The 88490-nt window shown below is 64.0% G+C and carries 94 protein-coding genes and 1 pseudogene; 54 read left to right on the top strand and 41 right to left on the bottom strand.

Features of this window, described 5'->3' with window-relative positions; genetic code table 11:
* The 36 genes from ABD104_RS24140 to ABD104_RS23970 all read right to left on the bottom strand — a co-directional run.
* The coding region (locus tag ABD104_RS24140) for a hypothetical protein (RefSeq protein ID WP_343928356.1) at positions 1-203 on the bottom strand (203 nt) is incomplete at its 3' end.
* A 17-nt stretch (positions 204-220) separates the two neighbouring features.
* Complete coding sequence (locus ABD104_RS24135) at positions 221-709, bottom strand: hypothetical protein (protein ID WP_019751259.1); 489 nt, start codon at positions 707-709, stop codon at positions 221-223.
* Positions 710-718: 9 nt separating this feature from the next.
* Positions 719-1363, bottom strand: coding sequence for a hypothetical protein (locus ABD104_RS24130; RefSeq protein WP_023912262.1), 645 nt, complete (start codon positions 1361-1363; stop codon positions 719-721).
* Between the two features lie 31 nt (positions 1364-1394).
* The gene (locus tag ABD104_RS24125) at positions 1395-3425 is read right to left on the bottom strand and encodes a hypothetical protein (RefSeq protein WP_337141473.1); all 2031 of its coding nucleotides are present in this window, start codon (positions 3423-3425) and stop codon (positions 1395-1397) included.
* Complete coding sequence (locus ABD104_RS30360; RefSeq protein WP_425543357.1) at positions 3426-4178, bottom strand: peptidoglycan-binding domain-containing protein; 753 nt, start codon at positions 4176-4178, stop codon at positions 3426-3428.
* A 578-nt stretch (positions 4179-4756) separates the two neighbouring features.
* Complete coding sequence (locus tag ABD104_RS24120) at positions 4757-6193, bottom strand: ATP-binding protein (protein WP_138411747.1); 1437 nt, start codon at positions 6191-6193, stop codon at positions 4757-4759.
* A gap of 3 nt (positions 6194-6196) precedes the next feature.
* Positions 6197-8689 (bottom strand): Hsp70 family protein, encoded by a 2493-nt coding sequence (locus tag ABD104_RS24115; RefSeq protein WP_138411748.1) that lies wholly within the window; start codon positions 8687-8689, stop codon positions 6197-6199.
* The gene (locus ABD104_RS24110; protein WP_138411749.1) at positions 8686-9057 is read right to left on the bottom strand and encodes a hypothetical protein; all 372 of its coding nucleotides are present in this window, start codon (positions 9055-9057) and stop codon (positions 8686-8688) included. The genes ABD104_RS24115 and ABD104_RS24110 overlap by 4 nt, the downstream gene beginning before the upstream one ends.
* Before the next feature lie 15 nt (positions 9058-9072).
* Positions 9073-9360, bottom strand: a complete 288-nt coding sequence (locus ABD104_RS24105; RefSeq protein ID WP_343928355.1) for a helix-turn-helix domain-containing protein — start codon at positions 9358-9360, stop codon at positions 9073-9075.
* A gap of 75 nt (positions 9361-9435) precedes the next feature.
* A complete protein-coding gene (locus ABD104_RS24100; RefSeq protein ID WP_174236860.1) occupies positions 9436-11706 on the bottom strand; it encodes a helicase-related protein in 2271 nt (756 codons plus the stop codon).
* Between the two features lie 99 nt (positions 11707-11805).
* Positions 11806-12111 (bottom strand): hypothetical protein, encoded by a 306-nt coding sequence (locus tag ABD104_RS24095; RefSeq protein WP_017462937.1) that lies wholly within the window; start codon positions 12109-12111, stop codon positions 11806-11808.
* A gap of 102 nt (positions 12112-12213) precedes the next feature.
* Entirely contained in the window at positions 12214-13323 is a 1110-nt protein-coding gene (locus tag ABD104_RS24090; RefSeq protein WP_343928354.1) for a DUF6094 domain-containing protein, read from the bottom strand.
* A gap of 65 nt (positions 13324-13388) precedes the next feature.
* Complete coding sequence (locus tag ABD104_RS24085; protein WP_011805437.1) at positions 13389-14039, bottom strand: hypothetical protein; 651 nt, start codon at positions 14037-14039, stop codon at positions 13389-13391.
* An 85-nt stretch (positions 14040-14124) separates the two neighbouring features.
* Complete coding sequence (locus tag ABD104_RS24080) at positions 14125-14490, bottom strand: hypothetical protein (RefSeq protein ID WP_011805438.1); 366 nt, start codon at positions 14488-14490, stop codon at positions 14125-14127.
* A gap of 89 nt (positions 14491-14579) precedes the next feature.
* On the bottom strand, positions 14580-15191 hold the full coding sequence (locus tag ABD104_RS24075; RefSeq protein WP_011805439.1) for a DUF3275 family protein: 612 nt from the start codon (positions 15189-15191) through the stop codon (positions 14580-14582).
* Positions 15192-15246: 55 nt separating this feature from the next.
* A complete protein-coding gene (locus ABD104_RS24070) occupies positions 15247-15798 on the bottom strand; it encodes an STY4534 family ICE replication protein (protein WP_019751268.1) in 552 nt (183 codons plus the stop codon).
* Positions 15799-16142: 344 nt separating this feature from the next.
* The gene (locus ABD104_RS24065; protein ID WP_019751269.1) at positions 16143-16508 is read right to left on the bottom strand and encodes a DUF3085 domain-containing protein; all 366 of its coding nucleotides are present in this window, start codon (positions 16506-16508) and stop codon (positions 16143-16145) included.
* A 65-nt stretch (positions 16509-16573) separates the two neighbouring features.
* Positions 16574-17371: a hypothetical protein gene (locus tag ABD104_RS24060; protein WP_011805442.1), complete on the bottom strand. Its 798-nt coding sequence runs from the start codon at positions 17369-17371 to the stop codon at positions 16574-16576.
* A gap of 290 nt (positions 17372-17661) precedes the next feature.
* Positions 17662-18378, bottom strand: coding sequence for a DUF5983 family protein (locus tag ABD104_RS24055; RefSeq protein ID WP_011805443.1), 717 nt, complete (start codon positions 18376-18378; stop codon positions 17662-17664).
* Positions 18379-18628: 250 nt separating this feature from the next.
* Positions 18629-19021 carry a hypothetical protein gene (locus ABD104_RS24050; protein WP_003141051.1) on the bottom strand — a complete coding sequence of 131 codons (393 nt, stop codon included), beginning with the start codon at positions 19019-19021 and terminating at the stop codon, positions 18629-18631.
* Between the two features lie 25 nt (positions 19022-19046).
* Complete coding sequence (locus tag ABD104_RS24045) at positions 19047-19283, bottom strand: hypothetical protein (RefSeq protein WP_031755004.1); 237 nt, start codon at positions 19281-19283, stop codon at positions 19047-19049.
* Positions 19284-20064: 781 nt separating this feature from the next.
* Positions 20065-22080, bottom strand: coding sequence for a DNA topoisomerase III (locus ABD104_RS24040; RefSeq protein WP_343928353.1), 2016 nt, complete (start codon positions 22078-22080; stop codon positions 20065-20067).
* Between the two features lie 294 nt (positions 22081-22374).
* Complete coding sequence (locus ABD104_RS24035; RefSeq protein ID WP_004362284.1) at positions 22375-22758, bottom strand: single-stranded DNA-binding protein; 384 nt, start codon at positions 22756-22758, stop codon at positions 22375-22377.
* Positions 22755-23303: a DUF3158 family protein gene (locus tag ABD104_RS24030; protein ID WP_023912246.1), complete on the bottom strand. Its 549-nt coding sequence runs from the start codon at positions 23301-23303 to the stop codon at positions 22755-22757. Before ABD104_RS24030 ends, ABD104_RS24035 begins: the two co-directional genes overlap by 4 nt.
* Entirely contained in the window at positions 23300-24079 is a 780-nt protein-coding gene (locus ABD104_RS24025) for a PFL_4669 family integrating conjugative element protein (RefSeq protein WP_023912244.1), read from the bottom strand. The genes ABD104_RS24030 and ABD104_RS24025 overlap by 4 nt, the downstream gene beginning before the upstream one ends.
* A gap of 123 nt (positions 24080-24202) precedes the next feature.
* Entirely contained in the window at positions 24203-24394 is a 192-nt protein-coding gene (locus ABD104_RS24020; RefSeq protein ID WP_011805449.1) for a hypothetical protein, read from the bottom strand.
* A gap of 28 nt (positions 24395-24422) precedes the next feature.
* On the bottom strand, positions 24423-24710 hold the full coding sequence (locus ABD104_RS24015) for a type II toxin-antitoxin system RelE/ParE family toxin (RefSeq protein ID WP_009618209.1): 288 nt from the start codon (positions 24708-24710) through the stop codon (positions 24423-24425).
* A complete protein-coding gene (gene relB, locus ABD104_RS24010) occupies positions 24697-24996 on the bottom strand; it encodes a type II toxin-antitoxin system RelB family antitoxin (RefSeq protein WP_009618210.1) in 300 nt (99 codons plus the stop codon). The genes ABD104_RS24015 and relB overlap by 14 nt, the downstream gene beginning before the upstream one ends.
* A gap of 127 nt (positions 24997-25123) precedes the next feature.
* Entirely contained in the window at positions 25124-26317 is a 1194-nt protein-coding gene (locus ABD104_RS24005; RefSeq protein ID WP_023912242.1) for an STY4528 family pathogenicity island replication protein, read from the bottom strand.
* Positions 26318-26319: 2 nt separating this feature from the next.
* Positions 26320-26880, bottom strand: coding sequence for a DUF2857 domain-containing protein (locus ABD104_RS24000; protein WP_023912240.1), 561 nt, complete (start codon positions 26878-26880; stop codon positions 26320-26322).
* A gap of 17 nt (positions 26881-26897) precedes the next feature.
* Positions 26898-28556 (bottom strand): ParB family protein, encoded by a 1659-nt coding sequence (locus tag ABD104_RS23995; RefSeq protein WP_013982112.1) that lies wholly within the window; start codon positions 28554-28556, stop codon positions 26898-26900.
* Positions 28549-28785, bottom strand: coding sequence for a type II toxin-antitoxin system HicA family toxin (locus ABD104_RS23990; RefSeq protein ID WP_013982111.1), 237 nt, complete (start codon positions 28783-28785; stop codon positions 28549-28551). Before ABD104_RS23990 ends, ABD104_RS23995 begins: the two co-directional genes overlap by 8 nt.
* Positions 28769-29635, bottom strand: coding sequence for a ParA family protein (locus tag ABD104_RS23985; protein WP_023123932.1), 867 nt, complete (start codon positions 29633-29635; stop codon positions 28769-28771). The genes ABD104_RS23990 and ABD104_RS23985 overlap by 17 nt, the downstream gene beginning before the upstream one ends.
* A gap of 40 nt (positions 29636-29675) precedes the next feature.
* Positions 29676-29894, bottom strand: a complete 219-nt coding sequence (locus tag ABD104_RS23980; protein WP_011829925.1) for an AlpA family transcriptional regulator — start codon at positions 29892-29894, stop codon at positions 29676-29678.
* A 118-nt stretch (positions 29895-30012) separates the two neighbouring features.
* A complete protein-coding gene (locus ABD104_RS23975; protein WP_013982109.1) occupies positions 30013-30774 on the bottom strand; it encodes a hypothetical protein in 762 nt (253 codons plus the stop codon).
* Between the two features lie 531 nt (positions 30775-31305).
* Positions 31306-32217 carry a LysR family transcriptional regulator gene (locus ABD104_RS23970; RefSeq protein WP_019751274.1) on the bottom strand — a complete coding sequence of 304 codons (912 nt, stop codon included), beginning with the start codon at positions 32215-32217 and terminating at the stop codon, positions 31306-31308.
* 232 nt (positions 32218-32449) lie between these two features.
* On the opposite strand from ABD104_RS23970, the gene ABD104_RS23965 reads away from it, so the two are divergent.
* The 53 genes and pseudogenes from ABD104_RS23965 (at position 32450) to ABD104_RS23705 (ending at position 83020) form a co-directional block, all read left to right on the top strand.
* On the top strand, positions 32450-32728 hold the full coding sequence (locus ABD104_RS23965; RefSeq protein ID WP_025297715.1) for an ExbD/TolR family protein: 279 nt from the start codon (positions 32450-32452) through the stop codon (positions 32726-32728).
* Positions 32729-33125: 397 nt separating this feature from the next.
* A complete protein-coding gene (locus ABD104_RS23960) occupies positions 33126-34034 on the top strand; it encodes a LysR family transcriptional regulator (protein WP_018077868.1) in 909 nt (302 codons plus the stop codon).
* A gap of 488 nt (positions 34035-34522) precedes the next feature.
* Entirely contained in the window at positions 34523-36451 is a 1929-nt protein-coding gene (locus tag ABD104_RS23955; protein WP_343928352.1) for a tyrosine-type recombinase/integrase, read from the top strand.
* 568 nt (positions 36452-37019) lie between these two features.
* Complete coding sequence (locus ABD104_RS23950; protein WP_343928351.1) at positions 37020-37775, top strand: hypothetical protein; 756 nt, start codon at positions 37020-37022, stop codon at positions 37773-37775.
* A gap of 118 nt (positions 37776-37893) precedes the next feature.
* Positions 37894-38106 carry an AlpA family transcriptional regulator gene (locus ABD104_RS23945; protein WP_014603611.1) on the top strand — a complete coding sequence of 71 codons (213 nt, stop codon included), beginning with the start codon at positions 37894-37896 and terminating at the stop codon, positions 38104-38106.
* 42 nt (positions 38107-38148) lie between these two features.
* Complete coding sequence (locus tag ABD104_RS23940) at positions 38149-39024, top strand: ParA family protein (protein WP_012205953.1); 876 nt, start codon at positions 38149-38151, stop codon at positions 39022-39024.
* Positions 39008-39256, top strand: a complete 249-nt coding sequence (locus tag ABD104_RS23935; RefSeq protein WP_012205954.1) for a hypothetical protein — start codon at positions 39008-39010, stop codon at positions 39254-39256. Before ABD104_RS23940 ends, ABD104_RS23935 begins: the two co-directional genes overlap by 17 nt.
* Positions 39249-40877, top strand: coding sequence for a ParB family protein (locus ABD104_RS23930; protein ID WP_343928350.1), 1629 nt, complete (start codon positions 39249-39251; stop codon positions 40875-40877). Before ABD104_RS23935 ends, ABD104_RS23930 begins: the two co-directional genes overlap by 8 nt.
* Positions 40878-40892: 15 nt before the next feature.
* A complete protein-coding gene (locus ABD104_RS23925) occupies positions 40893-41453 on the top strand; it encodes a DUF2857 domain-containing protein (protein ID WP_343928349.1) in 561 nt (186 codons plus the stop codon).
* 3 nt (positions 41454-41456) lie between these two features.
* Positions 41457-42701: an STY4528 family pathogenicity island replication protein gene (locus tag ABD104_RS23920; RefSeq protein ID WP_343928348.1), complete on the top strand. Its 1245-nt coding sequence runs from the start codon at positions 41457-41459 to the stop codon at positions 42699-42701.
* A gap of 317 nt (positions 42702-43018) precedes the next feature.
* Positions 43019-43804: a PFL_4669 family integrating conjugative element protein gene (locus ABD104_RS23915; protein ID WP_265815725.1), complete on the top strand. Its 786-nt coding sequence runs from the start codon at positions 43019-43021 to the stop codon at positions 43802-43804.
* Positions 43801-44328, top strand: a complete 528-nt coding sequence (locus tag ABD104_RS23910) for a DUF3158 family protein (RefSeq protein ID WP_343928347.1) — start codon at positions 43801-43803, stop codon at positions 44326-44328. The genes ABD104_RS23915 and ABD104_RS23910 overlap by 4 nt, the downstream gene beginning before the upstream one ends.
* 73 nt (positions 44329-44401) lie before the next feature.
* Positions 44402-44842: a single-stranded DNA-binding protein gene (locus ABD104_RS23905; protein ID WP_343928346.1), complete on the top strand. Its 441-nt coding sequence runs from the start codon at positions 44402-44404 to the stop codon at positions 44840-44842.
* Positions 44843-45111: 269 nt separating this feature from the next.
* Positions 45112-47124 carry a DNA topoisomerase III gene (locus ABD104_RS23900; RefSeq protein WP_343928345.1) on the top strand — a complete coding sequence of 671 codons (2013 nt, stop codon included), beginning with the start codon at positions 45112-45114 and terminating at the stop codon, positions 47122-47124.
* A gap of 538 nt (positions 47125-47662) precedes the next feature.
* Positions 47663-47893: pseudogene (locus ABD104_RS23895) on the top strand (hypothetical protein); the annotation flags it as partial.
* 329 nt (positions 47894-48222) lie between these two features.
* Positions 48223-48435 carry a hypothetical protein gene (locus ABD104_RS23890; protein ID WP_003158617.1) on the top strand — a complete coding sequence of 71 codons (213 nt, stop codon included), beginning with the start codon at positions 48223-48225 and terminating at the stop codon, positions 48433-48435.
* 21 nt (positions 48436-48456) lie between these two features.
* The gene (locus ABD104_RS23885; RefSeq protein ID WP_343928344.1) at positions 48457-48849 is read left to right on the top strand and encodes a hypothetical protein; all 393 of its coding nucleotides are present in this window, start codon (positions 48457-48459) and stop codon (positions 48847-48849) included.
* Positions 48850-49060: 211 nt separating this feature from the next.
* Positions 49061-49798, top strand: a complete 738-nt coding sequence (locus ABD104_RS23880) for a DUF5983 family protein (RefSeq protein ID WP_343928343.1) — start codon at positions 49061-49063, stop codon at positions 49796-49798.
* A 94-nt stretch (positions 49799-49892) separates the two neighbouring features.
* On the top strand, positions 49893-50171 hold the full coding sequence (locus ABD104_RS23875; protein ID WP_343928342.1) for a uridylate kinase: 279 nt from the start codon (positions 49893-49895) through the stop codon (positions 50169-50171).
* A 280-nt stretch (positions 50172-50451) separates the two neighbouring features.
* On the top strand, positions 50452-51264 hold the full coding sequence (locus ABD104_RS23870) for a GTPase (protein ID WP_343928341.1): 813 nt from the start codon (positions 50452-50454) through the stop codon (positions 51262-51264).
* Positions 51265-51641: 377 nt separating this feature from the next.
* Positions 51642-52556, top strand: a complete 915-nt coding sequence (locus ABD104_RS23865; protein WP_343928340.1) for a DUF3577 domain-containing protein — start codon at positions 51642-51644, stop codon at positions 52554-52556.
* A 54-nt stretch (positions 52557-52610) separates the two neighbouring features.
* Entirely contained in the window at positions 52611-53309 is a 699-nt protein-coding gene (locus ABD104_RS23860; RefSeq protein WP_343928339.1) for a DUF3275 family protein, read from the top strand.
* Between the two features lie 94 nt (positions 53310-53403).
* On the top strand, positions 53404-53811 hold the full coding sequence (locus ABD104_RS23855; RefSeq protein ID WP_343928338.1) for a hypothetical protein: 408 nt from the start codon (positions 53404-53406) through the stop codon (positions 53809-53811).
* 83 nt (positions 53812-53894) lie between these two features.
* The gene (locus ABD104_RS23850; protein WP_343928337.1) at positions 53895-54545 is read left to right on the top strand and encodes a hypothetical protein; all 651 of its coding nucleotides are present in this window, start codon (positions 53895-53897) and stop codon (positions 54543-54545) included.
* 40 nt (positions 54546-54585) lie between these two features.
* The gene (locus tag ABD104_RS23845; protein ID WP_313301107.1) at positions 54586-55731 is read left to right on the top strand and encodes a DUF6094 domain-containing protein; all 1146 of its coding nucleotides are present in this window, start codon (positions 54586-54588) and stop codon (positions 55729-55731) included.
* Positions 55732-55833: 102 nt separating this feature from the next.
* Positions 55834-56145, top strand: a complete 312-nt coding sequence (locus ABD104_RS23840; protein ID WP_012251142.1) for a hypothetical protein — start codon at positions 55834-55836, stop codon at positions 56143-56145.
* 69 nt (positions 56146-56214) lie between these two features.
* Positions 56215-56520, top strand: coding sequence for a hypothetical protein (locus ABD104_RS23835; protein ID WP_343928336.1), 306 nt, complete (start codon positions 56215-56217; stop codon positions 56518-56520).
* A gap of 135 nt (positions 56521-56655) precedes the next feature.
* Positions 56656-58935 (top strand): helicase-related protein, encoded by a 2280-nt coding sequence (locus ABD104_RS23830; RefSeq protein WP_033990589.1) that lies wholly within the window; start codon positions 56656-56658, stop codon positions 58933-58935.
* A 172-nt stretch (positions 58936-59107) separates the two neighbouring features.
* Entirely contained in the window at positions 59108-60910 is a 1803-nt protein-coding gene (locus ABD104_RS23825) for an ATP-dependent nuclease (protein ID WP_012205971.1), read from the top strand.
* Positions 60907-62628: a UvrD-helicase domain-containing protein gene (locus ABD104_RS23820; protein WP_108233287.1), complete on the top strand. Its 1722-nt coding sequence runs from the start codon at positions 60907-60909 to the stop codon at positions 62626-62628. Before ABD104_RS23825 ends, ABD104_RS23820 begins: the two co-directional genes overlap by 4 nt.
* A 142-nt stretch (positions 62629-62770) precedes the next feature.
* Complete coding sequence (pilL2, locus tag ABD104_RS23815) at positions 62771-63349, top strand: PFGI-1 class ICE element type IV pilus protein PilL2 (RefSeq protein WP_012205973.1); 579 nt, start codon at positions 62771-62773, stop codon at positions 63347-63349.
* Positions 63346-63987, top strand: a complete 642-nt coding sequence (locus ABD104_RS23810; RefSeq protein ID WP_343928335.1) for a hypothetical protein — start codon at positions 63346-63348, stop codon at positions 63985-63987. Before pilL2 ends, ABD104_RS23810 begins: the two co-directional genes overlap by 4 nt.
* A 14-nt stretch (positions 63988-64001) precedes the next feature.
* Positions 64002-64727: a TIGR03759 family integrating conjugative element protein gene (locus ABD104_RS23805; RefSeq protein WP_343928334.1), complete on the top strand. Its 726-nt coding sequence runs from the start codon at positions 64002-64004 to the stop codon at positions 64725-64727.
* The gene (locus ABD104_RS23800) at positions 64709-65314 is read left to right on the top strand and encodes a transglycosylase SLT domain-containing protein (protein WP_343928333.1); all 606 of its coding nucleotides are present in this window, start codon (positions 64709-64711) and stop codon (positions 65312-65314) included. The genes ABD104_RS23805 and ABD104_RS23800 overlap by 19 nt, the downstream gene beginning before the upstream one ends.
* Entirely contained in the window at positions 65311-65859 is a 549-nt protein-coding gene (locus tag ABD104_RS23795) for an integrating conjugative element protein (RefSeq protein ID WP_008266518.1), read from the top strand. Before ABD104_RS23800 ends, ABD104_RS23795 begins: the two co-directional genes overlap by 4 nt.
* 4 nt (positions 65860-65863) lie before the next feature.
* Complete coding sequence (gene traD / locus ABD104_RS23790) at positions 65864-68047, top strand: type IV conjugative transfer system coupling protein TraD (RefSeq protein ID WP_033940518.1); 2184 nt, start codon at positions 65864-65866, stop codon at positions 68045-68047.
* The gene (locus ABD104_RS23785) at positions 68044-68805 is read left to right on the top strand and encodes a TIGR03747 family integrating conjugative element membrane protein (RefSeq protein ID WP_343928332.1); all 762 of its coding nucleotides are present in this window, start codon (positions 68044-68046) and stop codon (positions 68803-68805) included. The genes traD and ABD104_RS23785 overlap by 4 nt, the downstream gene beginning before the upstream one ends.
* Positions 68806-68903: 98 nt before the next feature.
* Positions 68904-69287: an integrative conjugative element protein, RAQPRD family gene (locus ABD104_RS23780; protein ID WP_343928331.1), complete on the top strand. Its 384-nt coding sequence runs from the start codon at positions 68904-68906 to the stop codon at positions 69285-69287.
* On the top strand, positions 69284-69517 hold the full coding sequence (locus ABD104_RS23775) for a TIGR03758 family integrating conjugative element protein (RefSeq protein WP_012205981.1): 234 nt from the start codon (positions 69284-69286) through the stop codon (positions 69515-69517). Before ABD104_RS23780 ends, ABD104_RS23775 begins: the two co-directional genes overlap by 4 nt.
* A gap of 16 nt (positions 69518-69533) precedes the next feature.
* Positions 69534-69893 (top strand): TIGR03745 family integrating conjugative element membrane protein, encoded by a 360-nt coding sequence (locus ABD104_RS23770; protein WP_012205982.1) that lies wholly within the window; start codon positions 69534-69536, stop codon positions 69891-69893.
* 13 nt (positions 69894-69906) lie between these two features.
* The gene (locus tag ABD104_RS23765; RefSeq protein WP_023124764.1) at positions 69907-70317 is read left to right on the top strand and encodes a TIGR03750 family conjugal transfer protein; all 411 of its coding nucleotides are present in this window, start codon (positions 69907-69909) and stop codon (positions 70315-70317) included.
* Complete coding sequence (locus ABD104_RS23760) at positions 70314-71006, top strand: PFL_4703 family integrating conjugative element protein (protein ID WP_022579863.1); 693 nt, start codon at positions 70314-70316, stop codon at positions 71004-71006. The genes ABD104_RS23765 and ABD104_RS23760 overlap by 4 nt, the downstream gene beginning before the upstream one ends.
* A complete protein-coding gene (locus ABD104_RS23755; RefSeq protein WP_425543356.1) occupies positions 71003-71941 on the top strand; it encodes a TIGR03749 family integrating conjugative element protein in 939 nt (312 codons plus the stop codon). Before ABD104_RS23760 ends, ABD104_RS23755 begins: the two co-directional genes overlap by 4 nt.
* Positions 71931-73340 carry a TIGR03752 family integrating conjugative element protein gene (locus tag ABD104_RS23750; protein ID WP_183149632.1) on the top strand — a complete coding sequence of 470 codons (1410 nt, stop codon included), beginning with the start codon at positions 71931-71933 and terminating at the stop codon, positions 73338-73340. The genes ABD104_RS23755 and ABD104_RS23750 overlap by 11 nt, the downstream gene beginning before the upstream one ends.
* Entirely contained in the window at positions 73321-73770 is a 450-nt protein-coding gene (locus tag ABD104_RS23745) for a TIGR03751 family conjugal transfer lipoprotein (protein ID WP_012205987.1), read from the top strand. Before ABD104_RS23750 ends, ABD104_RS23745 begins: the two co-directional genes overlap by 20 nt.
* On the top strand, positions 73770-76679 hold the full coding sequence (locus ABD104_RS23740; RefSeq protein WP_343928330.1) for a conjugative transfer ATPase: 2910 nt from the start codon (positions 73770-73772) through the stop codon (positions 76677-76679). The genes ABD104_RS23745 and ABD104_RS23740 overlap by 1 nt, the downstream gene beginning before the upstream one ends.
* 15 nt (positions 76680-76694) lie before the next feature.
* Positions 76695-77459, top strand: coding sequence for a DsbA family protein (locus ABD104_RS23735; protein WP_343928329.1), 765 nt, complete (start codon positions 76695-76697; stop codon positions 77457-77459).
* 187 nt (positions 77460-77646) lie between these two features.
* Positions 77647-78141: a RadC family protein gene (radC, locus tag ABD104_RS23730; protein WP_343928328.1), complete on the top strand. Its 495-nt coding sequence runs from the start codon at positions 77647-77649 to the stop codon at positions 78139-78141.
* A gap of 164 nt (positions 78142-78305) precedes the next feature.
* Complete coding sequence (locus ABD104_RS23725) at positions 78306-78752, top strand: TIGR03757 family integrating conjugative element protein (protein WP_343928327.1); 447 nt, start codon at positions 78306-78308, stop codon at positions 78750-78752.
* A complete protein-coding gene (locus ABD104_RS23720) occupies positions 78749-79696 on the top strand; it encodes a TIGR03756 family integrating conjugative element protein (protein WP_343928326.1) in 948 nt (315 codons plus the stop codon). The genes ABD104_RS23725 and ABD104_RS23720 overlap by 4 nt, the downstream gene beginning before the upstream one ends.
* 10 nt (positions 79697-79706) lie before the next feature.
* Positions 79707-81113, top strand: a complete 1407-nt coding sequence (locus ABD104_RS23715; protein WP_343928325.1) for an integrating conjugative element protein — start codon at positions 79707-79709, stop codon at positions 81111-81113.
* On the top strand, positions 81110-81481 hold the full coding sequence (locus ABD104_RS23710; protein ID WP_343928324.1) for a hypothetical protein: 372 nt from the start codon (positions 81110-81112) through the stop codon (positions 81479-81481). The genes ABD104_RS23715 and ABD104_RS23710 overlap by 4 nt, the downstream gene beginning before the upstream one ends.
* 15 nt (positions 81482-81496) lie before the next feature.
* A complete protein-coding gene (locus ABD104_RS23705) occupies positions 81497-83020 on the top strand; it encodes a conjugal transfer protein TraG N-terminal domain-containing protein (RefSeq protein WP_343928323.1) in 1524 nt (507 codons plus the stop codon).
* Between the two features lie 13 nt (positions 83021-83033).
* Here ABD104_RS23705 and ABD104_RS23700 read toward each other — a convergent pair whose 3' ends face one another.
* Genes ABD104_RS23700 through ABD104_RS23690 form a run of 3 tightly spaced genes read right to left on the bottom strand, consistent with a single transcriptional unit; the run spans position 83034 to position 84199 of the window.
* Complete coding sequence (locus ABD104_RS23700) at positions 83034-83396, bottom strand: DUF3742 family protein (protein ID WP_343928322.1); 363 nt, start codon at positions 83394-83396, stop codon at positions 83034-83036.
* 27 nt (positions 83397-83423) lie between these two features.
* Positions 83424-83882 carry a type II toxin-antitoxin system YhaV family toxin gene (locus ABD104_RS23695; protein WP_023124769.1) on the bottom strand — a complete coding sequence of 153 codons (459 nt, stop codon included), beginning with the start codon at positions 83880-83882 and terminating at the stop codon, positions 83424-83426.
* Positions 83882-84199 carry a type II toxin-antitoxin system PrlF family antitoxin gene (locus ABD104_RS23690; RefSeq protein ID WP_014596084.1) on the bottom strand — a complete coding sequence of 106 codons (318 nt, stop codon included), beginning with the start codon at positions 84197-84199 and terminating at the stop codon, positions 83882-83884. Before ABD104_RS23690 ends, ABD104_RS23695 begins: the two co-directional genes overlap by 1 nt.
* Positions 84200-84506: 307 nt before the next feature.
* Here ABD104_RS23690 and mobH point away from each other — a divergent pair, with 307 nt between their 5' ends.
* Positions 84507-86354, top strand: a complete 1848-nt coding sequence (gene mobH, locus ABD104_RS23685; protein WP_343928321.1) for a MobH family relaxase — start codon at positions 84507-84509, stop codon at positions 86352-86354.
* Between the two features lie 10 nt (positions 86355-86364).
* Here the strand turns inward: mobH and ABD104_RS23680 are convergent, their stop codons facing one another.
* Complete coding sequence (locus ABD104_RS23680; protein WP_343928320.1) at positions 86365-87774, bottom strand: DUF2130 domain-containing protein; 1410 nt, start codon at positions 87772-87774, stop codon at positions 86365-86367.
* Positions 87775-87776: 2 nt separating this feature from the next.
* A complete protein-coding gene (locus ABD104_RS23675; protein ID WP_343928319.1) occupies positions 87777-88352 on the bottom strand; it encodes a TOPRIM nucleotidyl transferase/hydrolase domain-containing protein in 576 nt (191 codons plus the stop codon).
* Positions 88353-88490: the final 138 nt, after the last annotated feature.

Here is an 88490-nt window from a genome sequence, read left to right as displayed (position 1 = left end):
GTGTTCGGCAGGCGATGATCTTGGCGGCTCCCAGCGGCCTGGGGTCGGTCAGCAGCGGCTTCGTCTGCGAAAATGAATAAATCAGGTCCGACTACTTGTGGCGTGGACTCGCCGGCTGGGCTGCCTTCGTCGACATCCGAAACAAGTGTCGAAAGGCCTGAGAAGCCTTTGGCGTTTCCATTTTGTTTGTCGTCAGCAGCCACGGCTCTTCATCTCCTCTTCAAAGCCGCAGCTTCGTATAGACGCCTTCGACCATACAGTCGTCTCCGTCTTCGAAGCGAAGTTGTCCGAACCCAGAAGCCGAAATTGTCAGGTAGGCTTCTTCGCCGAGCGCAAGGGAGAGACAGGTCGATGTCTTGATGTACGAATCTGTTCCGAGGACCTCGTACCAATCATCATCTTCACGACTGACCGTCACCACGTACTTACCAGCCTTCTGCTTCGACAGACCAAAAACCGCCTTCACATCGCACTTGTCCTTGCTGTCGAAGAAGATTAGCTCTCCGCCGTAGCCGGACGCCTTGAAAATGGCCTCTTCAGAGTAGGCATACACGTAGCAGTAGCGCGTCTGGATGATGATGTCTTTGCCGTCGATCTTGTAAACGTTGCTGCCCTTGCGGGTCAGGCTCACCTCATAGTTTTCAGCCAGAACTGGCCCGGCCTGAAGGGTCATCAATGCGGCAAGCGTGGCCAGCAGGGTCTTCTTCATGACCATCGCCTATTGGGTCTGGAAGCTCGACAAGCGGCTTTTCACGAGGTCGAGCTTGGCCTTATGGGCCAGTGGCCTGTTGAAAACACGATTCTGGATTTGGTCGGACACCTTGCTGATGGCGATGTACGCCATGCTCAAGCCAGACTCCCGCTCTGAGGCCTTCTTCTCGACGAAATCGTATGGGAAGTTCTCGCAGAACTCGTGGAAGCCGGAGAACTGCGCGACATCCTTCGTGAATCGGAAGCCGTCTGGGGTCAGGCGCGAGCGCCGTGGATGGTAGAGGTCAACGAAAAAGATGAACCATCCGCTTCCGTCGAATGTCACGGCCTCAAACACGTCCACTTTATCGATGGCCCCGAGGCGATGAAAAAGGATGCGCTGCCCCGACTGCGTTTCGAGTCTGGACAGATATGCCAGTTGACCGATCGGCCCGTTAACCGGGATGGGGTTCGTCTCAGTAAAGCCAAATGGGCCAGAGCCGTTCGGGTCCTTGTCGTAGGCAGGCGCAGATTCCAGCATCGCCTTCATCATTGGATGAACGAGCTCCAACTGGAACTTTTCGTCATCCAGGATGCGATGGATGTGCGCAAGCGCCTCACGTAACGCCTTGTCTTCTTTGTTGCCCCCGAAGAGGTTTGATAAAAATCCCATATAAGCTGCCCCCAAAGTCGAATGGATTACGTCATTGCAGCAGTTCGCTCAGTCGGCGCAGTCCGGGCTTCTTGAAAGCCATGCGAATGAGCTGCTCCAGAATGTGCGTGTTTGCGACGTGAATGTAGGAAATGCCGACATTGGTTTTCTTGTCGTCCTTGGACCCGATGCAGAACGATCCATCAGCATTCCATATCTGCACCTGCCCCCACGTGCACCGCACCCTTTCATTGGCACCCAGAAATTTGTGCCTCACCAGGGTGATGCCATCGTCGTGAAGGAGTGCGTCGCCGAAGTACAGGTCCCGCCCATCCTTCAGCGCTTCCAGCATCTCACCCAGCAGGCGAACGCACACGGCTCGCCAGAGCTTGTCGATAAACTTGCTGTAGATGTCCTCTTTCTTTAGCTCGACAACCGCCTCCGAGCGCTTGTCTCCGAAGGCAATGGTGTAGGTCGTCCCCGTCGGCACGCCGTTGACGGAGTGGCGCACACCACCCCAGCGAACTCGAGTGATCGAATCCAAAGAAAAACTCTGCCCTTTCCATGAGATTCCATCGGGCGAAATACTCAGGGTGTCCTTGAACATCACACCAATTTCAGCGCGATAGGTGATCTCACGCGCCCATTCGTCTCTGCGTGCTACCGCCTGCTTCCGCTCATGGAAGATATCGGCAAGCGCATCCGCATCCTGCTCAACGCGCTCAGATACTTCAGGTAGCTCGGCAAACAACTCTTGAAGCAGGCCAGTCAGCCGTTGGGCCTGCGTCAACATGTCATGCGTGTTGAACAGGTCGATGGCGAGGCTACGTATCTCGTAGGCCAGGTCACGGCTTGCTTCATGATCGATGCCGCGCGCTTTGGCACTCAGCTGGATAGGCTGTGCGACCTTGTCCCAATTACGTGCCACGGCATCAAGCTTGTCCACATACGGCTTGACGGCAGCTTCACCCGAGTTCGCCGAGTCACGGGCGGCTTTGATCAGCTTGTGGACGTTCTCAGCTTCCTTCTGAAGAAAGCCCTGGGTTTCCACTTCGTAGCTATCGACGAGGTCATCGATCAGTTCGGGCGCGTGATCCTCGCCGCCCAACGTAACCTCCTCCACCGTGTCCGTCATGACCTGCACAAGCGTCGTCGGTGGCAGCCTGTCGAGGGCGTCCTTGATGGCGCTGCGATAGTACCGTTTACGTTCCGCCAGTTCGGCTTCGATTTGGTCGAGTGCCCGGACCTCCGGGAAGCCGGAGACGGCACGGTCTTCATTGATGTCGCGCAAGACATCTTCGGGATCGATCTCATCCACGAGGTAAGCAACCTCCTGAATGAAACTCGCCAGATCTTCCGCATCGTGTTCGCTATCCACCGCCTCGAAGGCGGCGGCAAGCAAATTCAAGTGTGCAAGCGTGGGCAAGCCAGACTCCTCCCTGACCGCCATAGGATCATGGAGCAGGTTTTCAACGAGCTGGGATGCCTTTCGCGGAGAAACGCCGGGAAGCCATGCGATCTCCGCGCTCAACCTGGTGCGTGGATTCGTTAGATCAGAGCGTGCCTTCTGGCAGACATCGTGGTCCAGCTCCAAAGACTTCTCTTCAGCCAATTCAACGATTCGCCTGCGGTCGTCGCGGGTGGTCACACCGAGAATCGCGAAGGGCGTCTGATGGAGTGCGGTTGTTTTCAGTGTGCGTTGAACTCGGGCTCGCGGAGATGGGGAATTCCTGGCCAGTTGCGCAGGAGGTGCAGCAACTGGGCGGGAAGATGCCGTTGTTGGCACGGGCTTCGCAGATGCGTCTGATGCCGGTTGAGCACCAAGCATCGCCATAAGCTGCGGGTCCTTCAAAGCTTCTTGCGCCTGAGCCAAAGCATCAGCTGGCACGGAAAGCTTCAAATGATTGCGAAGCTCGTGGCTGTAATGTGCCAGCTGCGTTTTCGACGAGAGGTGATCAGTAAGCACGAGTGACAAAGCCAGCTCGCTGTTTAATCGAGGAGTGGTTCCGCAAGCACCGCAGGCGAGCAATGCACCTGACTTCTCTGAACCACATTTAAAACAAATTGCCATTCCAGAACTCACTCATCGCTCGTAGACGGAAACGCACTTTTCGCCAACCTTTCGATACCCATCATTGCAGTACCAGTTGGAGCCAGACACCCAAGCGTTAGCAGGAACGTTGAGAGCTTCACATTGGTCTCCAACTTTCTTGAATCCATCATTGCAGTACCAATTGGAGCCGGACACCCAAGCATTACGAGGCACATTCAATTTCTCGCAACTGTTGCCGACCTTTTTGTAACCATCGTTGCAATACCAGTTCGAGCCTGACACCCAGGAATTGGCTGGAGGGCCTGATCTCTGCACGCTTGGCGTTGGAGGAACGAACAGTGGTGCAGTCGCGGATGGCGAAGATCGTGATGGGGGGTCCTGGACGACCGGGGCGTTGACACCCGAACCGCGAGCGGAACCTGAAGGAACCTGCCGAAGCTGAAACAGCAACGTCTGGTCTGCTACGCCAGTTGTAGCCAGGCCTCTGTCTTGCTGAAAAGCGATGATGGCGGCGCGAGTGCCCCTTCCCATCAGCCCATCGGCGGGGCCGGCGCTGTAGCCAAGCTCATTGAGCTTCTGCTGAACGGCACGTACCGTCTCATCCGCAACAGGACGCGCCGTTGCTGGTGCCGACAGGGAGCCAGTGGATGGATCGCGAGCGAATCGGCTCCTTCCTTCTGCCTGAAGTTGACCCCGATACGGCTCAACGTCTCGGCGTGCGCTCTCCAAAGCACCGCTTCTATAGCGGAAACGGCCACAGCGACTGTTGTAGTCAGCCACCATGGCATTGAAACGATCGACATCGGAGTCGCTGTAGTTGTTGAGAGCGGCCTTCGCGCCCTCCATGCGGATGTCTTCGGCCAGGCAATACCGAATCTGAGCCGTTGAAAACACCAAGTCCTGACCAACTGGCGGCTTTGATTCTTGTGGCCCGGAGGGGGCTTGCGGTGGAGCAGGCGGCGAATAGCTCGGCGCTGCACTCTGCGCGGGCGGTGAGTAGGCGGGAGCGGGAGCCGGAGACGGAGACGGAGACGGAGACGGAGACGGAGTGTTCTTGTTGGACTGGCCAATGAGCAAAAGCAGGCCAACGACGGCAGCTATGCCCAGTATCCATTTGCCCCCAGACGAGCCAGAAGACGGTTGCGGAGGCTCTTGATACGCCTGACGCTGAGTCGGCTGCTGCGGTCGAGGAGCTTCCGAGTCTGGGCGTTCGGTGGATTTCGTCGAGCCGGCCGATTCTGTCTTGGGTGCAGGAGGGGGCGGTGTCGTGTCCACGTCGGACACGAGCGATGAAAGGCCGGCGAAACCCTTGCCTTCATTTTTCTTGTTGTTTTCTTCCTCCGCTGCCACCACTGTCTCCCTTAGATAAATCCTATGCGCCGCTTTTCGCCGCCTTCACGTTCCCGTGCAGGTGTCGTGCGCAAAGCCGCCAGCAGACTGGCCTGGTCCAGCCTTTCCTTGCCAGAGCGTGCTGCGAGCCTTGCACCTTCCCGCACAACGAAAGCAACGTCGGACAACGGTCGTCCAGCGAGTTCTTGCGCCAGCGGTTTGGAGTCCACGTCTGACTCCTTCGGCAAAGCTGACAGCAGCTTGTCCAGCAGCGACAGCACCTCGAGCTCGCTTGCAAAGTCCACCTTGATGACATGATCGAAGCGTCCCCGGCGCTGGATGGCGGGGTCGATCATGTCAATCCGGTTCGTCATCGCGATGATCAATACCTCGTTCTTCACGGCCTCCGGGATGCGCCGCAGGAACTCAGCCACCTCTTCGACGCGGTGATGGCCCGATCCCATTTCGCGGTCAGCAAGAAACGCCTCCATCTCGTCGATCACGAGAACTGATGGCGCGTTTTCCATCGCCTTGTCGAACACCTGTGCGACCTTCTTGCTGGTCTCGTGGATGTAAGGGCTGGCCACGCTGGATGCGTCAATCTGGAAGCTCGGCCAGCCGAGGAAATCAACCAGTCGCTCGACCGCGAAGGTCTTGCCGGTGCCTGGAGGGCCGTACAGGATCACGGCTGATGGGAATTCGATGCCAAGCGCCTTGTAGCGGTCGCGGTGCAGAATGATGTCAACGATGTGCTCGTTGAAGAAGGTCGCCAGTTCGGGACGCCCCGCGAGTTCGAAGACCTTGTTGGGCTCCGGCTCGGCGCGCTTGACTTCCGCCACCTTCTCGGCAGGAGCAGCTTCCGTTTTCTCGGCAGGCGCCGCTGGCTTGCGCTCCAACGGAATGATTTCCGCGACTTCGAAGCCCGCTGCTTGCACGACATCCTTCAGGTGGCTCGCGCCCAGCCAGCTCATGGTCTGGCGGAGACGGCGGAAGGACGTGGCCGGAATGCTGGTGCCGCCTGTCAGCCAGTAGCCGAGCACGACGTCATCGCCAGTTCGGGAGCTGATGCTGTAGGTTGGCAGCAGCCGCGTGATCTTCTCAACGTAGAGCGCATCCTGGAGCGCCGAATCCGCATCGATATCGCGTGTTGCCTTCAATGCAAGAGCGAAGGCGAGCGCCTCGACCTTGGTATCGGGTGATTTCGCCTCGCTGACCGGGCACAGCGTCTGGCTCGGACCGCAGGAGATGGACCGAAGCTGCTGATCGCCGAACTGGAAGGCGTTGAAGGTCCCGTCATCGATCAGCCCGGCATCTAGCCAATGCTCCACCAGTGCGTCGCGTACGACGAGCGCCCGCCCACCACCTTGGGTCTCAAGGATCTGCCAGTCTGCCCCTTCAAACAGGGTGACGCGCGCCTTCGCACCGTCGGGCAACTTGAAACCGATGGGAAGCCACGCGTCGAGTGCCATGGGTCAACTCCGCACGATGTTCGCGCCAGCAAGCATGTCGTCTTCACCCGCAGAACCGATGCGGATGGAGTCGAGATGGGCTACTACGGCACGAAGCTTGTCGATGTCATTGGCCTTCAACGCCTCCGCTCCCGCAGCCACCAGCTGGGCATGCTCGCGGGCATCTGGGAAGAGGTAGGTATCCTCGGCCAGCCACTTGAAGCGCTCGATGACGAACCAGTCCTGACGCCACAGGATCATGAAGTTGCGACTGCGCAGATCATCCAGGTGCGACTCGAAGTCGCCACTGTTGTTGTCAATCGCGCGCTGCGCCGTCTTGACCAAGTTGTCGAAAGACGAGGCTTCGGTGGGTCTGGCGTGCTGGCGCACCACCTTGTCGAAGAAATCGACTGCCTTGTCCAGTTCCAGCTGGCGAATGTCCTTCAGATGCTCCTTGCGGGTCAGCGCCAGCAGCCGTTTGGCCTCCTGAACGTGATCCATCGCCTGCTTGGCCGTCTCGGGGTCGGCCTCGTCAGTTTTGATAGTGCCCGCCTGCTCCAGCTTCTCCCGAGCCTGCTCCAGACGTGGGTCATCGACCTTGGATGCCATCTCGTCAAGCCGCTGCAAGGTGTGGTCCGACTGCTCCTGGATGTTCTTCGCCTGGTTGGTGTAGTCGACCTTGCCTTCCTGGCTGGAGTAGAAGTTACGCCCGCTCTGGAACGAACCGCTGATTGAAGGGACTGAAACCTCCAGAACGATGTTGCCGGAGTCGAGCACTTCGTACTCGCAGATCAGCTCCGCGCCAGCGGCGATGACACCGTCGTCGAAATCCGTTCCCTTGATCTCAAACATGCCGATGAATCGGTTGTCGTTGATGGGGTCGGAGATGTCGCCCTCCCACAACTTGAACTTGATCGACCCAGCACTTCCAGCCTTGAGAGACTCGCCCGCCTTGAAAGTCTTCTTGCCTTTCTTGGGTAGCTGATCGCCCTCCCGAACGAGATAATCCAAGCTCAAGCGACCACCCACCTTGTCGCGCGCTTCCACGCCGACGGAATGCGATGCCGGGATCGCATCGATGCTGGAGGCGGTGCGTGCGATGACAATCTTGTCTTCACGCAGCGATACGGGCCCGCCGTTGGAATCGAACACAAACACCTTGAAGGTGTTGTCGCCAGGCTTGGTCAGGTTGAGTTCGATACCTGCGCCATCCTTCAGGGCGATGCGTCCGGAAGACCACCCGGTGTCCAGACTGTCAATCTGAAACTCGACTCCAGCCGGAGCAGAACTTCCCAGTTTGGCGACGATCTTTGCCTTCGAGTCCGGCGTGCGCGCGATGTAGTTGAACGACAGATCAAGCGCGCCACCGGCGCTGATGGCTCCTCGGGCGCTCTTGCGTCCACGGCTTTGCGACGCCCAATCGATGGACTCGGCGAAGACCGCTGCGCCTTCCGCAACGGCGGTCATCGGGTTCACATCGGTGGACGGCGCGATACCGAGCTCGAAGGCCACCTTGTCACGCAAAGGCTTGTAGTGGGTTGGGCCACCCACAAAGACAACACGCTCGACGTCGTGTGGGCTCAATCCAGCCTTTTCGAGGGTTTCGCGGGCGGACACTATGGTCTCTTCCACCTTCGGCCCGATCAGACCGTCGTATCGTTTGCGATCAATGGTGATATCGATGTAAATCTCCTCACCCGCCTGATCGCGGACACCGAGTTCGGTCTCGGGCAGACTGACGACGGCCTCTTCCTTCTGCGACAACTCGATCTTTGCCTTCTCTGTCGCCCATGTGGCCATACGCAGCAGGGACTTGAACTGTGGATTGGTCGTCAAGTCTTCCGGAAGATCAAAGTTTTCCAGCAGCCACGGCTTCACGATGTTGTCGAACAGAATCCGGTCGAAGTCGCGACCGCCACACATGGCGATGCCACCGTGCGCGAGAAGTGTCACGCGACCGGAAATACTCTCTGCAATTGCGATGTCGAGCGTTCCACCGCCGAGGTCATAAACGACAAACACGCCGTCATTCTTTCGCTGCCGCATGACGCTCATCACGGCGGCCACCGGTTCTTGCATCAAGGCCACTCGCCCGAGCCCAGCCGCATCAGCGGCAGCCATCGTCGAGTCCTTCTGCATCTGGTTGAACGCGGCTGGAACCGTAATGACGGTACCGGTGTCGCCATCGCCCCGGATCTCTTCCGGCAGGTAGCCGTACAGCGCACGCAGCACCTCGGCAGAGCATTCCTCTGGTGTCATGGTGAGGTTCACCGCCGGCAGCTTGACCGGCGTGCTCGTACCCATGAGCCGCTTGAACAGCACCGCCGCGTTGTCGGGGTTGCGGGCAGCATTGTTGTAGGCGCGCGAGCCGACGTACTTGTTGCCACGCCGGTCAATGAAGATGGCCGACGGCGTGACGTCGTGCTGTTCTGGACTCTTGTAGAGCCGGATCGACTCGCCGTCGAAAGAGCAGATGGCACTGTTGGTCGTGCCCAGGTCGATACCGACGTACTTCATGCTTCCACCTTCCTGAGCATTACCGTGCCTTGTTTGCGCAGGCCGTTCGGCCCCATGATGATTGGCTCCACCATCTGATCGACGAGCAACACGTCGTCAGGGCCGAAGTCCCCGAGGTTCAAAGCAGATGCCGCCATACCCGCGTCGTAGTGCTGCCCCTCGACGTTGACCAGCTTGAGGCCACTCGAGTCGAGGCTCTCCTCGACCTTCTTCTGGAAGTAGCGGAGCTGATTGACATAACGGCCCGACTCACCCGCATCGAGTTTGCTGACGACCTTTCCGAACAGACGCGAGAAACGCCAACTCTCGACAGCGATGTCGATCAGGGATTGCTCCATCTGCTCACTGCTTTCGGCCTGCTGGGTCATCAAATCCTCCTGTGGTTACGTCTTATCGGCTTTTCCGCCCTGCGTTTGCTGCTGAATCCATTCAGTGATCTCCGCCTTGGAGAACCGCCATGTCCCACCAACCTTGAACGCGGGGATCTTCTTGGCTGCGGCCAGCCTGTAGATCGTCCGGTCCGTGACCTTCAGGAACTCTGCGACCTGCTTGAGGGTGAGGATCTCGCCCTCGCTGGTACTTGTAGGCATGGTGATGGCCAGTCTAGGTAAAACTATGACAGAATAGTGCAGAATTTTCAGGGCAGCAATGACATACGTCACGGCGGTCACCCCGCTGTGTGCTGCCCGAGGGCTTTGCTGTAAAAAGGAAGCGGCCCCCGAAGGGGCCGCCAAGTTCAGCAACGCTCAATGCACCAACTGCCGGGCCAGTGCCACCTCCACCGAGTCGCCGTCCTGGTTCAGGACATCGAGTCCGGATTCGGGCACGTCGCCCGATGTGCTCTGCGACACCATGATCTTCTTGGCCATCAACCCCAGGCAGGTCATCTGCGAGGAATTGGCGTAGCCGAGGTAGACCACGCGCACCGGCTGCTTCTGGCCGATGCGCCATGAGCGCCGGGCGGCCTGCTGCAGCGAATACACGTTGTAGCCGGACTGGAGGAACACGATGGTCGGGAACTCCAGCAGGTCCAGGCCGGTTTTCACCAGCTCGGGATTGGTTATGAGCACGTCGATGCCACGGTCCAACTGCTCGGCGATCCAGTCTTCGCGGCGGGAGGCATCCACGCTCGCGCGCAGTACCGCCACCTTGAAGCCTTCCTGCTCCAGCAGCACCTTCAAACGCGACGTGGTGTCGCGGGTGCCGGTGTAGACCGAATAGACCAGGGTCTTGCGACCTTCTGCTTTCTCCTGCTTGCAGATCTCGATCAGCTCGCGTTCCTTGGGCATCACCTCCAGCTCGTTGAACTGAGCCGGGACGAAGGCCAAGGTGTTGCGCGTGCGCGGATGCACCACCGTTTCCGACCGGAAGCAGCAGTCCGGCCAAGCCAGCAGCACGTTGAGGACCACACCGAGCAGCGTCGTGTCGCGCTTCGCCAGGGCCTGCTTCAGCTCCTGGGTCAGGCGACCCGCCAGATCGCGATAGGCCGCAGCTTGCGCCGTGTCCATCGCGACTTCGCGGAACTCCTCGTCGTAGGGCGGCAGCACATTTCCGCCGATGTCCTTCAGCTTGAGGAAGACCGTGAACGGCAGGACGCAACGCAGCACGCCCTTGGGACCGAAACCCGGCGCCTTGACCGTGCGCACCGATACCTTGGTGCCCTTGGCTGTCTTGTGCGCCGTGCCGGTGCTCTCGGAATAGATGTCCTTGAGCACCCCGTGATCGCGCATGAACGCCATCGCGGCCGACGTCATGCTGCCGTTCTTCGTCGGCCGGTAGCCATCTTCGATCATCCGCCCCGGCAGGGCTCGGAACAGCAGGTGGAACAGGTCGTCGCCGTAGCCGCCCATCAGTGTGCCGGTGAGCAGCAGCGTCTTGCGCGCCTTGGCCGCCAACACCCCCATGGCCTGGCCCTGAGCGGAGCCGCCGTTCTTGTACTCGTGCGCCTCGTCGGCGATGAGCAGGTCGAACGTGCCTTGGGGAAGCTGCCTCTTGATGAACTCGGACGGCTGGTAGCCGCCCTCGCCGAAGCCGAACTCCATGTTGGCCATCGCACGTTCCATGCGATGGGCTTGCCGGTCCGAGAAGACCAGCTCGCCGTTGCCATCCATCAGGTTGATGAACTCGTGGATATTGTCCCCGAGCATCGACGCGAGGAAGGCGTCGCCGAACTTCTGCATCAGCTTCTGCGCGGTGACTTCCCCGATGGTTGGAATACGCTTCAGCGCCTTGAGCACGGTCGAGGACTGGTCGCTGGCGGACAGACCTCTGGGACGGATCAACGACCACAGCGGTGCACGGCAGTGGCTGCATTTGCGGCGGGACTCCTCGGCTTCCAGCTCGACCGGGTTGATCGGCTCGCCGTCGAGGTCGGTGATGACGTGCCCGCAAGCCGGGCAGGCCCCCACGTCGCCGTGAGGCGTGCGCCGGCGAACGAAGACAGGTTTCCAGTGGAACCCCATCCGCATCCGCACGCGGCCGAGGACGAAGAACTCCTGGCCCTGCGCCGGCACGCCCAACTGCTCGCGCAGTTTCAGCAGCTTGACCAGCGTGTCCGGGCCATTGAGCACCCAGACCTTGGCACCGGCCACCGTCTCCTGGATTTCGCGCCGCCACTTGTAGACCAGGTGGGGTGGCGAGAGCACCAGGGTGCGGCGGTAGCCTTCGGCGTTGAGCACGGCGGCGGTGGCAATACCCACCGTCGTCTTGCCGCAGCCCATCTCGCCGTTGACGATCGCGGCGCGTTCGCCGCGATCGACCAACAGCTCGGTGACGGCGTGGACCACATCGGCTTGCGCCGGGAACAGCTTGCGCTTGAGCGCGGCGAGGATCAGTTGCCGATGCACCCGCACCTGGCCGGTGTAGACCGGCGGATTGGCGCGGTTGAGCGAATCGAGCAGCTCGTCGCCGAACTCCGATACGAAGTCCTGCAGGCTGAGCGTGAGAGGTGAAGCGGCCGCTTCGAGCAGGTCGCCCTGCACAGCGGTTTCGGGAACAGTTTCGAGATCGAGGGACATGGTGATGCTCCAAAGCAATGGGGCATGCACCTCCCCCACGGGGCGGTGACATGCCCCTGGGTGGGAAGAAAGAAGCGGCGCGAGACCGCTGGATGCGGATCAGTATTCGCTGGGCAGCAGCAGTGTGGTGACGCTGCGATCCCATTCGGTGATGATCCAGAGCTTCTGGTCGGACGTGACCTGGTAGGACGAGAACAGACGATCCTCGCCGGACTTCAGCGCGGCGTCGTTCTGCCGCCGATCGCTGTCGCTCAGGTCGCCCCATTCGCCATGAAGATGGCGGCGCAGGTACGGCGTGGGGTTGAGCCGACCCTGTCGGACCAGCTCGTCGACGCCGGCGGTCATGACCACCTGCCCGGGCGAAAAGCGTGCTTGTGACGCGAGGTTGAGGACTGCGAGTGCCATGGTGGTTTCTCCTTCTGGAAGAAGGGGCCACGGCACCCCCATCGGGGCAACGTGACCCCGGTGGGTGGATGAAAGCGACGGCGAACCGTCAGGGAACAGCGATCAGCGGATGGTCAGCACTTCGCCCCACGTGGGCGAGCCCAGCGTCAAGTCCCATGCACGAATGACCGGCACGAACTTGTCGGTGAGGATGCGTGTCTCGGCCACGGAGCCGTCGTCGCGTTCGGTGTATTCCGTCTGGAGGGTCTTCTCCTTGTGGGTATCACCTTTGACGACGAGCACGCGCGCGCTCTTGGACTTCACTACGCCGGAGATCGCGCCTGCGGCCAAAGCCAGGGCGAGATGCCAGTGCGACAAGGCCCGCGCGGGTGGACGCAGCGATTGCTGCGCGGCGCCCAGGTGCATATCGAGCGCCGGCCAGAGTCCTTGTAGCCGGCCGACTTCATCGGCGAACTGCTCGGGCTCCATCGTCACGCGATAGAAGTGCTCCGGCTCGGCCGGGCTGGCAGGGACGGTGTACGGCAGGAACGGCCATTCGAGCGGCAGTTCCTCGGCTTCGGCGTCACCCTGTCCGATCTGCAGCAGCAGACCGCGCACGGCGTTGGCCGACTCCGACGCCTGGTCGCGCTGGCGAACCCGGCGACCGAAGATCACCACCTGCTTGAACTGCGTCTCCACTGCACGGTAGATGCGCAGGTCGGCGAAGTGGCGCGTCAGCCATCCGACCAGTTCGGCGTCGAGCACGTAGGACGGCACGATGAAGATCAGCACGCCGCCGTACTGCAGCAGCGGCAGCGCCCGCTGATAGAACAGCTTCTCCAGCCGCGCACGGCCCTGGCCCTGATAGCCGATGTTGCCGTTCACGTCCTTGCTCAGGTCGCCATACGGCGGGTTCAGCCACAGCAGCCCGAAGGACTGGCGCGAGATCAGCGTGTCCATCAGGTCACCTTGGATGCAGCGATCGACCAGTTGCCGTGCGTGGCGGGCGCGCTCGGCGTCGTACTCGACGGCGAAGGCCTGGACCTGCTCGCGCCCGAGGGCGTGAGCGGCTTCGGCGATCGCCACGCCTTCGCCGGCGCAGGGATCGAGGATGGACATGGCGCCGGGAGACGGCGCCAGTGCGGACAAGGCCCGCTCCAGCGTCGGTTCGTCGGTGGGGAAGTAGCCGTTACGGATGAAATTGCGCGCCAGGCGCGGAAACATGAGTGTCATGGATTTCTCCTGGTGATGGATGAGGGAAGGCGGGCACGCGCGGCGCGCATGCCCGTGGGGATGGCTCACGCCACACGCCGAAGCGGTGCGTTCGCGGCCAGTTCGTACTGCGTGGCGCCGAGGGTGCCGTTGCGGATCAGCTCGCCCAACGCCTTCGTCAGCGCCGGGACATCGAGGGCCAGCCGATGGCCTTCCAGCGGCCCGAGGGCCAAGGGAAGACCGGTCAGCATCCGCCGTGTCTGCAACACCTCCAGCACGGTGTCGCGCCAGTGGTCGAGCAGTGGCAGCGGGCAGGTGTCCTGCACCAGCGTCCACAGCCGGTCGAGCCGGTGAGCGGAATCCCTGGGCAGAAGCGCCAGCGCGCTGGCGTTGGCCTTGTCTGGCTTCACGCAGCGACGATCGAACAGCCACACATTCGTCAGCGAACCGAACAGCGTTCGCCGATAGGCACGGGTGATGCGCTTTTCCAGGTCCTCGACGTTGCCGACGAAGACCGGGATGGATGCGCCCTGCTCGGTGATGACGTGGAACTGATCCAGTCCCTGTTCATCCCGGCCGAGGGTCAGGCGGGCGAGGAACTCCTGAACGGCGGTGTCGCGCGCCCAGATCGAGAGAAAGACGAGATTGCCCTGCTCGTCACCGACGCAACCGTCGGCCATGAGGTCGGGGCATTCGTCGATGCGGTACAGCGGTTTCGCGGAAGAAGGTGCAGGCATGGTGATGTCCTCTTGAAAATGAAGGAGCAACCACAGCCCGCGGGGCCATGCTCGCCCCGGTTGGGTGGAAGGAAGATGCGTGCCGCTAGACAGCGCGCCCCGCGTGGAAGCGGTGAACCCGCTCGCGCCACTCAGGGCTTTGCACCGGCGCCATGTCGAGATAGCGCAGCGGGCACGAGTAGTAGTACGGATGCACGGACTCGTCGAGGGACTTGTAGCCCCAATCGCCGCCCGAGCTTTCCAGCAGATGGCAGCCGATGTAGCAGACGGACTCACCGGCCACGAGGCCCATGACGCCCGCCTGCCTGGCGGTGACGCGAACCACGGTCCACAGAACGTCGCCGTCCAGCGTGTGGTCGATGACTTCGCAGCAAGCGTGTTCGGACGCCTGCGGAGCGATCAGCTCGCGGATCAACCGATCGCGCGTCTGACGTACGAAGGTCCAGCCCATGAAGGTCTCCTTGAAGAAATGGCCGGAGCCCTCCCCGTCGGGGGAGAACCCCGGCGGGTGGCGGAATGCCGCGCAAGGCGGCGGATGGATCAGGCAGCTTGGAGGTGCCAGTCCTGGGACAGCGGAGCGAACTCGTAGCCCAGCTTGTCGAGACGGTCGCGCTGCTGACGCAGCACACGACGATCCACGGTCGCATCGAGCTTCACGGTCTCGCCCAGGGGCCACAAGGCACCGAACAGCGCCGCGTCGTCTGCCTCGGCCGAGGCCGCAGCGGACACGGGACCCGGTTCGCTGCCGAACGGCGTGGTATCGACCAGGGGATCGCGCGGACTGCGCGGCTTCGCCTTCGGCTTGGCCGGGGGCGATGCCGGCTGGGGCGTCTGCGCTTCCTCGTCGATCGGATCGACTTCCTGCGGACTCAGCCGGCGGGCTTCGTCGCGGCTCAGGGCGTCGATGTTGGACAGCGTCATCCCGCCCAGATGGGCGCGGATCTCGATGACCATGCGGCCGTTGGCGTTGTACGTGGATGGGCGAATCTCGACGATGACGAAATCACCGTCGTACTTGCCCTCGCGGTATTGATCGAGTTCGGCGTTCTTCACGACGAACTCGCCGATCGAGGTCGCCAGGCGGCCGACGTTGAAGTCGCCGTTCCTGCCGTGGATGGTCTTGATGGCCAGTTGGCCGGGGATGGTGATCATGAAGGCCTCCTGCGGGCGAAGAGAGGACAAGGCCCCGAGGATGGGGCCTTGCGGATCAGAACGACTCGGCAACGGCCAATGCGGGGGCATCGGCAGCGTCGTCGGCAGCATCGGCGACGGGCTCGGAAGGCTCCGGTGCCGAGGCTTGCTGCGCGGCGGGCGCGTCGGACGTCACAGGGACTTCCGGGTCCCGCTCGTCGGTCTCGGTCGGCTTGGGTTCGGCCTTGTAGACGAGCTTGCCGTCGACCTTGATCCAACTGACGAACAGCAGGCGGGCCTTGAGGCTCACACCCTGCTCGCCGGCACGCTTGCCCTTGGAGTAGGTGAAGGTGTCGGTCCACAGGTCGCCCAGGCGGAAGCCGATCATCACCTTCTTCTCGGCGTCGACCGCCTGAATGCAGCGGCGCACCAGGTGCTGAGCTTCCGATCCCGATACGCGCGTGTCGAAACGCACATACGAGACGTCATCGCTGGGACCGTTCAGGGCTGCGATGTCGCAGGCCAGGAACGCATCGCCTTTCTTGGGCTTCACTTCGCGGATGCGATTGAGATACCCGAGGCCGGTGATGTGCAGATCGAAGTAGGACTTTTCGGTGGAAGTGGTCATGGTGAATCTCCTGGGAACAATGAGGCGGAGACACACCCGACCCAAGGCGGGGAAGGTGTGGAACCCCCGCGTGGGTTGATGGAACAGCTTGGTGGCATCGCCATCGAGAACCGATGGCCGTTCGCGCATGGATGCCGGTGCGAACTGGAGTGATCAACGCGGTCGGAACCGCATCGCAGCCTTGAAGATCGTGGCTGCCTGGGCATGTCGCTGACGGACGTCAGCGGAACATGGCCGGAAGCGTGGCGCCGGGACGGCGCGCAGGCGAGCGGCAATCGGCACTCGCGGCTGTCCGCATTGCCGGGAAGAAAGAGGCCCCCGGAGCGGGGGCCAGGGATGGGCGGTCAGTTGCCGCTGGGCGTGGAAGGAACCGCCTGCAGCGACAGGTGTGTCGCGGTGGCGGACACGTCGAGGTCGTCCTCGCTGTGCAGGATGCGCGCAAACACGCCCTCCTGCGGATCGAAGAACTCGCCGAAGTCGTCGCCACCGAACTCGGCGCGCGCCAGCTCCCACCAGTCATCGAAGGCATCGACATCCGGGTTGCAGCCAGCGGCATAGGCGATGGTCTTCTGGCGACCATCGGGTCGGCGCTCGCCGCACTCGGCCAGGAAGTACACGCCCTGATCCTTGACCAGGATGACGCGGCATTGATTCGCCACCGCTTCGGCGAGCACGGGCCGCAGCTCCGTGCCTTTGAATCGAACAGTCATGGGTGTGATCTCCAGGGGGCAGGAAAAGAGGCTTCCCGCCGCGAGGGCGGGAAGCTGCTGTGAGATCAGTGCCGGATAGCCTTACGACACGACAGGCACTGCACGCGGATGCGCCGCCAACTCCCGTCGTCGATCAGCCGTTCCAGCGTCTCGCCGAGGGTGTCGAAGAACACCTCATCGACCCGTTCGACCAGCTCGCCGTCGCGGTGCAGCTCCACCGCGTAGAGGTCGAGGCCACGCTCATACAGCACGGTGACGCGACCCTGGAACTTCGTCGTGGCGACGGTGAAGCCGATGGCCGGCGGCGTGCGGATGATGTCGGCGGGCAGCGGATCGACCCAGGTGATGTCCCGCGCGCCGGCATCCACCAGCATGTGGGTGACGCGCCGGAAACCGTCGGGAGCGGGCAACTGCTCCAGTTGGTCGACCAGTTCCTGCAGCTCGGGGCAGCGGGGCTTGGGAATCGGCAGCTTCGCCGGTGCGGACCCGAGCACCAACCGCTTCACCGTGTAGGGCTGGCCGTCGGCGGTGAACTCGGTCTGCTCCTCGGGCGTGTCCGCCCGCTGACCGTCGAAGCGGCGTCTGACATAGGGTTCGACCTGCACCTTGGCGCCCTCGTCGGGCACTTCGGTCACGAGCGTGCGATCGAGCACCGCGAACTCGGCTCGTCCCGTCTTGACGACGATGGCCTCGTCGGTGGTGGCGATGACCTTGCCCTCGAAAGGCTTCGGGTCGATGTGAAAGCCCAGCGTCGAAACCTTGGGCTGGCCGTCGAAGATGTTGAATTTGAACGAACGGACGTTGGAAGGCACATGACCGACAACGAGCGTCGGCATCTGTGCGCGGATGGCTTGGGTATCCATGGGGAGACTCCTTGTGGCAACCAAGGGACTCCCGCCCGCAAGGGAGGTCTGTCCCTTGAGGGTGAGGTGGATGGACGCGGGTGCGCCCGGAGAACGAAGCAACCAGCACGGCGAACCGCGCCGCAGTCTTGAAGGTCTCGACTGCCTGGGCATGCTGCCGGCAACGCCAGCGAACATGCGGCCAGCGTGCGGCACATGGCGGCGACCGTCCGTTGGGAATCGGCAATGCGCCGGCACCGCGTTCCGCGAAAAAGAAGAGCCCCGACGTGGGGGCTCGAATGGGTTGCGGGTTACTCGTCGTCGTAGAGCGTCAGCCCGTCCAGCACTGGCGCGTCGGCATCGAACACCAACATGCGAACGTCGGCGAGCGCAGCCAGGTGCAACACTTCCACGAGGGACTCCGGCACGCCCTTGGCCCGGTGCTCCTGCCGCAGCTCTTCGGCGGTGATGCCCTCGACATGCTGCAGGTTCGCATCCGTCCAGGGCGTGGCGACCAGCTTCACGCCGACCGCCGGGCTGTAGGGAATGCGGAAGGCCACGAACAGAAAACCGCTCGGCGTGGCGATGTCCGCCAGTTCGGCGAGGAAGCGACCGGCCTCCTCGGTGATGTGCGCCGAACTGATTTCCCAGGCACGGCTGTAGAACCCGGTCTCGAAGCGCAGGCGGCGTACCACCTCGCGCGCGGCTTCCTCGGAGTAGGTATCGCCGACGTGCAGCGGCTGGCCGGCTTCTTCGGCCATGACGGCGTAGACGAGGTTTCGGGCGATACCGTGGCTGGGGCACTGCGCGTCCAGCTCGGGCGGCACGTTCTGGCCCTCGGTGATCAGCGCGAAGTCGTCGCAGAAGACGCAGGCATGGCGCTCGACCTGGCTGTCCGGCAGGTGCGACTGCGAGACGTGCAGCGGCAGATAGCTCAGCGGGCAGTCGTCGTCGTAGGAAATCGCCAGCAGCCGCTGCACGGACAGGCCATCGTAGCCGCGGACGAAGGGTTTTTTGGAATGAGACATGGGATTCCTCCAGCAGAGGATGGCCGAGGCAATCCCCTGCCGGGGATTGAACCCCAGCGAGTGGATGAAGTGGCAGCCGGTCAGCCGGCCGCGGCGTCGGGCCGCCCTGGTGGCGGGCGGTGCAGGTCAGTGGAAGATGCTGATTCGGGACATGGCCGCTCCTGCGAAAGGAAGGAGGGACATGGCCCCGAACGGGGACGCATGTCCCTCGTGGGGTGGGATGAAAAGACGGCGGGTTGCCAGGCGCGGCTCACCAGCCGTTGTAGTGCAGCGTGAGGTCGGCGATGACCTGGCGCCGCTCCAGATCGAGGCCGCCGAAGTCGGACAGCCCCTCGAAGCCGCAACGCTTGAGCATCGCGCCGCCCTCGCGGGAGTTGTAGAAGCTCACCATCGCGGACAGGAACATGCGTTGACCGCTGCTCAGCACGCCCAAGGCGTCGTTGAGCATCAGCATGTTGGGCCGCAGGTCCCACTTGGTGGTGGCACGCTGCAGACCTTCGCGTGTGCCGTCGCCGAACCACTCGTGGCCGGCGATCTGCGCGCCGCGCTTCCAGGCCTCGAAGAAGGCCTGCGGTGCAGCGTCGAAGTGCGCCTGTTCCAGCGCCATCTGATCGAGCACGTCTTCGGGTAAAGACAGATTCATGAGAGAACTCCTTGAAGGGTGGGAATCAGGGGTGAGCGCGCTGTGTCCAGGCATGGGTACCCAGGGCGCGCTGTGCTGCGAGGTGGGTCGGGAAATACTCGACGGACTCCCGCGATACCGGGCCTTCGTCGTCTTGCGTGCCGATGTAGTGGCCGGCCGCGCTGCGCAGCACCTGTAGCGGCAAACGCTTGCCGGTCCAGGCCAGCGCCAGCGCACCACTGCGCACTGCGGTTGCAGAGGAAGATGCAGAAGGTTCAGACATGCCGTGCTCCTTGGTGGGTCGAGGAGCACGCATCCCGTAGAGGATGGAGTTCCCCTCGGGTGGTTGAGAAAAGTGCATCGTCGCCAGGCCGGCGAGCGTCCGCGGTGGGCGATGCGAAGCGGACTGGATCGGTCGACGCGGCGAACCGCGTTGCAGTCTTGAAGACCGGGACTGCCAGGGCATGCCGCTGACGACTGTCAGCAACGCATGGCGTGAGGATGGGCGCGAGGCATGGCTGCCGTCGCAGGGAAAACCGAATCGCGGACGGTCCGCTTTTAGGGCAATGGCCCGCGTCACGGGACAAGGCAAGGACCAGGGCGCCGAAGGCCACGCGGGCCTTCGGCTGGAGAGGAAGGAAAACCACCTGTGGGCTGCGTCAGCGCAGGCCGTCGTCAAAGCCGTTCGCTGCGTCAGCAATCGCACCCGGCCCGTTTCGTGGCTGGGGCCGGAAACCTCTGGCGTGCATCCACACACAAAGGGAGCCCGATGTTTCGCCGGCGGGCACCGGCACGGAATACCCTCGGCCCAAGGGGCCTCCTCACGGCTCGCGCGGCGGCAAGGCGTCAGGAAGCCCCTCGTGACCGAGGCAAGGCACACCGATCAAGGGAATGGCGGCGGGCGCGATTCGTGGAGCAATGACCTTCTCGCCCCGTCGCCCGATGGCGGGCAGACGGGGCGCGCACACCGTTGCAGAAGGAGACGCGCGCTTTGGAGTCCCGCGCGGTGCGGGACGTTTGCCTCGCCGCCAGTGAAGGGCCGGCGCGGCAGGGGGAAGCGAGGATCAGGACGCCTTGGAGGCAGCGCGCCGCTTGCGCGGTGCGCTGCGCCGGCCCGTCGGGGACTCGATCGGCAACGTGCCGTTGCAGTCCGGGTAGCGCGAGCAGGACCAGAACGCGCCGCTTTTGCCCGTGCGCTGCTGCATCGGTGCGCCGCACTGCGGGCAGGCCGGCGCCGGCGGCAGCTTGAGCGAGAGCGTTGCGCCGCGGTACTGCTGCACGAGCTGACCGACCCACACGGACTGCTTCTCGATGAAGGTGTCCAGCGCCATCTGGCCGGCCTCGATCATGTCCAGCGCCTGCTCCCACACCGCCGTGGTGCCGGGGTCGGCGATGGCCGAGGGCACCGCGTCGATGAGCGTGAATGCCGCGTCGGAAACGCGGACGGCGCGGCCTTTCTTGACCAGGTAGCCGCGACCGATCAGACCGTTGATGATGTTGGCGCGTGTCGCCTCGGTGCCGATGCCGGTGGTATCTCGCAGCTTCTGTTTCAGCCGCGGGTCGGTCACGAACTTGGCGACGGTCTTCATGGCCTTGATCAGCTCGCCCTGCGTGTAGGGCTTGGGCGGCAGCGTCTTCAGCGCCTTGAGATCCACCTTGCCGACCGGGCAGGACAGGCCCGCATGCAGCGCCGGCAGCACCTGGCTGCGCTGCGCATCCTCGCCGTCGGCATCGTCCGGCCCCGACGTCGCCAGCACCTCGCGCCAGCCGGTGACGGCGATCTGCTTGCCCACGGCCGCCAGCGACTGACTGCCGCACGAGAACTGCGCTACCGTCCGGTCGAACTCATGGTGCGGGAGGAACTGCGCGAGGTAATGAGCGCGGATCAGCCGGTAGACGGCCAGTTCCTTCTCGTTCATGGCCGACAGGTTGGCGGGCTCCAGCGTCGGGATGATGCCGTGGTGAGCCGTCACCTTGCCGTCGTTCCAGGCGCGCGAACGCTGGTTGCGGTCGAGCTGGCCGATCAAGGGCCGCAGGCTGGGATCGGTGGCGAGCAGTGCATCGAGCACCGCCGGCACTTCCGCGAGCATGCTTTCGGGCAGGTATCCCGAGTCGCTGCGCGGATAGGTCGTCGCCTTGTGCGTCTCGTACAGCGCCTGCGCGATGTCCAGCGTCTCCTGCACGTCGAGGCCCAACTGCTTGGAGCACACCTCCTGCAGCGTGCCCAGGTCGAACGGCAGCGGCGGTGCCTCGCGCACGCGCTCGGTGTCCACCGACACGACCTGCGCATCGCGTGCGGCGCGAATGCAATCCGCAGCCTGCTGCGCCACCGGCTGCTGAAGGCAGCGACCCGCTGCATCGGTGCTGCCTTCGGGCGGTATCCAGCTCGCGGTGAAGGACCGGCCGGCATGGGATAGCAGCACGTCCACGGCCCAATACGGCACAGAGACGAAGCGCGCGATCTCGCGATCACGATCCACCACCAACTTCAGCGTCGGCGTCTGCACGCGCCCCACCGACAGCACGCCGGTGTAGCCGGCCTGCCGACCTAGAAGCGTAAACAGCCGGCTCAGGTTCATGCCGATCAGCCAGTCGGCACGCGAGCGGGCCAGGGCCGAGTAGTACAGCGGCAGCGTCTCGGCGGACGGCTTGAGCGCACCCAGCGCCTTGCGGATCGACGCATCGTTGAGCGCCGACAGCCACAGGCGCTGAATCGGCCCGTGGTAGCCGCACAGGTCGATGATCTCGCGGGCGATCATCTCGCCCTCACGGTCGGCGTCGGTCGCAATCACCAGCTCGCCCGCCTTGGCGACGAGCTGCTGCACGACCTTGAATTGCGCCGCGGTCGCCGCCTTGGGCTCGACACGCCAACGCTCAGGAAGAATAGGCAGTTGCTCGATGGCCCAGCGCTTGTATTGATCGCCGTAGCCTTCGGGCGGAACCGCCTCCACCAGATGACCGATGCACCAGGTCACGACGACACCGGCGCCACTGTAGCAGCCGTTGCCGCGGTGGCCGGCACCCAGCACACGGGCGATGTCCTTGCCCTGGGACGGCTTCTCGCACAGGAACACGCGCATGAAGCCTCCTTGAAAATGTGCGGTTCATCGGATGGGCGTCAGCTTGGCGGGGCCAGGAGATGCCGGCAGCAAGGAAGCCGATTGATGCAGACACCGCTTTGTGATCGGCAGGCGGTCCGTTGCCGCAGCAGTGCGCATAGACCGCAGGAGCTGGCACAGCAAGAGCGTCGTTTCGGGAGGGCGGCTGGAACTCTGTGGACGACCTTGGAGCTATCCCTTGGGGATAGCTCGCTGGTGCATCGCGGGCGTATGACGGTTGCTACAGCCGCCCTCGGGGGAGCGGCGATGGGCGAACTACTGTCCGCCGGCCGGCTTGGCGCTGAGCGCCACCGACTCGATGCGGTACGGCAGGATGCCCACGCGCCGGGCCTCGACCTTGAACGTGACGCGCTCATTCTCGTCGGCGTCCTCCCATTCGTCGCGCACGGTGCGGCCCTCGACCAGCACCCGCATGCCTTTCTGGTACAGCGTCTTCCAGTGCTCGGCATCGCGGTGCCACAGCTCCACCGGTGCCCAGAAACCGCCGCGATCCTCGTATTCGCCATCCTTCTTCGGGATCGGGTTGTCGAAATAGACGTTGAGGCGAAGCAGCCGGCGCGGCTCGTCGTTGCCGTTCGGGAATTCGCGGTAGTCCGGCGCAGAACCGATGTTGCCCTCGCCGACGAAGTGCGTGCTCATGGTGACTCCTTGGTGGTGGGTGGAACGGCCGCGGTATGCCCGTGGACACGTCGCAGGTAAGCCGCTTCGGCCTGGGCGGCCTTGCTGGCGCATTCCAGGGCTTGGCGAGCGATGCTGTGGGTCAGGCTGATCTGCATGTTCAGCACGATGCGCTGCAGTTCCATCGCGTACAGCTCGTCGATCAGCGAGGCCGGCGTCGCGGGGTTGGCCAGCAGGGCCTCCCACAACGCCACGCCCATGGAGGAACGGTCGAGGTTGCGCCAGCGCAGGAAGGTCGTCCCTGCGCCAGTGGCCTGCTGGGCCAGTTGCACGTGGAGCAGGCTGAAGGGGTAGGCGCGCGCCCGGGGCAGCACGCGCCGCTGCGCCAGGCCAATCACGTCGTCGCGCAGCGCCGCGCACTGGCTGGCCCAGGTCTCCAGACTCCCCTTACCCTTAAAAGGCTGTAAAAGGCCTTTTAGGTAGCCTGCGTGTTCCAGCCGCTGGAAGTCCGCCTGTTCCAGCGCCACGAAGCGCGTGGATTGGCTGATGGGGGGCGATGCCGTCATGCGTCAGTACCCTCATCGCCCGCCGCACCATCGGCTGCGCCATCCGTGTGAGCCGGCGCATCGGGCTCGATGGCGGGCGCAGCAGGCGGCGTGCCGGGCTTGGTCGTCCGCCGCGCGATCGGTGGCGCGAAGCGCGAGCGGCGCGTGCCTTCCAGCACGTCCTGCGGCAGCTCGCCGAACTTCTCCAGCGCCGCTCGCGCCGCGGCGTTCTTCGCCGCGAAGTCGTCGCGCGTCGTGCCCGAGTAGCGGTACTGCTGGGCCAGCGAGAACAGGCTGCGCAGCGCGTGCGCGCCATCATTGAGCCAGCGCTCCAAGGTGCTGCGGTCGATCAGCGCCGTGTGGTGCGCCAGGATGAGTTTGCGTGCCAGGTCGTCGTAGTCGGCCAGCAGGTACACCGCCATGAAACCGAGCTGAGCATTGACGAACAGCGGCAGCTTCACCGGCTGCACGTTCATGTTCTCGCCCAGCGACAGCGCCGCTGGCACGTCGGCCAAGGCCTGATCCACCTGTTCGCGCAGGGTCTGCAGACGGGTCCTGGTGTCGGCGAGCTTGTCCTCGATCCGCAACATCCACCAGTCCGAGTACGGGTCGTCCTGCTCGGCGCCGCGCTTCATCTTGTTCATGGCGCCGATATAGCCGTTGAGTCCGATGATGCCGGGGCGCCCCTCGGTCGGCGCGCGGCCGTGCCAGATGCGCGAAGCGTGGTGCGTGTGCAGCGTCAGCGACATCGCGCTGCGCAGCGATCCGAGATTCAGTTGCAGGGGTTCATTGGCCATGGGTGACGACTCGCATTAACGGAACGAGTCGCCAGCATCGGCACCGCCCGGAAGGCCGTCAGTCAACAAACCGCAATCGGCGTGCGCCCGGTTTGTCGGTGGCGGGAAGGCTGGCTGTCCCAGCTATCCCCTGGGGATAGCCTCGCGGCGGGTAGCGACGGCAAGCGCCGCCTGCTGTCCCAACTGTGCAATGAAACCTTCGAGTTGGCCGTCGGCAACATCGGCATGGCGGCCGGCGGCGATGTCGGCCCAGCCCATGCAAGCTGCTTCCTGCAGCGCCTTGAGTTTGGCTGCTTCAGGCTCCTTGGTATTCATGGTGAATCTCCAGTGAGGAAAACCTCCTTCACTCCCGTGCCGGCGGCCACTGCTGCGCGGCGTGCAACACGCGCAGGATGGACACCGCGCGGGTGTCCTCCATGTAGACCACCACGTAGTTCGCACGCACGACCATCTCCCGCGTGCCGGCCACGCGGCCAGGCCGGTAGAGCTTCGGGCGCTCCGGCAGCTTCGCGGCCTTGGCCTCGATGTCGTCCTTCAACCGCTGCGCGGCATCGGGGTTGTCGTCCGAGATGTAGTCAACAATCGCCAGCAGGTCGGCGCGGGCAGCTTCCCGCCACTCAAGTACGCGCACGCCGCTTCCTGTCGATCAGGGCCTGCGCCTCATCCATGACCTGCTGGTGCGGCACCGGCGGCCGTGTGTCGGCCAGCGCCTCCTGGACCTTCGCCCGGAACCAGGCATCGTAGGCCTCCGGGTCGGCCGTGAGGCCAGCCGGCAGTGCGCCTTCCTTGACCACACGGGTCAGCAGGATGCGCACGGCGTCCGAAACGGTGAGGCCGACCCCGGCGAGTTTCTCGGCTGCATCGGCCTTGAGCTTATCGTCCACGCGGATGTGCAGCATCGAAGTCTGTGCGGCCATCGTTGCTTCTCCTGTTATGCATTAGCCCCTACTTTGTATCTCAATTGAGACCTTGGCAAGGGTGTAGCCGGATTGACCCGCCGGAAGGCTCCCTGTCCCAGCTATCCCCAGGGGATAGCTCGGCCGGTCACGGGTCGCGCAGGGCCGCCCGCAACCGCGCCAGGTGGGCGCGCGCCACTTCGGGGGATACCGGCGGTGCCGATGGCGCCGGTGCCGGTGCGGGTGGACGGGAAGCAGGCGGCACCGTGGCGCTGTCGCCCGCCCAGGCCTTGAACTCCCCACGGATCGCCTTCTGGATGATGCCGAACAGGTAGCCAGCCGGGTTGCGCACCGAGCTGTTGCAGCAGCGCGCCTCCCATTCGTCCAGCACCGCCTGCCGCAGGGCTTCGTCCACCTGCCGCAAGGCCACCAGCGCGCCGGACTGCTGCTCGTGCTTCAAACGCTGGAAGCGGTCTGGCAGCCGCAGGTTCTGCAAGGCCCTCGCGCGCGGTACTGTACGTACTTCATTTATACGATCATTACGTACTTTACGGTCCTGCTTCGGAATCCGAAGAGAGCCGTCCGGCGCGGGTTTCGGCCCTGCTTCGGATTCCGAAGACGGGCGCGCAGCATTCCGAAGAAGGGCTTCCTGGCCTTCTTCGGATTCGTGGTCCGCACCCTCCTGTGGATAACCTGGCGTCGTCCAGCCATGCCGCGCCATGCGCTGCGCCAGCACCTGCAAGCGGGTCGGCAGCGTGCGGCCGCTGAGCAGCGGGTCTTCGGCGATCTCCCGCAGCGTGTTCATGCCCACGACCTGCACCGCCTTCGCCGCGTGCGTGAGCGCCTGACTGACCAAGCCCAGGTAGTCCGGGTCGAGCTGCATCGCCTCGAAGGGCGACAGCGGTTCGTCGTGCAGCACGTAGAGGTTGCCTTGGATACGGCCGGTCCTGGGATCGCGCCGCCGCCGCACCAGGCTGAGCCAGCGTGTCAGCCGCAGCAGCGTCAAGGCGCGCGCCACGGTCTCGTGCGAGGCTTGTGCCGCGCAGGGCATCGAGGCCAGGTAGGGGCGCAATTGGTCGTAGGTGGGAAAGGCGGTCACGCCGTCGTCGTTGAGCTGCAGACGGAACACCTGCCAGGCGTTGCGCTCCAGCGGCGTCAGGCGTCGGTCGAGGAACAGTCGGCGTGGCACGCTCTCATGGCGGTTGCCGCTGTAGAGGAAACCGTCCTGGTTCGGCGCCGTGCCCTGCGCCGGTTCCTTCGACTCAAGGTGCCGCAGCGCCTCGTCGAACAACGCCGACAGCGCAACCGGGCCTTCGCGCCGTGGTGCGCCGCCCGTGGTCATGGCTACACCAGCCCCTGGTCGATCCAGTTGCGTATCGCCGCCCACACCACCGACATCGGCAGGCTCAGCGCCTCGGCCAGGTCCATGGTCAGCGCCAGCATCGCCATGTCATCGGTCAGGGCGATATGGCGCTCGGTGACGCCGGCCTTCCAGCGCTCCCACAAGGTCACGTCCTGCGCCTCATCGAGCACCGGATGCCGGCCCTTGCGCTTGGGTAGCCCGAGGATGTCGCGGCGCAGCGCCACTTCCTGATGCGTGAGGCCGTAGAACTTGCTGACCATCTCCGTGCTCGCCCCCAGGCGCAGCATGCGGTCCACCGTGGCGATCTCCCGCTCCACGTCGTGCACCTGGCTCAGCAGCCGCTTCAACACCTCCCGGTTCACCGACACCGAACACCACGACACCGTGGCATTCACCAGCATGCTCACGAGTTCGGGGTGCTTCAGCGCATCCAACTCCTCCTCGCCGAAGCCCATGGCCTTGCAGCGGCGCAACTGGCCGTTGCGCAGGTCATGCAGGGCCTGGGCGATCACGGCCTGGTTGAGCGGGTGCGGTGCCGACATGCGAGAGCCTCCTGCGCTCAGGATTCCTGGCCCGCTTCGCCGGCTTGCAGGTCCAGCAGCCGGCGCGCCAGGCGCAGCAGACGGAACAGCTTCACCAGCGCAGCATCGCTCAGGCGTGTGGCCGAGCCGCCGTGGCCATGCAGCAGCGCCGCCAGCTCGTCGGCCAGCCGCGCGCGGTCCAAGCCGTTCGCGGCAGGCGGCGCCGCACTCAGCGCATGCAGCAGGGTGAGCACCGCCCGCGCGAACGCCGGCAGCGCTTTCGCCTGGCCCACGGCCGGCGCCACGCAGACGAAGCCGATGCCGCCGTCGATGGCCTCGATGTGGTCGGCCACCGCCGCGTCCCCGGCAATCTCGCGCGCGAACTGCGCGATGTGCACGCGCAGGCGATCCGGCGCGTCCAGCCCCGGCTCGATATACCAGACGTCCGAGATGGGATAGAGCCCGCCAGCCTGCACGGGGATCGCACGCAGCGCGTCGACCTCGAAGTCGGGCAGCTTGTCGCCGAGCTGGTCCGCGACCATCCGTTGGATGGACAGCAGGCGCTCGGTGGTCGGTGCCGGTGTCACGATGTGCCCTTGCAGACGCTCGTCGCGTTGCCCGTACTGTTCCTCCGGCGCTCCGGGCGGTGCAGGCGGTGTTGCTGCTGGCGCCGGAGGCGCGACCGGCGTGGTGTCGCGCGGCACAGACGAGGCGGGTGGCTGCCGAGGCGCGGAGACCGGCGAGGGCGGTGTAGCAGGCAAGACAGGTGCTGCCGGGGGCGTCGGCGCTGCCGGTTCGCTGGTCAGCGCACGCTGGCGGCTTTCGCTGTCGTTGATCTCCAGCGCCAGCGTGTCGTAGTCCGCCTCCAGCAGCTCGGCCATCTGGCCCACGAGCTCGTCCTGCACCCGCTGCGGCGAGAAGTCGTCTGGCTGAGTGTCGAACTGCGTCAGCACGTCCTGAAACAAGGTAGCGAAGTCCACGGCCACGGTGCGGCCCAGCGCACGCCGCTCCCAGGTGCGCTCGCACGCCTTGCGCAGCACCGCGAGCCGGTCCACCTGATGCCGGCCCAATCCGCCGTACAGCAGCGTCGGGATCGCCGGGAGCAGATAGCGCACCGCATCGTTCATGCGGCTGATGTGCGACTGCGGCACCGGATAGCCGTCGGCAGTCAGCCGCCGCGCGAGTTCGCTCTGCGACAGCGCCTGGCCGCTTTCCTGCTCGTAGAACTCGCGCGCCTTCTCGATGCCCAAGGCCCGCTCGATGAAGGTCAGCCCGCCGCGCAGCTCGTTCTCGGCCAGATGCCCGGTCAGCGCCACGATTTCGCCGCGCACCGGCCACGGGCGGAACAGGCACGCAATGCGGAAGAAGCGTTCCTCCTTGGTCTCGCTCCACAACTCGCGCAGGATCGCCAGCCGCGTGTTGCCGCCGTTGCGAATGATGTAGTGCGCCTCGCCCGGCCTGCGCGTGATCGCGGGGGGCGCGTCCAGCCCACGTTCGCGGATGGACGCCTTGATCTCCGCATAGGCCGGGTTGCGCGTCACGCGCGGGTCGTGGTCGTAGGGCCGCAACTGGTCCAGCGTCACCACCATCGGCGTGTCGGCGATGGGGTCGCTCAAGGTCGCGGCCGAAGGGCCACTGCGCTCGAAGCCGGTGGCCAGCAGCTTGGCAGCCATGTCCTGCGGCGTCAGCTCAGCCACGGCCGTTCTCCTGCGCCTGCCTGTCGGCGCGGCGAAGCTGCGCGCGGGCATTGCGGTCGGCACGGTGGTCGCTCGCAGTCGAACTGGTGTAGATCGACGCGCAGCCTGGTTTCGTGAATTTCAGGTGCCCGCCGGACGTGCGCACCACGCGCCAGCCTTCGCCCAGCGCGAACTCGATCAGCGCGCGCAGCCGTTCACGGCCGCGCGCCAGTTCATGTGCGCTCGCCATGGCTGGCCCCTCCCGCATCGGCCCGGCCGGTGACCAGCGCGAAGCGCTCCCGCCACGCGGGGAACAGCTCACCGGCCAACGTGCGCATGGTGTCCAGCGCTGCGGGCGCCGTGCGCCCAGCCGGCCGCCGGTACTCCACCCGATGCACCGGCAATCCTCGTGTCGCAGCGCGCGGATAGGCTTCGATGGCCGGCACGTCGGTGTCCAGCACCTGCACGCCGGCCTGTTCCTGGAACACCTGTCGCAGCGCCTGCTGGACCAGCCGTGCGTTCGACGACACCGGATGCACACGGTTGATGAGCAGGCGCAGCGGCGGCGGTTCGATGCCCAGGTGCCGATACGGCGCGATGTCCTCGATCAGTTGCAGCGTGCCGCGTCGCAGCTCGCGTGCCGCGAGGATTTCCGGCGTCACCGGCGACAGCGCCAGGTCGGACGCCAGCACCGCCATCTCCAGCAGCACGCTGCGCGCGCCCTGCGTGTCGATCAACAGCAAGTCATAGTGCGGGCGGAAGACGGGAAGCAAATGGCGCAGTCGCAGGCGCCCATCCGGAGCGTGCAGCAGCAGCGTGTTCAGTTCGCCGCGGTCGTCGTTCGAGAGCACCAGGTCCAGGCCCGCGATCGCGGTGCGCGACACCAGTTGCTCGATGCGCCGCTCGTTGAAGGCCAGCATCTCGTAGATGCCGCCGGGCGCGCGCACGTCCAGCGTGAAGTAGCTCGACAGCGTGGGCTGCACGTCCAGGTCCAGCAGCAGCACGCGCAGCCCGGCATCGGCGATGAAGCCGCCCAGGTTGGCCGCAGTCGTGGTCTTGCCCACGCCGCCCTTGGTCGAAATGATGGACACCACCTGCATGGGCTTCTCCTCGTCGAATGGCATGAACCGAGAAGAAGCGTCAGGCGCGTTCTTTGAGGCGCTCGGCGATCCACTGTTCGATCTCCACCGAGTCCCAGCCCACCGCGCGCACGCCCAGGCGCAGCGCCTTGGGGAACTTGCCTTCCTTCATCAGGCTGTAGATGTGCGCGCGCTTGAAGCCGGTCTTGGCTTCGACCTCGGCGCGGCGCAGGATGCGGTGCTCGGTCGGTGCCGCCGTGGCGGTGGTCTGCGAAGACATGAGGGTCACTCCTTAACGCTCAGTGGCGCTGATTGGCGTGACTCGAATTAAGAACGCCGCGTTGAAGAAAGACACCGCAAATGCGGTTTCCGCGACCGCAGATACGGTCTGGCATCGCTCAGGAAGTTGTGCTCTGCAGATTGCGCCGAGCCAGTGCGAACTTGGCCTGCAGGGTGCGCTCGGTGATGCCCATCGCGTTGCCGTGGTGCGCCACCATCGCGCTGATGATGGCCTCCTGCGTCAGGAAGCTGGAATACGGCATGCCGCTGGGCGACTTGCCCAGCAGCAGCGTCAGTAACCCGCCAACGATGTTCAGGTAGGTCGATTCGCTGCGCGGCCCCAGCGTGTTCGCACGCTCCGTGTCGGCCGCGCAGGCGGCGTGCGTTTTCAGCAGCGCCTCATGCTCGGCGCGCAGCGTCTCGAGCACGCCCAGGTGTTCCGCCAGCCGCGCCTTGATCGCTTCCCGTTCGACCAGCAATGCGCCCACTGTGTCCAGGCTGATCGCCGGGTGAAGCGCACGCTCGATCTCATCGAACAGAAACGTCGGTTTCTCGCCTGGGTAGTAGTGCGCCATCCAGGCTTTCAGATCGACGTGCCGCACCGTCAGCGACGGGTCGTCCATTGCCAGGCCCTGCGTGTCCCGCACTAAGCCCTCCTTGCCATACGGCATCTCGCCGTGAGCCAGCGCATCGAAGATTCTTTCGGCGTTCAACCGCAGCATCGGCCAGCGCGGAAACTCCGTTGCCTCCGGCAGAGGCCGCTCTCCCAAGGCCGCCAGGATGCGCCGCTCGAAGCGCAGCAATCCGCTCCAGCGGATTGCCGCCTCGATCGGGCGGTAGTAGGTCTTGGCGCCATCGGCCAGGCTGCTCGACTTCGGCATATCGCGCGCCTCCATTCGTCATCGCACCGAGTCCAAGCACGCGCACCCGCCGTACAGGCGGCGTGCGTGGCTGTCCAGGAATCTCCGGGCGAAACGAGCAGGTGGCGAAGCGGCGAAGACCGTGGCATCGGTGATACCGCCGGTTCCGATGCGAGATGTGCGCCTTGCCGCGCAAGGCGCCATCACTCACAATTCGCAAGCCGCGAAACATGCTGTCACCAGCGTCATTCGCGGGCGCCATGCCTGACCCGGATAACCAGGCCAAAGTCTTTGCAGGGAAAAAGGCCCAGTAAAGCGCGATCAGCTCAACACGCCAGAGCCGATGCGCATACGGCAAGCACTGTTGCGCCGCGCGTCTTCGCTGTGACGCGCCACGATGGGCATGCGAGTTTCATCGCAGGATGCCAACCGCAAGCGCGAGCAACGCCTGGATGCAGCGCGCCCGTGCACAACGTCAATGGAAACCCGCTATGACAAAACAGGTCTGGCGGTTTGACCAAAATGGAATCGGCCAACCCGCCTGAAACAGCCTCATGCGAGCCGTTGCGTATCCAACGGCATATGGCCGACACGCTGCGCACGGTCGATGAAGTGGCGCAGTGGCTCCGACATCGCGCCCTCGGGATGTAGCAGGTAGGTCGTCAGCGCCGCCGAGTCTTCATCCAGCGGCCGGACGATCACGTCCGCCTGCCGGCATGCCACCACGTGCGCCTCGGTGGAAAATCCCACGCCATAGCCGGCCGCCACCAGGGCCAGCATCAGCGAGTGGGTCGTCACGTACTCGGCCACGACCGACGGTGTCTCCACCAGGCGTAGCAGGCGCTCGCATTGCCGGCTGCACTCCGCACACACCTGCGGGTGGCACAGCACCAGCGGGTAGCCCACCACCTCTTCCAGCGGCACCCGCTTGTGCGCCAGCAAGGGGTGCCGCGCGGGTATGGCCACCACCAGCGGGTCTTGCCACACCGGCATGGCGACCACCCCGGCCTCCATCTCGCCGGCCATCGCAAAGGCCGCGTCGTACAGGTCGTTGCCCAGCCCGCCCACCACCTGCGACAGCGGCGCCTCGAACAGCCGGATGCCCACTTCCGGCGCCTCCTCCCGGCACAGCGCGAGCAGCGCCGACAGCCGGGTCCGCCCGACGCCGCCGGCCAAGGCGATGCGCAGGGTGCCCCGGTGTCCCGCCGCCACCGCCCGCGCCTTGGTCTGGGCTTGCTCAAGGGTCAGCAGCACGCGCCGGGCCTCCTCCAGGAACACCTGCCCGGCCGGGGTCAGGCGCACCCCGCGCGGCGTGCGCTCCAGCAGCGTCACGCCCAAGTCCGCCTCCAGTTGGCGGATCGTTCGCGACAGGGGTGACTGCTCCACATGCAGCCTTCGCGCCGCCCGGCCGAAGTGCAACTCCTCGGCCACGGCGATGAAACAGCGAAGATGGCGTAAGTTCATGTACTTCCCCCCAGAAAGTGGAGTCCATTCCTCTGGCCGTAGGGAACCGCATGAGTGCTTCCCGGTGGCGATGCCGGTCACAGAGGCTTTCCAGTTGCCGCCATCCGGCCTTCAGTCGCTGGCGAGGCTGCGAGTGTCCAGGCAAGGCCGGGTTATTCCATCGGTGTTGCCATATCACACAAAACCACGGACAATCAATAATATTTCTTATTAGCATCTGTGTCTGAATGGAGTGAAGCCGATCAAGCCCGACGTGGCGAACCTGTCCGTCACTACCCACGGCAGCGTGTTCTGGAACGACGAACGCATGGGCGACGAGCAGCTCGCGCAGCGGCTGCAGGCCTCCGCGCCGCGTCAACCGCAGCCCGAGGACTTCATCCGCGGCGACCGCCTGGTGGATCTACGAGCGCGTCGCCCAGGGGATGGCGGCTACGCAGAAGTCCGGGGTGTTGGAGCTGGGTTCGTGACCGACCAGGCCACGACCGGGGTGAGCCGAAAGACACCCCCATGAAACTGCATCGGCACGCCCGCCCTGACGCCGGCGTGTCGTCGTCGGCTGCACCGATCGCGAACTCCGACACGCGTGAGCGCCTGCGCGCGGTGCTCGACACACCGGCTGATTTACCAGCCTTGCGGACGCAGCATCGTCTTCGCGGCCCTGGTTCGCAGGAACGCCTGCGTCATATTGCTTGGCCGCCCGCCCTGGCATGGCAGCAGCAAACACTGGCCATCAGCATTCAGTGTCCGGCTGTGTGCGCCGGCCAGCTCCGCGCGTGTCGGCGACGGGCCTGGTCCCGACAGGCATGAGTGCTTCGACGCGATGCAATCGAAGGAGGTACTGACGGGATGCGGATGTAGATGCTGGCGCCCGAGATGCCGAACCAGAAGAAGACAAACAGGAGGTGGCCTTGGATTTCAGATTGCTGCGTTACTTCGTCGCAGTTGCGGAAGAACTGCATCTGGCCCGTGCAGCCGAGCGTCTGGGCATCGAGCAGTCGCCTGTGTCGCGTGCGATGCGCGACCTGGAAAGCCAGCTTGGCGTGCAGTTGTTCGACCGCAGCACACGCCTGACGCGGCTGACCTGGGCCGGCCAGGTGTTCCTCGGCGAATGCCGGCGCGTGATGGCCACCGTGGAGCAGGCAGTCAAGAGCGCCAAGGCGGCGGCACAGGGCTACCAGGGCCATCTGCGCATCGCCATCTGCGACAGCCTGGCGCAGCCCCGCATCGCCACCCTGCTGGCACGCAGCCGTGAGGAGGAGCCCGAGCTGGAGATTCGCGTCTTCGAGCTGCCGTTCGCGCAGCAGCTCAAGATGCTGCACGACGATCTGCTGGACATCGGCTTTGCGTTGTCAAACGCGGTGCATGATGGCCTCGTCGCCGAGCCGGTGTGGACCGACCCGCTGTCGGTGATCGTGCCCGCACGCCATCCCTTGCTGGCACACGTGCAGGTGCCGCTGCCCGAAGCCTTGAAGTTTCCGCTGGTTCTGTGCCACCCCGAGGCGGGCTCCGGTTGCCGCCACCAGATTCAGGCGGTGCTGCAGGACACGAACATGCCGCTCAAGCTGGTGGACGAAGTGACCAGCCTGGGCGTGATGCTGACCCTGGTCGGCGCCGGCTACGGCATCGGCTTCGCCATCGCCTCGCAGGTGCAGACGCTACAGCGCCCGGACATCTCCATTCGTCCCCTGGCCGGCATCCCACCGATGCTCTCCACCTACCTGCTGCGCCGCCGGGGCGAACCCTCGGAGCCCATGAGGCGATTCATCGAGCGGGTGAAAGACGGGGCCGCGCCGGTCGATGATGAGCCGGTCCTTTGAGGACGCAGCTCGCCTGTCCGTTGCGGCCTGTGGCGTTATGTGCCGGTGGACAGATAGACTTCGGAATGAAATCCGATGCTCTGGCTGTTGATAGATGTGCTTGGCTCGCTTTGGATCACCCGCAACGGCCTGCGTTGACCAGGCCGAAGACTTGAGTCCACAATCGAGTCCATTCCGTGACGCCTGGATCGGAAAAAACGTTCGTAATAAACGAGTTAGCGACCGGGTGCTGTTCCCTTCACCCGCTCCACTTCGACTTTCCAGGGACTTCCACCGAACGCCAGGGAACGTCGTAAGTCATTGTCAGGATTGAGGATTTTCACCCAACCTCGATCCACTGACATCCAGCGAGAACCACTGACAGCCAGCTCAAACTGGTACAAAAAGTGGCCCAAACAATGTGCGAGGTTCCCAATCCGCATTGTTGCTGGAGGAGCCGGGGCTAGAAGAGAACGATTGCATTCAACTCGCCTTCTGGAGTTGGACATATGCTCTCGGACCTCATGGCTCGACAAGCCAAGGCCACCGGCAAGCCGTACTCGCTTGCCGACTTCGACGGCCTTTACCTCTACGTTTCCGCCATCGGCAGCAAGGTATGGCACTTCCGCTATTCCTGGCTGGGCAAGCGTGAGCGCATCACCTTTGGCGGCTATCCGGCCCTCTCCTTGAAACAGGCTCGCGACTTGCGTGAAGAGGCGCGGGCGCTGCTGGCCAAGGACATCAACCCTCACTCGGAACGCAAGCGCAAACGCCACGTGATTGTCCTGGCTGGCGAGCACACCTTCCAGGCCATCTACGACAAGTGGCTGGCCCACCGCAGCCTCTCCCTGGAAAATGAGGGCCGCCAGAGCACGCCCAAACAGATCGGGCGCGTCTTCGCCAAGGATGTGTTTCCCGTATTGCGCCACCTGACCGTCTACGACGTCACCCGCGCCCACCTGCTGGACATCATCGGCCGAGTGGAAAAGCGTGGCTCGCTGTCGGTCGCCGAGAAGCTGCGCACCTGGTTCAGCCAGCTATTCACCTACGCCTCGGTGGTGGTGCCCAACATGGGCGACAACCCGGCCAAGGATTTGGATGTGGTGGCGATGCCGCTGCCGCCGGTGGAGAACAACCCCTTTTTGCGCATGCCCGAGCTGCCGGCCATGCTGCAGACGTTGCGCAAGTACAGCGGTCGCCTGAATACGCAACTGGGTCTACGTCTGCTGCTGCTCACGGGCGTGCGCACCGGTGAATTGCGCTACGCCACGCCCGATCAGTTCGATCTAGAGCGCGGTCTGTGGATCATCCCGGTTGTCAGGCTCAAGCAACGCAAGCAGCTCACCAAGAAGAAGCGCCAGCGTTTCGCCGACATCCCACCGTACATCGTGCCACTGTCGTTGCAGGCACAAGAAGTCGTTCGTCATCTGCTGGGAAATCTGAAGCCAGCGCAGGTCTATCTCATCCCTGGTGATTGGTGCCTGAAAAACCCTCTCAGCGAGAACACGCTCAATGGCGCGCTCAAGCGCATGGGATATGAAGACCAGCTCACTGGGCACGGCGTTCGCGCCACAATCTCGACTGCGCTCAATGAATTGGGCTATCCGCCCAAGTGGATAGACGCCCAGCTTTCGCATGCCGATCCGGATCGGATCAGCGCGACCTACAACCACGCCGAGTACGTCGAGCAGCGCCGCGTCATGATGCAGGACTGGGCCGATCGCCTGGACTTGTTCGAGCAGAATCAGGTCGAAGTTGCCAGCACGCACCTGACCATCACGCTGCAGGGCCTGCCCACGATTGCCGGGCAGGCGGTCGCGCAGCCGCCAGCCCTGAACCCGAACGCCCCTCAGTTGATCGTTGCGCCTGCGCCGGATGCGCCAGCGGTTCCAGCTTCCGTCTATCGACTTTCGGCGGTGCATCTGCCCGAGTACGCGCGCCCCACGCTGTCAGAGGTGCAGCGCGAGCGCTTGCAATTGCTGGAGATGTTCGACGCAGCCCACAACCTGTCGGTGGCCGATTACGCCAAGCTGGTTGGCAAGTCCCGCCGCTGGATCACTTACGAGATTCAGGCCGGCAATCTCCTGTCGATTCATCTGGGGCACCGTGGGCAGCGCGTCCCGGACTGGCAACTCGACCCCATCAAACGCAAGCTGATTCAGGCTGTCCTGAAGCTGGTGCCGCGCGGCATCGACACTTGGCACATCTATCACGCACTGCTGCGGCCATACGATGCCCTGGGCAAGTGCCCAGTCATCGAGGCAGTCGATCCGACCAACCTGCATCTTGCAGCTCGGCTGGTCGCCGCACATGCCATAGAAACCGATGAGCTTGCAGAGCAATCGGAGGCGTCTCCGGTGCTGGCCAGGCAGGCTGTAGAGCGCCTGGTAAAAACGGCAATGTTGGTCGATACGCCCGAAGATCTAGTCGCCCGTTGAGCTGGGGCCGGACGGCAGCACCGTCCGGTCAAGCTCAAAGCAGGGAACAAAGGTCGATCGCTTCGCGTGTCCAACCCTCCGTCTTCTGCGCGGCCAACTCGCAATTTCCAAGTGTCGGCAGGCAGCGTCTAGCGTCGAATCTGCGCCTGGCAGTCACCATGGGCGACTTCTCGGTGATGCTATCTCGCTATATCAGTATCCCGATCGGATATGACGCCAGCGGATTTCCGCGGCCAATCCCAAGCCCCGAGCAATAGATTCCGACCGCTCGCCGCTTTTTCAAACCGCTGGCGTATCAGACCATACCGATACGGTTTTGCGTGAGCCGCAACTTCTCACGATCCTGATAGCGCAAGCGTCACTGTCGAGCCGCGACGGACGCTCGATTTTCTTGTGCTCGATGGATTTTTGCACATCGAGCACACAACGCCTACTCGTTGCGCGAACTGATCAGAAGTAATCAAAAGCGGGCGTCATCACTCGCGTCTTGCGCGGACAACAGGCCGACCATGAGGACGGCTGCAAAAGCAGTCGGCCCTGTAGTTCTTCTCCTGGAAGGAGACGGAGCATGCACGAGAACAAAAATGATGCACCAACATCAAAGGTGTTCTACCGCCCGCTCGAAGCATCCATCCGCTGGGCCGGACTGCTGCGATACGAGCAGGTGATCCTGGCTTCGGTCTCGTCGCCTATGAATCTGCCGAAGTCACTGGACTGCCCACGTTTGGGCGAACTGCGGCTGTACACCGACCGCATCTACGACGGCATCCTCAACGGGGAACTGCCCTTCGGCCAGCACGGCATCACGACGCGCGACACCGCGTTGATCGACTCGCCTGATCTGACGGTACGCCATGTCGATCTGAAGTGCTGGATGCGCCAGCACTACCCCGAGCAGCGGCCCGGCTTTCTCTTCTCCCGCGGCGAGCGCATCACCCATCCCTTCATCTCTCTGGAAACAGGGCAAGCCATGCTGGTCGAACGCCAGGCTTTGAAATCCGTCCTGGAACAGACCAAACGTCAGCTTCGCGAGTTGCAGGACAAGCATGACGCGCTGCTCAAGCAGCCCACGGTGATTCCGGCATGCGCGCAGTGTCCGATCAGTGATCGAGCCGAGGCCACCTACCTGAACATCGTTGGCGGCCTGTTGGAGCTGATGCTCGGCCAGTCGCCATCGGGCACGCCGTACTCCAGCTTCAAGACGCAGGAGGCCGTGGTCAGCGCGCTGGTCGCCCATCACAGCGGTGCCATGGGCATCGCGGAGCGGACATTGAACGGCAAGTTCGCCACCGCCAGGCGCCGGCTGCGTAGCGCCTCCCGCTGAGATTTGCCAGCTTGTATGTGCAGTCGCGGAGATTGCATTTGCAATGTCTTTTCGCAGCCGTGTCTATTGAATAGAGGTCACGCCAACAAACGCCACGGAGCGTTCAGGAGTGACCGCCATGTCGCAAACACCTGTACTGCAGCCAAACGAGCGCCGCATCCTGCGCCTGGAAGAAGTCGAAGCGAAATCCGGTTTCAAGCGCGCCCACATCTACAACCTGATGAAGAAACGCCAGTTCCCGCAGGCGCTGCGTCTGGGCGTGCGCGCCGTGGGCTGGGACTCCATCGAAATCGATCAGTGGATCGACGAGCGCGTCAACAACAGGGCCTGACCCGTTCTCCCGCGGACTTTCCATCCTGACACGGAGAACGCCATGCAGGTCGTATCCATCATTTCAACCAAAGGCGGGGTCGGCAAGACCACCACGGCCGCAAACCTGGGCGGTCTCGCTGCGGACGCCGGGCTGCGCGTGCTGTTGCTCGATCTTGATGTGCAGCCCACCTTGTCCTCCTACTACGAGCTGGCCCATCGTGCGCCGGGCGGTATCTATGAATTGCTGGCCTTCAACGAGCGTGACCTTGGCCAGCTTGTGTCCCGCACGATCATCGCGGGCCTGGACTTGGTGCTCTCCAACGACCACCGAGGCGAACTGAACACTTTGCTGCTGCACGCGCCAGACGGGCGACTGCGGCTGCGGCACCTGCTGCCGATACTGAACCCCCTCTACGACCTGGTGCTGATCGACACCCAGGGCGCGCGCTCGGTGCTGCTGGAGATGGCGGTGCTGGCCTCCGACCTCGCGCTGTCGCCAGTGACCCCGGAAATCCTCGCCGCCCGCGAACTGCGGCGCGGCACCATGCAGTTGCTGGCGGACATTGCGCCGTACCGGCAGCTGGGTATCGAGCCGCCGCCGCTGCACCTGCTCATCAACCGCGTCCATCCGGTGTCCGCCAACGCCCGTCTGATCCAGCAGGCGCTGCGCGATCTGTTCCAGGGCCACACCGGCATTCGGGTTCTGGCCACCGACGTGCCGGCCATTGAGGCTTATCCGCGTGCCGCGACGCGCGGTCTGCCGGTGCATCGGGTCGAGTACCGCCAGCCAGTGGGCAGAGTCGCTCCCGCCGCGCTCGCCACCATGCGCGATCTTGCCGGCGAATTGCTCCCGCAGTGGCAGGATCGATTTGCCGCAGTGTCCGGCCGTCCGCCACAGCCTCTTGATACCAGGAGGCCCCATGGCCAACGCACATGAACTGGCCCGAGGCCACAGCCGGCTGCGCGCCCTGATCGAGTTCGCCGTCGGCGAAGGCTGGCACGTCAAGCGCACGGCGGGCGGTCACCTCAAGTTCACCAAGGCAGGCTGCGCCGCGATCTACACCAGTTCGACGGCCAGCGATCACCGGGCAGCCCTCAACGCCCGTGCGCAGATCCGTCGTGCCGAGCGCGAGACCCGATCCCAAGCGCAGGGAGGCGGCCATGACTGAGATCACCTCCCAGCAGATGGCCGGCAAACTGCTTGCGTCCGGGTTCGAGCGCAGCGGCCCGTCAGCAACGACCTTGAGCGACCCGATCGCCGACACGCCCATGGTCGTGACGCTCGACCAGTTGCACCCCTACGACCACGACCCGCGCAAGAAGCGCAATCCGGTGTACGAGGAAATCAAGGCATCCATCCGCGAGCGTGGCCTGGACGCGGCTCCGGCCATCACCCGGCGGCCCGGCGACGATCACTACATCATCCGCAATGGCGGCAACACGCGACTGGCAATCCTGCGCGAACTCTGGTCGGAGACCAAGGACGAACGCTTTTTTCGGGTCTCATGCCTGTTCCGCCCATGGCCCGAGCGTGGCGAGATCGTCGCGCTCACCGGGCATCTTGCGGAAAACGAACTGCGCGGTGGCCTCACCTTCATCGAGCGCGCTTTGGGCGTCGAGAAAGCGCGCGAGTTCTACGAACTGGAAAGCGGCCCCACCCTGAGCCAATCCGAGCTGGCCCGCCGCCTGGCCGCCGACGGATACCCCGTGCAGCAGTCGCACATCAGCCGGATGGCCGACGCGGTACGCTACCTGCTGCCCGCAATCCCGACCGTGCTCTACGCCGGCCTGGGGCGTCACCAGGTCGAGCGGTTGTCGGTTATGCGCAAGGCCTGCGAGCGCACCTGGGAGCATTACGCCAAAGGCCGCTCACTGGTTCAGGGCTTCGACGAGTTCTTTCAGGAAGTGCTGTCGCAATTCGATGTCCAGGCCGACGAGTTCTCTGCGCAGCGCGTGCAGGACGAGCTGATCGGCCAGATGACCGAATTGCTGGGTGTTGATTACGACGTGCTCGCTCTGGACATGACCGAATCCGAGAGCCGCCAGCGTGCCTTGGTCAGCGAGCCGACGCCGCCCTCGACGCCGCCTGCCTTGCCAGAGCCAGAAGCCATCGCGCGCCCACCGGCCAATACTGCGCCACCCACCGCGATGCCGACGGCAACGCCCTCGACGGGCGAGAGCAATACAGGCGCCAGTCATTCGGGCGCAGCCAGTCCGGCGGTAAATGACGACGTGCTTCGGGAGCACATCGTCTCGCCAGCGCCGACGACCGAACGGCTTGAGTCCATCCAGCGCATGGTCGCCGACCAGTTGGGCGATGCACTGCCGCACGATTTCTCGGCGAACGTCTTGCAGTCCATCCCGGTGCAGGCTGGCGGGCTCTATCCGATCTCGGATGTCTGGTACATCGCCCCCGGCCTGGACACACCCGAGCACCTGCGCATCCACGTCGCGCAGTTTGCCCGCGAGATTGCGGTCGAGGCAGACCTGGGCGAGTGCATCGATGATCGCCCAGACGGCATCGGCTTCGCCTGCCGTGCTCGCACCACAAACCCAGCGCCGCTGGGCCGTACCGTCCATGCGCTGTTGGCTTGCCTGGCCGGTCAGCAGCCCGCCGACGTCGGTCTGGACAACGGGCAACTCGTCATCGACCTGCCGGCGCTGCTGCACGGCCAGGGCGACGTAACCCGACGATTGAGCGACACCGCGCTGGTCAAGCTGTTCCGCCTGCTGCGACTGGCCCGCCGCCTGCTCGATCTCGAAGCCGGCGCTGCGGACTCTGGAACCTGAGCGAGGGAGGCCAGCATGTCCACAGCACACCCACTCAACCAGGCTGTCATCGCCCAGGCCCTCTATGACCTGCGCAATGGGCAACTGCGCCGCTGCAAACTGATGGGGTTTGGCGAGGCAGAGCTGGACGCCCTCAAGCATCCCGCGCTGATCAGCGTGCTGGCCAACGCCAACGTCTCCTGGTGCTCAGTGACGGTCAACCGCGAAGTGCTGCGGCGGCTGCTCCAGCAGGTGCAGGACGTGGAGAAGGAAATCGCCACAGTCGATCGCATGCTCAGGCTGGGCGCGAGCACGGAGATGGTCAGCAAGTTCTATGGTTTGACGCATCAGGAAGTAGCGCTTCGCCGTGAAATCCTCGGTCTGCCCAAACGCAAGGGTCGGCACCCCGTGCTGGACGAGGAGCAGGACACGGAGCTGTGGCGGCAATGGAAGGCCGTGACCAACAGCAGGACCGTCGATCTCGAAGACGAAACCTCCATCTTCGATGCCGCCATGGACTTGGCCGAAGGCATGTCGCTGCCTCTTTCGGTGGTCTGGGCCTCGATCAAGGGCTGGGTCGATCAGGGATTGGCTTGAGTCATGGCCGTGGACGACACCGCACCACGAGCCCTACGTCAAGGCCCCATCGCACTCACAGAGCTGTTCGATGCTGCGCTGAAAGACCTTGCGCCCAAGCCCGCCCCCAGCGCACCTGCGTCTACACCTGCACAGTCGCCCACGCCCACCTCCGGCGATGCTTTCCTGTTCAGTGGCAACCGGCACGAGACGGTGCCACGCAAGCTGTTCCTCGACCGCCGCTTGACGCCGCTGGAACGAAACGCCTGGCAAGTGTTCCGGCTGATGCTCAACGACGATGGCGTAACCGCATTTCCCACCTACGAGCAGTTGCGACCCTGGCTGGCGTCCATGCCCTGCGCAGGCCAGGCCTCGCATGAAACCGTGGCACGGGCACTGACACTGATGCGCCTGACCCGCTGGCTGAGCCTGGTTCGGCGACGGCGTGACCCCAAGACCGGTCGCATCCTCGGCAATCTATACGTGCTGCACGATGAACCCCTGACGCCGTTCGAGGCCATGCAGCTCGACCCGGACTACCTGCAACTCGTCAGCCAGGCACTCGGCCATTCTGCCAAGGCCGTGCAGATCGTGGGCCTGCACACGCTCAAGGAAATCGGCGAAGACCCATTACTGGCCGGACGCACCCTCCCGTCACGGTTGCAGGTGATGGCCGAACGTCTCGCCAACCAGCACCTCACGGCCAGCGATAGTTATCCACAGGAAGACGCCATTCACCATTCCGAAGAAGGGACTCCGAACCTTCTTCGGAATGGCGAACGACCCACTACGGATTCCGAAGCAGGGCTGAAACCCGCGCCAGACGTCTCTCTTCGGAATCCGAAGCAGGACCGTACAGTACGTAGTAGTTGTATTAATGAAATACGTACTACTGCGCAGGCGCGCGCGCTGGGCGATCTGCAATGGCCCAAGCGCTTTGCGCAACTGAAGGCGGAACAGCAGGCGGGTGCCAAGGTGGCATTGCAGCAGGTTGATGCCTCGCTGAGGCAGGACGTGCTGGACGAATGGGCCACGCGCTGCGCCAACCATGGCATCCGCAATCCCGCTGGGTATCTGTTCGGCATCATCCAGCGGGCCATCCACGGTGAGTTCAATGCCTGGGCCAAGAAAGATCCGCCACCGGCACCCACCCCGCCAAACGAACGGCCACCGCCCGCATCGCCGGCCCAAGCGCAGGGTAAACCGGTGCCACCAGAAGTCGCCAGGCAGCACATCGAGCGATTGCGAGATCTGCTCGCCAGCAAGTGAGCCGACCGACAAGGCGGTGAAGTGGACGCCCATGGATGCCAGTAGAGCTATCCCCTGGGGATAGTTCCACCGTTGGGGCGGCTGCCGTGCAGTCGCAGGCCTGGCCTCGAACATCAGCCGTAGCATCGGCGTTGTCCGCCCTGATCCCGACGTGTAGCGTTCGTTGGCCCTGCATGGAGCTATCCCCTGGGGATAGCTCGCGCCGCAGGCGGCCACCACGCGCTGAACCGGGGTCTGGCAGGTTTCGGTTTGTTGACTGACGGCCTTCCGCTTCCTGCCGAAGCTGACCGCTCCTTTTCCCACAACGAGCGGACACCATGGCAACCAATGAACCTCTGCAACTGAATCTCGGCTCCCTGCGCAGCGCGATGTCGCTGACGCTTCACACGCACCACGCCTCGCGCATCTGGCATGGCCGTGCCGCCGCCGAGGGGCGACCGGGCATCGTCGGCCTGAACGGCTACATCGCCCAAATGAACAAGATGCGGCGCGGTTCGGAGCAGGACGACCCGTACTCGGATTGGTGGATGCTGCGCATCGAGGCCAAGCTCGACCAGACCAAGACCACGCTGCAATCGCTGCGCGAGCAGGTGGATCAGGCACTGGCGAGCGTGCCGCCGGCACTCAGCCTGGGCGAGAACCTTAACGTGCAGCCCGTCAAGTTGCCGCTGTTCGTCAATGCGCAGCTCGGCTTTGCCGCCGTCTATCTGCTGGCCGACTACGACGACATCGCCCGCAAACTGATACTCGCCCACCACACGGCGCTCATCGACCGCAGCACCTTGGAGCGCTGGCTCAACGAGGGCGCCCATGCACTGCGCAGCCTGTTCTCGCTGGCCCAGCAATACCGCTATTCGGGCTGTACGCGCGACGACTTCGTGTCGAAGAACGCCGCAGCACGGGCGGCGTTGGAGAAATTCGGCGAACTGCCGCAGGACGTGCTGGAAGGCACGCGCCGCTCGAAGTTCGCGCCGCCCATCGTGCGCCGTGGCCTGCAACAGCGTGCTGAGAGTCCTGCTGCAGCGCCTGCCCCCAACGACGAGGCCGCCACCGGCGCGGTGCCCGAGGTCGGCGCCGGCGAGGTCGAGGGCGAGCAGGCATGAGCGATCCGAACCGCGAACCCCGCTACTTCCAGGGCCTGCAACAGGCTGCCTTCATGAAGCTGGAACACGCTGCCTCTCTAAAAGGCCTTTTAAAGCCTTTTAAGGGTAAGGGGGATCTTGAGGGCTGGGCCAGCCAGTGCTTCGCCATGCGCGACGAGTTGATTGGCTTGGCGCAGCGGCAGGTGCTGCAACAGGCAGTCGGGCATCCCTTCCACCTGCTGCCCGTGGAGTTGGCCCAGCAAACCACTGGCGCAGGCACGGCGTTTTTGCGCTGGCGCAAACACGACCGCTCAGCCATGGGTGTGGCCCTGTGGCAGGAATTGATGGCGAGCACCGGCACGCCGGTCAATCTGCTGGCCGAGCTGCACGCGATCGAGCTTCAGCGCATCACGTTGAACATGCAGATCAGTCTGCTGCACACCCTGGGCAGGCAGGCACAGGAATGCGCCAGCAAGGCGGCCGAGGCGGAAGACGCCTACCTGCGCAGGCTCAAGTCCATCCCATCTGGAATGCGTGACCGGTGATGGCACCGGACTCCCCAGTACGCGCCCGAAGCCGACGCGGCACGGGTATTTCAACCACCATGGAAATTGCAACATGAGCACGCACTTTTGGGGCGAAGGCAACATTGGCTCCCCGCCCGAGTACCGGGAGTTCCCCAACGGCAACGACGAGCCGCGGCGCTTACTGCGGCTGAACGTGTATTTCGACAACCCCGTTCCCACCAAAGGCGGCGACTTCGAGGATCGCGGCGGCTTCTGGGCACCGGTGGAAATCTGGCACCGTGACGTCGCGCACTGGAAGAACCTGTACCAGAAAGGCATGCGCGTGCTGGTCGTCGGCCGCATGGAGCGCGAGCCCTGGACGAACAACGAAGATCAGCCGCGCGAGACCTGGCAGATCAACGCGCGCAGCGTTGGCATCCTGCCGTTCCGCGTCGAGTCCGTGACCCTCAGCCCGAAGCCGCAGGATGCGGAGGCAAAGTCCCAGGCCGCCCAGGAACCGGCTGCGCCAAAAGAGCCGCGGCGTAGGAAGTGACCCGGTATGAGCCGGCCACTGTTCGCCGCTCCATGCACCCGCGAGCTATCCCCAGGGGATAGCTCCATCAACGTCCACCGGCTTCCACGCGCTCCTGAAAATCGCGGCTCCCGGCCCGCATACCCCGGCTGCGCGTTATCTCCGCCCAAGCCATTCCATCCCGTGAAAGTGGTCGCCACCGCTTGCGACTTGTTTACTGCTGCCCCTGGCGGTGCCCGGCATCCTCGATTCCAGCAACTCAATGAACCACGGAAATCGGATGGACGGATATGCGGCTGTTCTTGTGCGAGAAGCCCTCCCAGGGCAAGGATATTGGCCGGATTCTCGGCGCGACGCAGCGTGGTGAAGGCTGTCTCAACGGCACCGGCGTCACCGTCACCTGGTGCATCGGCCATCTCGTAGAAGCGGCAGCACCCGAGGTCTATGACGCGGCGCTCAAGCGCTGGTCACTGGAGCAGTTGCCCATCATTCCCCAGCAGTGGCGGGTCGAGGTCAAACCGAAGACCGCCACGCAATTCAAGGTCGTCAAGGCGCTTCTGGCGAAGGCGACCCATCTCGTCATCGCCACCGATGCCGACCGCGAGGGCGAGCTGATTGCCCGCGAGATCATCGACCTGTGCGGCTACCGTGGTCCCATCGAGCGTTTGTGGCTATCGGCACTCAACGATGCGTCGATCCGCACCGCGCTCGGCAAGCTGCGACCGTCGTCCGATACGCTGCCGATGTATTACTCGGCGCTGGCGCGTTCGCGGGCAGACTGGCTCGTCGGCATGAACCTCAGCAGACTTTTCACTGTGCTCGGGCGGCAAGCAGGCTACGACGGCGTGCTGTCGGTCGGACGTGTCCAGACCCCGACCCTGAAGCTGGTCGTGGACCGCGACCGCGAAATCGCGGCTTTCAAGTCGGTGCCGTTCTGGGGCATCGACGTGTCTCTGTCCGCAGAGGGTCAGGCTTTCGCCGCGCTGTGGGTTGCGCCCGATGGCTGCACCGACGACGCCGGTCGTTGCCTGCAACAGCCGGTCGCCCAGCAGGCGGCGCAGCAGATTCGCGCTGCGGGCAGCGTCCAGGTGGTGTCGATCGAGACCGAGCGCGTGCGCGAAGGCCCGCCGCTGCTGTTCGATCTGGGGACGCTTCAGGAGGTCTGTTCCAGGCAGCTCGGGCTGGACGTACAGGAAACGCTGGAGATCGCCCAGGCGCTGTACGAAACCTACAAGGCCACGACCTACCCACGCTCGGACTCCGGCTACCTGCCCGAAAGCATGTTTGCCGAGGTGCCCGCCGTCCTGGACAGCCTGCTCAAGACCGACCCGTCGCTGCGCCCGATCATGGGTCAGCTCGACCGCTCCCAGCGTTCGCGCGCCTGGAACGACGGCAAGGTCACGGCGCACCATGGCATCATTCCGACGCTCGAACCCGCGAACCTCTCTGCTCTGAGCGAGAAGGAACTGGCGGTGTACCGGCTGATCCGGGCGCATTACCTGGCGCAGTTCCTACCGCACCACGAGTTCGACCGTACCGTGGCTGAGTTTTCCTGCGGCCAGCAGATGCTGGTGGCCACCGGTAAACAGGTGGTCGTCAAAGGCTGGCGTCTGGTGCTGGCCGAACCGCAAGCGGATGAGGACGGCGACGACGCGGCGCGCAGCCAGGTGCTGCCCCCGCTGCGTGGGGGCCTGGCGTGCCAGGTGGCTGAGGTCGAGATCAAGGCGCTCAAGACGATGCCGCCCAAGCCCTACACCCAGGGCGAACTGGTCAAGTCGATGAAGGGCATTGCGCGCTTCGTGACCGACCCGCGCCTGAAGCAGAAGCTCAAAGACACGACGGGCATCGGCACCGAGGCGACGCGGGCCAACATCATCAGCGTGCTGATCGCCCGTGGCTACATCGTGAAGAAGGGGCGCTCCATTCGCGCATCGGATGCGGCGTTCACGCTGATCGACGCCGTGCCCGCAGCGATTGCAGACCCCGGCACGACGGCAGTGTGGGAGCAGGCGCTCGACATGATCGAGGCGGGACAGCTCACCCTGGACGTATTCCTCAGCAAGCAGGCCGCCTGGATTTCGCAGTTGATCGCGCAGTACGGCAGCATGTCCCTGTCCATCAAGCTTCCCCATGGGCCAGCATGTCCGCAGTGCGGCGCAGCGACGCGCCAGCGCACCGGCAAGAGCGGCCCATTCTGGTCGTGCAGTCGCTACCCCGACTGCAAAGGCACGCTGCCGGTCGAATCCGGTACGCCCAAGCGTGGCGCTTCGCGCTCGCGTAGCAGCGGCCGCAAAGGCGCCTGACTGACTCCGTTTCCCGTGGGCCGCGCCCTGTTTCAAAGGCGTGGCCCGTGTCCCGCACGCCCCTGCGGGTCGCCCAGCGCGCAACACCTTCTTGTCCGTGTGCGCGTCCCGCCCAGCCGTCCCCGGCTGCGGGACCTGAAGGTAGCTTTTCCGCGAACCGTCTCCCGCGTGTTCTGCTGGTCTGTGTTTCTCCCGCCCACTGCGAAGGGTCCCCCGATGGCTTACCAGGCAGCGCGAGCCACCCGGAGACCCTTTGTGGTCAGCGGTATTCGGTGCCGGTGCCCACCGGCGCAAAAACGGGCTCCCTTTGTGCGCGGATGTGCGCCAGACGATGCCGGCCCCAGCCACGACATGGGCCGGGTGTGATTGCTGATGAGCAGACGGTTCTAGCGACGACCGGGCCTGCAACAGCCCACGGGTGGTTATTTCCTCCCGAGCCGAAGGTCAGCGAGCCTTCGGCATCTTCATCTCGCCGATCAACGTTCCGAGCCAACGGCCGGCCACAGCAACAGGAAACCGACGCATGCAACAACCGGAGAAAGTACGAGCCGCGTTCGAGCGCGACCTTGGCAACAAGGTGCTGTTCATCAAAGGCGGCAAACTGCTGTTCATCGATGGCATCAATCTCAAGGCCATCGCCGACCGTAAGGCGTATTTCGCTTCGCTGCGTGCGCGGCAGGCGCAACCCATTGTGGTCCTGGCCGAACTGGGACAGGACGAGGCATTCGCCCTGTGGAAGCAGCATGTCCTGGGCGACACGACCGAGTGAGCCAACGCACCCACGCCCCCCCTGACAGCCCGCACTCGATGCGGGTTTTCTGTCTCTGCGCCCATCAATCCGGGCTGGGCCGAATGTCGTTTTCCAACTGACGCAGCGCGGCCCCCGGACGAAGCTGCCCGCATGTTCGCTGATTCGTCAGCACATGCCAGCAGCCATGGGTTCCAGGCTGCCGTGGGTTCTTCCCGCGTAACCCGCCAGTCCGTATCGCATCAAGTCTGCGGACACGCGTCCCCGTGACGCCGATGCTTTTTATCCACCGCGTGCGGGAGCTGCCATCCCGTGAGGGACAAGGCCCCGCTTTTCCAAGGAGCCTACCCATGTCCCACAAAGCCTCTTTCGGCCAGTTGGCCTTGACCTATTGCGGCAAGTTCCTGCCGCTCGAAGTCCTGCAAAGCGCCGCCGGCCACTACATCGGCACGCGCGATACCGAAGGTCCCGTTTCGCGGGAATCGCACGAGTACTTCCGCAGCCATGCGGCGGCTCAACGTGCCCTCGAAAGAGGCGGCTGGTCCCAGCTCGCCATTCCCTGATCCAACTGGAGGAATCACGCCATGAATCAACTGCTGCCGCAGGAAGTCGTCGATCAGATCATGCGGGAAGAGCAGCATTTCGCTGCCGCGCCCCAAGCCTTCTTCGAGGCATGGAAGCGTGGTGCCGAGATCGCTGGCCCCGAATGGTTCGGCGACGGCACCCGTGACGGCCTGAACCAGGCCAAAAGCAAGTGGGATCTGCGTCCCAACATGCTGCGGCTCAACGATGCCCTCGGTGTCCTGAGCAGCGGGCAACGCATGTTTCTGTCCGCCATGGTCAGCTTCTACAACGCGCACGATGGCGGTGCCATGCTCAAACGCTGCCACTTCCACGGGCTGTCGGACTTCGACGGTCTCGACTTGGAACGCCGCAAGGTCATTGCCGACCTGCTGGTGAACTACAGCGGCTGGTGAGCCAGTTTTCCGTGTACCTCCGCTTTCGTTCAATCCCCATGAGGGACATGCGCCCATTAGGCCATGTCCCTCGAATCACTTTCCATTGCCCAGTGCGAGGCCGATCCAAGACAAAGGATCAGCACCGCTTGACGCATTTCCGACTTTCAACCCACCGGGTCCAATTCCCGGTGGCGGGATTTGGCTCCATTATTCAATCTGGAGAGTTCCCATGTCCCAGAAATTCAATCCCTTTCTCCGCGGCTACTGGAATTTGAAAATCGTCCGCACGCTGTGCATCAGCTACGAGGACGGAAGCCCGCATGTCTGGCGAAACATCCACGCCAGCCAAGAACACCTCTCCGACGAGGAGCTGGTTTCATCGTCCTGCATCGTCACCAGCGATTTCGCCGTGGTCAACAATGGTCCTGACCCCGTGAGTGCCGAGGTGCTGGCCGAATGCGATGCCGGTGAAGGCGTCAGCGGCCAAGGCCTGATCGGCGCCGTGGTCTATGCCATCCATGGCGACGACTTCGACGGCCGTCCGGTCCACGTCGGTGACACCTATTCGGCCGAGGCCGCGCGGGACGTCGTGCAGCGCCTGAGTTTCGAGATCGGGTATTTCAGCCGGGCCTGGGAAATCAGTCGTGAGCACATCACCGTCGATACCTGGCACTACCTCGCCAACCTGGCAGACCTCGCCACGCCGGAGGCTTTCCTGTTCATCGCGTTCCGGGTTCCGTACAGCCCGGCGATCGGCATCAAGCTGATCTCCACGCCCTGGACGGACCAGAACCTGGAGCATGCCGAGGGCATCACCGCCGAGCAGCTTCGGCAGGAGCACCGGAACAAGGGCATGCCGGACGACCTGGCGAACATCCTTGAACTGGCTGGCCAGGCCGACGTGCGCATCCTGATCCTCGACGCCGACGCTTCCGTGCTACCGGGCCTGCCGCTGGCCGAGTCCTAGCAGCCGCGCGACGCGCCATCCTTCCTCTTTCTCCCCCATACCAGCCCGTCTCCTGCCCGGAGCCGGGCTGGTTCATTTTCACAGGAGCACCCTCATGTTCCCCGAACTCATCTCGCCCGCGCTCGACTTCGAGCATCAGCTTGGAGCCTGCGTCAACGCCATGGGCCAGGACGACGCCATCGGCCAGATCCTGGTATTCGAGCGCTTGAGCGGCATGCTGCACATGCGCCATATCGCCAGCGCCGATCTGGCAGGCACCGACATCGACGACTACGAAATGGTTGTTTTCGACGGTGGTAACACCGGCGGTGACACGTGGAAGCACGTGTTCTTTCCACGCCAGCGCGAACACTACTTCGTGTACCAAGCCTGACCACTCAGCCCCTTTCGAGGGGCCTTTTCTTGTCGCGACGCAGGAAAGCGGGTGCGGCGCGGTGCGGTTTCCTGAGCGCAGGCGGCTCACTCAAGGGCCATCCTTGCCCCATGTTCGTCGGCGTTGCCGACACATGCCCAGGCAGTCAAGACCTTCAAGGCTGCAAGCGCGGGAAACCGTGCTGGTTGTTTCTTCCTACGGACGCATCGCGCCCATTCACCCACAAGGGACCTCTCCCTTGCGGGCGGGGAATCCCTTGTTCTTCCTCAAGGAGATTCACATGGATCGCTCTCTTATCAAGACCCTGATGCCTTCGCTGGTCGCAGGCCATGTGCCCCGCAACGTGCGGTCGTTCAAGTACCGCGTGTTCGATGATCAGCCACAGTCCTCGACACTGGGCTTTGTCATCGATCCCCAGCCCTTCGACGGCAAGGTGGTCGCAGCCAGCGAGGACGCCATCGTCGTCAAGCTCAAGCCCAGCGAGTTCGCGGTACTCGATCCCAACCTGGTGACCAGCATTCCCAGCGAGGGCACCAAGGTGCATGTCCAACCCTATGCCCGTCGTCGTTTCGACGGTCTGCGTGCGGACACGCCAGAAGAGCGCACCGAGATGATGTCCGACGGCACTCCCTACACCGTCAAGACACACATCCTCGGCTCCGCGCCGGCCAAGCTGCCCATTCCCGAGCCGCAGTGTATGGAACTGGGTCAGCTCATCGAGCAGTTGGAGGAAATGTCGGCGCCCGACGGGTTCCGGCGCATCACCCACATGCTGGTCGATGCGGGCGCCCACGACTTCACCTGGGTCGATCCGAAGCCGGCCAAGATCATCGAAACGCCTCCGGCGATCAGTTTCACGGTTTCGACCGCGAAGTTCGACGGTCGGGTGACGATCCTCTACCAGCGCGGCAGCGATACCTATGCGGTGGAGCTGTGCCGCGACGGCGAGTTGGTCGATCGGCACGACGAGGTGTATTTCGACATGCTCGGCGAAGTGCTGGAGCGGCTCATCGACGACGGGCGCTGGCGTCTGATCGATGTGAGCGTGATCGGCGCGGAGACGTCCCGACGGCGCCGCACTGTACCGGCGTGACACCGCGAAAAAACAGGCAACATGCCCCCCACAGGCTCTCCCTCCATTCGGAAGGAGGGCCTTTTTTCTGCCGTGTGAGATTTCATCAAAGGGAATCGCCCGAATGCCGATTGATGGCTGTCTCGCGCGCGAGGCCCGGCCATGCTGAGCCCATGCCTGCTGACGTTGTCAGCGACATGCCAGGCAACCATCGGTCTTCGAGGTTGCGGCGCAGTTCCCACTGCGTGACCGAGCCAGCTCGCACCGCATCCATCCGCGAGCGGCCACCAGTCTCTGGTGGTGGATGCTTTCGCCTTATCAACCCATCGCGGGGTTACGCACCTTTCCCCGCAGCGTGGGGCCGGTGTGTCTCCGCTTCATCCCTATGGAGATTCACCATGAGCACCACGTCCAACGAGAAATCGTATTTCGACCTCCACACCTCGGGCATCGGCTACATCCAGCGTGCCCGTGAAGTGCCTGTTCGGGGCGGCCGCCGTGCGCAGCCTTTCCTGGCGTGTACCATCGCCGCGCTGGTCGGTTCCGCGAAGGACCCCAGCTATCGCTATTTCGACGTCAAGGTCTCGGGTGCCGAGGCCAAGAAGCTGGTCGAGCGCTACATCGGCGTTGACGATCCCAAGCAGCGCCCGCTGGTGCGCTTTCGCCTCGGCGACCTGTGGGGCGATGCGTACATCCGCGACAAGGGTGAGCAGAAAGGCCAAGCCGCCGCGTCCCTCAAGGCGCGACTGCTCAAGGCCGAGCCATTTGACCGGGCCGAACTGGCTTCGATCAGGCAACACGAGCTGATCACCCGCGGCATCGGCTACCTCAGCCGTCCGAAGGACGTCACACCCAAAGATGGCGACCCGTTCCTCTCTTGCACCGTCGCCGCTCTGGCCGGGCCTGTCGATGAACCGGAGTATCGGTACTTCGACACCATCGTCACCACCCCTGAAGCCGAGCATCTGGTTCGCCGGTGCGTGCAGGCCATCGAGGGGGACTGCAAGGTGCTGATCGCTTTCCGTCTCAACGACATGAAGATCGATCCGTACATCCGCACCAAGGGTGAGCGCGCTGGGGAACCGGCCGCAAGCCTGGAATCGACACTGATCCACATCGGCCTGATCAAGATCGACGGCACCAAGGTCTATCCGACGAGCCCCGCGCAAGCAGATTCGCCGCCGGCCCAGGACGCTCCCGCGCCCGAAGCCGAGGACGCCGCCCCCGCTGCCGATCAGCCTGCCGAGCCCGCCGAGCGCGAGCCCGAAGGTGAAGTCGAGGAGCAGGAGCCGGCATTGGCTGCTTCGTTCTGATCGGCAAGGCCCTCGCGGGCCTTGTCGTTTTCCCAATCGCTAAGGAGAACCATCATGGCAGTCACATCGGCGCCCGCGAAATCGGTTTCGCCCATCGTCGTCCCCGGCCAGCTCACGTTGCGCACCATCCGCGGCAAGAACGGCCCCTTCACGGTCGGTCGCCTCGCCACGCACCTCGGTACGTTCGAGGTCAAGGACCCGGAGCTGGAGCAATACCCCGAAGGCAAGTACGACGGGGAGTTCATCATCAGGTACATCTTCCCGAAGTCCTACCCGGTCGGTGGCGGCATGCGCTTCGAGATCCGCGCCAGCCTGGACGGAATGACGCTCTACGACATCGACAAACTGAGCCGTGACGAAGCACGCAGCTTCGCCACCCAGGACCTCGATCCACTTGATGAAGAGCTAGGCGCACAGCCTGCAACAACACCGGCAACACCGGCCAAGCCCAGCAAAACCTCCAGGCCCGCCAAGCCCGCACCCGTACAGGCATCCACAGACCCGCTGGTCGATACCACGCCCTTCGGCGTGGATGCGCCGACGCCCGCTGCGGCACCTGCTCCCGGCAGTACCGAAGATGGCGACGCCGCGCTGTTCAGCTTGCTCTGGCCGCTGGGCGAGTCCGTGAAACTGGATTCGACCATCGACCGCCGCACCCTGCGCACGCAGATCGCCCGCCTGGGCGAACTGGGCTACGCGCTGGACTTCAAGACGCAGGAGTGGAGCCGCCAGGCCGAACTGCAACCTGCGTAGTACTGGGCACCGCATCTGCGGTGTGCTTCATCCACCCGCTGGGGGTCTTCCCCACCGGGGAGGCTTCTGGCTCAATTTTTCCAGGAGGCCTCTCATGGGCTGGTATTTCTCACCCCAATCGCGGTCTGAACTGATCGCGGAGTTGATCGCACCGCAAGAGACCGAACGCGCCAGCGTCAAGGTCATCGCCCACGCACTGCGTGGCAACGTCCTCTGGTCTGTTGTGCAAGTGACGGCCAAGGCCGAAGGCGTACACCGTGATCTCGCACCGGGCCAGTCCCTGTGCACCATCCGCTGCGATCTGTTGGAACGCAGCGGCGGCCAGTGGGGCTACAAGCAGCTGGACGAATCCATGCACCCGTACTACTACTCGTGCCCGTTGTCCTATCTGGACCTCGCACCGGAGCAGTCCGCCGACTGGCGTGCAGGCGTTCGCGCTTACCACGCACGGCGGCGCACATCCAAGGAAGCCACAGCTCCAGCTACGGCGCTGACGGTCTGAGTCAGGGACGCCTTTTTTCCACCCCAAGGGGCAGCACTTGCCCCTGCGGGCGGTGCTGTTCCCGTTCACCCGAGGACACCACCATGCCCGCAACCACTTCTTCCACCACGCTGTACCGCATCGACGAATGCCCGGACGTGATGGCCGACGCTTGCGTCGGCGATGAGCAGGGCAATCTGATCTTCCTGTCGATCTGGGCGCGGGACACCGCCGTCCAGCAGTTCCTGGCTCGCCTGACCCTCGGGCGCGACGAGCAGGGCCTGGAGCAGTTCCACGTCATCACCGACCAGGGCAGCAGCGTCCCGGTGTTCGTCAGCAACGTCGATCGCCTGGAAAAGCGCATGACCCGCGCCTACCGGCGAACGCTGTTCGGTTCGCTGTCCAACGTGTGGCTGTTCGATCGGCGCTGCGTCAAGCCCGACAAGGCCAACGCCAGCGCACTGGCATTGCTGCCCCGCGATAGCGACCACCGGCTTGACCGCCTGTGGACGTTGGTGCAGGACACCTGCCCACTGCCGTTGCTCGACCACTGGCGCGAAACCGTGCTGGAACTGCTGCAAAGCCGCGAGATGCTGACCCGTCTGCCATTCGCCCTCGGGCCTTTGGTGGGCCATCGGCTCGCCATCGACGTGCCGGCGCTGACCCTGGCGCTCGGCTCGCTGATCCGCAGTGACGTGCTCACCGCCTATCCCTATCCGGCCAAGATTTGGACGCCGGAAACGGTAGCGGCTTGACCCACCTGCGCAGGCACGCCAAGGCGCGCCTTCGCCAATCATCCCCGCCAACCAGGAGACTTCCATGGCGCTCATGTTCCCGCGGCTCGCCCGCAATTTCGTGAAGAACGGGTATTTCCCGACCGACGAACCAACGCTCGAAAGAGCCCTCAATGCACTGATGCCCAGTGCGCCTGAATCCAATGGGCCGATGTGCATCCTCGATCCCTGCGCCGGCGAAGGCGTGGCGATTGCCGAAGCGGCTCATGCCCTCGGGCGCGAGCATGCCAAGGCGTTCGCCGTCGAGTTCGACGCAGAGCGGGCGCGCCATGCCCGCGGCCTGGTCGATCACTGCCTGCACGCGGACCTGATGGACACGATGATCTCCAAACAGTCCTTTGGGCTGCTCTGGCTCAATCCGCCGTATGGCGACCTGTCCAAGGACGTCAACGGCAACATTGGCTATCAGGGTCAGGGCCGTGCCCGCCTCGAAAAACTGTTCTACCAGCGCACGCTGCCCCTGTTGCAGTACGGCGGCGTGCTGGTCTTCATCGTTCCCGGCTACGTGCTCGACGCCGAGCTGGTCGGCTGGCTGACACGCCACTACACCGATCTGCGGATCTACCGAGCGGTGGAAACGCAGTTCAAGCAGGTGGTGATCTTCGGTCGCCGGGTGCGCCAGCGCGAGCAGACGCCCGATGGCGTCAAGGCCGTGCGCAATCTGCTGCTGCAGGTTGGGCTTGGCGAAGTCGAAGCCGAGGAGCTGCCGAGCGAATGGCCGTTCCTGCCGTACATCGTCCCCACCAGCCCGGCAGAGCCGGGGCATTTCTTCCGCGTGACGATGGAGCCGGAGCAGTTCGCCGATGAGGTTGGCAGGCTGCAAGGCCTCTGGCCGTCGCGGGATACGCAGTTGGGGGCCGCGCAGCAGACGCTGCGTCCACCGGCGCGGGCCTTGTCCCACTGGCATCTCGCCCTGGCTTTGGCCGCAGGCGCGATCTCGGGAGTCGTGCAATCCAAGACGGGGCGCGTGCTCGTCGTCAAAGGTGATACCCACAAGGACAAGACGCTCCAGCGGGAATTCACCGAACGCGACGACGGCTCCATCGCCGAAACCCGCATCCTCACCGACAAGTTCGTTCCTGTCATCCGTGCATGGGACATGACGCCTGGCTCCGCCACGCGGGGCGAGGTGTTGACCATTCGCTGATCGTTTCTCCACCGCCGGCGGTTCGCCGTCGATTTTTTCCACCCACCGGGGTCCAGTCGCCCCGATGGGGTGCCGTGGCCCCTCCATCTCCAGGAGCCTTCCATGGCAGCCCAAGCACTTTCCATCAGCCAGACCCCGAGCCTGCGCTTCTCGCCCGGCCAGGTGGTCATGACCTGCGGCGTCGATGACCTGATCCAACAGGGCCAATTCAACCCGATTCCGTATCTGCGCCGCCACCTCGGTGGCGATTGGGGCGACCTCGACGACAGCGACAGGCGGCAGAACGATGCCGCGCTGAAGTCCGGTGAGGATCGCCTGTTCTCTTCCTACCAGGTCACACCCGGCCTGAAGCTCTGGATCATCACCGAATGGGATCGCAGCGTCACCACGCTGCTGTTGCCCAGCGAGTACTGATCTTCTCCAACGCGGGGCCACCGACACCCCTCAAGGGTGCTGTAGCCCCTCTACTCAGAAGAAAGCCACATGACATCCAACCAACATGACAAGCATCGCCGCAAACGGCTGTTCGAGATCGGTGCACTGGAGTTCAGCGAAGGCGTCGAACGCCTGATGAACGAAGGCCGGCTCGATCCCATGCGGTTTTTCGAACGCCACATGCGTGGCGACTGGGGCAACGTCGCCGACTACCAATGGCAACAGAACAACGCTGCGTTGGAGTCTGGTGAACGCCTCGATTCGTTTTACGTCGTCACCCGTGACCTGAGCATCCGCATCTTCACCGAAGCAGATCGCAGCGCGACCCGCATCGTGCTGCCGTCCGAGTACTGACCGCGAGTTGTCACCGCAGGCCACGAGCGCCTGCACTGTCCAACCACCGACGGTTCGCCGTCTCTCTTCCCACCACGGGGCATGCCATCGCCCCGCTGGGGTGGTGCATGTCCCATTTTTCTTTGGAGCATCACCATGTCCGTTGATCTCGACACCACCGCCAACGATGCAGCGCCCGTACAGGGCGAACTGCTCGAAGCGGAATCCAACCCTCTCACCCTGAGCCTTCAGGTTTTCGTCGGCGAGTTCGGCGACGAACTGCTCGATTCTCTCAACCGCGCCAACCCGCCGGTCTATGCCGGTCAAGCACAGGCGCAGCGGCAACTCGTCGTTGCCAGCCTCAAGCGCAAGCTGTTCCAGGCCCAGGCTGAAGTTGTCCATGCCGCCGCCGAGCTGCTGGTCGATCAAGGCGAGCGCGCTGCGATCGTCAATGGCGAAATGGGCTGCGGCAAGACGACCGTCGGCATCGCCACGGCCGCCGTGCTCAACGCCGAAGGCTACCGCCGCACCCTGGTGCTTTCGCCTCCCCACCTGGTTTACAAGTGGCGGCGTGAGATCCAGGAGACGGTGGCCGGCGCCAAGGTCTGGGTGCTCAATGGCCCGGACACGCTGGTCAAGCTCATCAAGCTGCGCGAGCAGTTGGGTGTGCAGCCCACGGGCCAGGAGTTTTTCATCCTGGGGCGCGTCAGGATGCGGATGGGGTTCCACTGGAAACCTGTCTTCACCCAGCGGCGCACCCGCCACGGCGACGTGGCAGCCTGCCCGGACTGCGGCACACTCATCACCGACCTCGACGGCGAGCCGGTCAACCCGGTCGCGCTCGAAGCCGAGGAGTCCCGCAGGAAGTGCAGCCACTGCGCCGCGCCCCTGTGGACGCTGATCCGCCCGCGTAGCCTGTCCGGCAGCGACCAGTCCTCGGTCGTCCTCAAAGCCTTGAAGCGCATCCCGACCATCGGGGAAGTCACCGCACAGAAGCTGATGCAGAAGTTCGGTGACGGCTTCCTGGCCTCGATGCTGGGCGACAACATCCATGAGTTCATCAACCTCATGGATGGCAACGGCGAGCTGGTGTTTTCCGACCGTCAGGCCACGCGCATGGAACGTGCGATGGCCAACATGGAGTTTGGCTTTGGCGAAGGCGGCTACCAACCGTCCGAGTTCATCAAACGCTACCTACCGCAAGGCACGTTCGACCTGCTCATCGCCGACGAGGCGCACGAGTACAAGAACGGTGGCAGTGCCCAGGGCCAGGCCATGGGCGTGCTGGCGGCGAAGGCTCGCAAGACCTTGCTGCTGACCGGCACGCTGATGGGCGGCTACGGCGATGATCTGTTCTACCTGCTGTTCCGGGCACTGCCCGGACGGATGATCGAAGACGGCTACCGCCCGACCACGAGCGGCAGCATGACCTCGGCTGCGATGGCATTCATGCGCGATCACGGCGTCCTCAAGGACATCTACTCCGAGAGCGCCGGCACGGCGCACAAGACAGCCAAGGGCACCAAGGTATCGGTGCGCACGGTCAAGGCTCCCGGCTTCGGCCCGAAAGGCGTCTTGCGCTGCATCCTGCCGTTTACGATTTTCCTCAAGCTCAAGGACATCGGTGGCAACGTCCTGCCGCCGTATGACGAGGAGTTTCGTGAAGTCCAGATGGACGTGGCGCAAGCTGCGGCCTACCGCGATCTGGCGGGTCGGCTGACCGCAGAACTGAAACAGGCTCTGGCGCGACGCGATACGACCTTGCTGGGGGTGGTGCTCAACGTGCTATTGGCCTGGCCGGATTGCTGCTTCCGGTCGGAGACCGTGGTGCATCCGCGCACGCGCAACACCTTGGCGTTTGTCCCGGCTCAGTTCAATGAGTTCGAGATCAGCCCCAAGGAGCGCGAGCTGATCGACATCTGCAAAGCGGAGAAGGAACAGGGGCGCAAGGTTCTGGCCTACACGGTCTATACCGGAACGCGCGACACCACGTCACGCCTGAAGGGGCTGCTGGAGCAGGAAGGATTCAAGGTGGCGGTACTGCGCGCAAGCGTGGATGCCAGCCGCCGCGAGGACTGGATCGCCGAGCAACTGGACCGGGGCATCGACGTGCTCGTCACCAATCCCGAGCTGGTCAAGACGGGGCTGGACCTGCTGGAGTTCCCGACGATTGTGTTCATGCAAAGTGGCTACAACGTGTACTCGCTCCAACAGGCAGCACGCCGCTCCTGGCGCATTGGGCAGAAACAGCCCGTGCGCGTGATCTACCTCGGCTACGCCGGTTCCTCGCAGATGACCTGCCTGGAACTGATGGCCAAGAAGATCATGGTCTCGCAGTCCACCTCGGGCGATGTGCCCGAATCGGGGCTGGATGTTCTGAACCAGGACGGTGATTCCGTCGAGGTCGCACTGGCTCGGCAGTTGGTCGCTACCTAATTTCCACGCCATCGCCGGCCTAGCGCCGCCGGCTTTCTGTTCTTCCCACCTTGCAGCCACGTCCCGCAGTCTCCGCAGGACGTGGCTGCGTCCTTTCAGATTCAGTGTGGACTCTCTTTGGAGAAACGATTGGTTACTGGCTAAACTCACATGAGCAGAATCGGGGGAGCCAATGCAGATTGCAAAAGTCAAGGTCGAAAAGTTTCGTGGGATTGAATCCGGCATCGTGACGCTGTCAGGCCACAGCGTATTTCTCGGTGACAACAACGTCGGGAAGTCAACGCTGCTGGAGGCCATAGATCTCGTCCTCGGCCCGGAACGGCTCTCCCGAAGACCCGTCATCGACGAGCACGACTTCCACGCCGGGCGCTACCTGGATGAAGAGGGAGATCCGGTTCTCATTCGGATTGAAGTTATCGTCAGTGACCTGTCCGCCGAGCAGCAGCGACACTTTCGTGACCACATCGAGTGGTGGTCCGCCACGGAAAAGACGCTACTCGTAGGCCCGCCCCCGGAAGGCACGGATGCGTCAGACGTGTCGGCCGCGCTGCGGGTGTTTTTCGAGGGTCGCTACGACAAGGAAGAAGACGACTTCACGGGCAATACTTTCTTCGCGACCCCAGTGCTAGCTGAAGGTACTCACCCAACTTTCAAAACGACCGACAAGCGCAAGTGCGGCTTCCTGTACCTCCGGACGCTGAGGACAGGGGCGCGGGCATTGAGCCTGGAGCGCGGGTCGTTGCTTGATGTCATCCTCAGGCTTCAAGACAAGCGCGTGACGATGTGGGAAGACCTGCTGAACGAGTTGCGCAAACTCCCCGTGGCCGATAAGCCGGAACTCGGCATCGCCCCGCTCTTGAAGGACGTCCAGGACGCTGTTCGCCGATTCGTTCCTTCTGACTGGGCAGAGGAACCTCACATGCGCGTGTCGGATCTCACTAGAGAGGCCCTGCGCAAGGATTTGACCGTTTTCATGGGCACCGGCGCGAAACGTCCGGACGGCAGCACCTATTGCGCGCCATATCACCATCAGGGCACCGGCACGATCAATACACTGGTGCTGGCGCTGCTATCCATCATCGCGGGCCTGAAGCAGAACGTCATCTTCGCGATGGAGGAGCCCGAGATCGCCCTTCCGCCACATACCCAGAAGCGCATCGTTAACAGCGTGCGCGAGACGTCGGCACAGGCGCTTTTCACGTCGCACTCGCCCTATGTGCTCGAAGAATTCGCGCCGTCCGAGATGCATGTGCTGCGGCGTGACGGGGGCAAGCTTTCTGCGATGCTGGCGACATACCCACCAGCGGTCAAGCCCAAGGCATACAAGGCAGAGTTCAGGGCCCGCTTCTGTGAAGCGCTGCTTGCCCGATATGTACTTGTTGTCGAAGGTCGAACGGAGTTCGATGCGATACCTGCAGCGGCGCGCCGGCTTAACGACTTGAACCCCACAGAATACAAGACGCTTGAGGCCCTGGGGGTGGCCGTCATCGATGCGCAAACCGATGCGCAGGTTGCGCCTCTCGGCAAGTTCTTTAGAGACTTGGGCAAGACGGTCTTTGCTGTGTTCGACAAGCAGGAACCAGCCGCTTCCGCTGCCATCAAGGCCGCCGTGCACCACTCATTTGAATCTGCCGAGAAAGGTTTCGAGAACGTAGTGCTGCACCACACCGCGGAGGCAGCCCTTCGTCGATATGCGCTCAGCCTCGTCGCGGAGAACGCGTGGCCGAACCATCTGATCGCCAAAACTCCTAACGCCGCCCAGACCGTGGAGCAAATTCGCGACGCATTGCGGCAATTCTTTGGCTGGGCCAAGGGAAGCGGCGATGCCGGCGACTTGCTCGGGTGCTGCACCGAGGCGGAGATGCCGCAGTATGTCCGGGACACGCTGCGGGTGATCCACATCACCGTCGAACCTCCGCCGCTGCCACCCGTGCCGTCAGCGGCGGCAGCACCGTTCGATGACGAAGAGTTATGACGGTCGAACAAGACTGGACACCGCAGAAGAGGGACTTTCTGCAAAGCACGGGGCACGTGCTCGCCATGGGTGGTCCAGGCTCCGGAAAGACGCATGTCGCCCTGGTCAAAGCCAGGGACGAGATTCGATCAGCAAAGCTCCTATCAGGCCAGCGCATCCTGTTTCTCAGCTTCGCGAGGCCCACAGTGGCACGGGTCCTTGAGAAAGCCAAGGAACTCATCACCGCGGATGATCTGAGACTTCTAGATGTCAACACCTATCACGGCTTCGCATGGAGCGTTCTGCGAAGTCATGGCTATCTGCTCAACAACGGAAAGCCGCTCCAGCTCCTACCACCTCCCGAGGGCTCCGCGCGCTTGGCTCACTTTGCCAAGGAGCAGCATCACCAGGAGAAGTTGCGCCTTTTCCATGAAGAGGGGCTGCTCCACTTCGACCTCTTCGCCCAGTTGACGGCTGAACTGCTGCGCCGCAGCCGGCGGCTGGCAGGTATCTACACAGCGACCTACCCGATACTCGTCGTGGACGAGTTCCAGGACACGAACGCCGACGAATGGGCGATGGTCCGCGAGCTTGGACGCGGCTGCAGGATCATTGCCTTGGCCGACCCCGACCAGCGTATTTACGAATTCCGCGGCGCCGATCCTCAGCGGCTCAAGGAATTCGTGGACCAGTTCGACCCCTTGCCAGTCGAGTTTGAAGGGGAGAATCATCGCAGTGCCGGAACCGACATCGCAACGTACGGTTCAGACTTGCTCACCGGGAAAAACAAGGGCGCCGTCTATGCCAATGTGTCGGTGGTCGAGTACGGCGTGTACTACGGAAGGGGTCCGCATTTCCATGCGAAGGCCCAGCTCATCCAGGCAATCAAGCGACTTCGCAAGGAGCCGGCCTGGTCCATCGCAGTGCTCGTCCCATCCAAGGCCTTCATGCTTCAAGTGTCCGACTACCTCTCCGCGGAGTCCGATGGCATGCCCAACCTTCGCCACGAGGTGGCGATGGACGCGGAATCCCCGGCGCTTGCGGCAAACGTCATCGCCACGCTAATGGAAGGAGGCCCTTCGGAGCTTCTGGCTGCGCGGCTACTCTCCGCCTTACATACCCACATCCGGGGCCGCAGTGGCACCAAACGCCCTGCGCAGGCGGAACTCGACATGGCCGACGCCATCGACCAATACTTGGTCTCCGGAAAGATCCGCGGCAAGAATCGCCAAGCGTTGATCAGCGAGTGCGCGCGCCTAGCAGCGCTTCGCCAGGACGTCGTATTCACCGGCCATCCTGAAGAAGACTGGTTGACTGCGCGGGGGCTTCTCGCGACGTCTGCCGTTGGCCAACTGTCGCGCGTTGCCGCTGATGCCAAGTATCTCCGCCTGCTTCACAAGGGCTCAAACCTGCGGGCGTCTTTGTCAGAGCTTTGGAGATCCCAAGGACAGTATGTCGGCGCTATCGAAGCTGTCCGGGGCGCTTTGCTGCAGGAGCATTTCACAGCAGCCGCCAAGGAATGGCGTGGAGTTCATCTCATGACCATTCACAAAGCAAAGGGTAAGGAGTTTGACGAGGTACTGATTTACGAAGGGCGATATGCTGGACGAATTGTGCCTGCGAATGCAGATACTTCTCGTCAAAGCCAAGCCCTTTTGGCACTGCGGGTCGCAGTCACAAGAGCTATGAAGAGAGCAACAATCCTGACGCCATCGGGAGACCGCAGCATTTTTTTGTAATCAGCTGGTAGCGAGTACTGTCCAAATCAGCACGGTCTTCGCATGTTTCTGAAAAAGCGGTCGTCCATCAGTCCGCATTCCTAGCTGACCGCTCAACGGCGCTCCGCCAAGGTATCGGCATCGCAACAGAAGAGCCGATGCCATGCCCGCAATCCCTGTATCCCGGCGTCTGGTCGGCGCTGGTCTCCTGGCCGCAGCGCTGGCCAGCGGCTGCGCGACCACCACCGCGCCGCTGGTGCCAGACGCCATAGAAGGCGTCTCCTCCGCTCCCGAACCCGAGGCACCCGAGTTCATTCCCGTCGTGCGCTATGGCCGCTACACGCTGGTCGAGCTGGCACCCACGGCGGCGCAGCGTGACTTGCTGTTGCAGACCATCGACGTGTCCATGCCCGAGGATGCCCGCGCCACGGTGGGCGATGGGCTGCGGCATGTGCTCAAACGCAGTGGCTACCAGCTTTGCGAGACGCCCAGCGCCGTGACCGAGTTGTATGCGCTGCCGCTGCCGGCGGCGCACCGGCATCTTGGCCCCATGACCTTGCGCGATGCGCTGCTCACCCTGGCCGGCCCGGCCTGGGAACTGCATGCGGATGAACGGGCACGGCAGATTTGCTTTGAGCAGCCTGGAGGCAGTGCGACCGCCGAGCACGCACACGAGCCGCCTGTTGCCGAGGCGGTGCAGACGTTTCCGCTGATGCCTTCGGTTTCGGGAGGCCAGCCATGAATACCGCGCAGGCTCCCCGGCGCCCGATCTCCGCCGTGGTGTTGCAGAGCCTAATGTGGCTCTGGCTGATCAGCCTCAGCGTTTTCGCTGCCCTGAGCTACCAGACCATGAACGACCAGGCCGACCAGACGCTGCTTGATTCCCGCCTGCAACGTCTCGAAGCGCAGGCGGTGGGCCTGGCCGAGACGATCGAGGCCATCCAGCAGCGTCCAGTCGTCGCAACAGCGGCAGACCTCAAAGATACCCGCGAACGCCTGGAAGCACGCGCCGCCCAGGTCGAGACAACGCTGAGCGGCTATGCCGCTGCCGAAGACTTTCAGGCGCTTCGTGCGGAAGTCGAGCAGATCAAGGCACGCCCAAGCGCCCTGCGTGCCGCAGCGCCCGCCCAGCCGCGCTCACCGAGCAGGCCCACCGCCAAACCAGAACCGCCGCCACTGCCGTTCCGCATCGTCGGCGCCGAACTTCGCGCCGGCCAGCGCAGCCTGTCCGTCACACCGAATAACGGGAACTTCACGCCCGACCAGCTTCAAGTGCTGCTTCCCGGCGATGCCGTCGGCCCGTGGCGCCTGCAGGCAGTCGAGGGCAACACTGCGGTGTTCCAGGCCGGCGACCAGACCCGTCGCATGGCGATTCCCTGAGCGGAGCACGTTACATGAGGCCGTCCATCATCCTTTCCGCGCTCCTGCTCGCGTCTGCCCAGTTGCCCGCCTGGGCGCAGCAGCCGGCCACGGCCTCCGCCCGCAATGCGCAGAGCCAGGAGCGCCTCCTTGTCGCCCGCATCCTGGACGACCGGGTGGCAAGCGACTGGGGCCTGCAACCGCAGGAGTGGGCGCGCTATCGCGAACTGATGGACGGGCCGTTGGGCATCTACTCGCCCAACCTGGACCCGCTGTCCGCCCTGGGCATCGAGGCGCGCACCGACGAGGAACGGCGCCGTTACGCCGAACTGCAGGTGCAGGTCGAAGCGCGCCGCGTCGAGAAGCTGCTCGCCTACCAGCGTGCCTACGACGAGGCCTGGCAGCGCCTGAATCCCGGCATGCAGCGAGTGAACCTGCCTGACGACAAGCCCAACGCGGGTGCCGAACGCGGCTCCGGCCGCACGGCGGTGTTCGTCAAGGACGGCTGCGCGGCCTGCGGGCAGCTCGTGCAGCGCCTGCAATCCTCCGGCACCGAGTTCGACCTGTACATGGTTGGCAGCCGCCAGGACGACACACGTATTCGCGACTGGGCCAAGCGTGCGAACGTCGATCCGGTGCGCGTGCGCAGCGGTGGCATCACGCTCAACCATGATGGCGGGCGGTGGCTGTCGCTGAGCTTGCCCGGAGACCTTCCTGCGGTCGTGCGCGAGGTGAACGGTCAATGGCAGCGCCAGCCATAGCGGCCACCTCCGTTTCGCAGTGCTTGCGCGCACTGGTGATCGCGGCGGGCCTGTGCGCCTGCGCCGCCCATGCCCAGGAGCTTCCGCCACCGGCTTACCAGCTTGCCGCACAGCGCGCGGGCATCCCCTCGACGGTGCTCTACGCCGTGGCCTTGCAGGAAAGCGGCATCCGCCGCAACGGGCGCATCGTCCCGTGGCCGTGGTCCCTCAACGTCGCCGGTCAGTCGCGCCGCTTCACCACCCGTGCCGACGCCTGCGCTGGTTTGCAGCAGGCAATGCGCGCCACGCCGCACACACGCATCGACGCGGGCCTGGGCCAGATCAACCTCGGCTACCACCAGCAGCGCTACGCCAGCCCGTGCGACCTGCTCGACCCATACAGCAACCTCGCCATCGCCGCTGAAATCCTGAAGGAGCAGCACGTCACTGGCGAGGACTGGTTACTGGCAATCGGTCGCTACCACCGTCCTGCGGGCGGAGAGCCTGCCGCCCGCTATCGGCGCAGCGTGTCGCGCCACCTTGCCCGTGTGCAGGGCACGCGCCCAATCGCTGCGGCCCTCGCCGCGCACCTGGAGACATCCCCATGACGAAGTTCCCTCTGGCCAACCTCACACTGAAGTGCCTGCTCGTGCTGCTGGCGGCTCTGCCGCTGGCCTCGCGTGCCGGAGAGCCGCTGATCGTGGTCGAAGACCGTGGCGGCACGTCGGCGCTGCCGTACTACGAGGCTCTGAACCTTCAGCCGCGCGCCGATGCCCCGGCCCGACCGCCCATCCCGATGCTCCCGGTGCCCGCCACGCCCATGGACGAGGCCGCGATGTTGCCGGTGCGCAGTGCCAAGCTCACGCCTGGCACCGTCGCGCGGCGGGTGATCGAGGCACCGGGCCTGCGGCCTTTCGTGGTCGTCGGCGACGACGCGGCGTCCCACGCCTGGCTGCGCAGCCAGGCAACATCGCTGCGCGAGCGCGGCGCGGTGGGTCTGGTGGTTAACGTCGAGACCGTGCAGGGCCTGGCACGGCTGCGCACCCTGGTGCCCGGCATGCCCCTTGCGCCTGTGGCCGGCGACGACCTGGCCGAGCGCCTGGGTCTGCGGCATTACCCGGTGCTGATCACAGCCACCGGCATCGAGCAATGAAGCCATGTCGGGGAAACAGCCGGTCGAGGTTTTGCTGCGCCCAGCGGTGGAGTTCTATACCGTCGCGGCGTGTGCAGGCGCCGCGTTTCTGTCCCTGGTGGCCCCGTGGTCGCTCGCGCTGAGCCCCGCAATGGGCGTCGGCAGTGCGCTGGCGTTCTGCGCCTACGGTGCCATTCGCTACCGCGATGCCCGCGTCATCCTGCGCTACCGGCGCAACATTCGCCGCTTGCCGCGCTACGTGATGACCAGCAAGGACGTGCCGGTCAGCCAGCAGCGTCTGTTCGTCGGGCGGGGGTTTCTGTGGGAGCAGAAACACACCCATCGGCTGATGCAGACGTACCGACCGGAATTTCGCCGCTACGTCGAACCAACGCCGGCCTACCGGCTGGCGCGCAGGCTGGAGGAACGGCTGGAGTTCGCGCCGTTCCCGCTGTCCCGGCTGCCTGCGCTCACGGGCTGGGATGTGCCTTTCAACCCGGTGCGCCCGCTGCCGCCTGTGGGCGGCCTGCCGCGCCTGCACGGCATCGAACCCGATGAGGTGGACGTCAGCCTGCCGCTGGGTGAGCGCGTCGGGCATTCGCTGGTGCTGGGCACCACGCGCGTGGGCAAGACGCGGTTGGCCGAGTTGTTCGTGACCCAGGACATCCGGCGCAAGAACGCCGACGGCGAGCACGAGGTCGTCATCGTCATCGACCCCAAGGGCGACGCCGATCTTTTGAAACGGGTGTACGTCGAGGCCAAGCGTGCGGGCCGCGATGGCGAGTTCTATGTCTTCCATTTGGGCTGGCCGGACATTTCCGCGCGCTACAACGCCGTGGGCCGCTTTGGGCGCATCAGCGAGGTGGCCACCCGTGTTGCAGGACAACTCTCCGGCGAAGGCAACAGCGCGGCATTTCGCGAGTTTGCGTGGCGCTTCGTCAACATCATCGCCCGCGCCCTGGTGGAACTGGGGCAGCGCCCGGACTACATGCTGATCCAGCGCCATGTGATCAACATCGACGCGCTGTTCATCGAATATGCCCAGCACTACTTCGCCAAGACCGAGCCCAAGGCATGGGAGGTGATCGTCCAGATCGAGGCCAAGCTCAACGAGAAGAACATCCCGCGCAACATGATCGGGCGCGAAAAGCGCGTGGTGGCGCTGGAGCAGTACCTCTCGCAGGCGCGCAACTACGACCCGGTGCTCGACGGCCTGCGCTCGGCAGTGCGCTACGACAAGACCTACTTCGACAAGATCGTCGCATCGCTGCTGCCGCTGCTGGAGAAGCTCACCAGCGGCAAGATCGCCCAGCTTCTGGCTCCGAACTACTCCGACCTGGCCGACCCACGCCCGATCTTCGATTGGATGCAGGTGATCCGAAAGCGCGCCGTGGTCTATGTCGGCCTGGATGCGCTGTCCGATGCCGAGGTCGCTGCGGCGGTCGGCAATTCCATGTTCTCCGACTTGGTTTCGGTCGCCGGTCACATCTACAAGCACGGGATCGACGACGGCCTGCCGGGCGCATCGGCTGGTACGCGCGTGCCGATCAACGTCCATGCCGATGAGTTCAACGAGTTGATGGGCGACGAGTTCGTCCCGCTGATCAACAAGGGCGGCGGCGCTGGACTGCAAGTCACCGCGTACACGCAGACCCTCTCGGACATCGAGGCCCGCATCGGCAACCGGGCGAAGGCCGGTCAGGTGATCGGCAACTTCAACAACCTGTTCATGCTGCGCGTGCGCGAGACGGCTACCGCTGAATTGCTGACCCGGCAATTGCCGAAGGTCGAGGTCTATACGACCACCATCGTCAGCGGCGCGACCGACAGCTCCGACATTCGTGGAGCGACAGACTTTACGTCAAACACCCAGGATCGCATCAGCATGTCCAGCGTGCCGATGATCGAGCCATCGCACGTCGTCGGCCTGCCCAAAGGCCAGTGCTTCGCGCTGCTGCAGGGTGGCCAGCTTTGGAAGGTTCGCATGCCGTTGCCCGCGCCAGACCCGGATGAAGTGATGCCGGCGGACTTGCAGCAACTGGCCGGACACATGCGCCAGAGCTACAGCGAGGCCACGCAGTGGTGGGAGTTCACCAGCTCCCCGGTCTTGCAGGACGCGGCCTTGCCGAACGACCTGCTCGATGAGGCGGCCATCGCCACACCCATCACCGACACGGGCGACACGGCCAGCGAAGAGGCCGCGCCATGAGCGACGCCGCCTCGACTGCGCAGCGTGAGCAGAACCGTCGCCAGGGCCTGATCGTCGGCACCATTACCTTGCCGTTCCGGCTGCTCGGGGTGCTGGTCGGCTCGCTGCTGTTCTCTATCCTGATGGAGTGCATCGGCATGCACCTGTTCTGGAAGGATCAAGGCTGGCAGCACTCTCAGCAAATGTTGCAGTACGAGCTGGGGCACCTGTCCAAGCATTTCACGCGCAGCGTAGTCGTGCAGGAGCCGGGGCGCACGGCGCACGAGTTGGTGGACACTGGCTACGAATGGGTGTTCGTGCGATCGGGGCTGCTGGAGCGCATGAGCCAGACCGCCGAGCGCGCCCGTGCGCCCAGCCAGGGGAAAAACCAGGACGGAGGGCGCAACTTCCGCTACTTCATCAGCCAGGTCTATGTCTGGACGGAGAGCTACCTGATCGCCGCAGCCTTCACGACGCTTACTTTCCTCGTGCGCCTGCTGGTCCTGGCGCTCACGCTGCCGCTGATCTTCACAGCAGCGTTTGTTGGTTTGATCGACGGCTTGGTGAGGCGTGACGTTCGCCGGTTCGGCGCGGGCCGCGAATCCGGCTTCATCTACCACCGAGCGAAAGCCAGTCTGATGCCGCTGGCCGTGCTGCCCTGGGTGACGTACCTGGCGCTACCGATCTCGGTGCATCCGCTGCTGATCCTGCTGCCCAGCGCCGGCTTGCTGGGGCTGGCCGTGAGCCTGACTGCAGGGAGCTTCAAGAAGTATCTCTAGGCCATCAATCCGGTCATCCGCAGGTTCTTATTGTTTGCGGCCTGATACGCCTCTGATCGCCACGATCAAGCCATTGCTGATCACACAGGAATGGCGCGATGTTGGCTCCGATCTGGCTGCGCGCCGCGTATCGCGGCGTGCCCACTTTTCTCGTGACTGCCCTGCTGCTGGGGCAGTCTTCGATGGCGTTGGCCGAATCCCCAGCACAGCGCCAGGAGCTGGTCGCTGCGCTGCGCCAGCTCGATGCGCTGGAGCGCACCGTCGCGGGCGGCGCTGCACAGGTTCCCATCCAGCCGGGCGAGCGCTACCACTTCGATTACCCACGACTGCTGGCTGATCTGGCGCGTGTGCGCGCCGGCATCCAGGCCCATCTCACACCGTCGCGCGCCCAGCCACGCGACCTCTCCGAACTGGCTGGTGAGTACCGCACCGAGCGGACCGCCCCGCCATCGCTGCCGACGACTGCGCAGGGCAGACCATGAACGGCGCCCAGGTCTCGGCATTTCAAGCCAACAGCGGTATCGCGCCGTCCGCGATGGCGACCGTTCTGGTCGGCATCGTGTTTGCGGTTCTGCTCGTCTGGGGCGTCTGGGCCATCCGAACGGCCTACGTGGGGTGGGCCGAGAACCGCCTCAACCAACGCCAGTTCCTCGGCGTCTGCATCCGCTTCGTCGCGATGTACCTCGTCATGACGTTCTTCCTCCTCTCCTGACCTGAAGGGATTGACCATGCCAAACCGCATCCTCACTACTCGTTTTGTCCAACGCGCCGCCGTCGCCCTGGGTGCCGCCGCGCTGCCCGCGCTGTCGTTTGCGCAAGGTCTGCCGCAGCTGGAAAACCCGACCCGCGGCGCCGGCAGCGGCATCATGGAAACAATCAGGAACTACGGCTACGACATCATCATGCTCGTGGCCCTCCTGGTGGTGGCGTCGATGTTCATTGGCGTGTGCTACCACGCCTACGGCACCTACGCGGAAATCCACACCGGTCGCAAGACTTGGGGGCAGTTCGGTCTCACGGTCGCCATCGGCGCCGTCCTGCTCGTGATCGGCATCTGGCTGCTCACCGAAGCCACCGGCATCCTGTAAGCGAGGACGGGCTATGTCCGAGCAACAGCATGTCCGTGCCGATGGGACAGTCACGTTCCTTCCACACCGGCTCAACAGGCACCCGGTGGTCGTGCGCGGCCTCACTGCCGATGAGTTGTGGATTTGCTGCGGCCTGTCCGGCGCTGCCGGCCTGGTGGTTGGCGCGCCGTTGTCCTGGGTGTTACGCACCATTGCCATCGCGCCGACCTTCGTTGTCCTGGGCGTGGCGCTGGGCGTTTTCATCGGCGGCGGCATCCTGCGCCGTCTCAAGCGTGGGCGTCCCGACACCTGGCTGTACCGGCAGTTGCAGTGGCGCATTGCCACGCGCCATCCGCTGATGGCCGGTTGGGTGGGCGGCCATGTGCTGATCTCGCGCTCCGGCTTCTGGACCATCCGCAGGGGCATGCACGGGGGCGCGCGATGAGCCGTTTCAAGAACGAGATCACCCACCTGCAGGCGCACATCAAGACGCTGCGCCTCGGCGCGGGTGCGCTGGTCATCGTCGCCCTGGTCATGGGCGGCGGCTGGTGGAGCGCACCGCGCGATCTGACCATCCACGTCCCGCCTGACCTGCGCTCCGGCAGTACCCGCAAGTGGTGGGAAGTGCCGCCCGAGTCGGTCTATGCGTTCACGTTCTACGTGTTCCAGACCCTCAACCGCTGGCCGACGAATGGCGAAGAAGATTACCCGCGCAACCTCCATACGCTCTCGCCGTACCTCACCCCGTCCTGCCAGGCATTCCTCAAGGCGGACTACGACTACCGCCGCAGCACGGGCGAGCTGCGCCAGCGGGTGCGTGGCATCTACGAAATTCCCGGTCGCAGCTATGGCGACAACCCCACGGCGCGCGTGCGTGTGATCTCCGACCGCGACTGGGTGGTGACGTTGGACATCAGCGCCGACGAGTACTACGGCGCCGAGCAGGTCAAACGCGCCCTGGTGCGCTACCCCGTAAAGGTCGCGCGGGTGGACGTCGATCCCGCACGCAACCCGTTCGGCCTGGTGCTCGACTGCTACGAGGGCACGCCCCAGCGCATCAGCGCACCGGAGCCGACGCGCCCGGTGCCTGGTGGCCTGACGCCGCAAGCGCCTCAAGGAGGTAATTCCCCATGAAGCCCATGAAGCATCCTGTACTCGCGCTGCTGGGGCTGCTGGCCGTGGCCGCCGCAGTGGTCGTGTCCCCCGCTGTCCAGGCGGTGGAGATCCTGCGTTGGGAGCGCATGCCGCTGGCGGTGCCGTTGAAGGTCGGCCAGGAGCGCATCGTGTTCATCGACCGAAACGTCCGCGTCGGCGTTCCCGCAGGCGTCGGTGAGCGCTTGCGCGTGCAGAGCGCGGGCGGCGCGGTGTACCTGCGCGCCAGCGAGCCGATCGAGCCCACTCGGCTGCAATTGCAGGACGCCGACACCGGCGCGCTGATCCTGCTCGACATTGCGGCGGAGCCGCCCAAGGACGGCGAAGCCGAGCTGGAACCGGTGCGAATCGTCGAGGGCAACAACTCAACAGCGCGCTATGGCGATCAGCCTGACGGTGCCGATGCGCCCCAGGCGCGCGCCCAGGATGAGGCGGCCCCCCGGACGGCGCGGCGCGAAACGCCAATCCCCGTCGTGCTGACACGTTTTGCTGCGCAGAACCTCTACGCACCGCTGCGCACCGTGGAAGCCTTGCCAGGCGTCATGCGGGTCAACCTGCGCCGCGACCTCGACCTCGGCACGCTGATGCCGACCTTGCCGGCACGCGCGGTCGCGCTCGCCTCGTGGCGCCTGGAAGACCAGTGGGTCACTGCCGTGCGCCTGACCAACAGTAGCAGCGACTGGATCAGCCTCGACCCGCGCGTGCTGCAAGGGGATTTCCTCACCGCCACCTTCCAGCACGAGGCGCTTGGCCCGCGCGGAACCCCCGAGGACACCACCGTCCTGTACCTGGTGACGCGCGGGCACGGCCTCGCGCAATCGTTGCTGCCAGCGATTCATCGTTTCGACCCCGCTGTGCATCTCCCGCAGCCCAAAGCAGCAGCCCGCGACGACAGGGAGGCCCGCCATGCGCAGTAACGGACTCCTGAAATGGCTGCTGATCCCCGTGGCCCTGCTGGTGCTGTTTGTCGCTATCCGATTGTTCTCCGGTGACGGCGCGTCGGCGCCGCCTGTCGCGGACGGCAGCAGCAGGCTCACGCCGGAGGAAATGAAGGCGCTGGGCATCGAGGGTGACACCCCGCGCGACACCGTGGCGACGCTGGTTGCCCAGGTGAAGCAGTTGCGCACCGAGCTTCAGACCGCGCTGTCCGACAACAGGTCGCAGCGTGAGGAGAACCAGCGACTGCGCCAGCGCGAGAACGCCATCGACCAGCGCATCAGTTCGGCGCTCGAATCCGAGCGATCCAACCTGCGCCGCGACCAGCAGCAGGCGGCCAGCGCGCGCCAGCAGACCGAGGGGCTGCTCGCCGACCTGCAGCAACGCCTGGACAGCATCGGCGGGCGTGGCGGCGGCCATGCCGATTTACCGGTGGGGCTGGGCCTGCGTGACGGCGACGAGGCCGGCATGGAAGGCGGTATGCGCTGGGTGGAGCCGGATGACGCGAAACAAAGCGACGGGCGCGGCAGGCCGAATGGCAGCATAAGCTTCCCCACCAGCTTCGGTTCCGCACAGAGCACGCTGGAAACCACAGCGCAAACCGTGGCGAACGCGGGCGCACGCGCCGCTGGCGTCAAGAGCGCGACGCCTGTCTATACCGTGCCGACGAACTCGACGCTGATGGGGTCGGTGGCGATGACGGCGCTGATTGGCCGCGTGCCGATCGACGGCACGGTGAACGATCCATACCCCTTCAAGGTCTTGGTCGGGCCTGACAATTTGACCGCGAACGGCATCGACATTCCCGATGTGGCCGGGGCCGTGTTCTCCGGCACCGCATCGGGCGACTGGACGCTCTCCTGCGTGCGCGGCCAGGTGCGCAGCATCACCTTCGTGTTCCATGACGGGACCATCCGCACCATCCCCGAGGATCGTGAGGGCAACCAGCAGAACAACCAACAACGCGACGGCCTGGGCTGGATCAGCGACCCGCACGGCATTCCCTGTGTCAGCGGCGAGCGGCGCAGCAACGCCCAGCAGTACCTCGGCACCCAGGCGCTGATCACGGCGGCTGGGGCTGGCGTGGCCTCGCTGATCGAATCCGACAGTGGCAGGGCGTCCTATGTCGGCGCCGACGGCTCCATCGGCAGCGTGGGCATCAGCGGCCAGGAAGCCGTGGGCCGGATTCTCGCCAGCGGCGTCCAGGACATGTCGAGCTGGGTCAACAAGCTCTACGGCCAGGCCTTCGCTGCCGTGTATGTCCAGCCCGGCGCCAAGGTCGCCGTCCACCTCGAAAAGCCGCTCGCCATCGACTTCGATCCCGAAGGCCGCAAGGTCGATCACCGCGCAGGAGAAAGCCATGCCCTCGAACTTGAATAGCTGGGCTCAGGGCCTGGCGCTGGCCTTGGCCGTCGCGCTGCTCGGTGGCTGCGCCACCAGCAAGGAAAAGCTGCTGACCCACGGCGACAGCACGATGATGAACATCTGGCAGCAGAACGCCGGCGACGGCGGCGGTGGTGCCGGCCAGGTAGCGCGCAGGCAGTTGCTCGATGCGCGCCAGAGCCTGCGCAGGCCGCTGACCGAGATGGACGTGCAGGCCGCGCCTGCCGAGCAGATGCGCTACACGCGCACGGCGCGCAACGAGGTCTACCGCCAGTTCCAGCGCCTGCCCAACCCCGATCTCGTGATGTACGTGTATCCGCATTTGGCGGGCACCGACCCGGTGCCGATTCCGGGCTATACGACCGTGTTCCCGCTGTACCAGCGCGTGCAGTACGCCATGCCAGGCGAGCGCGTGGAGGATTACTGATGCGCTGGAAACTCCCCAGACCGAAGCCGACCGCGCCGAAGCTGGCCGCATCCGATGCTGACGACGACGAGCAGCCGGACGGCTGGCAACGCCACGTCGAGGCACTGCGCCAGGTCGGCATCCCCGAACCCGGCACGGCGGTGCAAGGCCGCAGGCCGGCGACCCTGGCAGACGAGCAGGCGCTGTACGAGGTCGCGCCGTCGTTCGTGGAACTGCTGCCCTGGGTGGAGTTCCTGGCGCAGTCGAAAGCCATGTTGCTGGAGGACGGGCAATCGGTGGCGGCGTTCTACGAGCTGGTGCCGCTGGGCACCGAAGGCCGGGAACCTGGCTGGCTCGCGCAGGCCCGCGATGCCTTGGAAAACGCGCTGCAGGACAGTTTCGATGAACTGGATGAGAACCCCTGGGTGCTGCAGCTCTACGCTCAGGACGAGCCCAGTTTCGACCAGTACATGCAGACCCTGCGCGACTATGTGCAGCCGCGCGCCCGTGAGACGGCGTTCACCGAGTTCTACCTGCGCTTCTTCGGCCATCACCTGCGCGCGGTGGCCAAGCCGGGCGGTCTGTTCGAGGACACGGTGGTCACACGGCTGCGCTGGCGCGGCCAGACCCGGCGTGTGCGCATGGTGGTCTATCGCCGCGTGACCGGCCAAGGGCAAAACAGCCGCCGCGGGCAGACGCCCGAGCAGATGCTCAATATCGTTTGTGACCGCCTGTGCGGCGGACTGGCGAACGCCGGCATTCAGGCCCGGCGCATGGTGGCTGCGGATGTTCACGACTGGCTGCTGCGCTGGTTCAACCCGCGTCCCACGTTGCTTGGGCCTGGGGCCGAAGACAGGGAGCGCTTCTATGCGCTGGCGCGCTACCCCGACAGTACGGAGGCCGGCGAAGACGGCGAGATCGAATTGGCGAGCGGGCGGGATTTCAGCCAGCGGCTGTTCTTCGGCCAGCCGCGCTCCGACGTGGCGCAGGGCACCTGGCATTTCGACGGCCTGCCGCACCGCGTGCTGATCACCGACCGCCTGCGCATGCCGCCGGGCACAGGGCACCTGACCGGCGAGACACGCAAAGGCGATGCCATCAACACGCTGTTCGACCAGATGCCCGAGGACACCACCCTTTGCCTGACGATGGTCGCCACGCCGCAGGATGTCCTTGAAGCGGACTTGAACCACCTGGCCAAGAAAGCGGTCGGCGAAACCCTGGCGTCGGAGCAGGCGCTCAAGGACGTGCATGAAGCCCGCTCCCTGATCGGCAGCGCGCACAAGCTCTATCGCGGCACGCTGGCGTTCTATCTGCGCGGGCGCGACGAGGCCGAGCTGGACCGACGCGGTCTGGATCTGGCGAACGTGATGCTCAACGCTGGCTTGCAGCCGGTGCGTGAGGACGACGAAGTAGCGCCGCTCAACAGCTACCTGCGCTGGCTACCGTGCTGCTACAACCCCAGCCAGGATCGCAAGAAGTGGTACACGCAACTGATGTTCGCGCAGCATGCGGCCAATCTCTCGCCGGTGTGGGGGCGCAGCCAGGGCACGGGGCATCCAGGCATCACGATGTTCAATCGCGGCGGCGGGCCGATCACCTTCGACCCGCTCAACCGCCTGGATCGGCAGATGAACGCCCACCTGTTTCTGTTCGGCCCGACGGGTTCGGGCAAGTCGGCGACCCTCAACAACCTCTTGAATCAGGTCACGGCGATCTACCGGCCACGGCTGTTCATTGTGGAGGCCGGCAACAGCTTCGGCCTGTTCAGCGACTTTGCCCGGCGCCTGGGTCTGACTGTGAATCGGGTCAAGCTTGCGCCGGGCTCGGGCGTTACCCTGGCGCCGTTCGCGGATGCGCGGCGGCTGATCGAGACGCCCAGCGACGTGCAAACGCTCGACGCCGATGCGCTGGATGAAGACCTGCCCCCCGATGCTGTGGCCATGGAGGCGGATGAGCAGCGCGACGTGCTGGGCGAATTGGAGATCACCGCACGGCTGATGATCACCGGCGGCGAAGACAAGGAAGAAGCCCGGATGACGCGGGCCGACCGCTCACTGATTCGTCAGTGCATCCTCGATGCCGCCGAGCACTGCCACAGCAAGGATGGAGAGAAGCGCACCGTGCTCACGCGCGATGTGCGAAACGCGCTGCGCACGCGCAGCCAAGACCCAACGCTGCCGGAAATGCGGCGTGTGCGACTGCTGGAGATGGCCGATGCCATGGACATGTTCTGCCAAGGCACGGATGGCGAAATGTTCGACCGCGACGGCTCGCCGTGGCCTGAAGCCGACATCACCCTGGTCGATCTGGCGACCTATGCCCGCGAGGGCTACAACGCGCAGCTCTCCATTGCCTACATAAGCCTGATCAGCACGGTGAACAACATTGCCGAGCGCGATCAGTACCTGGGCCGCCCGATCATCAACGTCACCGACGAAGGGCACATCATCACCAAGAACCCGCTGCTCGCCCCCTACGTGGTGAAGATCACCAAGATGTGGCGCAAGCTGGGGGCCTGGTTCTGGCTTGCCACACAAAATATCGACGACCTGCCGCGCGCCGCAGAACCCATGCTCAACATGATCGAGTGGTGGATCTGCCTGTCGATGCCACCCGATGAGGTGGAGAAGATTGCCCGGTTTCGCGAACTGTCACCCGCGCAGAAAGCATTGATGCTTTCCGCGCGCAAGGAAGCCGGGAAGTTCACCGAGGGCGTCATCCTGTCCAAGTCGATGGAGGTGCTTTTCCGGGCGGTGCCGCCGAGCCTCTACTTGGCGTTGGCGCAGACCGAACCCGAAGAGAAGGCGGAACGCTATCAGCTCATGCAGCAGCACGGCATCAGTGAACTCGACGCGGCCTTCAAGGTGGCCGAGAAGATCGACCAGGCGCGCGGCATCGAGTCGCCAGCCTTGGGCCTGCCGCAATAGCCGCCGGAGACTGCCGTGAAACCGAAACCTCCTTCCATTCCTATGCCGGTGCAGGCGTTCCGCCATCGGCGCTCGCGCAAGCGCTGGCCCTGGTTCTTGGCCGCTGGATTGATCGCGCTGCTGTTGATATGGCTCGTGTCCCGCATTCCCAGCGAACCCGCGTCGCTGCCTCCCGCGCCGGTCAGCACGGCGCAGATGGCCGGGCCTCCCTGGCAGATGGGCAACCCCGAGGGCCGGTTCACGCTGACGCTCTATGCCGACCTCGAATGTCCGTTCTGCCGAGCGTACTTCCCGCAGCTCAAGCGCTGGGTGGGTGCCAACGCGGACGTAGCCCTGCAATGGCAGCACCAGCCGCTGGCCGCGCACGAACCGGCCGCCTCCGCCGAGGCACGCCTGGCCGAGTGCGCCGCCGAGACAGGTGGGCATGCGGCCTTTTGGCAGGCCATCGAATGGGTCTATGCGCACACGCGCAGTGACGGCCTGGGTTTGCCCGAGGGCCTGCGCTATCCCGGCCTCAACCCAGCCGTCGTGCAGTGTTTGGCCAGCGAGCGACCCGAAAGGGTGATTCGCGCTCAGGCCGAGGAAGCTACCAAGAGCGGCGTGACCGCGACGCCTTCGATTCGTCTGCACGATCACCAGACCGGCCAGGCGATCCTGCTGCAGGGGCCGATCGAAGGCGATGCGCTGTTGTCGGCCATGGACATGCTGGCGGCTGAGGATTCGGTCGCTTCACCCACCACCGAAATGCCTGCCGACGTCGTCGGCGACATGCCCAGGTAGCCCGCAGTCTTTGAGGCTACGGCGCAGCACGCTGCGCTGACCGCTACCCGTTCGCCTCGCATCCTGGCCGCGAACGATCACCGCTGCTGTGGTGATGGATGCACCTTGTTCCCTTGTTCCATTTCCAGGAGGGCCTGCCCTCCTGGGGGCATGTGCGCCCTCCGATTTCCCTGCCTGGAGGTTCGCCATGTCTGTCGTCATCAATGACTCCTGCCTGGAGTCGCTTTCCGATATTTCTGTTCAGAACGAGGACTGGATCATCCAGCAAGCCATCGTGTTGCTGGAGCGGCGGGTTTTCAAAGCAGGGCCACGTCTTGAGCGGCCCGCTGCGGTCAGGGACTACCTTCGCTTGAAGCTGGTCGCCGAGCCCAATGAGATATTCGTCGTCGTGTTCATGAACAGCATGCACGACGTGCTGGCCGTGGAGCCGATGTTCCATGGAACGATCAATGCGACCTCGGTTTATCCGCGTGTCGTGCTGCAGCGAGCGTTGCAACTGAACGCCGCTGCGGTCATCTTCGCCCATCAGCACCCCTCGGGCACCACCGAGCCATCCAATGCGGATCGCTTGCTGACCGAGCAGTTGAAGACGGCCTTGGCGCTTATCGACGTGCGGGTACTCGACCATTTCGTGATTGGTCAGGGCACACCGTACTCGTTCGCCGAGTCCGGTCTTTTGTAGGAAGGCCCGTGGTTCACTGATCACAGCGGGGGCTTCGGCCTCCGCTTTTTTCCATGCGGCAGCACCGAACAGGTATGCGGGGTGCCCGCGATGCGCATTGTTTGTTGGGGCGGCAGCCGGTTCGCGTTCGACTATGGCTCTGATCAACTTCCAGGGCACGCGACATGCCAGCATCTTTATTCCGCTTCGCATCCGGCTGGCGAACCCTTGGCCTGGCCGTTGCACTGCCGGCGTCCTTGGCTGTTTTGAGCCCAGCCACCTTCGCCGCCGATGTGGTGGTCTTCACCGACAGCCGCCACCCGGTCAAGACCATGGGTGGCGAGCGGTTGATCGAGTTGGATGAAGGCCCGCGCATCGAAGCCGAGCTTTCCGCACAGCTGCCCGCCGACCCTGAACAAGCCACGGCCATCGTCAAGCGCCGCCTGAACAACGGCGGTGCCGACCTCCAGCGCCGCATCGCTTCCGCATACCAGGGCGTCGCCGACGCATGGAGCCTGGGTGTCACCAGCATTCCGTCCGTCGTGGTGGATCAGCGTTACGTGGTCTATGGCGAGCCGGACGTGGCCCGTGCCGTCGCGCGCATTGCGCAACACCGGAGGCCGCAGCCATGACCCGACCCTTCGAGCGGATGCGCCGCCTGCGCGCTGGCGTGGCCTCAGTGCTGCTGCTCAGCGCCACGGGCAGCTATGCCCTCAACACCGCCACCATCGTTGGCTCGGTGGCATCGCCAGACTGCCTCGAATACCGCGTCGTCGGCATCTGCTACTGGCTCTACTGCACCTGGACGGGCTGCACGGTGCGCACGTCCATCAAAGTCCGCCACTACATCCCCGATGCGGTCGTCTCCAGCTACAGCAACACCGGCGAGAACCCCTGGGTCGAAGTCCGGGCGATGAGCGCGCCCAACCCTTCGGCCCAGGCCGGCGGAGACGGCACCACCAACGAAGACCACGAGAACAATCTCGCCAAGTTCAAGAACGCGGACGTCATCGGCCACCCCGGCGTCGAGGTGTTCAACCAGTTCGTCTCATCGTCGGGCTACTTCTGCGAGGGTGCGGGTACGGCGTTCATGCCATACCTGCTCAGCACCCTGGACACGCTGGCCTGGCGCTACAACGTGCCCGAGATGGCCTACCCGGAGGCGCTGATTCCGGGCAGGCGCGAGGTCGGCGCGCGCACCACGCTGAACCTGTGGGGCAACGTGTATCCGCGCGGCGGCTTCCTGCACCAGGCCGACGACCACAAGGCTGGCGCCGTGGTGGCCCAGCGCGCCGGCGATGTCGTCACGCGCCGTGGGCAGATTCACGTCTATCAGCCGCTGCTCGCCAACTCGCGGCCCGGCTACTGGCCTGCCGGCGCGCTGATGGAAGGCGATGCCTCGACCGGCAAGTGGCAGGAACTCACGCCCGTCCTGTCCTCGTCCTGCACGGTGTTCCCGCGCAGCGGTTTCCTGACCCAGGCGCAGCAAGGCGACTACGCCTGGTCGCTGTGGCGGCCCTATGCGTGCTGCGAACGTCGCGGCCAGGTGTTCCTCGGCAGCGTCGATTTCCAATGAGGGTACGGCGATGAAGCGTCCTGAACTGACAAACCTCTCCACCAAGGCGTGCCGCCTGCTGCGTCCCACGGTATTGGCTGGGCTGCTGGCTGGCGCACTCGTTCTTGGCGGCGGCCTGGCGTGGGCGCAGGCCGGATTTCAGACCGGCGGCTCCGTGATCGGCGACGAAGTGATGTATTCGATTGGCGGCGGCAGCGCGGTGTCCATGGGCCGCGCGGCCGGCATGCGCTCGATCGGCGTTGGCGTGGGCTGGAACAGCAACCTGATCTGCGGCGACATGAGCATCCAGACCACGCTGCGCAACCAGCTCAACGGCGTCACCAACGGCTTTCAGCAGATCATGAGCAACGTGATCCAGAGCGCCACCAGCGCGGTGGCATCGCTGCCTGCGCTGATCATCCAGCGCGCCGATCCCGGCCTGTACAACCTGCTGACCAACGGCGTGCTGCAGGCGCGCCTGGATTTCGACCGCTCCAAGCTGACCTGCCGTGCCATGGCCGAGAAGATGGCCGACACGGCGGGCGGACAACTCGGCTGGAGCCAGATGGCCGAAGGCATGGCACTGCGCGATGCGGTGTCGAGCACGGATGCCGTGTCGGCAATTGAACAGGCGGAGACGCGCCGCGGCAACGACGGCGTGCCTTGGGTGGGTGGTAGCAATGCGGGCGGCGCAGGCCAGTCGGCCATCCGCGTGGTCGGCGACGTCACCCGCGCGGGCTACAACCTGGTCAACGGCCGCAGCGTGACCGACACGTCGTCCATCGCTTCCGCCAGTTGCGCGAGCCTGTCCTGCCAGACCTGGACGTCGCCACAACAAGCGACTGAATGGGCCACACGGGTTCTTGGGGAACAGGTGCAGCGCACCTGCGATGCCTGCACCAAGACCGAAACGGTGCCCGGCGTCGGGCTGACGCCGCTGATCCAGGAGGAATACGAGGCCAAGCTGGAAGCCTTGCAGGAGCTGGTCTCGGGAACGCGCAACACCACCTTCGAGAACCTGCGCGCGGCTGGCAGCACCTCGCTGCCCATCACGCGCGGCGTCATCGAGGCGCTGCGCGACGAGCCGGATCAAGACCTGCTGGCGCGGCGCCTGGCCTCGGAGGTCGCGCTGGCGTCGGTGCTGGAGAAGGCATTGCTGCTCCAGCGCACCCTGCTGACCGGTAAGAAGGAGCCCAACGTCGCGGCGAACCAGTTGGCGGTCGAGGCCGTGAACCACGAGAGCGACACGCTCGACCAGGAAATCCGCAACCTCAAGACCGAGCTGGAGCTGCGCCGCGAGCTGGCGAACAACTCGCCGATGGCCATCATCCAGCGCCACGGCACGCGCGCGGCTGGCTCACGTGGCATCTACGAAGGCGATCCCATTCCCGACCGCCTCGACCGGCTTCAGAAGGGCAATCCGGGAGGCAACCCATGAACCCGCCGCGTGCCAGTTGGCTGCGCCCGCGCTGGCTGCTCAACCGGCGCGCGGCGAAGGCGCTGCTGTGGACGGTGGTGCTCGTCGCCGCCGCTGTGGGCGCCAACATCGTCGGCATTTATCTCGTCGGCAGCATCGCCGGCTGGGAGCGCTGGCTGACGGCCACGGCGGGTTACTTCCTTGTGTGGCGACTGTGCCTGTACGGCGCGACAGCCTACGGCTGGGTCTGGATGCGTCGCCGACTGCTGGCGCGCGAGGCCCAGCGCGGAGCGGATAGGCAGGCGCGACGGCGCCTGCTGCGCAGCGAGATCGCCGGCGTCGCCGCCATTGTGGCGCTGGAAGCCAGCCTGTTGATGCAGGCCGCTTGAGGGGAGATCGGGGTCATGACGCTTTTCACCACCGACTACCTGGAGTACTACCTGACGCTGGTGTCGTGGATCGTCCACAACGGTATCTGGGCCGTGCTGGTGGCGAGCGGTGTATTCGCGCTGCCTTTCATTGCCATCATCGTGCAGGAATGGCTGAAGGCCCGTGCGGAGGGTGCCGACGAAGGCAACAAGGGCGTGCTTTCGGCTGCGCGCATCGAGAACCGGGTGTTCGTCGCCATCGTGGTGGTGATGTTCGCCGGCATCCCCTTCATCGACGTGGATCTCAACACCATCCGCTACGACAGCGCACGCTCGGCCCAATGCCAGGTCAGCGTGCCGCAACCCACCGATACCGGCTGGTCACAGTCCTTCAGTACTATCAACAACCAATCGGCGAAGGTGCCCGTCTGGTGGGCCTTTATGCACACACTCTCGCGAGCAGTGACCGGTGCCTCGGTGGCGGCGATCCCTTGCGGGACCGATCTGCGGCAGATGCGCATGGAGATCGACGCGACGCGCATCGACGACCCGGTGCTGGCTCAGGAAGTGGCGGATTTCTCGCGCGACTGCTACGGACCGGCGCGCGCCAAGCTCTTCATGCAGCGCCCAAACCTCGATGAAGCGCAGATGCACGACGTGACCTGGATCGGCTCGCGCTTCTTCACGGACACCGGCGGCTACTACGACACCTACCGCTCCAGCACACCACGCGATGACTGGCCCTACGACAGCACCCGCGACGCGGGGCTTGCGCAGGTGGCCAGCGGTGGCGGTTATCCGTCCTGCAGGCAGTGGTGGGCCGATGGCAGCAATGGTCTGCGCGCGCGCCTGCTGGGGCAGGTAGACCCAAGCCTGCTGAATCGCCTAGCGGGCTGGGCCGGCTTCCTGAGCCGAGCTGAGGTGGACGACTCGGTGATCCGCACCATCGCCTCGCCACGGCAGCAGAAATTGAACCAGGGCAGCGTCTATACAGACTACGGCGGCCAGATCGACAAGACCCTGCCGAACATCGTTACGCGGGCCACGGGCGACGTCGGCATGGCTGTCGGCGCGATGGCCGCGTTTCCCGCCATGGACGTGGTGCGCCAGGCGCTGCCCATGGTGCTCGCCTTGCTCAAGATGGCGCTGGTCATCTGCATCCCGCTGGTGCTGGTCGTGGGCACCTACGACCTGAAGACCGTCGTTACCGTGAGCGTCGTGCAGTTCGCGCTGTTCTTCGTCGATTTCTGGTTCCAGCTCGCGCGCTGGATCGACAGCACCATCCTCGATGCGCTCTACGGCTGGGGCTTCGGCTGGAACCGGCAACACGCCAACTTCGACCCGCTGGTGGGGCTGAACAACGCCTTCGGGGACATGCTCCTGATGTTCGTCATGGGCACGATGTTCTTGGTGCTGCCAGCCTTTTGGATGACTGCCCTCACTTGGGCAGGTCTCCATGCTGGAGCCATTGCACAGGCATTGATCAATGGCACCAAGGATGCGCAGACAGCGGGCAGTAAGGGAGGTGGCGCACTGATAAAGGCAGGTGGCAGGAAGTAGACAACCCGGAGTCCTACGCCTCGGCATCAGGGTCGTGAGGGTCGATCCTGGAACCATCGGGATGGTACAGGCCGAATCCCAGCGGCCCAGTACGCCATTCTGTCTGTGGCTCATCATCCAGTTCAGCGTTCCCCATGACTCCCGCTGCAATCACCGCAAATACCAGCAGCAATGCCAGCCAGAACGCGGAATAGAGCAGCACACCAAGGACGGCCAGTTTGACGATCCAAAGCACTGCCGCAGCCCCCCCTACTGGCACTCCAAGCGTCACCAGCCACCGTGCGACACGCTGTTCACGACGAAGGTATCCACGCCATCCACGGCCAAAGCTGCGGCCGAGGCGTTCTGCGGTGCTGATGCGGGTCGTCGTGTTCATGGTCGTCACCTGCTACATGTGAGATCGCTACTCCAGTTTGCTCCAATCCTGCTTGCTTGCCTGTACCAATGCGCTCCATTCGTCCGGCGGATTCCCGCGCCCGAGCATCTTCTCGAACACGGCATACGGGTCTGATTTGCTTCCCGAAGACCGCAGGGTCTGTTCATCGTTGACCCAGGCGTACACGATGACCTTCGCCTTCGAGTCGTAGCGGAAGAACAACCGGTATCGCCTTCCGAGCTTGGCCCGCCGCCAGTGGCGATAGGCCGGCCCCATGGTGTTGCCCTGGCGGTATTCGTCGCGCGCCGGATCGCTCGGTATCACGTCTTGTATCAACTGGGTCAAGGCCCGGAAGAACTTGACGTTGGCGTTCGATCCGAACCCTTCCGGGTCGTTGCCTTGGGCGCGCAGCACAGCCGCGCGCAGCTTCATCAACTGCTCGATCAGGTTGTCGTGGAACAGCAGTGTCCAGCCATGCTGTTGCATCAGATTTCCACGTCCTCATCGAAATCATCGCCCAGGTCCACCTTGTGCCCCGCGTGCTCCAGCATTGTGCGAGCCAGATTCTCGGGCAGGCCGCGCACATTCCGACCCGCTTCAATGTCGCGGGCCAGCAAGGTCAGAAACGCGGCAATGGCCGGGTCCTCGTGCTCGGCATCGGCGCGGGTCACGACGACCTCACTGCCACGAAGCTCGAACGCAAGCTTGCTGCCGGTATCGGCCCCAAGTGCCTGTCGGATGGACTTGGGTAGCGTGATCTGGCCTTTGGAGGTCAGCGTGGCAACTTCGTGAATGGCAGGCATGGCGGCTCTCTTGATCGCAATGCCCGTATTGTAAGGAAATATCCTTACCTCGTCAATGAAAGGTCTCACCGGGGTCCTCCAGCATCCAACAATGAATCTCATCGTAGGGTGGGAACAGCCAGCCTTCCTGCATCAATCCGGCCCCGCCATACCCGCATTGACGGTGGACAACCAATGCTCACCGCTCTATATCCAAAGGCTTCTAAAGGCCAAAGGGCCGAAACGGCAAGGGAATGGGGTGCAAGGGGAAAGGCCCTACCCGAAAAGGCGAAAAGGCCGCCCGCTTGCCCGCCACCAGGACACCCACATGCTCTCTCTGTTCCAGCGGAAACGGCCTCCGGTCGCTGCCGCTCCGTCGCCTGCACCCGTCACCGATCTCCCGAAAGGGCTGCTGCAACCGGAATCGGCCGCATCGCTGCTGGCGACACCGCGCCGGCAGAAGCTGCTGGAACACATCTGGCAGCGCACCTCGCTCTCGCGCAAGCAGTTCGCCGCGCTGTACCGCACACCGATGGAACGTTATGCCGAGTTGGTTCAGGCTTTCCCTGCATCCGAAGCACATCACCATGCCTACCCAGGCGGCATGCTCGACCACGGCCTGGAAATCGTCGCCTACAGCCTCAAGCTGCGGCAGTCCCATTTGCTGCCCATCGGCGCCAACCCCGAGGACCAGGCCGCGCAAGCCGAAGCCTGGACTGCTGCCGTCGCCTACGCCGCACTGCTGCACGACATCGGCAAGGTCGCCGTCGATCTGCACGTGGAGCTGGCCGACGGCAGCACTTGGCATCCGTGGCACGGCCCACTGCACCAGCCATATCGCTTCCGCTACCGTGACGATCGCGAGTACCGACTCCACAGCGCCGCGACGGGCTTGCTCTACCGGCAACTGCTTGACCGCGAAGTTCTGGACTGGCTCAGCAGCTATCCGTCGCTGTGGGCACCGCTGCTCTACGTCCTGGCCGGGCAGTACGAGCACGCTGGCGTGCTGGGCGAACTGGTGGTGCAGGCCGACCGTGCTTCCGTGGCCCAGGAACTGGGCGGCGATCCTGCGCGCGCCATGGTCGCGCCCAAGCACGCACTGCAACGCAAGCTGCTGGACGGGCTGCGTTACCTGCTCAAGGAGGAGCTGAAGCTGAACCAACCCGAAGCCTCCGATGGCTGGCTCACCGAGGATGGTTTGTGGCTAGTCAGCAAGACGGTCTCGGACAAGCTTCGGGCACATCTACTATCACAGGGCATTGACGGCATTCCTGCGAACAACACCGCCGTGTTCAACGTGCTGCAGGATCACGGCATGTTGCAGCCCACGCCGGACGGCAAAGCGATCTGGCGTGCTACCGTGACCAGTTCCACCGGCTGGACCCACTCGTTCACCCTGTTGCGCCTCGCGCCCGCGCTGATCTGGGAATCTGGTGAGCGACCGGCGCCGTTTGCAGGGACGGTGACGATCGACGCGGCACTGGCAGGCGAAGCTGCCGAGGCAGGGGCCATCCTTTCTGCGGACGGCACGGCGTCAGCCTTGGAGAACCAAAACGCTCCGCCAGCGGAAGTTAGCGGCATTGCATCGGCCCCTCCATCCAAGGCACAGGCCATACCCGACGCCATGGCGGACATGCTGGCGATGGTGGGAACGGGAAACTCGCCAACCACCGATCAGGATGTGGAAACCGTCCCGGACGAAATACCCATCGTTCTTGCCGATACGCCCCCGCCGACCTTGGCTGCCGCGGCGCCTTCGCGGCCGGCCTCCACATCCTCGACGACACAGCCATCCGGCGAGCACTTCATGGCGTGGCTGAAACAGGGCATCGCCACGCGGCGGCTCATCATCAACGATGCAAAAGCGCTGGTGCATACCGTGAGCGACACCGCCTACCTAGTCAGCCCTGGCGTATTCCAGCGCTATGCGCAGGAACACCCGCAGTTAGGAAAGCTGGCCAAACAGGAGAACCTGCAGGATTGGCAGTGGGTGCAGAAGCGCTTCGAGCGGTTGCAATTGCATCGCAAGCAGCCGAGTGGGTTGAACATCTGGACCTGCGAAGTCACAGGCCCCAGAAAATCACGGAAGCTACACGGCTACCTGCTTCTTCCGCCACAATCGGTATTCTGTGAAATGCCACAAAACAACCCCTACCTGGCCGTGCTTCCGACGTAAATGACCAGACTCATTCAGCACCAGAAGATCCGCCATTCTTGAGTTCGGCAAACTTCGCAGCCATTGTTGGGTTACTCCGAGTCAACTTCTTGATCGTCACGTCCTGCGCCTTGTCGTTCGCGAGTCGAAGATTTCTGTCGGTGCCAAGCAGGGCCTCTTTTGTCTTCTGTAGGTGATCGATCGACTTGTCGATTTCATCGATTGCTGTCTGAAATCGCCTGGAGGCGAGGTCGTAGTTTTTGGCGAATGCAGTCTTGAACGTATCCAGCTGGGCCTCGAAATTCGTGATATCGATATTTTGCGCCTTCACGAGCGCCAGCTCGGATTTGTACTTGAGCGAATTCATTGCCGCATTTCGTAGCAGGGTGATGATGGGGAGGAAGAATTGCGGCCGGACAACATACATTTTTGGGTAACGGTGGGACACATCAATGATTCCCGTATTGTATAGCTCACTTTCAGGTTCGAGCAGAGAAACCAGCACTGCATACTCGCAACCCTTCTCAGTGCGATCCTTATCAAGCTCCTTCAGGAAATCTTCATTTTTCTTCCTGGCGGCGGTTTCATCATTCTCGTTCTTCATCTCAAACATAATCGAGACGATCTCAGTTCCAGCTTCATCTGAGTCGCGAAATATGTAGTCCCCCTTACTTCCGCTGCGCGCATCATTGTCCTTCTCAAAATACGCCCTTGGAAATGCGGTAGCGCGAATTCGATTGAATTCGGTCTCACAATGCTGCTCTAGCGTTTCGCCAACCATTTTGGTCGATAATCGCGCCTTCATGTCCCGTAGACGCTCGATTGCGTCATCGCGATCCTTGATCTGCGTCTCGTACTTTTCTTTCAAAGATTTCTCGGCAAGACGCTTTTCAAGTTCTGCCCGTTGCAAGCCGCTCTTCATTTCGTCACGCTCTCTCTCGACTGCGTTGACTGCTTCAGTAATGGCAAGCTTTTTCTCAATAACAATGGCGTCGAGTTTCGCCTTAAGTTCCTGTATCTCCGATTCCTTTGCTGCAGCGGCCTTTTGCACTTCGCTTATGAGCGTGACCTCTGCCAACTTGGATACAGCTTGCTTGTCGCGCTTCGCCTGTTCTAATTCATTTGCAAGCGTGTCACGCTCTTTTTCCACCGCATTCAATGCCTCGGCCACGGCGAGTTGCCGCGCAACCTCTCCGGCATCAAGCCTGGCTTTCAGCTCCTGAATCTCGGCATCCTTGGCGGATGCGGCTTTCTGTAATTCGTTGGCAACCTTGGCCTCAGCCAGCTCAACCGCATTGCGTTTTTCCTGTTCGGCCAACTCTAGCCGTTCATGTAACTGTCTCTCGAAATCGCTATCTCGAACCTGCTTCAGGATGTCCGCGTACCCAGCTTCGTCGATCTTGAATGCTTTCCTGCAGTGAGGGCAGATTATTTCATGCATGGTTACTTACCTTCCACTTTGACCAAAATCTGCGCAAGCATTTCTGGCACCTCGCCTCCTGATCGGAGTGTCGCAGTCCGGTATGCGAGCTGGTTCTTCGCAAGATTTATTCCGGCATCAGTCTCAATAATATTGCAGGCAGATATCCACTCATCCCAGTTCGCGGACAGAAACGCCTCAAGGTGATCATCAAATATCGCGGCGACTTCGGAAATGGTGGCAGGTGGAAAATCTTCTTCAGGCAAGCCGAAGTACCGCATTAACCTGCGGTTCTCTACCGCATGATTTTTGCGCTCCCGATCTATGTCATCTTGCTTTTTGTTTTTAGCTTTGGCGCGCACTTCAAATCCACCGTCAGCATCAAAAAGCGCATAGACTGGAACACCAATAGATTTCAGAATCGCATGCGCGAGAGGTATTGATGTCTTGCTGCCGACTGGAACAATCGAGATACCTGCTGCCTCAAGAGCCCCCGGAGAAGTTCTATCGCCAATACCGTAGAACACAGCCGATTCGGTTGTCCCCTCCACAAGAAATGCGCGATTCGCGAAGAGTGCTATGGCAAGCTGATCGGCCACGTTATGGTCGAGTCTGCGGTCGACCACATCACCATCCACTGTGAATCGCACCGGGGATCGCGGAGGCTTTTTGGTTAAAGTAAAACAGGTTCCACAGTCGGCGCTGCAAGTTGCCGATAGTATCGCGCTTCGGCCTCA

It is taken from the genome of Pigmentiphaga daeguensis (assembly GCF_039523035.1).
Lineage (GTDB): Bacteria > Pseudomonadota > Gammaproteobacteria > Burkholderiales > Burkholderiaceae_B > Pigmentiphaga > Pigmentiphaga daeguensis.
This window is presented reverse-complemented; position numbering and strand designations above follow the sequence as displayed.

What these genes read in the sequence shown, in the direction of transcription:
- ABD104_RS24135 (WP_019751259.1), bottom strand. Translation starts at nt 709, where the DNA reads ATGAAGAAGACCCTGCTGGCCACGCTTGCCGCATTGATGACCCTTCAG.
- ABD104_RS24130 (WP_023912262.1), bottom strand. Translation starts at nt 1,363, where the DNA reads ATGGGATTTTTATCAAACCTCTTCGGGGGCAACAAAGAAGACAAGGCG.
- ABD104_RS30360 (WP_425543357.1), bottom strand. Translation starts at nt 4,178, where the DNA reads ATGGTGGCTGACTACAACAGTCGCTGTGGCCGTTTCCGCTATAGAAGC.
- ABD104_RS24120 (WP_138411747.1), bottom strand. Translation starts at nt 6,193, where the DNA reads ATGGCACTCGACGCGTGGCTTCCCATCGGTTTCAAGTTGCCCGACGGT.
- ABD104_RS24115 (WP_138411748.1), bottom strand. Translation starts at nt 8,689, where the DNA reads ATGAAGTACGTCGGTATCGACCTGGGCACGACCAACAGTGCCATCTGC.
- ABD104_RS24110 (WP_138411749.1), bottom strand. Translation starts at nt 9,057, where the DNA reads ATGACCCAGCAGGCCGAAAGCAGTGAGCAGATGGAGCAATCCCTGATC.
- ABD104_RS24100 (WP_174236860.1), bottom strand. Translation starts at nt 11,706, where the DNA reads ATGTCCCTCGATCTCGAAACTGTTCCCGAAACCGCTGTGCAGGGCGAC.
- ABD104_RS24095 (WP_017462937.1), bottom strand. Translation starts at nt 12,111, where the DNA reads ATGGCACTCGCAGTCCTCAACCTCGCGTCACAAGCACGCTTTTCGCCC.
- ABD104_RS24090 (WP_343928354.1), bottom strand. Translation starts at nt 13,323, where the DNA reads ATGACACTCATGTTTCCGCGCCTGGCGCGCAATTTCATCCGTAACGGC.
- ABD104_RS24085 (WP_011805437.1), bottom strand. Translation starts at nt 14,039, where the DNA reads ATGCCTGCACCTTCTTCCGCGAAACCGCTGTACCGCATCGACGAATGC.
- ABD104_RS24080 (WP_011805438.1), bottom strand. Translation starts at nt 14,490, where the DNA reads ATGGGCTGGACCTTCGTACGTCAGACGCGCGATCGGTTGATCCGCGAG.
- ABD104_RS24075 (WP_011805439.1), bottom strand. Translation starts at nt 15,191, where the DNA reads ATGATCACCATCCCCGGCCAACTGGCCATCAAGACCATCCACGGCAGG.
- ABD104_RS24070 (WP_019751268.1), bottom strand. Translation starts at nt 15,798, where the DNA reads ATGACCACTTCCACCGAAAAGTCCTACTTCGATCTGCACATCACCGGC.
- ABD104_RS24065 (WP_019751269.1), bottom strand. Translation starts at nt 16,508, where the DNA reads ATGACTGTTCGATTCAAAGGCACGGAGCTGCGGCCCGTGCTCGCCGAA.
- ABD104_RS24060 (WP_011805442.1), bottom strand. Translation starts at nt 17,371, where the DNA reads ATGGATACCCAAGCCATCCGCGCACAGATGCCGACGCTCGTTGTCGGT.
- ABD104_RS24055 (WP_011805443.1), bottom strand. Translation starts at nt 18,378, where the DNA reads ATGTCTCATTCCAAAAAACCCTTCGTCCGCGGCTACGATGGCCTGTCC.
- ABD104_RS24050 (WP_003141051.1), bottom strand. Translation starts at nt 19,021, where the DNA reads ATGAATCTGTCTTTACCCGAAGACGTGCTCGATCAGATGGCGCTGGAA.
- ABD104_RS24045 (WP_031755004.1), bottom strand. Translation starts at nt 19,283, where the DNA reads ATGTCTGAACCTTCTGCATCTTCCTCTGCAACCGCAGTGCGCAGTGGT.
- ABD104_RS24040 (WP_343928353.1), bottom strand. Translation starts at nt 22,080, where the DNA reads ATGCGCGTGTTCCTGTGCGAGAAGCCGTCCCAGGGCAAGGACATCGCC.
- ABD104_RS24035 (WP_004362284.1), bottom strand. Translation starts at nt 22,758, where the DNA reads ATGAGCACGCACTTCGTCGGCGAGGGCAACATCGGTTCTGCGCCGGAC.
- ABD104_RS24030 (WP_023912246.1), bottom strand. Translation starts at nt 23,303, where the DNA reads ATGACGGCATCGCCCCCCATCAGCCAATCCACGCGCTTCGTGGCGCTG.
- ABD104_RS24025 (WP_023912244.1), bottom strand. Translation starts at nt 24,079, where the DNA reads ATGGCCAATGAACCCCTGCAACTGAATCTCGGATCGCTGCGCAGCGCG.
- ABD104_RS24020 (WP_011805449.1), bottom strand. Translation starts at nt 24,394, where the DNA reads ATGAATACCAAGGAGCCTGAAGCAGCCAAACTCAAGGCGCTGCAGGAA.
- relB (WP_009618210.1), bottom strand. Translation starts at nt 24,996, where the DNA reads ATGGCCGCACAGACTTCGATGCTGCACATCCGCGTGGACGATAAGCTC.
- ABD104_RS24005 (WP_023912242.1), bottom strand. Translation starts at nt 26,317, where the DNA reads ATGACCACGGGCGGCGCACCACGGCGCGAAGGCCCGGTTGCGCTGTCG.
- ABD104_RS24000 (WP_023912240.1), bottom strand. Translation starts at nt 26,880, where the DNA reads ATGTCGGCACCGCACCCGCTCAACCAGGCCGTGATCGCCCAGGCCCTG.
- ABD104_RS23990 (WP_013982111.1), bottom strand. Translation starts at nt 28,785, where the DNA reads ATGGCGAGCGCACATGAACTGGCGCGCGGCCGTGAACGGCTGCGCGCG.
- ABD104_RS23985 (WP_023123932.1), bottom strand. Translation starts at nt 29,635, where the DNA reads ATGCAGGTGGTGTCCATCATTTCGACCAAGGGCGGCGTGGGCAAGACC.
- ABD104_RS23980 (WP_011829925.1), bottom strand. Translation starts at nt 29,894, where the DNA reads ATGTCTTCGCAGACCACCGCCACGGCGGCACCGACCGAGCACCGCATC.
- ABD104_RS23975 (WP_013982109.1), bottom strand. Translation starts at nt 30,774, where the DNA reads ATGCCGAAGTCGAGCAGCCTGGCCGATGGCGCCAAGACCTACTACCGC.
- ABD104_RS23970 (WP_019751274.1), bottom strand. Translation starts at nt 32,217, where the DNA reads ATGAACTTACGCCATCTTCGCTGTTTCATCGCCGTGGCCGAGGAGTTG.
- ABD104_RS23955 (WP_343928352.1), top strand. Translation starts at nt 34,523, where the DNA reads ATGCTCTCGGACCTCATGGCTCGACAAGCCAAGGCCACCGGCAAGCCG.
- ABD104_RS23950 (WP_343928351.1), top strand. Translation starts at nt 37,020, where the DNA reads ATGCACGAGAACAAAAATGATGCACCAACATCAAAGGTGTTCTACCGC.
- ABD104_RS23945 (WP_014603611.1), top strand. Translation starts at nt 37,894, where the DNA reads ATGTCGCAAACACCTGTACTGCAGCCAAACGAGCGCCGCATCCTGCGC.
- ABD104_RS23940 (WP_012205953.1), top strand. Translation starts at nt 38,149, where the DNA reads ATGCAGGTCGTATCCATCATTTCAACCAAAGGCGGGGTCGGCAAGACC.
- ABD104_RS23935 (WP_012205954.1), top strand. Translation starts at nt 39,008, where the DNA reads ATGGCCAACGCACATGAACTGGCCCGAGGCCACAGCCGGCTGCGCGCC.
- ABD104_RS23930 (WP_343928350.1), top strand. Translation starts at nt 39,249, where the DNA reads ATGACTGAGATCACCTCCCAGCAGATGGCCGGCAAACTGCTTGCGTCC.
- ABD104_RS23925 (WP_343928349.1), top strand. Translation starts at nt 40,893, where the DNA reads ATGTCCACAGCACACCCACTCAACCAGGCTGTCATCGCCCAGGCCCTC.
- ABD104_RS23920 (WP_343928348.1), top strand. Translation starts at nt 41,457, where the DNA reads ATGGCCGTGGACGACACCGCACCACGAGCCCTACGTCAAGGCCCCATC.
- ABD104_RS23915 (WP_265815725.1), top strand. Translation starts at nt 43,019, where the DNA reads ATGGCAACCAATGAACCTCTGCAACTGAATCTCGGCTCCCTGCGCAGC.
- ABD104_RS23910 (WP_343928347.1), top strand. Translation starts at nt 43,801, where the DNA reads ATGAGCGATCCGAACCGCGAACCCCGCTACTTCCAGGGCCTGCAACAG.
- ABD104_RS23905 (WP_343928346.1), top strand. Translation starts at nt 44,402, where the DNA reads ATGAGCACGCACTTTTGGGGCGAAGGCAACATTGGCTCCCCGCCCGAG.
- ABD104_RS23900 (WP_343928345.1), top strand. Translation starts at nt 45,112, where the DNA reads ATGCGGCTGTTCTTGTGCGAGAAGCCCTCCCAGGGCAAGGATATTGGC.
- ABD104_RS23890 (WP_003158617.1), top strand. Translation starts at nt 48,223, where the DNA reads ATGTCCCACAAAGCCTCTTTCGGCCAGTTGGCCTTGACCTATTGCGGC.
- ABD104_RS23885 (WP_343928344.1), top strand. Translation starts at nt 48,457, where the DNA reads ATGAATCAACTGCTGCCGCAGGAAGTCGTCGATCAGATCATGCGGGAA.
- ABD104_RS23880 (WP_343928343.1), top strand. Translation starts at nt 49,061, where the DNA reads ATGTCCCAGAAATTCAATCCCTTTCTCCGCGGCTACTGGAATTTGAAA.
- ABD104_RS23875 (WP_343928342.1), top strand. Translation starts at nt 49,893, where the DNA reads ATGTTCCCCGAACTCATCTCGCCCGCGCTCGACTTCGAGCATCAGCTT.
- ABD104_RS23870 (WP_343928341.1), top strand. Translation starts at nt 50,452, where the DNA reads ATGGATCGCTCTCTTATCAAGACCCTGATGCCTTCGCTGGTCGCAGGC.
- ABD104_RS23865 (WP_343928340.1), top strand. Translation starts at nt 51,642, where the DNA reads ATGAGCACCACGTCCAACGAGAAATCGTATTTCGACCTCCACACCTCG.
- ABD104_RS23860 (WP_343928339.1), top strand. Translation starts at nt 52,611, where the DNA reads ATGGCAGTCACATCGGCGCCCGCGAAATCGGTTTCGCCCATCGTCGTC.
- ABD104_RS23855 (WP_343928338.1), top strand. Translation starts at nt 53,404, where the DNA reads ATGGGCTGGTATTTCTCACCCCAATCGCGGTCTGAACTGATCGCGGAG.
- ABD104_RS23850 (WP_343928337.1), top strand. Translation starts at nt 53,895, where the DNA reads ATGCCCGCAACCACTTCTTCCACCACGCTGTACCGCATCGACGAATGC.
- ABD104_RS23840 (WP_012251142.1), top strand. Translation starts at nt 55,834, where the DNA reads ATGGCAGCCCAAGCACTTTCCATCAGCCAGACCCCGAGCCTGCGCTTC.
- ABD104_RS23835 (WP_343928336.1), top strand. Translation starts at nt 56,215, where the DNA reads ATGACATCCAACCAACATGACAAGCATCGCCGCAAACGGCTGTTCGAG.
- ABD104_RS23830 (WP_033990589.1), top strand. Translation starts at nt 56,656, where the DNA reads ATGTCCGTTGATCTCGACACCACCGCCAACGATGCAGCGCCCGTACAG.
- ABD104_RS23825 (WP_012205971.1), top strand. Translation starts at nt 59,108, where the DNA reads ATGCAGATTGCAAAAGTCAAGGTCGAAAAGTTTCGTGGGATTGAATCC.
- ABD104_RS23820 (WP_108233287.1), top strand. Translation starts at nt 60,907, where the DNA reads ATGACGGTCGAACAAGACTGGACACCGCAGAAGAGGGACTTTCTGCAA.
- pilL2 (WP_012205973.1), top strand. Translation starts at nt 62,771, where the DNA reads ATGCCCGCAATCCCTGTATCCCGGCGTCTGGTCGGCGCTGGTCTCCTG.
- ABD104_RS23810 (WP_343928335.1), top strand. Translation starts at nt 63,346, where the DNA reads ATGAATACCGCGCAGGCTCCCCGGCGCCCGATCTCCGCCGTGGTGTTG.
- ABD104_RS23805 (WP_343928334.1), top strand. Translation starts at nt 64,002, where the DNA reads ATGAGGCCGTCCATCATCCTTTCCGCGCTCCTGCTCGCGTCTGCCCAG.
- ABD104_RS23800 (WP_343928333.1), top strand. Translation starts at nt 64,709, where the DNA reads ATGGCAGCGCCAGCCATAGCGGCCACCTCCGTTTCGCAGTGCTTGCGC.
- ABD104_RS23795 (WP_008266518.1), top strand. Translation starts at nt 65,311, where the DNA reads ATGACGAAGTTCCCTCTGGCCAACCTCACACTGAAGTGCCTGCTCGTG.
- traD (WP_033940518.1), top strand. Translation starts at nt 65,864, where the DNA reads ATGTCGGGGAAACAGCCGGTCGAGGTTTTGCTGCGCCCAGCGGTGGAG.
- ABD104_RS23785 (WP_343928332.1), top strand. Translation starts at nt 68,044, where the DNA reads ATGAGCGACGCCGCCTCGACTGCGCAGCGTGAGCAGAACCGTCGCCAG.
- ABD104_RS23780 (WP_343928331.1), top strand. Translation starts at nt 68,904, where the DNA reads ATGTTGGCTCCGATCTGGCTGCGCGCCGCGTATCGCGGCGTGCCCACT.
- ABD104_RS23775 (WP_012205981.1), top strand. Translation starts at nt 69,284, where the DNA reads ATGAACGGCGCCCAGGTCTCGGCATTTCAAGCCAACAGCGGTATCGCG.
- ABD104_RS23770 (WP_012205982.1), top strand. Translation starts at nt 69,534, where the DNA reads ATGCCAAACCGCATCCTCACTACTCGTTTTGTCCAACGCGCCGCCGTC.
- ABD104_RS23765 (WP_023124764.1), top strand. Translation starts at nt 69,907, where the DNA reads ATGTCCGAGCAACAGCATGTCCGTGCCGATGGGACAGTCACGTTCCTT.
- ABD104_RS23760 (WP_022579863.1), top strand. Translation starts at nt 70,314, where the DNA reads ATGAGCCGTTTCAAGAACGAGATCACCCACCTGCAGGCGCACATCAAG.
- ABD104_RS23755 (WP_425543356.1), top strand. Translation starts at nt 71,003, where the DNA reads ATGAAGCCCATGAAGCATCCTGTACTCGCGCTGCTGGGGCTGCTGGCC.
- ABD104_RS23750 (WP_183149632.1), top strand. Translation starts at nt 71,931, where the DNA reads ATGCGCAGTAACGGACTCCTGAAATGGCTGCTGATCCCCGTGGCCCTG.
- ABD104_RS23745 (WP_012205987.1), top strand. Translation starts at nt 73,321, where the DNA reads ATGCCCTCGAACTTGAATAGCTGGGCTCAGGGCCTGGCGCTGGCCTTG.
- ABD104_RS23740 (WP_343928330.1), top strand. Translation starts at nt 73,770, where the DNA reads ATGCGCTGGAAACTCCCCAGACCGAAGCCGACCGCGCCGAAGCTGGCC.
- radC (WP_343928328.1), top strand. Translation starts at nt 77,647, where the DNA reads ATGTCTGTCGTCATCAATGACTCCTGCCTGGAGTCGCTTTCCGATATT.
- ABD104_RS23725 (WP_343928327.1), top strand. Translation starts at nt 78,306, where the DNA reads ATGCCAGCATCTTTATTCCGCTTCGCATCCGGCTGGCGAACCCTTGGC.
- ABD104_RS23720 (WP_343928326.1), top strand. Translation starts at nt 78,749, where the DNA reads ATGACCCGACCCTTCGAGCGGATGCGCCGCCTGCGCGCTGGCGTGGCC.
- ABD104_RS23715 (WP_343928325.1), top strand. Translation starts at nt 79,707, where the DNA reads ATGAAGCGTCCTGAACTGACAAACCTCTCCACCAAGGCGTGCCGCCTG.
- ABD104_RS23710 (WP_343928324.1), top strand. Translation starts at nt 81,110, where the DNA reads ATGAACCCGCCGCGTGCCAGTTGGCTGCGCCCGCGCTGGCTGCTCAAC.
- ABD104_RS23705 (WP_343928323.1), top strand. Translation starts at nt 81,497, where the DNA reads ATGACGCTTTTCACCACCGACTACCTGGAGTACTACCTGACGCTGGTG.
- ABD104_RS23700 (WP_343928322.1), bottom strand. Translation starts at nt 83,396, where the DNA reads ATGAACACGACGACCCGCATCAGCACCGCAGAACGCCTCGGCCGCAGC.
- ABD104_RS23695 (WP_023124769.1), bottom strand. Translation starts at nt 83,882, where the DNA reads ATGCAACAGCATGGCTGGACACTGCTGTTCCACGACAACCTGATCGAG.
- ABD104_RS23690 (WP_014596084.1), bottom strand. Translation starts at nt 84,199, where the DNA reads ATGCCTGCCATTCACGAAGTTGCCACGCTGACCTCCAAAGGCCAGATC.
- mobH (WP_343928321.1), top strand. Translation starts at nt 84,507, where the DNA reads ATGCTCTCTCTGTTCCAGCGGAAACGGCCTCCGGTCGCTGCCGCTCCG.
- ABD104_RS23680 (WP_343928320.1), bottom strand. Translation starts at nt 87,774, where the DNA reads ATGCATGAAATAATCTGCCCTCACTGCAGGAAAGCATTCAAGATCGAC.